The 110,355-nt window shown below is 56.6% G+C and carries 116 protein-coding genes, 4 tRNA genes and 6 pseudogenes (2 of these 126 cut by a window edge); 65 read left to right on the top strand and 61 right to left on the bottom strand.

Annotation, left to right across the window (positions count from 1 at the left end; translation table 11 throughout):
* Positions 1-529, top strand: partial view of an OPT family oligopeptide transporter gene (locus ACWGXE_RS07455; RefSeq protein WP_447602575.1) — the end only. The gene continues 1,460 nt to the left of window position 1, outside the view; 529 of the gene's 1,989 nt are visible here — the last part of the coding sequence; its start codon lies beyond the left edge, outside the window; its stop codon occupies positions 527-529.
* A 15-nt stretch (positions 530-544) separates the two neighbouring features.
* Here ACWGXE_RS07455 and ACWGXE_RS07460 read toward each other — a convergent pair whose 3' ends face one another.
* Positions 545-1,021 (bottom strand): helix-turn-helix domain-containing protein, encoded by a 477-nt coding sequence (locus ACWGXE_RS07460; protein ID WP_447602576.1) that lies wholly within the window; start codon positions 1,019-1,021, stop codon positions 545-547.
* Between the two features lie 184 nt (positions 1,022-1,205).
* On the opposite strand from ACWGXE_RS07460, the gene ACWGXE_RS07465 reads away from it, so the two are divergent.
* From ACWGXE_RS07465 to ACWGXE_RS07475, 3 genes are all read left to right on the top strand, one after another.
* Positions 1,206-1,547, top strand: coding sequence for a hypothetical protein (locus ACWGXE_RS07465; RefSeq protein ID WP_447602578.1), 342 nt, complete (start codon positions 1,206-1,208; stop codon positions 1,545-1,547).
* A gap of 63 nt (positions 1,548-1,610) precedes the next feature.
* Positions 1,611-2,459 (top strand): TrmH family RNA methyltransferase, encoded by an 849-nt coding sequence (locus tag ACWGXE_RS07470; RefSeq protein WP_447602580.1) that lies wholly within the window; start codon positions 1,611-1,613, stop codon positions 2,457-2,459.
* Between the two features lie 974 nt (positions 2,460-3,433).
* Positions 3,434-4,234, top strand: a complete 801-nt coding sequence (locus tag ACWGXE_RS07475) for a hypothetical protein (protein ID WP_447602581.1) — start codon at positions 3,434-3,436, stop codon at positions 4,232-4,234.
* Between the two features lie 115 nt (positions 4,235-4,349).
* On the opposite strand, the gene ACWGXE_RS07480 is transcribed toward ACWGXE_RS07475, so the two are convergent.
* Together ACWGXE_RS07480 and ACWGXE_RS07485 are read right to left on the bottom strand one after the other, a co-directional pair.
* Positions 4,350-7,466 (bottom strand): PAS domain S-box protein, encoded by a 3,117-nt coding sequence (locus tag ACWGXE_RS07480; RefSeq protein ID WP_447602583.1) that lies wholly within the window; start codon positions 7,464-7,466, stop codon positions 4,350-4,352.
* A 591-nt stretch (positions 7,467-8,057) separates the two neighbouring features.
* Positions 8,058-8,744: an MEDS domain-containing protein gene (locus ACWGXE_RS07485; protein ID WP_447602585.1), complete on the bottom strand. Its 687-nt coding sequence runs from the start codon at positions 8,742-8,744 to the stop codon at positions 8,058-8,060.
* 908 nt (positions 8,745-9,652) lie between these two features.
* Here ACWGXE_RS07485 and ACWGXE_RS07490 point away from each other — a divergent pair.
* The 3 genes from ACWGXE_RS07490 (at position 9,653) to ACWGXE_RS07500 (ending at position 16,149) form a co-directional block, all read left to right on the top strand.
* A complete protein-coding gene (locus tag ACWGXE_RS07490) occupies positions 9,653-10,198 on the top strand; it encodes a DUF1264 domain-containing protein (protein ID WP_447602586.1) in 546 nt (181 codons plus the stop codon).
* A gap of 1,238 nt (positions 10,199-11,436) precedes the next feature.
* A complete protein-coding gene (locus ACWGXE_RS07495) occupies positions 11,437-15,444 on the top strand; it encodes a PAS domain S-box protein (RefSeq protein ID WP_447602588.1) in 4,008 nt (1,335 codons plus the stop codon).
* Between the two features lie 552 nt (positions 15,445-15,996).
* Complete coding sequence (locus ACWGXE_RS07500) at positions 15,997-16,149, top strand: hypothetical protein (RefSeq protein WP_447602590.1); 153 nt, start codon at positions 15,997-15,999, stop codon at positions 16,147-16,149.
* Between the two features lie 72 nt (positions 16,150-16,221).
* On the opposite strand, the gene ACWGXE_RS07505 is transcribed toward ACWGXE_RS07500, so the two are convergent.
* Positions 16,222-16,297 (bottom strand) — tRNA-Phe (locus tag ACWGXE_RS07505).
* Positions 16,298-16,392: 95 nt separating this feature from the next.
* On the opposite strand from ACWGXE_RS07505, the gene ACWGXE_RS07510 reads away from it, so the two are divergent.
* Together ACWGXE_RS07510 and ACWGXE_RS07515 are read left to right on the top strand one after the other, a co-directional pair.
* Positions 16,393-16,548, top strand: a complete 156-nt coding sequence (locus ACWGXE_RS07510) for a hypothetical protein (RefSeq protein ID WP_447602591.1) — start codon at positions 16,393-16,395, stop codon at positions 16,546-16,548.
* Between the two features lie 79 nt (positions 16,549-16,627).
* The gene (locus ACWGXE_RS07515; RefSeq protein ID WP_447602593.1) at positions 16,628-16,948 is read left to right on the top strand and encodes a hypothetical protein; all 321 of its coding nucleotides are present in this window, start codon (positions 16,628-16,630) and stop codon (positions 16,946-16,948) included.
* Between the two features lie 86 nt (positions 16,949-17,034).
* Here the strand turns inward: ACWGXE_RS07515 and ACWGXE_RS07520 are convergent, their stop codons facing one another.
* Positions 17,035-17,622 (bottom strand): hypothetical protein, encoded by a 588-nt coding sequence (locus ACWGXE_RS07520; RefSeq protein WP_447602594.1) that lies wholly within the window; start codon positions 17,620-17,622, stop codon positions 17,035-17,037.
* Between the two features lie 523 nt (positions 17,623-18,145).
* A pseudogene (locus ACWGXE_RS07525) lies at positions 18,146-18,398 on the bottom strand (IS3 family transposase); the annotation flags it as partial.
* Positions 18,399-18,842: 444 nt separating this feature from the next.
* On the opposite strand from ACWGXE_RS07525, the pseudogene ACWGXE_RS07530 reads away from it, so the two are divergent.
* The 7 genes and pseudogenes from ACWGXE_RS07530 to ACWGXE_RS07560 all read left to right on the top strand — a co-directional run.
* Positions 18,843-18,947, top strand: a pseudogene (locus ACWGXE_RS07530) (hypothetical protein); the annotation flags it as partial.
* 69 nt (positions 18,948-19,016) lie between these two features.
* Positions 19,017-19,789: pseudogene (locus tag ACWGXE_RS07535) on the top strand (sigma-54 interaction domain-containing protein); the annotation flags it as partial.
* Between the two features lie 105 nt (positions 19,790-19,894).
* Positions 19,895-20,044, top strand: coding sequence for a helix-turn-helix domain-containing protein (locus ACWGXE_RS07540; protein ID WP_447603895.1), 150 nt, complete (start codon positions 19,895-19,897; stop codon positions 20,042-20,044).
* 33 nt (positions 20,045-20,077) lie between these two features.
* Positions 20,078-20,956: a PAS domain-containing protein gene (locus tag ACWGXE_RS07545; protein ID WP_447602596.1), complete on the top strand. Its 879-nt coding sequence runs from the start codon at positions 20,078-20,080 to the stop codon at positions 20,954-20,956.
* Positions 20,926-21,951 carry a two-component system sensor histidine kinase NtrB gene (locus ACWGXE_RS07550; protein ID WP_447602598.1) on the top strand — a complete coding sequence of 342 codons (1,026 nt, stop codon included), beginning with the start codon at positions 20,926-20,928 and terminating at the stop codon, positions 21,949-21,951. The genes ACWGXE_RS07545 and ACWGXE_RS07550 overlap by 31 nt, the downstream gene beginning before the upstream one ends.
* Before the next feature lie 325 nt (positions 21,952-22,276).
* Positions 22,277-22,663, top strand: coding sequence for a response regulator transcription factor (locus ACWGXE_RS07555; protein ID WP_447602599.1), 387 nt, complete (start codon positions 22,277-22,279; stop codon positions 22,661-22,663).
* Between the two features lie 261 nt (positions 22,664-22,924).
* Positions 22,925-23,088: pseudogene (locus ACWGXE_RS07560) on the top strand (sigma 54-interacting transcriptional regulator); the annotation flags it as partial.
* Positions 23,089-23,238: 150 nt separating this feature from the next.
* Here ACWGXE_RS07560 and ACWGXE_RS07565 read toward each other — a convergent pair.
* Positions 23,239-23,649, bottom strand: coding sequence for a c-type cytochrome (locus ACWGXE_RS07565; protein ID WP_447602601.1), 411 nt, complete (start codon positions 23,647-23,649; stop codon positions 23,239-23,241).
* Between the two features lie 379 nt (positions 23,650-24,028).
* On the opposite strand from ACWGXE_RS07565, the gene ACWGXE_RS07570 reads away from it, so the two are divergent.
* On the top strand, positions 24,029-24,688 hold the full coding sequence (locus ACWGXE_RS07570; protein WP_447602603.1) for a L,D-transpeptidase: 660 nt from the start codon (positions 24,029-24,031) through the stop codon (positions 24,686-24,688).
* Here ACWGXE_RS07570 and ACWGXE_RS07575 read toward each other — a convergent pair.
* The gene (locus ACWGXE_RS07575; RefSeq protein WP_447602605.1) at positions 24,649-24,963 is read right to left on the bottom strand and encodes a hypothetical protein; all 315 of its coding nucleotides are present in this window, start codon (positions 24,961-24,963) and stop codon (positions 24,649-24,651) included. The genes ACWGXE_RS07570 and ACWGXE_RS07575 overlap by 40 nt on opposite strands.
* A 284-nt stretch (positions 24,964-25,247) precedes the next feature.
* Here ACWGXE_RS07575 and ACWGXE_RS07580 point away from each other — a divergent pair, with 284 nt between their 5' ends.
* Positions 25,248-25,649, top strand: coding sequence for a c-type cytochrome (locus ACWGXE_RS07580; protein ID WP_447603897.1), 402 nt, complete (start codon positions 25,248-25,250; stop codon positions 25,647-25,649).
* Here ACWGXE_RS07580 and ACWGXE_RS07585 read toward each other — a convergent pair.
* Together ACWGXE_RS07585 and ACWGXE_RS07590 are read right to left on the bottom strand one after the other, a co-directional pair.
* Complete coding sequence (locus ACWGXE_RS07585; RefSeq protein WP_447603898.1) at positions 25,583-25,924, bottom strand: universal stress protein; 342 nt, start codon at positions 25,922-25,924, stop codon at positions 25,583-25,585. The two genes, ACWGXE_RS07580 and ACWGXE_RS07585, sit on opposite strands and share 67 nt — an antisense overlap.
* 205 nt (positions 25,925-26,129) lie before the next feature.
* Positions 26,130-27,080 carry a magnesium transporter gene (locus ACWGXE_RS07590; RefSeq protein WP_447602607.1) on the bottom strand — a complete coding sequence of 317 codons (951 nt, stop codon included), beginning with the start codon at positions 27,078-27,080 and terminating at the stop codon, positions 26,130-26,132.
* Between the two features lie 550 nt (positions 27,081-27,630).
* Here ACWGXE_RS07590 and ACWGXE_RS07595 point away from each other — a divergent pair.
* From ACWGXE_RS07595 to ACWGXE_RS07630, 8 genes and pseudogenes are all read left to right on the top strand, one after another.
* Entirely contained in the window at positions 27,631-28,044 is a 414-nt protein-coding gene (locus tag ACWGXE_RS07595; protein ID WP_447602608.1) for a universal stress protein, read from the top strand.
* Between the two features lie 182 nt (positions 28,045-28,226).
* Positions 28,227-28,526: a hypothetical protein gene (locus ACWGXE_RS07600; RefSeq protein ID WP_447602610.1), complete on the top strand. Its 300-nt coding sequence runs from the start codon at positions 28,227-28,229 to the stop codon at positions 28,524-28,526.
* The gene (locus ACWGXE_RS07605; protein WP_447602612.1) at positions 28,502-28,738 is read left to right on the top strand and encodes a universal stress protein; all 237 of its coding nucleotides are present in this window, start codon (positions 28,502-28,504) and stop codon (positions 28,736-28,738) included. Before ACWGXE_RS07600 ends, ACWGXE_RS07605 begins: the two co-directional genes overlap by 25 nt.
* Complete coding sequence (locus ACWGXE_RS07610) at positions 28,729-29,142, top strand: universal stress protein (protein WP_447602614.1); 414 nt, start codon at positions 28,729-28,731, stop codon at positions 29,140-29,142. The genes ACWGXE_RS07605 and ACWGXE_RS07610 overlap by 10 nt, the downstream gene beginning before the upstream one ends.
* Positions 29,143-29,227: 85 nt before the next feature.
* Positions 29,228-30,238 carry a sodium:calcium antiporter gene (locus ACWGXE_RS07615; RefSeq protein WP_447602615.1) on the top strand — a complete coding sequence of 337 codons (1,011 nt, stop codon included), beginning with the start codon at positions 29,228-29,230 and terminating at the stop codon, positions 30,236-30,238.
* A 24-nt stretch (positions 30,239-30,262) separates the two neighbouring features.
* Positions 30,263-31,047: pseudogene (locus ACWGXE_RS07620) on the top strand (P-type ATPase); the annotation flags it as partial.
* A 30-nt stretch (positions 31,048-31,077) separates the two neighbouring features.
* Entirely contained in the window at positions 31,078-31,329 is a 252-nt protein-coding gene (locus ACWGXE_RS07625; RefSeq protein ID WP_447603900.1) for a hypothetical protein, read from the top strand.
* Between the two features lie 34 nt (positions 31,330-31,363).
* Complete coding sequence (locus ACWGXE_RS07630) at positions 31,364-31,654, top strand: cation transporting ATPase C-terminal domain-containing protein (RefSeq protein WP_447602617.1); 291 nt, start codon at positions 31,364-31,366, stop codon at positions 31,652-31,654.
* 632 nt (positions 31,655-32,286) lie between these two features.
* On the opposite strand, the gene ACWGXE_RS07635 is transcribed toward ACWGXE_RS07630, so the two are convergent.
* Positions 32,287-32,379 (bottom strand) — tRNA-Ser (locus ACWGXE_RS07635).
* A gap of 1,127 nt (positions 32,380-33,506) precedes the next feature.
* Between ACWGXE_RS07635 and ACWGXE_RS07640 the strand changes: the two genes are divergently transcribed.
* A complete protein-coding gene (locus tag ACWGXE_RS07640; protein WP_447602618.1) occupies positions 33,507-34,424 on the top strand; it encodes an NAD(P)/FAD-dependent oxidoreductase in 918 nt (305 codons plus the stop codon).
* Between the two features lie 413 nt (positions 34,425-34,837).
* On the opposite strand, the gene ACWGXE_RS07645 is transcribed toward ACWGXE_RS07640, so the two are convergent.
* A tRNA-Ser gene (locus tag ACWGXE_RS07645) sits at positions 34,838-34,927 on the bottom strand.
* A gap of 132 nt (positions 34,928-35,059) precedes the next feature.
* Positions 35,060-36,346 (bottom strand): serine--tRNA ligase, encoded by a 1,287-nt coding sequence (serS, locus tag ACWGXE_RS07650; RefSeq protein WP_447602620.1) that lies wholly within the window; start codon positions 36,344-36,346, stop codon positions 35,060-35,062.
* Between the two features lie 145 nt (positions 36,347-36,491).
* Between serS and ACWGXE_RS07655 the strand changes: the two genes are divergently transcribed.
* The 3 genes from ACWGXE_RS07655 (at position 36,492) to ACWGXE_RS07665 (ending at position 38,984) form a co-directional block, all read left to right on the top strand.
* On the top strand, positions 36,492-37,505 hold the full coding sequence (locus ACWGXE_RS07655) for a PA0069 family radical SAM protein (RefSeq protein ID WP_447602622.1): 1,014 nt from the start codon (positions 36,492-36,494) through the stop codon (positions 37,503-37,505).
* Between the two features lie 13 nt (positions 37,506-37,518).
* Positions 37,519-37,899 (top strand): rhodanese-like domain-containing protein, encoded by a 381-nt coding sequence (locus tag ACWGXE_RS07660; protein ID WP_447602623.1) that lies wholly within the window; start codon positions 37,519-37,521, stop codon positions 37,897-37,899.
* 212 nt (positions 37,900-38,111) lie between these two features.
* A complete protein-coding gene (locus tag ACWGXE_RS07665) occupies positions 38,112-38,984 on the top strand; it encodes a DUF362 domain-containing protein (protein ID WP_447603902.1) in 873 nt (290 codons plus the stop codon).
* 2 nt (positions 38,985-38,986) lie between these two features.
* On the opposite strand, the gene ACWGXE_RS07670 is transcribed toward ACWGXE_RS07665, so the two are convergent.
* Together ACWGXE_RS07670 and ACWGXE_RS07675 are read right to left on the bottom strand one after the other, a co-directional pair.
* On the bottom strand, positions 38,987-39,544 hold the full coding sequence (locus ACWGXE_RS07670) for an OmpH family outer membrane protein (protein WP_447602625.1): 558 nt from the start codon (positions 39,542-39,544) through the stop codon (positions 38,987-38,989).
* Positions 39,545-39,687: 143 nt separating this feature from the next.
* A complete protein-coding gene (locus ACWGXE_RS07675; RefSeq protein ID WP_447602626.1) occupies positions 39,688-40,941 on the bottom strand; it encodes an ISNCY family transposase in 1,254 nt (417 codons plus the stop codon).
* Positions 40,942-41,158: 217 nt separating this feature from the next.
* Here ACWGXE_RS07675 and ACWGXE_RS07680 point away from each other — a divergent pair, with 217 nt between their 5' ends.
* On the top strand, positions 41,159-41,563 hold the full coding sequence (locus ACWGXE_RS07680; RefSeq protein ID WP_447602627.1) for a hypothetical protein: 405 nt from the start codon (positions 41,159-41,161) through the stop codon (positions 41,561-41,563).
* Positions 41,564-41,603: 40 nt separating this feature from the next.
* Here the strand turns inward: ACWGXE_RS07680 and ACWGXE_RS07685 are convergent, their stop codons facing one another.
* Together ACWGXE_RS07685 and ACWGXE_RS07690 are read right to left on the bottom strand one after the other, a co-directional pair.
* The gene (locus ACWGXE_RS07685) at positions 41,604-43,187 is read right to left on the bottom strand and encodes an HD-GYP domain-containing protein (RefSeq protein WP_447602628.1); all 1,584 of its coding nucleotides are present in this window, start codon (positions 43,185-43,187) and stop codon (positions 41,604-41,606) included.
* A 9-nt stretch (positions 43,188-43,196) separates the two neighbouring features.
* On the bottom strand, positions 43,197-45,044 hold the full coding sequence (locus ACWGXE_RS07690; RefSeq protein WP_447602630.1) for a HEAT repeat domain-containing protein: 1,848 nt from the start codon (positions 45,042-45,044) through the stop codon (positions 43,197-43,199).
* A 140-nt stretch (positions 45,045-45,184) separates the two neighbouring features.
* Between ACWGXE_RS07690 and ACWGXE_RS07695 the strand changes: the two genes are divergently transcribed.
* Positions 45,185-45,823, top strand: coding sequence for a GDSL-type esterase/lipase family protein (locus ACWGXE_RS07695; protein WP_447602631.1), 639 nt, complete (start codon positions 45,185-45,187; stop codon positions 45,821-45,823).
* Between the two features lie 19 nt (positions 45,824-45,842).
* A complete protein-coding gene (locus ACWGXE_RS07700; RefSeq protein ID WP_447602632.1) occupies positions 45,843-46,157 on the top strand; it encodes a thioredoxin family protein in 315 nt (104 codons plus the stop codon).
* Between the two features lie 15 nt (positions 46,158-46,172).
* Here the strand turns inward: ACWGXE_RS07700 and zwf are convergent, their stop codons facing one another.
* The 6 genes from zwf to ACWGXE_RS07730 all read right to left on the bottom strand — a co-directional run bounded on the left by zwf (position 46,173) and on the right by ACWGXE_RS07730 (position 52,268).
* Complete coding sequence (gene zwf / locus ACWGXE_RS07705) at positions 46,173-47,717, bottom strand: glucose-6-phosphate dehydrogenase (protein ID WP_447602634.1); 1,545 nt, start codon at positions 47,715-47,717, stop codon at positions 46,173-46,175.
* 31 nt (positions 47,718-47,748) lie between these two features.
* A complete protein-coding gene (gene gnd, locus ACWGXE_RS07710; protein WP_447602636.1) occupies positions 47,749-48,642 on the bottom strand; it encodes a phosphogluconate dehydrogenase (NAD(+)-dependent, decarboxylating) in 894 nt (297 codons plus the stop codon).
* Between the two features lie 246 nt (positions 48,643-48,888).
* Positions 48,889-49,698, bottom strand: a complete 810-nt coding sequence (locus tag ACWGXE_RS07715) for a hypothetical protein (protein ID WP_447602638.1) — start codon at positions 49,696-49,698, stop codon at positions 48,889-48,891.
* Between the two features lie 12 nt (positions 49,699-49,710).
* Complete coding sequence (locus ACWGXE_RS07720) at positions 49,711-49,941, bottom strand: hypothetical protein (RefSeq protein WP_447602640.1); 231 nt, start codon at positions 49,939-49,941, stop codon at positions 49,711-49,713.
* Positions 49,942-49,986: 45 nt separating this feature from the next.
* On the bottom strand, positions 49,987-50,994 hold the full coding sequence (locus tag ACWGXE_RS07725) for a threonine aldolase family protein (RefSeq protein WP_447602642.1): 1,008 nt from the start codon (positions 50,992-50,994) through the stop codon (positions 49,987-49,989).
* Positions 50,995-51,047: 53 nt separating this feature from the next.
* Positions 51,048-52,268 carry a hypothetical protein gene (locus tag ACWGXE_RS07730; RefSeq protein ID WP_447602643.1) on the bottom strand — a complete coding sequence of 407 codons (1,221 nt, stop codon included), beginning with the start codon at positions 52,266-52,268 and terminating at the stop codon, positions 51,048-51,050.
* A gap of 99 nt (positions 52,269-52,367) precedes the next feature.
* On the opposite strand from ACWGXE_RS07730, the gene ACWGXE_RS07735 reads away from it, so the two are divergent.
* The 3 genes from ACWGXE_RS07735 to ACWGXE_RS07745 all read left to right on the top strand — a co-directional run bounded on the left by ACWGXE_RS07735 (position 52,368) and on the right by ACWGXE_RS07745 (position 56,474).
* Positions 52,368-53,627 (top strand): NTP/NDP exchange transporter, encoded by a 1,260-nt coding sequence (locus ACWGXE_RS07735; protein ID WP_447602644.1) that lies wholly within the window; start codon positions 52,368-52,370, stop codon positions 53,625-53,627.
* A 137-nt stretch (positions 53,628-53,764) separates the two neighbouring features.
* Positions 53,765-55,129 carry a glutamate-5-semialdehyde dehydrogenase gene (locus tag ACWGXE_RS07740; protein ID WP_447602646.1) on the top strand — a complete coding sequence of 455 codons (1,365 nt, stop codon included), beginning with the start codon at positions 53,765-53,767 and terminating at the stop codon, positions 55,127-55,129.
* A 112-nt stretch (positions 55,130-55,241) separates the two neighbouring features.
* Positions 55,242-56,474, top strand: coding sequence for a class I SAM-dependent methyltransferase (locus ACWGXE_RS07745; RefSeq protein WP_447602648.1), 1,233 nt, complete (start codon positions 55,242-55,244; stop codon positions 56,472-56,474).
* A 1-nt stretch (position 56,475) separates the two neighbouring features.
* On the opposite strand, the gene ACWGXE_RS07750 is transcribed toward ACWGXE_RS07745, so the two are convergent.
* The 4 genes from ACWGXE_RS07750 to ACWGXE_RS07765 are packed head-to-tail and all read right to left on the bottom strand — an operon-like array spanning position 56,476 to position 60,528.
* Positions 56,476-57,426 (bottom strand): efflux RND transporter periplasmic adaptor subunit, encoded by a 951-nt coding sequence (locus ACWGXE_RS07750; protein ID WP_447602649.1) that lies wholly within the window; start codon positions 57,424-57,426, stop codon positions 56,476-56,478.
* A gap of 2 nt (positions 57,427-57,428) precedes the next feature.
* Positions 57,429-57,674, bottom strand: a complete 246-nt coding sequence (locus tag ACWGXE_RS07755; RefSeq protein WP_447602651.1) for a hypothetical protein — start codon at positions 57,672-57,674, stop codon at positions 57,429-57,431.
* A 42-nt stretch (positions 57,675-57,716) separates the two neighbouring features.
* Positions 57,717-59,297, bottom strand: coding sequence for an efflux RND transporter permease subunit (locus ACWGXE_RS07760; RefSeq protein ID WP_447602653.1), 1,581 nt, complete (start codon positions 59,295-59,297; stop codon positions 57,717-57,719).
* Positions 59,212-60,528, bottom strand: coding sequence for an efflux RND transporter permease subunit (locus ACWGXE_RS07765; protein ID WP_447602654.1), 1,317 nt, complete (start codon positions 60,526-60,528; stop codon positions 59,212-59,214). Before ACWGXE_RS07765 ends, ACWGXE_RS07760 begins: the two co-directional genes overlap by 86 nt.
* A gap of 669 nt (positions 60,529-61,197) precedes the next feature.
* Between ACWGXE_RS07765 and ACWGXE_RS07770 the strand changes: the two genes are divergently transcribed.
* The 9 genes from ACWGXE_RS07770 to ACWGXE_RS07810 all read left to right on the top strand — a co-directional run bounded on the left by ACWGXE_RS07770 (position 61,198) and on the right by ACWGXE_RS07810 (position 66,853).
* Positions 61,198-61,569: a hypothetical protein gene (locus tag ACWGXE_RS07770; RefSeq protein ID WP_447602656.1), complete on the top strand. Its 372-nt coding sequence runs from the start codon at positions 61,198-61,200 to the stop codon at positions 61,567-61,569.
* Between the two features lie 18 nt (positions 61,570-61,587).
* Entirely contained in the window at positions 61,588-62,481 is an 894-nt protein-coding gene (locus ACWGXE_RS07775) for a prohibitin family protein (RefSeq protein WP_447602657.1), read from the top strand.
* A gap of 242 nt (positions 62,482-62,723) precedes the next feature.
* On the top strand, positions 62,724-62,933 hold the full coding sequence (locus ACWGXE_RS07780; protein ID WP_447602658.1) for a hypothetical protein: 210 nt from the start codon (positions 62,724-62,726) through the stop codon (positions 62,931-62,933).
* Positions 62,934-63,012: 79 nt separating this feature from the next.
* Complete coding sequence (locus ACWGXE_RS07785; RefSeq protein WP_447602659.1) at positions 63,013-63,417, top strand: response regulator; 405 nt, start codon at positions 63,013-63,015, stop codon at positions 63,415-63,417.
* Positions 63,411-64,400 carry a universal stress protein gene (locus ACWGXE_RS07790; RefSeq protein WP_447602661.1) on the top strand — a complete coding sequence of 330 codons (990 nt, stop codon included), beginning with the start codon at positions 63,411-63,413 and terminating at the stop codon, positions 64,398-64,400. Before ACWGXE_RS07785 ends, ACWGXE_RS07790 begins: the two co-directional genes overlap by 7 nt.
* 177 nt (positions 64,401-64,577) lie before the next feature.
* Positions 64,578-64,718 (top strand): hypothetical protein, encoded by a 141-nt coding sequence (locus ACWGXE_RS07795; protein ID WP_447602663.1) that lies wholly within the window; start codon positions 64,578-64,580, stop codon positions 64,716-64,718.
* 767 nt (positions 64,719-65,485) lie between these two features.
* Entirely contained in the window at positions 65,486-65,884 is a 399-nt protein-coding gene (locus ACWGXE_RS07800; protein WP_447602665.1) for a hypothetical protein, read from the top strand.
* Between the two features lie 7 nt (positions 65,885-65,891).
* Positions 65,892-66,398, top strand: coding sequence for a hypothetical protein (locus tag ACWGXE_RS07805; RefSeq protein WP_447602667.1), 507 nt, complete (start codon positions 65,892-65,894; stop codon positions 66,396-66,398).
* Between the two features lie 158 nt (positions 66,399-66,556).
* Positions 66,557-66,853 carry a hypothetical protein gene (locus tag ACWGXE_RS07810; RefSeq protein ID WP_447602669.1) on the top strand — a complete coding sequence of 99 codons (297 nt, stop codon included), beginning with the start codon at positions 66,557-66,559 and terminating at the stop codon, positions 66,851-66,853.
* 17 nt (positions 66,854-66,870) lie between these two features.
* On the opposite strand, the gene ACWGXE_RS07815 is transcribed toward ACWGXE_RS07810, so the two are convergent.
* A complete protein-coding gene (locus ACWGXE_RS07815; protein WP_447602670.1) occupies positions 66,871-67,485 on the bottom strand; it encodes an alpha-ketoglutarate-dependent dioxygenase AlkB in 615 nt (204 codons plus the stop codon).
* Between the two features lie 4 nt (positions 67,486-67,489).
* Entirely contained in the window at positions 67,490-68,290 is an 801-nt protein-coding gene (locus ACWGXE_RS07820; protein WP_447602671.1) for an MBL fold metallo-hydrolase, read from the bottom strand.
* A gap of 254 nt (positions 68,291-68,544) precedes the next feature.
* On the opposite strand from ACWGXE_RS07820, the gene ACWGXE_RS07825 reads away from it, so the two are divergent.
* Entirely contained in the window at positions 68,545-68,790 is a 246-nt protein-coding gene (locus tag ACWGXE_RS07825; RefSeq protein ID WP_447603903.1) for a DUF2630 family protein, read from the top strand.
* Positions 68,791-68,943: 153 nt separating this feature from the next.
* Here the strand turns inward: ACWGXE_RS07825 and pyk are convergent, their stop codons facing one another.
* Positions 68,944-70,371, bottom strand: a complete 1,428-nt coding sequence (gene pyk, locus ACWGXE_RS07830; protein ID WP_447602673.1) for a pyruvate kinase — start codon at positions 70,369-70,371, stop codon at positions 68,944-68,946.
* A 469-nt stretch (positions 70,372-70,840) separates the two neighbouring features.
* Between pyk and ACWGXE_RS07835 the strand changes: the two genes are divergently transcribed.
* Both ACWGXE_RS07835 and ACWGXE_RS07840 read left to right on the top strand, forming a co-directional pair.
* Complete coding sequence (locus tag ACWGXE_RS07835; protein WP_447602674.1) at positions 70,841-72,088, top strand: hypothetical protein; 1,248 nt, start codon at positions 70,841-70,843, stop codon at positions 72,086-72,088.
* Entirely contained in the window at positions 72,078-72,701 is a 624-nt protein-coding gene (locus ACWGXE_RS07840; protein ID WP_447602675.1) for a hypothetical protein, read from the top strand. The genes ACWGXE_RS07835 and ACWGXE_RS07840 overlap by 11 nt, the downstream gene beginning before the upstream one ends.
* 33 nt (positions 72,702-72,734) lie before the next feature.
* On the opposite strand, the gene ACWGXE_RS07845 is transcribed toward ACWGXE_RS07840, so the two are convergent.
* Positions 72,735-73,745, bottom strand: coding sequence for an adenosine deaminase (locus ACWGXE_RS07845; RefSeq protein WP_447602677.1), 1,011 nt, complete (start codon positions 73,743-73,745; stop codon positions 72,735-72,737).
* A gap of 73 nt (positions 73,746-73,818) precedes the next feature.
* Positions 73,819-74,055: an SRPBCC domain-containing protein gene (locus tag ACWGXE_RS07850; protein ID WP_447602678.1), complete on the bottom strand. Its 237-nt coding sequence runs from the start codon at positions 74,053-74,055 to the stop codon at positions 73,819-73,821.
* A 135-nt stretch (positions 74,056-74,190) separates the two neighbouring features.
* Between ACWGXE_RS07850 and ACWGXE_RS07855 the strand changes: the two are divergent.
* Both ACWGXE_RS07855 and ACWGXE_RS07860 read left to right on the top strand, forming a co-directional pair.
* Positions 74,191-74,378: pseudogene (locus tag ACWGXE_RS07855) on the top strand (SRPBCC domain-containing protein); the annotation flags it as partial.
* 128 nt (positions 74,379-74,506) lie between these two features.
* On the top strand, positions 74,507-75,196 hold the full coding sequence (locus tag ACWGXE_RS07860; protein WP_447602680.1) for an alpha/beta hydrolase family protein: 690 nt from the start codon (positions 74,507-74,509) through the stop codon (positions 75,194-75,196).
* A gap of 107 nt (positions 75,197-75,303) precedes the next feature.
* Here the strand turns inward: ACWGXE_RS07860 and ACWGXE_RS07865 are convergent, their stop codons facing one another.
* Positions 75,304-76,314, bottom strand: a complete 1,011-nt coding sequence (locus ACWGXE_RS07865; protein WP_447602682.1) for a cupin domain-containing protein — start codon at positions 76,312-76,314, stop codon at positions 75,304-75,306.
* Between the two features lie 194 nt (positions 76,315-76,508).
* Between ACWGXE_RS07865 and ACWGXE_RS07870 the strand changes: the two genes are divergently transcribed.
* Positions 76,509-77,330: a class I SAM-dependent methyltransferase gene (locus tag ACWGXE_RS07870; protein ID WP_447602684.1), complete on the top strand. Its 822-nt coding sequence runs from the start codon at positions 76,509-76,511 to the stop codon at positions 77,328-77,330.
* 195 nt (positions 77,331-77,525) lie between these two features.
* Here the strand turns inward: ACWGXE_RS07870 and ACWGXE_RS07875 are convergent, their stop codons facing one another.
* The 3 genes from ACWGXE_RS07875 to ACWGXE_RS07885 all read right to left on the bottom strand — a co-directional run bounded on the left by ACWGXE_RS07875 (position 77,526) and on the right by ACWGXE_RS07885 (position 78,813).
* Positions 77,526-77,747 (bottom strand): tautomerase family protein, encoded by a 222-nt coding sequence (locus ACWGXE_RS07875; protein WP_447602685.1) that lies wholly within the window; start codon positions 77,745-77,747, stop codon positions 77,526-77,528.
* Between the two features lie 176 nt (positions 77,748-77,923).
* On the bottom strand, positions 77,924-78,151 hold the full coding sequence (locus ACWGXE_RS07880; protein WP_447602687.1) for an AbrB/MazE/SpoVT family DNA-binding domain-containing protein: 228 nt from the start codon (positions 78,149-78,151) through the stop codon (positions 77,924-77,926).
* A 497-nt stretch (positions 78,152-78,648) separates the two neighbouring features.
* Positions 78,649-78,813, bottom strand: coding sequence for an HNH endonuclease (locus ACWGXE_RS07885; protein WP_447603905.1), 165 nt, complete (start codon positions 78,811-78,813; stop codon positions 78,649-78,651).
* Between ACWGXE_RS07885 and ACWGXE_RS07890 the strand changes: the two genes are divergently transcribed.
* The 5 genes from ACWGXE_RS07890 (at position 78,748) to ACWGXE_RS07910 (ending at position 84,916) form a co-directional block, all read left to right on the top strand.
* Entirely contained in the window at positions 78,748-79,008 is a 261-nt protein-coding gene (locus ACWGXE_RS07890; protein WP_447603953.1) for a hypothetical protein, read from the top strand. The two genes, ACWGXE_RS07885 and ACWGXE_RS07890, sit on opposite strands and share 66 nt — an antisense overlap.
* Before the next feature lie 819 nt (positions 79,009-79,827).
* A complete protein-coding gene (locus ACWGXE_RS07895; protein ID WP_447602689.1) occupies positions 79,828-80,055 on the top strand; it encodes an AbrB/MazE/SpoVT family DNA-binding domain-containing protein in 228 nt (75 codons plus the stop codon).
* 3 nt (positions 80,056-80,058) lie between these two features.
* The gene (locus tag ACWGXE_RS07900) at positions 80,059-80,463 is read left to right on the top strand and encodes a type II toxin-antitoxin system death-on-curing family toxin (RefSeq protein WP_447602690.1); all 405 of its coding nucleotides are present in this window, start codon (positions 80,059-80,061) and stop codon (positions 80,461-80,463) included.
* Positions 80,464-80,979: 516 nt separating this feature from the next.
* Complete coding sequence (locus ACWGXE_RS07905) at positions 80,980-82,878, top strand: B12-binding domain-containing radical SAM protein (RefSeq protein ID WP_447602692.1); 1,899 nt, start codon at positions 80,980-80,982, stop codon at positions 82,876-82,878.
* 85 nt (positions 82,879-82,963) lie between these two features.
* On the top strand, positions 82,964-84,916 hold the full coding sequence (locus tag ACWGXE_RS07910) for a B12-binding domain-containing radical SAM protein (RefSeq protein ID WP_447602694.1): 1,953 nt from the start codon (positions 82,964-82,966) through the stop codon (positions 84,914-84,916).
* 12 nt (positions 84,917-84,928) lie between these two features.
* On the opposite strand, the gene ACWGXE_RS07915 is transcribed toward ACWGXE_RS07910, so the two are convergent.
* The gene (locus ACWGXE_RS07915; RefSeq protein ID WP_447602696.1) at positions 84,929-85,171 is read right to left on the bottom strand and encodes a hypothetical protein; all 243 of its coding nucleotides are present in this window, start codon (positions 85,169-85,171) and stop codon (positions 84,929-84,931) included.
* A gap of 81 nt (positions 85,172-85,252) precedes the next feature.
* Here ACWGXE_RS07915 and ACWGXE_RS07920 point away from each other — a divergent pair, with 81 nt between their 5' ends.
* Positions 85,253-86,494 (top strand): hypothetical protein, encoded by a 1,242-nt coding sequence (locus ACWGXE_RS07920; RefSeq protein WP_447602697.1) that lies wholly within the window; start codon positions 85,253-85,255, stop codon positions 86,492-86,494.
* A 477-nt stretch (positions 86,495-86,971) separates the two neighbouring features.
* Here ACWGXE_RS07920 and ACWGXE_RS07925 read toward each other — a convergent pair whose 3' ends face one another.
* The 3 genes from ACWGXE_RS07925 to ACWGXE_RS07935 all read right to left on the bottom strand — a co-directional run bounded on the left by ACWGXE_RS07925 (position 86,972) and on the right by ACWGXE_RS07935 (position 89,665).
* Positions 86,972-88,039, bottom strand: coding sequence for an energy transducer TonB (locus ACWGXE_RS07925; RefSeq protein ID WP_447602699.1), 1,068 nt, complete (start codon positions 88,037-88,039; stop codon positions 86,972-86,974).
* A complete protein-coding gene (locus ACWGXE_RS07930) occupies positions 88,017-88,502 on the bottom strand; it encodes a hypothetical protein (protein ID WP_447602701.1) in 486 nt (161 codons plus the stop codon). The genes ACWGXE_RS07925 and ACWGXE_RS07930 overlap by 23 nt, the downstream gene beginning before the upstream one ends.
* A gap of 497 nt (positions 88,503-88,999) precedes the next feature.
* Positions 89,000-89,665, bottom strand: a complete 666-nt coding sequence (locus tag ACWGXE_RS07935; protein ID WP_447602702.1) for a 2OG-Fe(II) oxygenase family protein — start codon at positions 89,663-89,665, stop codon at positions 89,000-89,002.
* Between the two features lie 119 nt (positions 89,666-89,784).
* On the opposite strand from ACWGXE_RS07935, the gene ACWGXE_RS07940 reads away from it, so the two are divergent.
* Together ACWGXE_RS07940 and ACWGXE_RS07945 are read left to right on the top strand one after the other, a co-directional pair.
* Positions 89,785-90,717, top strand: coding sequence for a PhzF family phenazine biosynthesis protein (locus tag ACWGXE_RS07940; RefSeq protein ID WP_447602703.1), 933 nt, complete (start codon positions 89,785-89,787; stop codon positions 90,715-90,717).
* Between the two features lie 223 nt (positions 90,718-90,940).
* Entirely contained in the window at positions 90,941-91,342 is a 402-nt protein-coding gene (locus ACWGXE_RS07945) for a CBS domain-containing protein (RefSeq protein ID WP_447602705.1), read from the top strand.
* 11 nt (positions 91,343-91,353) lie between these two features.
* On the opposite strand, the gene ACWGXE_RS07950 is transcribed toward ACWGXE_RS07945, so the two are convergent.
* The 3 genes from ACWGXE_RS07950 to ACWGXE_RS07960 form a co-directional block, all read right to left on the bottom strand.
* Entirely contained in the window at positions 91,354-91,866 is a 513-nt protein-coding gene (locus tag ACWGXE_RS07950) for a MogA/MoaB family molybdenum cofactor biosynthesis protein (protein ID WP_447602707.1), read from the bottom strand.
* Positions 91,867-91,875: 9 nt separating this feature from the next.
* Positions 91,876-92,202: a (2Fe-2S) ferredoxin domain-containing protein gene (locus ACWGXE_RS07955; protein ID WP_447602708.1), complete on the bottom strand. Its 327-nt coding sequence runs from the start codon at positions 92,200-92,202 to the stop codon at positions 91,876-91,878.
* Between the two features lie 113 nt (positions 92,203-92,315).
* Entirely contained in the window at positions 92,316-92,759 is a 444-nt protein-coding gene (locus tag ACWGXE_RS07960; protein ID WP_447602709.1) for a gamma-glutamylcyclotransferase family protein, read from the bottom strand.
* Between the two features lie 209 nt (positions 92,760-92,968).
* Here ACWGXE_RS07960 and ACWGXE_RS07965 point away from each other — a divergent pair, with 209 nt between their 5' ends.
* On the top strand, positions 92,969-93,436 hold the full coding sequence (locus tag ACWGXE_RS07965) for a hypothetical protein (RefSeq protein WP_447602710.1): 468 nt from the start codon (positions 92,969-92,971) through the stop codon (positions 93,434-93,436).
* On the opposite strand, the gene ACWGXE_RS07970 is transcribed toward ACWGXE_RS07965, so the two are convergent.
* Positions 93,433-93,750, bottom strand: a complete 318-nt coding sequence (locus ACWGXE_RS07970; protein WP_447602711.1) for a Rieske (2Fe-2S) protein — start codon at positions 93,748-93,750, stop codon at positions 93,433-93,435. The two genes, ACWGXE_RS07965 and ACWGXE_RS07970, sit on opposite strands and share 4 nt — an antisense overlap.
* 185 nt (positions 93,751-93,935) lie before the next feature.
* Here ACWGXE_RS07970 and ACWGXE_RS07975 point away from each other — a divergent pair, with 185 nt between their 5' ends.
* A complete protein-coding gene (locus ACWGXE_RS07975; RefSeq protein ID WP_447602713.1) occupies positions 93,936-94,481 on the top strand; it encodes an HNH endonuclease in 546 nt (181 codons plus the stop codon).
* A gap of 125 nt (positions 94,482-94,606) precedes the next feature.
* Here the strand turns inward: ACWGXE_RS07975 and ACWGXE_RS07980 are convergent, their stop codons facing one another.
* The gene (locus tag ACWGXE_RS07980) at positions 94,607-95,029 is read right to left on the bottom strand and encodes a c-type cytochrome biogenesis protein CcmI/CycH (RefSeq protein WP_447602714.1); all 423 of its coding nucleotides are present in this window, start codon (positions 95,027-95,029) and stop codon (positions 94,607-94,609) included.
* Between the two features lie 247 nt (positions 95,030-95,276).
* On the opposite strand from ACWGXE_RS07980, the gene ACWGXE_RS07985 reads away from it, so the two are divergent.
* The gene (locus ACWGXE_RS07985) at positions 95,277-95,912 is read left to right on the top strand and encodes a precorrin-2 dehydrogenase/sirohydrochlorin ferrochelatase family protein (protein ID WP_447602716.1); all 636 of its coding nucleotides are present in this window, start codon (positions 95,277-95,279) and stop codon (positions 95,910-95,912) included.
* 60 nt (positions 95,913-95,972) lie between these two features.
* Positions 95,973-96,281, top strand: coding sequence for an MTH1187 family thiamine-binding protein (locus ACWGXE_RS07990; RefSeq protein ID WP_447602718.1), 309 nt, complete (start codon positions 95,973-95,975; stop codon positions 96,279-96,281).
* Position 96,282: 1 nt separating this feature from the next.
* On the opposite strand, the gene ACWGXE_RS07995 is transcribed toward ACWGXE_RS07990, so the two are convergent.
* The 16 genes from ACWGXE_RS07995 to ACWGXE_RS08070 form a co-directional block, all read right to left on the bottom strand.
* A complete protein-coding gene (locus ACWGXE_RS07995; protein WP_447602720.1) occupies positions 96,283-97,662 on the bottom strand; it encodes a DUF4403 family protein in 1,380 nt (459 codons plus the stop codon).
* A gap of 97 nt (positions 97,663-97,759) precedes the next feature.
* Positions 97,760-98,740, bottom strand: coding sequence for an MlaD family protein (locus ACWGXE_RS08000; RefSeq protein WP_447602722.1), 981 nt, complete (start codon positions 98,738-98,740; stop codon positions 97,760-97,762).
* A complete protein-coding gene (locus ACWGXE_RS08005) occupies positions 98,737-99,501 on the bottom strand; it encodes an ABC transporter ATP-binding protein (protein WP_447602724.1) in 765 nt (254 codons plus the stop codon). The genes ACWGXE_RS08000 and ACWGXE_RS08005 overlap by 4 nt, the downstream gene beginning before the upstream one ends.
* 13 nt (positions 99,502-99,514) lie before the next feature.
* On the bottom strand, positions 99,515-100,294 hold the full coding sequence (locus ACWGXE_RS08010) for an MlaE family ABC transporter permease (protein ID WP_447602726.1): 780 nt from the start codon (positions 100,292-100,294) through the stop codon (positions 99,515-99,517).
* A 93-nt stretch (positions 100,295-100,387) separates the two neighbouring features.
* The gene (alr, locus tag ACWGXE_RS08015) at positions 100,388-101,557 is read right to left on the bottom strand and encodes an alanine racemase (RefSeq protein WP_447602727.1); all 1,170 of its coding nucleotides are present in this window, start codon (positions 101,555-101,557) and stop codon (positions 100,388-100,390) included.
* Between the two features lie 6 nt (positions 101,558-101,563).
* Positions 101,564-102,127, bottom strand: a complete 564-nt coding sequence (gene frr, locus ACWGXE_RS08020; protein WP_447602728.1) for a ribosome recycling factor — start codon at positions 102,125-102,127, stop codon at positions 101,564-101,566.
* 11 nt (positions 102,128-102,138) lie between these two features.
* Positions 102,139-102,864: a UMP kinase gene (gene pyrH, locus ACWGXE_RS08025; protein WP_447602729.1), complete on the bottom strand. Its 726-nt coding sequence runs from the start codon at positions 102,862-102,864 to the stop codon at positions 102,139-102,141.
* Entirely contained in the window at positions 102,861-103,457 is a 597-nt protein-coding gene (gene tsf, locus ACWGXE_RS08030) for a translation elongation factor Ts (protein ID WP_447602730.1), read from the bottom strand. The genes pyrH and tsf overlap by 4 nt, the downstream gene beginning before the upstream one ends.
* Positions 103,458-103,507: 50 nt before the next feature.
* A complete protein-coding gene (rpsB, locus tag ACWGXE_RS08035) occupies positions 103,508-104,281 on the bottom strand; it encodes a 30S ribosomal protein S2 (protein WP_447602732.1) in 774 nt (257 codons plus the stop codon).
* A gap of 243 nt (positions 104,282-104,524) precedes the next feature.
* Positions 104,525-105,730 (bottom strand): bifunctional glutamate N-acetyltransferase/amino-acid acetyltransferase ArgJ, encoded by a 1,206-nt coding sequence (argJ, locus tag ACWGXE_RS08040; RefSeq protein ID WP_447602734.1) that lies wholly within the window; start codon positions 105,728-105,730, stop codon positions 104,525-104,527.
* Between the two features lie 51 nt (positions 105,731-105,781).
* Positions 105,782-106,861, bottom strand: coding sequence for an N-acetyl-gamma-glutamyl-phosphate reductase (gene argC, locus ACWGXE_RS08045; RefSeq protein ID WP_447602736.1), 1,080 nt, complete (start codon positions 106,859-106,861; stop codon positions 105,782-105,784).
* A 108-nt stretch (positions 106,862-106,969) separates the two neighbouring features.
* The gene (gene rpsI / locus ACWGXE_RS08050; protein ID WP_447602738.1) at positions 106,970-107,362 is read right to left on the bottom strand and encodes a 30S ribosomal protein S9; all 393 of its coding nucleotides are present in this window, start codon (positions 107,360-107,362) and stop codon (positions 106,970-106,972) included.
* A 40-nt stretch (positions 107,363-107,402) separates the two neighbouring features.
* Entirely contained in the window at positions 107,403-107,834 is a 432-nt protein-coding gene (gene rplM, locus ACWGXE_RS08055; RefSeq protein WP_447602739.1) for a 50S ribosomal protein L13, read from the bottom strand.
* 54 nt (positions 107,835-107,888) lie between these two features.
* A complete protein-coding gene (locus tag ACWGXE_RS08060; protein WP_447602741.1) occupies positions 107,889-108,362 on the bottom strand; it encodes a bifunctional nuclease family protein in 474 nt (157 codons plus the stop codon).
* A gap of 1 nt (position 108,363) precedes the next feature.
* Positions 108,364-108,819, bottom strand: coding sequence for a bifunctional nuclease family protein (locus ACWGXE_RS08065; RefSeq protein ID WP_447602743.1), 456 nt, complete (start codon positions 108,817-108,819; stop codon positions 108,364-108,366).
* A 207-nt stretch (positions 108,820-109,026) separates the two neighbouring features.
* Positions 109,027-109,311, bottom strand: coding sequence for a Fe(2+)-trafficking protein (locus tag ACWGXE_RS08070; protein WP_447602745.1), 285 nt, complete (start codon positions 109,309-109,311; stop codon positions 109,027-109,029).
* A 134-nt stretch (positions 109,312-109,445) separates the two neighbouring features.
* Here ACWGXE_RS08070 and ACWGXE_RS08075 point away from each other — a divergent pair.
* Together ACWGXE_RS08075 and ACWGXE_RS08080 are read left to right on the top strand one after the other, a co-directional pair.
* Positions 109,446-109,532: transfer RNA gene (locus ACWGXE_RS08075), tRNA-Leu, on the top strand.
* A gap of 183 nt (positions 109,533-109,715) precedes the next feature.
* Positions 109,716-110,355 carry the 5' portion of a hypothetical protein gene (locus tag ACWGXE_RS08080; protein WP_447602747.1) on the top strand. 140 nt of this gene lie beyond the right edge of the window, so the window shows 640 of its 780 coding nt (coding positions 1-640); it begins with the start codon at positions 109,716-109,718; its stop codon lies beyond the right edge, outside the window.

The following is a 110,355-nucleotide window of genomic DNA, read 5'->3' on the forward strand; positions in this document are numbered from 1 at the left end:
ACTTCATCCCCACCCGTTGAACGCACCTCAAGCTACACTGATGGCCAACCTGGCACGAGGAGTGTTCGGAGGCAGCCTGCCTTGGCATCTGGTCGGATTGGGTGCGGTCATTGGTATCGTAGTCGTGGCGATTGATCAGCGGCTAGCGGTAAAAAACTCCGTGTTTCGCCTTCCAGCGCTTGCGGTGGCGTTGGGCATGTACTTGCCGTTGAAACTGTCGGCAGTCATCTGTCTGGGTGGACTTTTGGCCGAATTGTCTCATCGTCGATATGGAGGTCGGTCTTCAGGGGCGATGCAAAACGAGGCAGGACTTCTAGTTGCAGCGGGTCTTGTGACGGGAGAGGCGCTGATGGGGATTGTTTTGGCTTTGCCCGTTGCCTTAAGCAGCCAATGGCCTTCCATTGGCTCCGATCCCTTTCAGGTATACGAAGTTCCTCCGTTCGGCGGCTGGCCCGGACTATTGGCCTTGGCCGCGGTCGCCTTATTCCTGTACCGGAGTAATATCGGGACGCCGACTCAACCTATGTAGCGGCTGGAGTGAATGCTAGTCGCTGGGTGGTTCGAAATGTCCCGGGGGACGTGACTGCCAAGGAAGGGCGGTCTGCCGGGCTTGTTTGAGAAGACTCTTCAGATTGACCTCGGCCGCCCGCACGAGTTTGGCGTCTCCACATTCCAGCAATGCCGTGAGCAAAGCGTACAGCGAACGATTGCCGCGGCTGCCTTCCCGAATTCGCGCTATCAACGGATCGGCTTGCCATGGAGCTGAATGCCCTTCCGAATCATGTTCCTGATCGTCATCGTTGAATAATAAGTCGAATTCGGCCGGATCCGTATGCAGCCATGCCGCTGGAATTCCAAGGCCTTGCGCCACCACTTTCATTGTAGAGAGGTTGATGTGACGATCATCCGTCTCAAGCGCATCCAGAAACGGAACCGAAAGACCCGTTTTCGCGGCAAGTTCATCCACTGATTGCTGTTGGGATAGCCGCCAAGCCCGTATGAAAAGACCCTCTCCCGTCATGGAGAGGCATCATAGCGAAAACGGTCAATGAATCGCAACGCCATGGAATTGCTCAATAATCAGAATTCGCCAGCCTGATTACAGGCTTTAGGGCCTTGTCCGCCTATCTAGAACAATTCACCCGATTCAGGTAAAATGAGCAATCAGCCGGCGAGGGGAGGAAGACCGGCAAGGGGAGGAAGATATGTTGGGAACAGATATTCGTGGCATCATGGCAGAAGAGGAAGAAGTACAACGCCGACAGGAGGCGTTGCGTTCGTTAATGTCCATGCGGGCGAGGCTGCTCCGCGAGTCGCTGGAACAACGGATTAGACGGGCGAGGAGCAGCGGCGACTGGATCAACCTCTCTCGCGCCGAGTGCGCCGATATCTATAAGGAAGAACGTGTGCATCTGCGTGCTCAGATCGAACAACTTCGGGTTGAACGAGAACGGACCAGAGGCAAACTGAGCGCGTTGAAACGGGCGAAGGCACGGGCCCAAAGAATTCGTGCGGCGGAAGCTGCGTCGGGTAGAAAGCGGAAGTGACCGCTACCGCAGTTATTCCAGCTTTGCAATGCATGCGCAGTACAGCCGGTATCGATTCTACCATTGGCGGACCACTTTCCCCATCTTCCGCGAGCGAAGGCCGGGCTCATACGCGATCTATACGAGCGAAAGCGCACGAGAGATCACGAGCAAGCCTTCGTCGTTGAAGGGGCTCGTCCGGTTGTTGAACTCCTCCGTAGACAGTCTCCCGCGGTTTCCCTGATCGCAACGTCTTGCGGGTTTCTCCACAAGCAATCCTCCGATGTCGTGGGTTTACTCCTTCGGTCCCATGCTCCGGTGTACGAGCTGAACGATGCTTCTTTTGATCGCCTCTCGGATGTCGAGTCAGCCCAGGGCATCATGGCGGTCGTGAAGAAACCTGTTTGGAGCGAACGAGCCATCTTCCACCAGCCGGAGGTCTTCGGATTGTACGGCGAACATGTTCAAGATCCGGGCAATGTTGGGACTTTGATTCGACTTGGTGTGGCGTTAGGCCTCAGCGCGCTTTGGCTGACCGGAGACTCGGCCGATATCTTCAACCCGAAAGTGGTTCGGGCCACGGCGGGTGCCGTGCTGAGCTTGCCGATCTTTCATTGCCTTGGATCAGACCATTTCGATCAACATCAATGTGCTGTCTTGGCTTCGGAGGCTCCCGCCTCCAAATCGATGCCGATACGCCAAATTCATAGCATCCCTGCCCGCAGCATCGTGGCGGTCGGCAATGAAAGTCGAGGCTTGGCAAAGCGCACGCTCGACAGTGCAGCCGTGCGATTTCACATCCCGCTGCAAGGAAATGTCGATTCACTCAACGTTGCCGTGGCGGCAGGTATGGCGTTGTTTCATTTCAGCGGACTGCCGCGCGAACCTTTGAGGCGCATATCTGATGGAGATGGATCGGACCAACGGACATAAAACTACAAATATTTCCATTTACACAGGGTCAAATACTTTATGCAGGCATAGTTTAACTAGGATATGTTTTTCTTCTGCTTTGAGTAATTCCCTGATTGCGGTCATACTCCCATCGAGATAAAGCAGTTTTCCCTCGAACCGTCCCATGGTTTGCGAATCTGTCGTTAAGCGTCCGGACGAGCCTTTGCAGTATGCAACGTCCGACGCGGAGCATTGGACAGATGATCAGATTACGGTACACCTTGCTCTCCACATGGCCGCCTCTTGCCTGGCTGGCCAGATGTCTCAGAGGAGAATCATTTATTGACGTGTATCACGGTTCCCGGGTCGAAGTGACAGACGAGTTTTTTACGGAGTCGATATGGGCAGGGAACTATGAAGAAGGAGGATTTGATCAGACAGATATCGTAGCCGGTAGCGGCGGGAGATGCCGAGATTCCCGCATTCTGTTCGTCTCTTCAGGGTCCACCGTAGACCGCTTGCATTCCATCGAGACTCGTGAGGCCGCTTGGGTCTCAAACTCCTTCACCTGCCTGCTTACAGCGGTCAATGCCTCACTCCCGTCAAACTACGGAGGATACTTCCGGGACTTTGAATCTATTATTCGTGGCCTTGCCGCATATCGGCGATCTTTCTACACATCGGCGGGACAGATGATTTTGACTTATTTTGACAATGTGGTCTGGGACCGCCAATCGCTGAGTATAGAGGCGAAACCCGTCTTGGCCCGAAACGTCTCCGGGTTTTCCGAATACCGAAGTTTTCTTGATTCCTCATTAGCGCAAGCCACTGCAAACCGCCGAAGTCCTAGTCGCCGGCATCCATTGGGGATTCGTAGCACGGCATCATCCGGTTATGATTCCACTACCGTGACCGCCCTGGTGAGACAGTATGGATGTGAGGAGGTTATCTGCTTTGATCGGGCGAGAGAAGGGGATCCGGACAGCGGTGCCGCCGTGGTTCGAGCATTAGGGATGAAGCCTCTCATATTGCAGCGCGATGCTTGGAGCAATAGTCTGTTTCCTGAAGCATTGTTTCTCAGCTCAGACAGTAAAGGCGAGGATGTCTACTTTAAGAGCGCGGAGCCTCATGTGACGGGAACCGTAGTCTTTACGGACTTTGCAGGGGGAAAGATGTGGAAGAAACGGCCGGTGGATCTGACCGAAAACATCATCCGGGAGGATCAATCGGGGCTGTCGCTTACCGAGTATCGGCTGCACGCCGGGTTTATTCACTGTGCTCTTCCTTTCTGGGGCATCCGCCAAGTGCGGGATGTCAACCGCATGAGTAATCTGCCGGAGATGGAGCCCTGGGATTTTCCTATGACGTATTCAAAACCGTTTTGCCGCAGGGTCTTGGAAGAAGCAGGTATTCCTCGGGATCTATTCGGTCTACACAATCGCGCCGCTTCGGTACTCCTATGGAAAAACGACAGCTTTATGACGCGGGACTCCATGAAGGATTATGTCGCGTGGCTCAAAAGGCAAGGGGGCGATGTGCCCCTCTTAGCAAAATGTCCCCCTGCCGTGGGAGTGTTTCTTGATGCAATGCTCTGCGGTGGACTGTATCGTTTCGAGGCGGCATGCGCTGAACTTCTCAAGAGTGTAAGCCGCGTGCGTGGTGGTTGGAGATTCGAGCGTCTTAGGCTGCTACAAAAGCTTGCCTGTATGCCGGACAATCCGCTTTTTCTGCGACAATATGTGTTTCCATGGGCCGTGAACAGGGTAAAGACTTCATACGAACTCAACCTTGGCCCTTGGAAGCTGTCGAAGTGAAGAAACGGATCCCTGCTCCTTCATTTCAGCATTCCGGTCGCATTGCGGGCTCGATGTCGATTGTCGGGAGGACTCTAACTGGAGCGCTCTTCCATCAGGCCGCGCTACGGTTTATCTACCGGTTCAACATGCGGATGCGTGCCGCCGCCGCCTCTTCAACAGCTTTACAGAGTTCGTCCACGGCACTTTCCTTTGTCACATATGCGGTCGCTCCGGCTTCCTTCATTCTCCGCACCACATCGTCTGAGTGATGCAGTGAGAGGCCTAGGATGGCAATGTCGGGTTGGACGCTTTTTATCCGCTTAGTTGCTTCGAGGCCGTCGAGCTTGGGCATGTTAACGTCCATTACAATCACGTCGGGCTTCAGAACGCGGGCTCGCTCGATAGCCTCGAAGCCATTCGCCGCCTCTCCGATAACTTCTAAGTGGTCGTACCCTGTTAGCGTCGCCTTGAGCCCCTGCCTCATCATGGCGTGGTCGTCCACTATTAGGACGCGTATGGGGTGTGTCCCGTCATGGGGTGAGATCGCGGGAGCCGCCACAACCGGCGTGAGTGCCGGTTCAACGTAAGCGCCATCCGGCGGCTCCTCGTTTCGCTCGGGGACTAGTGGTAGGGAGAGGCGTGCCTGCGTGCCCTTACCTGGTATAGATTCAATGTCAAAGCGGCCCCCGAGTGCCTTCATGCGTTCACGGATACTAAAGAGTCCGAATTGGGAAGAAAGCGGAGTCGAGTCCGCAGTCGATACATTAAAGCCAGCGCCTCGATCGCATACCGCGATGGTGAGCTGACTGTTGGCTTGCGACAGCACAACTGACGCTTCACTAGCTTTCGCATGTTTCACTACATTCATTAGGAGTTCACGGACGGATTGAAACAGCAATACGGCCTGGTTTTCGGCAATGTTGACCTCGTTAGTGTTCGTGTGCACGGACACGGTTAAGCCCTGCTGTTCCATTCGCTCGGCTAACCACCGCAGCCCCACGGGCAGCCCGAATTGGTGGAGCACGGGTGGGCTAAGGTCGGCGACTAACGTGCGCGTGTAGGACAATGCTTCAGCCAGGACCTGCTCTGTTTGGAGCATGAGATCGGCGCATGCCGGGACGGCCTCTGCCAGGCGTTTTACTTGACCTATCTTTATCTTTGCGAGGACCAATAGCTGTGCCAGGTAATCGTGAAGCTCCGTGGCCATGCGCTGCCGTTCACGTTGCTCCGTCAAATTCAGTTCGGTTGCCAATGCGCGAAGGCGTTCTTGAGATTCCGTTAGCTCGCGGGTGCGTTCAATAACATTCCGTTCCAGACCCTCGTTCAATTGGCGCATCGCCCGGAGCGTAGCCACCCGCTCCATCGCGACCGCCACGTAATTCGAGATCAGTTGGAGGAATTCCAATTCGCGTTCGTCAAATGCCGTTCGGGTCCGGCTAGCGAAGGACAGGGTCCCCAACAACCGCTCGCCGCTCATGAGCGGATTGCAGGCATAGGCTTGGATACCGAAACTCCGCACCAGCGCCGCCTTGTCGTAGGCAGAATGTTGAATGTCCGTTGCCACAATGGCTCGGCGAGTTTTGGCCACCGTGCCACAAATCGCCTGACCGAACTCGAGGCGCTGGATCTGGTGCGCGATCTCTTCGGAGACGCCACTGTAGGAGTGGAGATCAAGGGCATCGCCTTGGTCATTGACCATGTAGTTGAAATAGGTATCGACTCCCAAGTGTGCCGCTACCCTAGGAAAGAGCTCACGGACGATTGTCTGGACATCATCCGTGGCGAGCAGATGCACCAACGCATCGGAGAGAATTTGCTGCCGTACGCTGTTCCGATGCAAGGCTGCCTCGGCGTGCTTGCGTTCTGTGATATCAATTGAGACAGCGATGAGCGAGTGCACGTGTCCACTTGCATCGCGGATTGCGGACACGCTGTTGTGAGCCCATATCACCCTGCCGTCTTTACGAACGTACCGTTTCTCGATGTCAAACGGCGGGCCTCCGACAGCTAATTTCTCAAACAGTACGACGTTTCGCGGCAGGTCCTCGGGATGCGTGATCTGTTGCATCCGCATCGACATCAATTCCTGGCGCGTATAGCCGGTGAGTTGGCAGTATCGATTATTCACGGTGATAAAACGTCCGGTCGGGTCCGTTTCTGCAATCCCACCAACTGACTGGTCGACGATGCTGCGATAGCGTACCTCAGACTGAGCTATTTTCACTCGCGCCAGTACCCGCTCGGAGATGTCCCGGAAATAGCAGACTACGCCGTATCGGCCGTCCGGCAGTTCGATGCGATCAATCCTCCACTCGTAATACTCCATAATGCGGCGGTCGACGCGAAACCCGCTCTGCTCCGGCATTTCATACGATTCACCCGTTTCTAAGGTATGGCGAAAGATGCGGACAATTTCATCTGCGTATTCTTTCGTCCACAAGACGTGGATCACTTCGTCGAAATCACGACCGATCAAATCAGGAATATTGCCAAAAACGGGCAGTGCGACGGGATTGACATCCCGAATCCGGAAGTCGCCATCGACGACATACACGCCAAGGGGGGCTTTATTCAGCAAGGTCTCGTACTGAGCGGAGCGGTGACGCAGGGCCTCTTCCGCTTGCTTGCGCTCGGCAACCTCGTTTTGGGCTGCGTTAAATAGCCGTGCGTTGTCAATGGCGACAGCCGCCGCCGCGGCAATGCCCAGGGTCATACGCTCGGCGTGTTCGGTAAAGACACCCGCCTCAGGATGGCCGAAGAAGAGGCCGCCCAGTACCTCACCGCTACGGGAGACTACAGGAACAGCGAGATAGCTGCGCACCGGGAGGTGTCCTTCTGGCTGTCCATGGTGCGGCGCCATCCGACCGTACCGGGGGTCTTGCGTAATATCGTCCGAGCGCACCACACCTGTGCCGCGGAACGTTGGCTCGAACACCGGCGTGTTCCGGGGCAAGCCGAATTTCTCAAACGCTTCACGCGGCGCGCCCGACAACGCGTAAAGCATGTAAGATTCGCCTTGCCGGTTGATAACGTTGTAAAAAAACGCCCCGAATTTTGCTCCGCTGAGCTTTGTGCCCGCATCCGTTGTAGCCTGAATGAGTTGCTGCAAGTCAAGCTCGCCAGCCAGTGTACGCGCCACGTCATTCAACGTTTCGGCTTCCTGTCGCGCGGTGAGCGCATGTTCCATTAAATTGAGTGCGGCGCGGCGCGCATCTTGAATTTCAGTGTTAGCCTTCTGGAGATCCGCCACATGTTGAGCGAGTTGGGCATTCGCTTGGTGGACACGGCTCTCGCTATCCTGCAAGGAGCGGAGCAAGCAGGCATTTCGGATGGCCGTTGAAGCCTGACTTGCAGCGACGTTCAAGATCAGCTGCTGAGCTGCTGTGGGGAAGGCGCCATCAGGAAACCCGGCTGCGATCACGCCCAGCTCGGCATAAGCCCCCAACGGCCTTGTGGCCACGCGCGAAGAGCCGGAAGCAAGGGGATTGGGCAGGGTCAAGAGCTCATCCGGATCGTGCGAACGCGCCCAGTCGGCAATCGTTGGCCCGATGGCCTCCGCAATTGCCGTACTGGCCTGATAACGATCCAACTGTACGATCGCAATGGGCGGCCTGTCCGCACCATCCGTGAGACAAACATACACGAATTCCGCGTTCAGGGTCGTTAACAGAGAAGCGGCCAGACTTTCCGCTATGCGCACCGGAGCAGCGCCCAACCACAGGGCCTGCAAGGTTGAGATGGCCACGATATCGCGTAGGGATTGAACATCAGGGCCGACATCTGCTCTAGGCGATCGGCGCGGCGTCGCTTCGTACTCAGCCATTGTCCGGTTCCCGCAGGACTACTGAATCCGACTGGCTTCCTGTCTATCGGAACGTTGGTGCTCCTTTTGCCTTCGTCGGTCCTTCAGTTCTCGGAGAAATTCATCCGGTGTGACATACAGCGGGTTTTCCTGGAGCACACCGTTGATGATCACCATGGGATGCGTCCGTAAAATATCCATGACAACACTTCCACTGTGTCGATTCAAATCATACACGCACACAATCGGATCGGGATGCTTCGGGAGGACGTAATTAAGCTTGGCTTCGTACTCCACGATATCTGTCACGCCGGGCACTGTTTCCAAGGCCCATTCCATGTTACCCATGAGGCGCGTCAATTTGTGTTTAGGGCGACTGCTTACCAGCACCTCTTCCAGGATCTGGATCATGCGGTCGCCGTCGAAGTAGCCATCCTTAAGATAGAGGTCCTCCCAATGGCGCACCTCCACCTGGTCCGTTCGGTGTGGGGCGTTGACCTCGATGCCGTATGCGCGGCAGGCGGCTACATGATCGTCATGAAGTCGGGAATCAACGATATGAAAACTTTTCTCGCCGCGATCATATCCCTCTTTGAAAAACGGCATGAGAAACTTGTTCTGCTCTTCGCGGGAATTGAAGAAGGCGCAGATGTGCCGTGTTTCTTTGAGTGTACGCCCGGCCAGCCGAACCGTGCCAGCGGCTGTGTTAGACTTGGTTGTGTCCATGAATTTCCCCCAATCGATAGATCGGTTGCTGTTTACACGGGACCCCTTCTCCATGTCATTCTGAATGCGCTTGTTGAGCCATCGCCTCTCTTCACTTCTGTTCGAATTCGACCAGATACCGTGCGGCTTGGCCCAGCTGTCAACAGAGGTCGTTCACTTGATGTTCGGTTAGAGTCGCGTACTTCACACGAAGAGTCCTTCATAAGTTGATGAGGCCAACCGCTTTGAAACGTACCATTCGGCCAAAGGGATAGCGCTCTGTTTTTTGTGAAGAATAAGCAGATCAGAGGCGTCCGAGTATACCGTCAGATGAAATTTTAAACTCCCTCGGAGAACCCCTAGGCGAGCTTGTGTTCTGAGGCATGACGGCTAGGCTTGCAGATGAGACAAGGCCGTCGAGACAGCGTTTCATCTGCGCGAATTAGCGCCGCTTTCCCCTTCATGCATCGTGTACTTCAGCAGCAAATCGGCGACTGGGACAGGCACGATATGGAATTGCTCCCGGCGGTGTGCGCTTGATAGCGAGACGCCGCTTGCCTAGGGCAGTCTGTTGGTGACGTCCCAGAAAAAGAAACCAGCCAAAACTGGAGAAAATCGGCTAAGCTGTAGCCCTCCAAGCCGGGAGGGAAGCCATGAAGAAGATCAAGTTTTCCGAAGCAGAGATTGTGACGGCGTTGCGGTAAGTGGACGCGGGCGCCCCGATTCCCGACGTGAGGGGCGCGTTCGGGATCCAGGGAAGCGGCATACTACGTCTGACGGAAAACGGTATGGCCAGATGGCCATTGCCGAGGTGTGGTGCTTGCGACAGCTGGAGGAAGAGGACAGCCGACTCAAGCAGCTCGTGGCCGATCTGACATTGGATACGGTGATCCTGCAAGAAAGCAACTTGTCTTGGAGAGGAGGGCGCCATGATAAAGACATTGAGTCTTCAAAGCTCTTGTTTCATCCTTGCAATCGCCGTTGCGCTTGCACAAGCCGAAGAGGCACCTCCTGCCTCGCCAGCTGCACCAGAAGCTGCCGCCAAAGCCACTCCCGCGGACGGCCATGTCATCCACGTCACGGCACCGCACTTGATCGATGGAAAGATACGGGGGCCATTCCATCACTATTGCAAGATCGTCTCTGCTGAACCGTTCATTGAGTGCCTTCTCTACGAGACGGAAGACACCAACGCGAAACTTATCGGTGTGGAGTACATTGTCGCGAAAACTGTGACTCGCGACGAGAAGGTCCTTCCCAAGCATGTTTGGAAAAAGGTTTGGCATGACCATTCCGTGGAGGGTGTCATCGGGAACATTAAGATACTGGATATGCCTCCCGATAAGGCCAAGGAGTTCGGGGACACGGTTGCCAAGACCGACGGTATTATCTTCTCACTGTGGCCCGAGGGCGCGAAATTGCCGAACGGGAAAGTGAGCATGGGCATGATGGTTGGGCATGCCGTACACCAATGACATGGAACTCTAATGCACCTTGGCTCGAAGAGACCCCGGCTGACTGGGACCGGCCTTGCAGCTTGCGGAGATTCACGTTGATGAAAAACAGCGTACTGCTTGTGTCGGCCCGTTGCGGCTTAGTCAAAGGAACTGCCATGTCTTTCCGCTGATTATCAGCGTAATGGCTTTAATTACAGCTGCGTGGGATGGCGGGCTCGTATTGGGAATCCCGAACGGGATTTGAACCCGTGTTTTATCCGCAGCTATGGTTTTGCCATAAGTTCCAACGCCTTCGCTCAATCGAGTCATGTTATTTGCTGCCGGAGATTTAACAAGAACACCTAGCGAAGAGCAGACAGGGTTGATGCTTTGGCGATGGGAGGGGTTCCGAGAGATCGGGGACGTTCCTATTTTGTGCGCAGCGCTTGAGACCCGTGAGCGGTGATGCACTCTTCCCTTGGCGTGCGACGGTAAGCAATACCTCTCAATTATTGCGTTTTCCGATACGCCGGCTAAAATAAGCTGACCAGCCAGGGTAGGACGGAAACTATCGAGCACCGGCTTGGGGGATGGAATGTGAAGTTGATTCAACAACCCGGAGGACCATGTCGGAATCTTGACACTATAAGAACCAGTTTTCTGTAAAAAGTGCGGAAACAAGGGCTCACTCGGATGTACTGATGCCACATATCAAGAAATCCCAGCCCCACGAGCGTAGTATGAATCGGAATGTGTCGACTGCAGAAGCTCGTATCGTCTCTCCTCCTTCTCGATGGCGGGCATGTCGAAGCAGAAAATATGATCATGTCGTTTGATGTGCGCGGCCCGCAATTGAGGGAACCATCTGGCCTTGCCCAGTGCACAGCAGGCCCAGCGTGAGCCAGTACCGCGCGGATGCGTCGTTCGGTGGGAGCGAAAGGCATGATTGCCGAAGATGACTGGTAACTCTCCGTAGTAAACGGGTTGCAGGGGCGTTGTGCCGCTTTCAGGTCGGCGAGCAATACGGGCATCCGGCCAAACAGGTTCTCGGCGCCCAGGTATCCCTCAGCTCTTCCCCATGCAAAAAAACGATGGAGAATCTTAACGCTTTATAAGTGCCTGCGGGCGGCCGCCTGATCCATCCTGTTTCCTAGTTCTTTGGAGTGCCAACTCGCGGCGCTGTGCCGGTAACGTCTATCTCGACTAGGGCTTTCCCTAGCTATTTGTCTTTGCAGTCAATTCTAATATATGGCGGCGTTGCGAAAAGGGGGGCCAACATGCTGGAAAGCGCTGATCTGCTGCCCAAACGGACCACGAAGGCCGACGACGCTCCGAGTGAGGATTCTCTTGACGCAATGTTCGCGGCGGCGAACGATGCCATTCTCATCCTCGATGCGCACTATCGAGTACGAAAGGCAAACCGCGTTGCCGAAAAATTGTACGGCTGTTCTACGGACGACCTGCGAAAGAAAAGCCTATACGACCTTCGTACATTGGAGACGCATGCCGCCATTGAGGCGCAGATGCAGCGTTCGCTCCAACAGAATGGATCGAGGTGGGAAACCTGCCATGTCCGAAAAGATGGAACTGTGTTCCCTGTGGAAATTAGCTCCAAACCATTCCGTAGGGGTGAGCAGCTTCACTTCATCCACATCGTCCGCGACATCAGCGAACGAAAAGATCAGGAAGAGGCCCTGCGAGCGAGGGAAGCTGAACTGCGGGACTTCGTGGACAATGCTTCCGAGGGCATGCACTGGGTAGGACCAGATGGCCGCATTCTTTGGGCAAACCAAGCTGAACTTAACATGCTCGGCTACCTGCGAGACGAATATGTTGGGCATCATATTGCAGAGTTCCATACTGACCAATCAGTCATTGAAGACATTTTGACCCGTTTGGCTCGGGGGGAGTTCGTAGAGGGCTATGAAGCGCGTCTGCGCTGCAAAGACGGCTCAGTCCGCCACGTGCTAGTCAATTCAAGCGTGCTCTTTCAGAACGGTCAATTCATCCATACACGTTGTTTTACACGAGATATTACGGATAGGAAGCAGGCGGAAGACGCCTTGCGAGAAAATGAACGACGATTCCGAGAGATGATTGATGCCCTGCCTACGCCGATCTACACGACCGACGCTCAAGGCCGGCTCACACATTTCAATTCGGCCGCTGTAGAGTTCTCAGGGCGGGTCCCTGTATTGGGCTCAGATCAATGGTGTATCAACTGGAAGTTGTACCGTCCGGATGGGACACTTTTACCTCACGATGAATGCCCCATGGCCATTGCGTTAAAAGAGGGTCGCATGTTGCGAGGGGCGGAGGCCATTGCGGAACGGCCGGACGGCAAGCGTATTTGGTTTACCCCTTATCCCACTGTCCTGCGTGATGCTGATGGACGGATTGTTGGTGGCATCAACATGCTAATTGACATCACGGAACGAAGACAGGGGGAGGCCACGAGGGCCCATCTGGCAGCCATTGTCGACTCGTCTGACGACGCCATTTTCAGCACAGATTTGGACGATCGGATTCAATCTTGGAATCGTGGTGCAGAAGACCTTTTCGGCTATACGGCTGAAGAAGCAATAGGAAGGCCTGGGATGTTTCTTATCCCACCGGACCGGCAAGCCGAGGAGCCACGCATTCTCCAGCGAATAGTTTCTGGTGAACGAATCAACCATTATGAGACTGTCCGGCGGCACAAGGATGGCAGTCCCATCGACGTCTCATTGACCATCTCGCCCATGTATGATGTGCAGGGACGCATTATTGGCGCATCAAAAATCGCTCGAAATATTACCAAGCAGAAGTTGACCCAACATCGCGAGCAACAGCTATTCAGACTGGCGACGGCCGTCAACCGAGCGCACGCATTGCCGGACCTATACGAGCAGGCTCTTGATGCGATTATGAAGTCTCTCAAGACCGACCGCGCCTCGATCCTCCTTTTCGATTCTGATGGCATCATGCGGTTTAAGGCGTGGCATGGATTATCCGATGCCTATCGCCAGGCGGTTGAGGGCCATTCACCTTGGAAATCAGATGCAGAAATGCCGGAACCAATCGGCATCAGCGACGTTGAGCACGCTGACCTCTCTTCGGAACTTATGGGTATCATCCAGAAAGAAGGGATCCGTGCGCTAGCGTTTATTCCGCTTACGTACGGACGGCGCCTCATCGGGAAATTCATGGTGTATTTCACTGATCCTCGTCTTCTCGATAACGAGGAGCTCCAGCTGGCGCAAGCCATTGCCGATACGTTGGCATTGGCTATTGAACGCCGACGCACGGAAGAGATTGTCAGACAAAACGAAAACCAGCTGCGGCAAGCACTTGAAGCCGGCCGAATGGGTTCATGGGAATGGGACGTTGCGACCAACAAAATCTATTGGTCCCCAAGTTTGGAAGCCATCCATGGGCTGGGCCACGGCACCTTTAACGGTTCATTCGAGGCGTACCAAAAGGACATTCATCCGGAAGACCGTGAGCGAGTGCTGACCTCCATTGCCAAGACGCTGGAGAGCGGCACCGAACACCACATTGAATATCGCATAGTGGTCCCCAACGGAATTGAACGATGGGTCGAAGGCAAAGGGACGCTCTACCGGACGCCGGAGGGCATCGCCACAAAGATGGTTGGGGTCTGTAGCGATATCACCGAGCGCAAGCAGGCGGAAGAGAAGCTGCGTGCTAGTGAACGTCTCATGCGGGCCGTTTTCAACCAGCAGTTTGCGTTCAGTGCGTTGCTTTCGCCCGAGGGACAAGTGCTGCGATTCAGCGAATCCGTGTATCGAAACAACGAAGGGACAGACATCAACCCCAAAGACCTCATTGGCCGAAGTTTCCTTGACGCTCCTTGGTGGCGGGATTTGCCTGATACGGTCGCCGACTGGCGGCGGCAATTCTCGGAAGCGCTAAGCCGGCCAGGTCCTGCGCGTGGGGAAGGTCTGTATCGGCTTGGCAACGGGGAGCTGCGCTATGCCGTCAACACTGTCACGGCGCTTCGCGACGACGCCGGCAACATTGAACATCTGCTTTGCGAGGGGATGGACATTACCGAGCTGAAGCAATCGCAGATGCGTCTAAAACACGCCGCAGAAGAGCTTGAACGGCAGGTGACCGTACGCACCGCTGAACTTCTCGAGACACAAGATCGCCTGCGGGCACTGGCGACCGAATTGAATCTCGCCGAACAACGAGAGCGCAAACGGTTAGCCGCCGAGCTGCATGATCACCTTCAACAGACACTGGTCTTGGGAAAGTTCAAGGTCGGGCACGCGAAACGCCTTCTGGAGGGACTCCCTGAATGTCTCGAGTTGGTCAAGCAGTTCGACGAGGTGTTGACGGAGGCGTTGTCCTATACACGGACCCTGGTGGCGGAACTAAGCCCTCCCATCCTACGCGATCATGGGTTACCGGCGGGTCTCCGATGGTTAGGCGAATACATGAGGAAGCACGGAATGACCATCTTCGTCAATGTGCCGGCGCATGTTCGCCTCGCCCTGCCTGAAGATCAGGCGGTGTTGCTCTTCCAATCGGTCCGTGAACTGCTGATTAATGCCGCTAAACATGCGCAGACGGATCACGCGTCGGTTACATTACAACAGCATCTTGATCAGTTATCGATCCAGGTGCGTGATGAGGGGCGAGGGTTTGATCCAATGAGCACCACCGGCCCGAGTGATCATTCCTCAAAATTCGGCTTGTTCAGCATTAAGGAGCGGATGAAAGCGCTCGGAGGGTCATTTACAATCGAGTCAGCGCCTGGACAAGGAACAACGGCCCTCATCACCTTGCCACTTGTCTACCGACGTGACATTCAAACCTCTTCGGAAGATAGCGGAATACCGTCTCAATCAGAAACTATGAAGCCGCGCCAGGCGATGGACGGTCACTCAGCCGTGATTCGACTATTATTGGTTGATGATCATGCCATGATGCGACAAGGCTTGCGGACGACGTTAGAACATTATACGGAGATTCTGCTTGTCGGAGAAGCCAAGGACGGACAAGAGGCGGTTGAGCTGGTAGAGAAACTGCGTCCTCAGGTCGTCGTCATGGATATTAACATGCCGCGGCTCAATGGCATTGAGGCAACGGCCTACATCAAGGCCCGTTATCCGAACATCTGCATTATTGGAATCTCGGTGAATGCCGAAGAAGACAACCAGGAGTCAATGAAGCGAGCCGGCGCGACACTTTTAATCCCGAAAGAAGCCGCAGTGGACGAGCTGTATCACGCGATACGGACTGGATTAGGTCTCCCCTCGTTATCACAAAAAGCGTAAGACATCACGGATACTGGCACGCCTGCGACAGCAGGCGGATGAAACAATGCGTTCACTCCGATCCAGCTCTCACTATCGGAACGGCCAAAGAGCTTATCGAAACCTGCTTCAAGACCATACTTGCCCAACGCGGCAAAACGCTTCCGGGTAATTAGGACATTCCCGAACTTACAAAGGCATCTTTCAAGACCCCCGAGCTGCGCGAAAGCGCCTGCAGAATCCCGAAATGGTTTCGGAACCGGATTCGCACGGCCGTCCCGCACGAGCATGACCCGGTAGCGAGGGACCGCATACGGATTCCTCCGTTTTCGATTGCCGTGACCTGCTTAACTTCGAGATTCGCAACATAGCGAGGGCCAAAAATCTCTTGCCGCGATATCTGTAATCAACAAATGAGCGGACTCCATCGCCGGTGCGCTCATGCCTAATAGTCATCGAGCCATCCGCTCTTCGGTATGACCTCCTTGAATGAACTCATGATCGAGCAGGGTCCATGACCTGACCTTCCACGATCTAAGACACACGGCGGCCTCTTGATTGCTAGAGGCCGGGGTGGACTATGCGGTCATCGAGAAGTTGCTTCGCCATCAATTAAACGGCATGGGCAAGGGGTACATTCACAACTGGGAACACCCGTTGCGCGATGCCGTCATGCGTTTGGAAACGACGATTATCGAACATTCAAGCAGCGGAACAGCGAAGTGAGTCAGTGATGGGCAGTTATGGTCAGTTGGTGGGCAGTTCGAAAAATGCTGAAACGTATAAGCGATTGATTAGTGGTGCCGAGGGACAGAATCGAACTGTCGACACCAGCCTTTTCAGGGCTGTGCTCTGCCAACTGAGCTACCTCGGCACGCGTAGATTTCAAGGAGTTACGATTGGACACACCCTCAATAAACACGAAGTGCCAACAAAAGAGCCAACAAGGTGTATTCCGTTAGCCCCGACATGAGCGCTGCACCTTACCTCACGGGATTCGATTGGGTCAAGATCAGAGACGAGTTTTCGCTCGGTTTGCATCATAAGAGTGTGATCTTTGTCTTGCGGGTCTTGCGGATCGAAACCGTATCGGGTTCTACCCCGATTTTACGGACACATGACTGAAGGCCCATAATGGGCCAGGAGGGATGTCACGGGAGCACGACGGAAGTTTTCAGCAGAGTACAAGCGTGAAGCGGTCGCGATGCTCGACACACCGGGGATGACGGTGGGTCAAATTGCTGCCGCATTGGGGGATCGGAGCCAATATGTTGGCGCGATGGCGGCGGGAGCGACGCCGTCAGCCACCGCAGGCGTTTGTGGGCAACGGGCGATCCCGGATGAAGAGCTCAGTCAGTTGCGTCGGGAGTTGGCCCGCGTCACGAAGGAGCGGGATTTTTGCGAGAAGCGGCAGCGTTCTTCGCGAGAGCGTCGACGTGAAGTTTCGGATGATCCAACGATGCCGCGACGCGGTTCCCATCCGATTGATGTGTCGATGCCTGCGGGTGTCGGCCAGTGGGTATGACGCCTGGGCGGCGCGCCCGCCGAGTGCCCGTGCCCAGGAGAATGCCCGAATTCCTTTGTTTCGCCTTACATCGTCTGACGGGCGCCTCAGAAAAATGGATGGGGTGGACGGGCTGTTCGTGTGTCCGTAGGGCTCAACACTTCCCACGCGTGACCTTGAATACGCCAGGCACCGTCTACGTAGAGAAGGTAGTGAACTTCGTTATACCAGCTGTCGATGTTGACTCGTCGAGTAGTGTCATTGGAAATCGCCCAAAGACTTCCCGTGCAGGTGACCTGGGCGGTGAGAGGCACTCCTTGAGCATCTACCACAACCTCAATACGGGTCAGCACATGGGTTGCTGAAAAGTCTCTATATTCCTGAAAAAGATGGTTCCATTCGGCTCGCAAGCTGTCTTTCGTGAATCCTCCATGTTTGTAGTTGTCAGCGTAGAAGTCCATCAATGAATCAAGGTTTTTGCGCTTAAGGGCATCCTCGGCCCGTCTAAAGCTTTTCAGAATATCAGCCGCAGTCTTTTTGTCCGTGTGAATGGTCGCCGACCGAGGGACATACGTCCCGTCGAGATCAGGAACGTACAGATAGCAGCTTTGTAGGAGAAGCATGATGCCCAAAGATGAGATTAGGCCGACACGTCGAGGAGCAACCATATTGGATGCCGAACCTATGCCTCTCATGCAACTCCTCAATGATCGGTGATGATTGATTTAGAGGCGGGGTTTGCCCGGCGCAGTGCGAATTCCTGCTAGCTACCGAGATGCCTTACCGCTTACCAGCTCGTACGCGCCCCATCCGAGCAGAAACAACCGTGCGGCAGTATATAACCACTGGCCTTTGACAATTTGAGCAGTATCCTGCCCCAACCCTTCGCCTTACGAACCGACGGGCGAGTCCACTTCAGAACGCTCAAAAGGGCAAACGGAGTCATCCTAGGAGTCTGGTTCCCTCTTCGTTACGGAATGCCGCTCGACGATGGCGCCACAAAATGAATCATCGTTGGACCCTCTGCGAAACGTTGTTCGTCATCGTTTGGCGCAACGTACAGAGGCGACTGTCTTAGACTGCCATCGCTGCTCCGCCATAAAAAGGGAGGTAATCCTAGCACAATAGAGTGCGTAGTAAAACTTCAATAATGGAGGGCCCCTTTTCGGAGGCCGGGGGTATGCGCAATAGAGACTGAGTCACTCTCGCCGATGGGTTCTACCCCGTTTCCACGGACAGTTCAGTTAAGAGTTTCTCCGCCTGCTGTTGAACCGCCAGTCTCCGCCGCTGTCGACGGTTCTGCCAGCGCTCGATGTAGTCAAAGATATCCGCTCGCGCCTCGGCTCGCGTCCGATACTGCCGGCGGTTCACCCGCTCGCGTTTGAGCAGGCCAAAGAAACTCTCGGCGGCGGCATCATCGGCACAAACTGCCCACCGCACTCATGCTGCACGTGATGTGGTGTGCTGCTAAATCCGTAAAATCGGGGCAGAACCCCTCCACCACTTGGCGAATCACATGGACTCGTCGAAACTCTCTCCCACTCATGACGATCCTGACCTCTCTGACCATCCTGCCCTCCTGATGAGAGCCAGCAGTCTATCGAGGACATTTCTACTGTGGGAGAAGCGGACATTATCATTGTGGGATTACACTGTGAAGCATCCATCTTGACGGACGAAGACGTCGCCCGCTAGCCTTAAAGCCCTGGCCAAGTACCCGAAGGAGTTTCGAGGTGGAGTATTACGGATCGGTTCTGATCGTGGATGACGATAAGGAAATGCGCAGCCTCGTGTGTGATGTTCTCACAGACCGTGGCCACGACTGTAGTGCTGTCGCCACAGGACAACAGGCACTCCAAGAACTGAGTACGAAGGACTACACCGCGGTGCTAACCGTTTGAAAATGCACGGTATGATGGGCACTGAATTGCTCGAAGAAGTGAAGCGCACCCATCCTGAAATTGGGGTGATCTTAATGACAGCGTTTGGCTCAGTCGAAACCGCGGTTGAGGCCATGAAACATGGCGCCAGCGACTATCTCACCAAGCCGGTAAAGAGCGAGGACTTAGCCCGGGTAGTGGAGCGGGTGATGCGTGAAACCGCGCTCCGGCAGGAAGTGAATCGACTCAGGAAAGAGGTGCACAAGGAATATAGCTTTCACCAGATTCTCGGCAAGAGTAAGCCGATGCAGGCCGTGTTCGACTTGATTCAACGCGTCTCATACAGCCCGAGCAATGTGCTCATCACGGGGGAAAGCGGGACCGGCAAGGATTGGTGGCCAAGGCGATTCATTACAATAGTGATCGGAAGGAGGCGCCGTTCGTGCCGGTCAATTGTGCGGCGATTCCGGAACAGCTCCTCGAAAGCGAACTCTTTGGTCATATGCGCGGAGCCTTTACCGACGCGAAAATAGACAAGCGGGGACTGTTGGAGGAGGCTCAAAGAGGCACGCTGTTCCTGGATGAGATCAGCGAGCTGCCGCTGATCCTGCAGGCGAAGCTCTTGCGGGCGATTCAAGAAAGGGAAATCCGACGAGTCGGCGCTACGAAAACGATTCCGGTAGATGTGCGAATCATCGCCGCCACGAATCTCCATCTGGCCGAAGAGCTGAAACAGAAGCGGTTCCGCGAAGATCTTTACTACCGCCTCAACGTCATTGAGTTAAAACTACCGCCCCTTCGCGAGCGACGCGAAGATATTCCCCTTTTGGTCGAGGCCTTCCTGAGAAAGTGTGGTGAGTCGCGAGGCAAGCCGGTCAAGGCGGTTGGGGAGCCGGCGCTTGCCATGCTGGTGGATTATGGCTGGCCCGGGAATGTCCGGGAGCTCGAAAACGTCATCGAACGAGCGGTCACACTGACATGCGGTGAAACCATCGTTCCGGACGATCTGCCTCCCGCCATTCAAGGGGTGCGGCGTGACCGGCGAAGCCTTGACGAGGCGGGCGAGCGGACACTCCTGCTTCACGAAGTGGAACAGGAATATATCCGAAGGGTCCTCGAGAAGACTGGCGGCAACAAGTACCAGGCGGCGCAGTTACTCGGGATCGACCGCAAAACCTTGTATCGTAAGTTGGCCGAGATTGAAGGCGAGCCCCAGGCCGACCACGAAGAGCCGTAACCCGGGTCCCATGCGGCGGTGAAGCCGTCTCGCATGACATTTGGAAAAAATCAGAGCCTGTTGCTACAGTGCGGCGCCCTGGCGGTTCTCACCGCCGGGATATTCCTCCTCGACCTTCTGACCCCCCTCGGCATCGTCTTATGGCCTCTCTATTTTCTCCCCCTGGTCCTGACGTTTCGTTTACCTCGAAAATGGTCCCCATACTCCTTCTGCCTCCTGGTCTCCGCCTTATCCCTCGCTGCGTTTCTCTTTTCGCCTCCCGGACTGTGGCCGTTGTATGACGCAGTCAATCGCATGATCGGCCTGTCCGCTATGTGGGGGTTCACCATCCTTACGATTCGCTACAGGCGCAGCCGAACTGCGCTGATATTGACCGAAGCGAGACGGGAGCGAGCTCTGGAGGATTTGTCGGTTGAAATTAGCAAGCGGCGAGCGGCGGAGTCCGGTCAGGCTGCAGTGACCGCGGAATTGCAAGAGCTGTCCCAGGAAAAGACCAAGGCCCTAGATGCCAGAAGGCGGGCAGAAGAAGCGGCGCTGGCCGCTCGAATACGGCTCGAGGGGACTGTGCAGTCCGCAATGGATGCCATCATTACAGTCGATGAAGAACAGCGCGTGGTGCTCTTCAATCAAACGGCGGAGCAAATGTTCGGCTGCTCGGTCGAGGAGGTCATCGAACAGCTACTGGACCGCTTCATTCCCGAGCGGTTTCGGCGGGCGCATCGGGACCGTGTGAATGCGTTCGGTCAATCCGGTGTGACCAGCCGCCGGATGGGAGCCTTGGGCATAATCTTGGGGCTTCGTGGGAACGGTGAAGAATTGAGCGCAAGCGATCCGAAGAACGGGTTCCGACCGTCATCGAAGCTTTGCCGACCGGCATGCTCATGGTGGACGAAGGTGGAACCATCCTGCTGATCAATCACCAGATTGAGAGCCGGTTTGGGTACCAAAGGCATGAACTGCTCGGCCAGCCGGTCGAGATGCTGATCCCGGAACGATACCGAATACAGCACTCCGACCACAGAGCCGGGTTTTTTGCCAATCCCGAGCCACGGCAAATGGGCAGAGGTCGCGATCTCTACGGCATGCGCAAGGACGGCACGGAATTCCCGGTGGAGATTGGCTTGAATCCGATTCGAACCGTCGACGGTCTGCGAGTCATCGCTTCGGTGGTGGACATTACCGAACGAAAAGAGATCGAGGAACAGCTGCGCCGCACCGAACGAGTAGCCGAGCTCGGCACGTTGGCTTCCGGTATGGCGCATGAAATCGGCACTCCGATGAATGTCATTCTCGGTCGGGCCGAATATCTCATGAATCGCACCAAGGATGAACCCATCAAGAAGGGCCTCGAAACGATCGTGAATCAAGTGGAGCGGATCACCAGGGTGATGAACCAGTTGTTGTCGTTTGCTCGACGGCGGACGCCGGAACGACGGGCGGTGGATTTGAAACAGACCGTCGAGGTCAATCTGGAGATATTCCAGGAACGTTTGGCGCGCTATCGAATTGACGTAGAGGTGGCCTTCGAGGGGACATGCCCGCCGATCTATGCGGATGCCGATCAGATGAGCCAAGTCTTCATCAATCTGTTGATGAACGCCGTCCATGCGATGCCGGATGGAGGACGAGTCCACATTGCCGCCCGGTGCGTCGAGCCGGATATGGTCGAGTGGACGATTGCCGACACCGGCTCAGGCATTCCTCCGGATGTGGTGGCGAAGATCTTCGATCCCTTTTTCACGACCAAGGAGTTTGGAGTCGGCACCGGTTTGGGACTGACCGTCGTCAAGGGAATTATGGAGGAGCACGGCGGGTCCATTTCGGTGCAAAGCGAGCTGGGCAAAGGCTCGACGTTCAGGTTGCTGCTGCCGCGAGCGAACAAGGGAGCCGATGGCGATAGCGAATAGCAGGCCATCAGCAATCTGCTATGAGATCCTTTCCCATCCCACCATAAGCTGCCACCAGTTCTGCCCCTCGCATCCGCTATCTGCCGTCCGCTCTTCTCGCATTTCTGCCATCAACTATCAGCCATCTGCTCTTTACCTTCCGCTGTGGCATCACGCAACACAAGCCATTCTCCTAGTGGGGTTTTTGTCGCCATCGCTTTTCTGCCCTGTGATTTTTCATGCCGGTTTCGTGTGACTTCGTTAATAAGTTACGCCCCATCACTATCGGTCGTCATGGCATATCGCTTGCCTGAATACCCCAGTACGCCTATCACTGGGAGGCGACGTGACACCGGGAGAGATAAGACCAGCCGTGCTGCTCGTTGTCGAAGACGACCCTGATATGCGCAGCCTCCTTTGTGACGAACTCTGGGATGAGGGATTCCGCCTTCGGGAAGCCGCCAATGGGGATGAAGCCTTGATTGCGGTCATGGAAGCGACTCCGGATCTCATCATCACCGATCTCAAGATGCCCGCCGGTGGAGTGGACTACGTCAACCGCCTGCGGACGTTCGCCCCTAATTGTCCGATCATTCTTATGACGGCCTTCGGGGACAGCAAGACCAAAGAGCAAGTGTTGAAGTCGGGCGCGACGGCTTATTTCGACAAGCCCGTTCACCTGGCGGAGTTGAAAGCCCGCATCCGGGAGTTGCTGAACCACAGCGACGCGTGACCCGTCCATCAAGTGGGGGTTCGTGATTGCTGATTTCGTGAACTGTACGATCTCACTAGATCGCCAAATCAGTCAGGTGGAGCTTGGGACGCGAGATACGAGCGAAGGACGAACGAGGAGTTGGATGACGGAGATGGCCGGGCCACGAGGAGCCGGTCGAGCCCCTGCATTCGGCAGGTCAGGCGGTGCCGGAGCCGGACCGGTTGGGCCGGCTCATCGGGCAATCGCCGCCGATCCAGGAACTGTTTTCACATGATTCGGGTAGTCGCCGATAGTTCGGCGACTGTGTTGATCCAGGGGGGAAGCGGAACCGGGAAGGAATTGTTGGCCAAAACCATCCACCAGTTGAGTTAGCGGAGGACAAGCCCTTCGTCGTGATTGATTGTGGTTCACTGCCGGAAAGGTTGCTCGAAAGCGAGTCCTTCCTCTTTACCTCCCGACCCTGCGTGACCGGAAGACCGACATTCAGCTGCTGGCGACCCACTTATAATGGGAGATTCGGAATGCCGGTTTCGTGTCGGCGCTGTACTAAATGCGTGCTTGGGTAGCCGACAATCATGCTGCAAGCCTACGACTCATTCACCTCGTAGTTTGGACAGGTAGGCCAAAAGGTCAAAAATGTCCTCATGCGTAAGTGCCTTGTCGGGCAGCATGGCCGTACCTGAATGACCTTCCCGCATGGCTTTGAACCGCTCGCGGTCCGTCGTCAACTTGAGAGCGCGCGAATTACGGAGATCAGACGGTTTGGGATTCAGGCGGCTAATAATGTCAGTAGTCTCCCGGGATAAGGGCGGTACCTGGTTGATGTCCCCGTCTTTTCCATGACAAAAGAAGCAGATCCCTTTCCCATTGAACAAGGCTCTTCCACGCTCGACGTCACCCTGCCTGATCGCTTCCTGTCGGGAAGGCGAGCCTTCCGAGATATGGCGAACGGTTGTTGCATAGATGGAGCCGAGCGGCGTTCCTCCCACAAGGAGTATTGCCATGGCCGGCGCGAGGCTACGGGAAAGCAATCCAGCAAACGAGCTTTTGATCCAGCACCTCATGTGGTTCACCCCGCGTTTCCTTTGGAGGAGTGGCCGGTTCTATACCCGCGACGGCCCGCACGCCTTCGCGTTCGACATCATTGCCGCGGCTCCGTGCAGGGCAGTATGTCTGTGAAGGTACCCATTGAGTCAGTCTCATCTTCTTCCCCGATTCATGGGCGAAAGAAAGAACTCCAAAAGACGACGCAGGATCCGCTCGGCGCTAATGCTCATCGTGCTTACAGGTTTGATCGGGATTGCGCAACCCAGCCAGGAACACCCGGGGTCCTGTACCGTCGTCTTCCCAAGTGATACGACAATCCCATGGGACTGTCGGTACATGCCGCCAGGTGAGTTTCTGGAGAAGATATTTCGTGATCGATGGATGGACATAGCTCGATTCAATCGTATCGACCGGCGTCATGCGAGAGCCGGTGCGTTTATCAAGGTCCCGAAGCGGCTGGACGATCTGGCGGACTTCCAGCCGGTGCCCGCTGTTTATCCAGCAGCCGAACAGGAAGAGCAAGTCATTCTCATCGATTTGTCGGAGCAGTTCCTCGGCGCCTATGAGCGCGGCGCTCTGAAGTTTGACATGCCGATCACCTCGGGGAACCCGGCACATGAAACTCCGGTCGGCGAATTTCGTGTGACTGCTGCCCATCGCGTTCACCAGTCATGTCTCTACACCGTTGAGGGGACCGCTCGACCTTATCCGATGACGTATGCACTGCAGTTTTATGTAGACCGGAATGGCATTTCATATTGGATACACGGACGGGATCTTCCCGGGTATCCGGCCTCACATGGCTGCATCGGGCTCTATGATGAATCGATGCAGCAGAGGGAATATGGCGTGCCGCGCGATCCCATGCTGAGCGATGCGAAAAGGCTATTCATCTGGGCAGTAAGGAATGCACCCACAGAGGATCGAATGATTACGCTTCCACAGGGACCAAAGGTCTACATCGTCGGGCGAGCGCCCGTGTGGGGCTCCAGGTAATCGTTAAGCTTGGGAGAGTCGCCGCCGCTTTTCTTTTTCAATGAAAGATCGCGGTCAGCAAAACCCCGCGCGGCCTTCGGAAGCGAAACGATGTACCGGCCGGGCTCCTTGCGGTGTAACATCACTGCACCTTCCCGACTCAGGCGGTCGATGGCCAAGAACACCTGATTCCACGTCAGGCCGGGGCATGCGAACGCCACTTCTTCAAGCTCGCACTGCGATGACCGTACAATAATTTCCATTATTTGTTTGATGGCAGTCGGCTGCTCGCTCATCGAATCCTCCTATTTGAATGCACTGCGCATGCAGTTCCGCCTGCATGTAGAGTGCCCATCATTGCCGCGGCGCGAAAAAGCGAAAGTGCAAAAAGGTTTTCACTGACTTAGCAACCCGGACAGATGATCGAAAATGTCGGCATAGACTGGTTTGTGGCGATAGGGGGCAACCGGATGGGAAGCGGCTGTCCCCTATTTCCTCATTCGTGGGGCGTTCTTTCCGAATCGGGTAAGGCAGAAGGAATATGATTCCTTTCGGCCTTCCCTGCCGCTACACTGTCTTCATGGGCCCAAGTAATCCTTGCCTCTCATACGCCGGCGCGTGGTACTCGCACCCTGCCTTGGCAGTGTACCTCGTGCTGATCGTCACGTTCGGGGCGGCGTGTCGGACCCAAACGGCCGAGCCTGCAGTCTCTGAAGGGCGGCGTATATACAAGGAACAATGCGTGGCGTGCCATGGCCCGCATGGACGAGGGGATGGCTATGTCCTGTTTACGCCTCCGGTCGCGGATCTCACGTCTGCGGAGGTTCAGCGGAAGTCGGATGCAGAGCTGTTCAGAAGTATCCATCAAGGCCGGCCCAATACGATGATGGGATCGTGGCGCCTTGCACTTTCCGATCAGGAACTCTGGGCGGTCATCCAGTATATGAGGCACCTTGGTGACAACCATGGAACGGCGCCATAGATCATCGCCAGGCTACATGCGGCATGCCCGCGTCTCATTGAAAGACCAGGACGGGGTAGAGAGCTTGGTGCAGCACGGCATGAGAGAACACTGCCGAGCACGAAGCGCGTCACACCGCTACGCCCCCGTGAGCCCATCAAAATAACATCGGCCTCCAGCTTGTCCGCTTGCTCCAGAATCGTGGCCGCCGGACTGCCGAGCACCGCCGTACCTTTCGCCAGATGATATCCGAGGGCCTGTGCCCGGCTGATGACATCATCGATAAAATCCTGCACCGATTGAAGGCGCAAAATGCTTCAGTGCCCGCACCGCTTCATACGAATTGTCCGACGCATCGACGGCCAGCAAGATTTTCATGGAGGCGACTCCTTCGGCTCACGCCGGTCTTGGACATTGTTCGGAGAACGCTGCAAGAACCACTTCCAGGCTAGGGGCCGCCGCAGCCGGTAACGATCGGGAGATGCCGATCCATGCGGGCTCCTACCAGCGCAAGAAGATCGTCGCAATCGACAAGTAGATGGCCACACTCAGAAGATCCTGAAGGACAGTTGCCACCGGACCGCTCGCCAGGGCCGGATCGACCCCCAGCCGCGCCAGGCCGAGCGGAAGGATACTGGCGACGAGGGTCGCGACCACGGCGGTCACCGCCAGCGTGACGGCGACGACGATCGCGATCCTCATCCGTCCATCGAAGAGAAGAAATGCAAGGCCCGCAATCACCCCGATCGCCCCACCGAGCAGCAAGCCGACGGCACCCTCTCGTAAAAGTTGCGAGATGAGCGAGACCTTTCCATAGGCCAATGTTCGGACCAATATTGTTTCCGTTTGTGTCCCCACCGCGTCCGCCATATAGACGACCAACGGAAGGAAGAACGCGAGCGCGATCTCTTGCTTGAGCGCCATCTCGAACATCGCCGCCACGCCGCCGGCGAGAAAACCTCCCGTCAGCCCGATCACCAGCCAAGGAATCCTGGCACGAAATGCGGCAATCGTGTCGGGCCCCGCCGTCGGCTCCGGATGAATGGCGCCGATTCCGCCCATCCGTAGAAAATTGTCCACGTGCTCCTCATGCAAGAGCGCAAGCAGCGGCCCCATCGGAATAGCACCCAATAACCGCCGCTGACCATCCACGACCGCGACATCCGCCTCGTGGCGCTCGACCGCGAGCAAGGCGACGCGTTCGGCATTGTCGCCGGGTCGGACTTCAATCGGAGGATCGCCCTGGAGATCGACGAGTTTCCGGGCAGGATCGGTGCGCAGCAGGCGCTCCGTCGGGACCTGGCCCATGAGCTGTGATTTCTCATCGACCAAATATACGTGCCCAATTTCGGCCCAGGCGGACGAGCGCAGCGACTGAATCGCATTGCCCACCGTCTGATGGGCGGCAACACGTGGCACGGCCATGACCATGAGATCGCCCGCAGTCTTCATGCGGCTTGTCCGACAAGGTGGATGATTCCCATAGCAGTCAATGACAATTGGACGGACAGAGGATAATGTAGAGGGCAATGGCGATACCCAGGACGACGGCACCCAATAGAAGCCATTGACCTTTCGACATAGTCCACCGCTTCCTCTTAGTAGCTCGAGCATTCACTCAGCAAAACAGATGCCGTGAGATACATGGGCTCAGGCGGAGCCTTGATTCCCCGCGGCTCTGCGCTTCTCTGCTGCCATTCGCTTCAACCTTACGCCGTCAGACCTCATCCCGGAATATGTGGTGTTCCGCTACAAGGACATGACTGACACTGTAGCAGGACACCCCGGCAGAGAGCCTAAGAGCGGATAGCTGATGGCGAATGGCACGAGGACAGAGCGAGATGTGGACGGTGAATGGCACAGAACCTGAGAGTCTTCCTGTTATTAGCCATCTGCCCATCAGCCATCGGCTCCGCTTTCGTAGCCATCAGCTCTTCGCGTTCCTGTCTGGTCCATGGCATCAGCCTTGCGTGGGGATAAGGCAAGCATTGACGGATAGCGAATGCGAGGTTCAGGCACACATTCATGCCATTCGGTATCACATACCATTCGCTACAGGATAGGCTCCTTAGGGATATGGCAGACGCGCTGTTTAAGAAGATTCTGGTGTGCCCGCCGATTGCTGACATCGGATGATGCCAAGGGGGTCACGATCAAGCGGATTCTCGCGGAAGGAGTCCCTTCTGTGGAGATCGCTCGATTGGCTCGCCTGGAGAAGGTCGACCTCGTCGTGATGGGAAGTTACGGCGGGGAGGTTGGCAGTGTCGATAAGATTGCACGCACCGTCTTTCGCAGAATCGGCAGACCGTTCATAGTCGGATGCCTTGTGATCGGCTTCTGTACCCAGGGCGCTGCCCAATCGGAGCAAAACAACCGGTCGTCTGGGCGAATGAAGGGATTATTCAGAAAGAGCTGAAGCGACTCGACGCGCGAGCCAAGAAGACGATGGTGGAAGCCAAGGTTTCTGGCGGTCAAGAAGCTCAAGGGCAGGGTTGTGAGGATATAGGGTCCGATCGGGGCAACCATTCTCGACAAGGGTCCCAGACGAGACGGGCTGGTAGTCATCGGAAGCCCTGGCCTGAACGCGTTGGACGTTTCATGCTGGGCAGTGTCTCCACGCAAGTGACCTTGCACGCGCCTTGTTTCGTCCTTGTCGTCAAAGAACAATCGCGTCCGTTGAATCGCATCGTGTTTTGTGACGGATGTTCAAAGGCCGCCGATCAAGCCCTTCAGTTTCTGCTGACCAAGCTGACGCCCGATCCACCCAATCAACCGGGGAAGAGTCCCATTGAAATCGTCTTGATCCATGTCGTGCCCTTTCTCAATTATCCCGAGCTGAAGGAAACGGGAAGCGGGCATTCGTCCAAGCGGAGATGCGACGCCTCGCACGGGAGGTAGAACGGATCGCGAAGGAGACTGCCTCACTGCTGGCTTCATTCCCTGCTCTAGCGAAGGTGCGGACGGGGCGCGGTTCGCCAGCTGTGAAACTGCTGCAGCACTGCCGGCCTGGTGACTTGCTTATCGTCGGAAATCGCGGCCTCGGCGCCTTTGAGCGGTATCTGCTGGGCAGCGTATCTTTGAAGGCCCTCCCCGCAGCTCTGTGCTCGTAGCGGAAAAGTCCGCGCGGCGCATAGGCAGAGTCCTCCTCGCGATTGACGGTTCCGACGGCTCGGATAAGGCGCTGCGGTTCCTGCAGCGCAAGCTAGCGCCGGACGGTGTGGAGCTACTGGTGACCCATGTGATGCCGTTTACGCGGTATGGAGAGCTTAAAGAAGCCGGTGCAGCGATGCTTAGCCGGTACAAAGAAAGACTCGTCCAAGCGGGCTATCGCGCCAAGGAACTGATCACACTGGGACATCCGGCTGAAGAGTTCCTGAAAACGATCGAGTTGGAAGACATAGATCTAATCATCACCGGTCCGCAGGGGCTCGGGGCCCTGGGCCGATTCTTTGCGGGCCGTGTGTCGTCCCGCTTGGTGGAGTACAGCTCTTGTTCCGTGCTCGTTGTCCACTGATGGCTTCCCACCTCTGCCGGCCCTCGGGTTCGGGCCCTGTCGCTTACGTGTTGTACGATGTCTGTACGATAAAGTGGTCCCGATAATGGTCTGGCTCGCGTTCGTGATAAGCGCCGGCGTCATCGTCTATGCAGGATCGAGACTCTCGAAGTATGGAGACCGCCTTGCCGACGACAGCGGTCTCGGTGGGTTGTGGATCGGCGTGGTCCTGATGGCTGGTGCGACCTCGTTGCCTGAGGTTCTGACGACGGTCAGCGCCGCTTTATTGGATGCACCGGATATCGCCGTAGGAGACCTGCTGGGAGCGGGACTCACCAACATGCTGACGTTGGGGATCATCGATCTCCTGCATCGGCACAAGGGTGTTTGGAGGCAGGCGGCGCTGGAGCAGACGCTCATCGCCGGCCTCGCGGTCGCACTGACCAGTTTGATTGCGTTGAGCCTGCTCATTCGGCCGGGATGGATGGTTTGGGGAGTCGGGCTCGACACGCTCTTCGTGGCCATCATGTACGTGTTAGGGATGCGAGTGGTATTCCGGCAGGAAGACATGCGGCGGCGAGAGGGTCAACGGGAACGGACCCTCGCTCCGAGAAGCGCAGACGAGCGGCGTGACACACGTCGAGATCGAATCCGGCATAGTGCAACCCGGTTCGCGCTTGCTGCGCTGACCCTCTTGACCGCTGCGCCCATCTTGGCTTGGTCGGCCAGAGAAATTGCCTTCATCACCGGCATCAGCAGCACGTTTGTCGGCACGTCGTTGGTGGCAATCACTACGTCGTTGCCCGAACTCGTGAGCGCGGTCAGCGCCGTGCGTCTGGGAGCGTTCGATTTGGCTGTCGGCAATTTGTTTGGCAGCAATGCATTCAACATGTCGGCGACATGCCTGGCAGATGCTGCATACCGATCTGGCCCGCTGCTGAGCGTAGCGAGCAGCACCCATGCCGTAACCGCCGTGGCGGGGGTCCTGCTCATGACCATCGGCTTGATGGGCATCGTGTATCGGGCGGAGAAACGGTTCTGGCTGATCGAGCCGGACAGTGTGCTGATGATCCTCGGCTACATCATTGTTCTTGGCTTATTGTATCGGCTTGGTTGATTCGGCGCTAACCTTGAGTCCGGCTTGACGAGCGGGGAGGCCGAGCGCCGTCTCGCCGCGCATGGACGGAACGAGCTTCCTGAAGCGGCGCCTCCGTCTTCACTTTCGTTATTTCTCTCGCAATTCACCAGCCTGATCATCTGGGTGCTGATCGGCGCCGAACTTGATGTGTCGGTAGCCCGCGTCTTCGGGGATGGTATGCTTCAGTCGATTCCAGCTCGCGATCTCGTTCCCGGTGACCTCATTCAGATTGAGGCCGGCGATGTTCCGGCGGACGCGCGTCTGATTGTCGCGGCCGCGTTCCAGACACAGGAAGCCGCCTTGAACGGGAATCCACGCCAACTGAGAAATTCGCCGATGCCATCCCCGCTGAAGTACCGTTTGCCGACCGACGGAATATCGCCTTCATGGGAACGGTGGCCGTGTCCGGGCGAGCGCGCGCCATTGCCGTGGCGACCGGCTTGCACACGAAATTGGGCCGCATTGCCTCCTTGCTCCATAAGGCGGTGCAGGCTAGAGAGCAGACGCCTCTTCAACGCCGTCTAAGCCAGTTTGGCCATCTGCTCCTCTGGCTGTCGCTTGGTGTCGTGACGGCCGTGTTCATCCTGGGATCGCAGCGCGGCATTCCGCCGGTGACGATGCTTCTCACTGCGGTGAGTCTGGCTGTGGCGGCGGTGCCTGAGGGACTGCTGGCCGTCGTCATCACGATTGCATTGGCCCTTGGTGTCACCCGGATGGCCAGACGTCATGCACTGTTCCGTAAACTGCCGGTCGTCGAGACACTAGGCGCCACGACCGTGATCTGCTCGGATAAGACCGGCACGCTTACGAAAAACGAAATGACCGTAACCGCCCTGTATCAAGGCGGGCAGTTGTTCACCGTGACCGGGGACGGGTATTCGCCAGTTGGAAGCATCCGGCTGGAGCAGGCAATCGTGCCGGTCGACGGGCATCCCGGACTCAGGACTTTGCTCCGAGCGGGTGTCCTCTGCAACGCGTCGGCGCTGCGTCCGGGTAAGAGCCGCTATGAGATTTTCGGCGACCCGACCGAGGCAGCCCTGTTGGTGCTCGCGGCCAAAGCTGGCTTGTGATGGAAGATGTGGAACAGCGAGGACGGTGACGTTTATGGTTCTAGCGTTTTTCCAGCTCGTACACGCCTTCAGTTGCCGAAGCGACCAGGCGTCCGTCTTTAGTCTCGGCCTGTGGACGAATAGGCAGCTGGGTCTGGGCCGTCGCCCTTTCCCCCTGCGCGCAGGTAGGGTGTGTGTGCTTCCGTGGACTCGAGACGTCTTTCATCTGGCGCCGCTTTATCCATTTCACTGGATGGTGATAGCGAGCCGCAGCGCTGTCCCGTTGGCGGCAATGGAAGTATGGAAAACAGTTCATCGCTACGAGCAACGCCGAAGCAGAACGTAGATACAGCCTACCTCATAATGACTCTTGATCGTTCTTTAACCATCTGAGCACAATCGACATGATTGCTTGTATCGCTGCGCGACCCTTCGCATCTGTCTCCGGAAATCAACGAGCCTCCGGTTGGATTTATAAACTGGAGCATCGAAAAAATTCTGCGTTGCAGATTGGACACGCGGTGGCCCATTGGGGAATTATGAGAAAACGCTCTCACGGAAAGACTCTGATAATCTGCCAACACAAAAAGGCAGTCCGGAGCAAGAGAAATGATCTTGGCCGGCCATGGAACCCAGTGATCGTGAACGTCCCATCATTGAAAGTGCCAACCAGCTCCCACTTACCACAGAAAAAGCCCCACACAGACGGAAATTGAGAATAATTTGAAAGGGATCGAGAAGGAGAGAACTAAACTCACAAAGGGGCTAAGGACTTTTCAGGGCTGCGCTCTGCCAACTGAGCTAGTTCGGCACGTTGCGATTAACTGGGCAGGACACAGCGAACTCATGTAACAGGAACGGGCATCAAAATCAAGGAGATCAGCGGCCTGGGATGAATTCGAGCTTCTGCGTTGATTCGTCCTCATGATTTCGCCTAGCGTGTAATTGTGTCGCCGGGGTTAGAACTGGCGAGGTGTGTGGCGGAGAGGGCGGGATTTGAACCCGCGACAGAGCTTTTGGCCCTGTGACGGTTTAGCAAACCGTTGCCTTCGGCCGCTCGGCCACCTCTCCGCAAGACAGAACATCGCCGCTCGGGATACGAGATGGCGTGTTAATTTTAGTAGAAAGGATAATACCTCAGACACCGGAGACCGCTCAAGTGAATTGGTGGCGCTCCGGGCAGGATGGAAACGCTTTTCTTTGGCGCCGGTAAACTCAGCCGATTGTCGTATGAAGGCGGAGGGAAGAGATCATCAACAAGCGATGAGTCCGCAATACCCACGCGCTATATCTACATCCAAAGGATTCGCCCCAGATCGTCATCTAATTCTTTTGGACGTTGGCATTGAATGCAGCGGGCCAAAATTCGATTGTCGTCGGAAGGCGAGGACGCGCGAAGGATAAGTTGATACTTATAACCGCCGCAGAACGGGCATGCTTTTCCTTTGAGCTCCCTGCGGATTGAACCGATTTTTCCCAATTGTCGATGCATGGTACCCTCCCGTCCAAAGAGACGTGCAGACTGGGGGAAGATACTGCTTGGATTGTATTGCTGACATACCGTGAAGGTGGGGATGCCCTATTTTTTAAGGAAGATCAATTCATTGTAATAAAGTCCTTTAATTATAATCAGTTATAATAAATAAGTGATGTAGTTGATTGCAGTTTATCGAGGCTGGAAATTATACAGAAACACAATGGGCTTTATGGGTGAAGGCAGATCTCACCAGGAGGATGCCGAGATCTCTTGCTGCCCTGGGGTGGGCACGGCCAAAGCAGACACCTTCACCCTGTTTCAATCAAACACGAAATCCGGCTACTGGCAAGTCAGTAATAAACCCGAGTCGGAGCGGAATCGAAATGTGTGCCCTTTCCAATACGAGGCGAACAGATCGACGCCGGGTGGCCCGCGACTTTCCGTTGTCCCCTCGTCACCGACAAACATCAATTCCGACTTCAGATCGATGGCCCATAATGTCGTGATGAATGCGATGCCATCTGGACCCGGTGATGGGGCTATCAGCTCGCCTCGTCTGATCTTTTGAAAATGGAGTTAAATCGGACACGCGATAGAACAAAATTCGACGCAGTCCCAAGTTTTGAACCTCCGATACTTTTTTGTCGAGTTGTAAATGACTATAGTAATAGACTCTGGCGTGCCTACCACACCTCGCGCCGCTTCAGAAGGGGTCGAACCAATGTACGACGTCATCATCATCGGCGGAAGCTATGCGGGCCTCGCAGCGGCGCTCCAGTTGGTGCGAGCGCGTAGACGCGTGCTCATCCTCGATGCAGGTCAGCGGCGGAATCGCTTCGCGCACCACTCACACGGGTTTCTTGGCCAGGATGGACAACCGCCGGAGGCCATTGCGGCCAAGGGACGATCCGAGGTCCTTGCATACCCCACCGTGACTTGGCGCGAGGCGCTCGCGACCGAGGCTCGCCCCATTTCAGACGGGTTTGTCGTGCGTGCGGGCTCCGACGAGCATGAAGGAAAACGTCTCATTCTCGCAACCGGCGTCGTCGACGAGCTTCCTCCCATTCCCGGGCTGGCTGAGCGGTGGGGCAAGCAAATCTTCTACTGTCCATACTGCGACGGTTACGAATTTGAGATGGGGCGCCTCGGCGTGTTGGCGACGAGCGACGCATCGACGCGCTTCGCCCTCCTGGTTTCCGAGTGGGGAGGAGTCGGGAAGACCACATTCTTCCTCAATGGCACCGTTGAGCCGGAGGCGGAGCAACTCGTCGCGCTGGCATCGCGTAACATTGCGGTCGAGCGCGAGAACGTCGTGGCGGTTGCTGGGAAGGAGCGTGCTATGGAGGTGCGTCTCGGCGATGGGCGTTCGAGCGAGCTAGACGGGCTCTTTCTTCTCCCTTGCACACGAATCAACAGTCCCTTCGCAGAGCAGCTTGGATGCGAGCTGGAGATGGGGAAGCATGGCCCCCTTTACAGGACCGACGAGACGAAGGAGACAACTGTTGCGGGCGTGTTCGCGTGCGGCGATGCCGCGCTTACAATGCCGTCGGTGGCGTTCGCTGTTGCGGACGGCGTGAGAGCGGGCAAATTTGCGCACCAGTCGCTCGTCTTTGGAGCAGCGAAAAAGGAGAAGACGTGAGCTCTACGCTTTTCCCTCGCGATGGAAGTATTTCGGGCTTCAACTTTCGACCCGGTGGAGGATTCAGCCTAGACTGTCATCGGTCGTCTGGCAGGAACTCGGGATGATGCTGCTGCGGGCCGATCGGTCCACCGAGGCGGAAGAGGTATCTCGGGATCTGAGCCCTTTCCGGACAACGGCTGTTGTGTGGCCTGGAACTGGACGCTGGCTAGCACGGAAGGATGAGGCTGACGGTGTAAAGACGAAGTTCAACACCGTCTGGTTAAGCGCGGACATCGACGTGCCAATACAAATGCGGAGTCATGGTAGAATTTTCGCTCTACCTCGCAAGTAAAGCCGCCGGTCCTATTCACGCCACCGAGAGTCTCACCGACCCCGTTCCAGATGAAGAAAACTTTTTGCTGCGGAAAATATGGCGGAGGGGGCGAGATTTGAACTCGCGGTCCAGTTACCCGGACTCCGGTTTTCAAGACCGGCACGTTCGGCCGCTCCGTCACCCCTCCACAACGAAATTGCATGGAATCACTTTTCCGCCGGCGCCTTCTTCCCGGAACACGGCTGACTGATCCCAAACATCGTCAACTCTTTCGCATCCCGATTCGTTCATGGAAATGAGAGGGATGACACCTTATACATCAGGATTGTGTAAGGCGTTCTATTCCTCCCATATACGGTTTCAGCGCTTCGGGAACCAGAACGGATCCATCCGGCTGTTGATACTGTTCGAGTAGCGCCACCATGGTTCGACCGACGGCCAGTCCCGATCCATTCAAGGTATGAACAAAATCCGGTTTGGCGTCCTTCGTGGAGCGGCCTGGTCTAAACCGGATGCCGGCGCGCCGAGCTTGGAATGCCTCGAAATTGCTGCAGGAGGAAATTTCTCGAAACGTATTCTGCGACGGCACCCATACTTCAATATCATAGGTCTTGGCCGCCGCAAAACCCATATCCCCCGTGCAAAGCGCCATCACGCGATAATGCAGTCCCAGTTGTCGCAAGACAGATTCCGCATTGGATGTTAACCGCTCCAGCTCTTCATACGAGTCTTCGGGCCTGGTCAAGCTGACGAGTTCGACTTTATTGAATTGGTGGAGGCGGATGAGTCCCTTGGTGTCTTTCCCATAAGACCCTGCTTCACGCCGAAAACACGGCGTGTACGCAGTGTAGCGAAGCGGCAGCTTCTCCTCAGTCAAAAGTTCATCTTGATGTATGTTCGTCACCGGCACTTCAGCCGTCGGGATCAAAAAGAGTTCCCCCGCATCGACTCGGAAGAGATCCTCTTCGAACTTGGGAAGTTGTCCGGTCCCGGTCATCGACGCCTTGTTCACGAGGAACGGCGGAAGCACTTCCCGATAGCCGTGCCGGCCGGTGTGGAGATCGAGCATGAAGTTGATGAGCGCGCGCTCGAGTCTGGCGCCGGCCCCTTGCAGGAGAGCGAAGCGGGCACCGGCGATTTTTGCCGCGCGATCGAAATCCAGAATGTCCAGCGCTTCCCCCAGATCGACATGATTTCGGACAGGACCGGTAAGCTGGGGCGGCGTTCCCCAGCGTCGAACCTCGATGTTCTCATCGGATGTTTTGCCTAACGGAACCGATTCGTGCGGCACATTCGGAATGCGCAGCGCCAAATCAGCCAGCCGTGTTTCTACCTCCCGCAGCTGCTCTTCCAAGCCTTTGATGCGGGTGCCCAATTCTTTCATGACCGCCATGAGTTCGTCGGCCGGCTGTCGCTCTCTCTTCAGCCGTGCCACCTCGTCCGATCCTTTCTTGAGCTGATGGCGATGCTGTTCCACCTGGGTGGTGAGTGTTCGCCGTTCTGCAATGACCTTGTCGAGGTCGGACCAAGCCACGTCGGATGCGCGGTCTCCAAGCCGGTGTCGAAGTGCATCAAGATGGTCGCGAAGATAGCGGAGATCGTACATGCCCTATATCTCACAATAGGCGGAGCGGATCGGAATCTAGCATCCGGTCCCGGCTTAGTCAAATGAACGGGCGGGCTCAGATTCAAGAACGATCCGTCCCGCAGAAGAGTTGACAAGGTCATGACAAGGAGCCCACGATATCGTCATGAAAAGCATTTCCAATCCGCAAAACCCATTTGAACCGCTCACGCGGGAGCGCCTCGAGCCATCCGGTCGAGTTGAGCTGCAGGTGTTCGCCGACCATACGCGCGAAATACTCAGCCGCAATGAGAGCCCCGATCTGCCGTTTCGTTGGAGCCTGAATCCGTATCGCGGATGCTTTCATGCTTGCGCCTATTGTTATGCTCGACCTTCCCACGAGTATTTAGGTTTCGGCGCCGGTACGGACTTCGAATCCAAACTCGTCGTCAAACCCGACGCGCCGCTCTTGCTTCGCAGGACGTTCGACAAGCCGGCCTGGACGGGCGAGTATATCGTATTTTCGGGAAACACCGACTGCTATCAGCCGCTGGAGGCGAAATATGGGATCACACGCGCGTGCCTCGCCGTCTGCGCGGAATACCGAAATCCAGTCGCCATTATCACCAAGAGCGCGCTCGTGACCCGCGATCTTGATGTACTCTGCTCCTTGCAGCAGGAAGCCTCGATTCAGGTCTATTTCAGCATCCCGTTTACGGATGATGACATCGCCCGCAAAGTCGAGCCCCAGGCGCCGTCGATCTCCAAACGTCTTGAGGCCATGAAGGTCCTGTCCGAAGCCGGAATTCGCACCGGCGTCTCGATTGCGCCGATCATTCCAGGGCTCAATGAAAACGACATCCCAGAGGTGCTGAATCGGGCGAAAGCCGCGGGAGCGACTGCCGCCGCCTGCATCCCGCTGCGGTTATCTGGAAACGTGGAGCGAGTGTTTTTTGAGCGGATGGAACAAGCCTTTCCCGAACGGATCAACAAGATCATCAACCGCATCCGAGATATCCGCGGCGGTAAATTGACGGAAAGCGCCTTTCACCAACGCCATCAGGGAATCGGCACGTACTGGCAGATGATCGAACAGTTGTATGAAGTCAGTCGGCGGCGGGTCGGATTTTCGGATGAGAAGTGGGACATCCCAAATACGTTTCGTCGTCCCGGTGCCGAACAGACCAATCTATTCACTTGAAGGGGAGGAGATCGTGAAACACAATCCAGGATTCATGCAACTCGTACAGCAGGCCAAACAAAAGGTACGGGAATGTTCGGTTGCCGACGTGAAGGCAAAATTGGATCGGGGCGAGCCGTTTCACTTCCTCGATGTCCGGGAAGACCATGAATTTCACGTCGACCATGCCAAAGGAGCCGTCCATTTGGGAAAGGGCATCATCGAGCGAGACATCGAGACTCAGATCGCAGATAAGGACGCTCCCATAATCCTTTACTGCGGCGGAGGATTTCGATCTGCTTTGGCCGCGGACAGCCTCCAGCAGATGGGATATCGCAACGTCGTTTCCATGGATGGAGGCATGAGGGCGTGGCGGGAGGCCGGCTATCCTATCGAGAAGACGTCAGAACGTTGATGTGGGATTCTTCTCGTCGCGAATTCTTTGCTCGCCTGGCATGCGGTTTTTCGCTTCTTCCGCCGCTCCTCAACTCCCCGCAATCACTCTGGCGGCAGCTTCTCTTTGACCCCGATGGCCCACTCGTACCGGTCAAGCCGGTTCCTTCTAATGTCTTCACTAGAAACGGCAAATCACTCGTCGCTATCGTGCATGGAAAGAATCTCCGTGTGATGCTCCAGACAGGCCTAAGCCTCTTGGGAGGGATTGAAAAGTTGAAACCCCAAGATAGGAGCATTCTCATCAAACCGAACGTGTTAAACGACCGGCCTCCACCCTCCACGACAAGCGCATCCGTTGTGGAAGCCGTCGTCGAAGTCTTCCACCCATCCGGCGCCAAGCAGGTCACGGTGGGAGATGGTTCCGGCATCATTAGATTACCGACGGCCGATAATTTGATCGCGACGGGAATCCGGGCGGCGGCCGAGCGTGGCGGCGCGGCGGTCCTTGCGTTGGAAGAACAGCCCTGGGTCTGTGTCGAACCGCCGCACGCTGAGGCCATCCGGCGATATTTTATCTCACGGCCTGTCTATGAGGCGGATCTTCTCATCAATGTGCCGGTCATTAAGACCCACCGGTTTGCCGAATACTCCTGCAGCTTGAAGAATATTGTCGGAGCGATCCACCCTCGATACAGGCCTTCCGTCACGTTTCTTTCGGGCAATTGGCATGAACGGATCGCCGAGCTGAATCTGGCTGTCCATCCGCAGTTGACGATTGCAGACGGAACGACCGTGATGATTGCGGGCGGCCCCACCAGCGGGACGTCGGTCGTGGCGGATCTTCTGCTCTTGAGCGGCGATCGTGTGGCATTGGATGTAATCGCCATGGGACTCTTGCGGGCGTACGGAGCGTGGCCGAAAGTGCAGGGAATGCGGATCGAATCGCAGCGGCAGATCAAGCGGGCGGCCGAACTCGGTCTTGGTGTTCATGAGGCGGAGCGCATTGAGCTGGTGAGTCAGTCGGTCGAACACAGCGCGCCCGATTTCGAGCGGCTGGTAGGCCGGATTCGCGAAGACGTATTTCGGGACAGGAAGAGCGGCTGAAGCTATTTATTGACTCGGTCGAATTCTTTGATTACCTGATCGGTGAGGTCGATCGTATCTTTATTGTAGATGACGATCTTCACCGTCTGTTCGCTTCCCTTGTCCAGGACGAGCTGAAAGCCGCCTTTATCGGCCACGGTCTGCGTGGCGGCGGCGATTTTTTTCATATATTCGTCGACGAGTTCCTTCTGTTTTGTCTGCAATTCCTGGTTAAACTCCTGTGCGCGCTTCTGATAGTCCTGAATTTTGCTGCGGAATGAGGTTTCTTTATCCTTCTTCTCAGTTTCGCTCAACTTCGGGGCCTGCTCCTTAATCTGCTTCTCAATGTTCCGTAGTTCCTCTTCATCACGCGAAAGCAATTTCTGACGGGTGGAGACGTATTCTCGAAGTCCATCGAGCGCGCGCTTGCCGGCTTTTGTTTTTTCCAAAATCACCTGAGGATCAATGACACCCATTTTAAATTCTGCTGCAAGAATTTCGGGCGCAGCTCCAAAAAGACCTAGCGCCAACAACGTCGAGGCTGCGATGGTTCGGCTCGCCCGGTTCAATCTCACCACCATAAGACACTGCTCCTTTCTGCGACAGAAACATCCAGTAAACTTGTGGAGAATAGCTGTCGCATGCCAAGGTGTCAAGCGGGCTGGGGAAGGATGTCAACCCCAAGTAGAAATGTCCTCTTCTTCCCCAAGTAGAAATGTCCGGTTTATGTTCGGGCCTCCGCCGCGTGGCGTTCTTGTTCAGGCAGAAGCCGTTTGCGCCACGGATGATCCGCTGCCGGCTTGACTGGGCGCTGAGGGCGGTGGACTGTTGGGGCATCAGCGGCACGCACCGGACGCGTGGCGATAGCCGCATGGTCGAGCCTCCGGCCCTGATGTGTGATGCAGAGCGTCCCATCCACGCGTTCTTCCACCAGCACGTGGGTCGCCCGGACATTGGTCTGAACCTGATAGAGCTGCCCGTGGTGGACCACAGTCCAATCGCGGCGCAGGACCCGCGGGGTCTTCAGACACAGCATGCGATCGAGATCTCGGCCGGCCGGAACCGGTCGATGCAGATCGGCGGGCTGCGCGGGCAGCACGGCAAAGCGTTGGTTGTACCGCGGCAGATACTCCTCCAAGAAGCGGTTCGCGGCCTCCAGCGTCGTGATCCCGGCGAGGCGCAGTTCCTTGACCAGCCGATCCTGGAAGGTGGCAAACAGCCGCTCCACTCGACCTTTGGCCTGCGGCGAATGGGCAGGAATCACCGTGACGCCCATCTCCACGAGGCTCCGCTCAAACTGACTCTGGGGCGTGCGGCCTTCAAGCTGGTCGTCCACCGTCGGCTCGGCCGGCGACTTGTAGGTCGTATGCTTGTCCGTGTAGACGGCCAGCGGAAGGCCATGTTGCTTCACATAGCGCCCAAAGCTGTCCAACGCCGGGATGGTCCCTTCGTACTCATAGAATCGGGCATAGACGCGACTGCTTGCATCGTCGATGTAGGCCATGAGCACACCGCGGGGGCCGCGCCCTTCCAACCAGTCCTGGTGCGAGCCATCCATCTGGAGCAACTCGCCCACGTGCGCGTGGCGCGCCCGCCACGCCCGATGCGGACGCTTGCGCCGCTGAAAATGCTGCACCCCTTGCTCGAGGAGCCAGCCCCGCAACGTCTCCGGGCTCACCGCGATCCCATGCCGCTCGGCCAACTTCTCCGCTGCCAACGTCGGGCCAAAATCCCCGTACCGCTTCTCATACAGCCGGAGCACCCGCGCCTTGACCGGCTCCGCGATCCGGCGATTTGACGGCTGGCCCCGTCCCCGATGCGCCAGCCCCTGGTCCCCCGCCTGCTCCACCCGCTTGATCAGTCGCCGGATCTGGCGGGCTGTCAGCCCCAACAGATCACCGGCTTTCTCTTGCGTGATGCGCTTTTCCCTGACCTGGCGAATCACATGCACCCGCCTCGACTCCTTTCCACTCATCATGACCCTGTCCTCTCCGACCATCCGGCCCTCCTTGTGAGGGCCGGCAGTCTAGCAGTGAAGAGGACATTTCTATCTTGGTCAAAGCGGACATTATCATTTTGCGATTACAGCGGGCTGGGGAAGGAGGGCCCCGGTTTGACAGGTTGCTGGTCAGTCGATAAGCTCGGCCTGTGCTGCCGCAAGAATTGAGATCGAAGTTGAACGAAGGAGGCCATGCGTGATATCAGCCGATGAAAAGGTGACTCACCAGCAATTTATTCGAGCCTTGCAACATGAGCCTGTCGCCTGCGGCCGTCCCGGCTGCGCGGGTCCTGTTGAGACCACGGACATTTCCCAGACGCGCGATCGACTCAAAACTTTTGATCTGCGATGCCGGCAATGCGGCTGGCATGTGCAATTGAACGGGAAGCAACAGCTTGCGCCGCAATGGGATGATGCCTCTTTGCTGATGATGGCGGATGAACATTTGATGCACCAACAGCCGCTGTGTTCATTCGATGAGACGCCGGTGGTGTTTACCTCGTTGCCCAATCCCAGGCGACGAGCCCGGTATCGCATTTCTTGTTTTTATTGTGGCCGGCAGGCGGAAATGGACTGGCCTCCGCCCGAAGCCAAGCGTTGAAGAGGAGTCAGCCCGATTAACTGGATCTGACGAGGCAGGTTCAGACAAAGTAACGGCTGGTGTCGAAACGATATTCGGTATTGTCCACGAGCCGGACGATGCTGTATGGATGCGCGCCGAAATCGTCCTGGCGGGCGAGATCGAGTTCAGGTCCGTCCTCGATTGCATTGCCTTCCGTGTCGGTAATCACACGAACCAGCGGGCGTTCGGCGTTCACCTTGTCCGCGGCGGGCTTCATCACCACGGCCAATTGATTTGAATCGAGCAACACGAGGGTGCCGATGGGGAGAATACCGACGCAGTTGACGAAGAGCTTGAGGAGAACTGGATCGAACGCCGTTCCGCTCTTGGAAAACATCATGCTGAGCACCTTGGCCGGCGGGATCGGCTCGCGACGGTAGACGCGGGAGGACGTCATGGCGTCGTAACAGTCGGCGATCATGAGAATCCGGCCGGTCAGTGAAATTTTCCACGGAACCGACAATTTGGGGTAACCGGTGAAATCGCAGTTCATATGGTGTTCGAAGGAGGCCGCGGCCATTCTGGCCGGCAAGCTGGTAATCCCGCGTAATTTAGTGAGATCGAGCACGCCCTGCGTGGGATGGCTTCGCATGGCGGTCCACTCGGCTTCCGTGAACTCACCCGGTTTGTTCAACACGTCGATCGGGATGCTGCTTTTCCCCATGTCATGGAACAGGGCAGCCAGGCCGAGATCGGCGAGTTCGACCTTCGGATAGCCGGCCCGGTTTCCCAAGGCGACGGATAAAAGCGAGACATTGACAGAGTGATTGTGCGTGTATTGGTCGTGGCAGCGGAGGCTCGTCAGGCCGAGCATAGCCGCTTCGTCATGCAGCATCAGTTCGACGATATTCTGGATCGCCCGCTTGGCCTGTTTGAAACTAATGGTCCCCCCGCGCCGAACCGTATGAATCAAGTCTCCGACCGCTGCGGCCGCATTGGCATATCCGCTTTTGGCTCGTCCCTTGGTCTGTTGATCGCCGTCTGTTCGCAGTTCTTGATGTCCGCCTGATCCGGACGGCGAGCCTGCGTCGCTGGGATGCCGGATCTGCAACACTCGGGGCTCTTCCAACTCAATGCCCTTCACCGCTGCCTTAGTCATCGCCTCCGTCAATTGGTCCAGGGTATGGGTATCGGGATCCAGGCTGATGAAGAGATAGGCCCATTCGCGAAGGTCTTTTGATTCAACCGCCGATGAGAACGACACGCCGCCGACCTTCCATTTATTCAGGAACTCGATGATGCTCGTAAACACCGCCATTTGCTGCGAACTCATCTTAAGGTGGCTGTCTCCGAGGAAGAGAAAGTCATTCTGCAGGCGCAGGACGATCGGATGATCGGTCGCCAATGTTTTGATCAGCACGAGCATGGCTTCGACCGGTTTATCGAGCGCGGCATTCTTGGGGCCGTGAATCTTGGCCGTTTTGATCAGCACATTGAGCTGCGTCACTAATTGGATACCAAGCATCGCCAATTGCTGGTCGAGAATATCGCCCGCCTCCGATCCTTTGGCGATTTTGTTAGCCAAAGACCCTTCATGCGTGAGGATCGGATGCGCATGCGCGTCTTCTGCGGCGGACGGGACGGCGGGACGGATTTCGGTCACGGGCGCTCCTTACAAGCTGGCGATCGAGGGAGATTTAAGCCGTTGTTGGCGGCTTGCTGCGGCCAGCGCGGTCGCGCAAGCCTGCCGGACCACCGCCGCGCCTTTTTTCTGCCCAAGTTCGAGTGCGGCGAGAGCGGAGGGAGAGGCAAGTTTGCCCAACGTTTCTATCGCCAGCAAGGCCAGTTCTTCCTTTTTCTTCCGGCCTGTCCATGACCACTCGGTGAGCAGATTCTGCCAAAAGGGAATCGCCTCGTCTCCGGCGGTCTGACGCATCGCTTGAAATACCGCTCGTTTTTCAGACGGAGACCGATCGTAAAACTCTTCCGCCGTGACGAACGGCGACCAGCACGAGAACGGGGCGGTATACTGGCCGCTGCTCAGCAATTTCATCGCCGTCAGGCGAACGGTTTCGTCCGGGTCGTTGAGCAGCGCGACCAGCTTGGCGCCGTTTCCCGTAGGTCGGAGATGCGCCAGCAACTTCAGCACATCCTTTCGCACGTGAGCGTCGGGATGCCGGAGCGCTTTCTCCACCGGATCGGCCAGTCGAGGATCGTTCCATTTACCGATCAGGGCCAAAAGATTTCGAACATAGGCCGGACGTTTATCGGCCAACCCACGCACGACGGGATCGGCATTGTCTTTCGCGACGGTGGTCAGCGCTTCAACGACGATGGATTGATGGGCAGGAGACTCGAGATTGGCCAGGAGCGAGCAGAGGGCGGGGACAATATCCCGTTTCATCGACAACAGGAGCGTGAGGAGTCCTTCCGTCCGAGGCTGCTGGGCCTTATTCAGATGGTGTTCGATCAGCTTGATGCGTTCGGGTTTTCCCAGCGCATCGAAGAGAGCCGCCACTTGCTGTTTATGGTCGGCAGACAAATCAGGGCGGACCGCCTCGGTGTCCTGGAGCATGGCCAGCACGTTCTCCAACACCGTCCATTGGCCGTCGCGAATCAGCTCTTCGACGACTCCTCCCCAGACGTCGAAGAGCTTCGTCAGAAGGACAGGCGACTTTTCTGAAGCCAGGATCGCCGTCAGGATATCGATGATGTACATGGTGCCGTCCCGACCGCACTCTTCGTTGATCTCGACCATGAGCGCGTTGCTTTCCTCCTGGGATACCTCGTACCCGACGACATTTGGTTGCAGAAGCCGCCTGGCGCCCTCTGTAGTCCCGTGAGACGAGGTGGATCCGCCGCCGGATGCTGAAGTACCGCCCAAGCTGGCGGCCGCGCCTTCCGAAGACCGTGTCCGTTCTCTATCAAGGATGTCCCTCAAGGTCGAAACGGATGCGTCCATGAGACCGGCATGCTGCAGTTCCAACGCATCCGTGCCATACCCGGATGAACGGACGATCTCTTCGGCGGTCACCACCGTGATGGTGTTCAGGTTTCGAGCCCAGAGCCTCGTGACAATGTCATCGTCATCGGCTTGCGCCGGATCGTTTGGATCCGTGCTTCCCCACAGCGCTTCCAGGAAGAAAGCCAGATCTTCGCGGCTCAGCCCTTCGCAAAAGGTGAGCTCCCGTATTCCGTCGGCGTACATCTTGAAAGCGATGCTGTCTCCGGTTGCCTCGCGGTCTTGCTGATAGACCACCTGTTCCTTGAAATGGAGCTCGGTTCGTTGGACTAGAAAAGCCAGCTTGGTATAGCCCTCCAGATGTTTGGAGAGGTCGTCGTAAAACTGGTCAAAAAACCGCTTGGCGACCGGGTTGCTGGCTCCATAAGTGCGGGCTGATTTGGCAGCCTTATCAAGGAGCCTCAGAAGCGATTTGACCGATACGACTTCCGGGTCGCTTCGTTCCGTTATCGATAGAGTGTGCGGGGCGGAAGGGTCGTCGGGCGTTCGATGATCCATACGTGCTAGTCCTATCCCCTGAACCGCCCTTCGTCAAGAAAATAGCCGCTCCTGACACGTCGCGGCACTCGTGGTTCGGCTGTCCCGATTGATCTGGATGTCATTGCAGCGGCGGCGGGCGATCGATACAATCCCTGGAGATGGATAGAACGAACGAAGTTCCGCTCATTCTGTGTTTCGGTGATAGCTTGACGGCCGGATACCAAACCCCGTCGCGCGACAATCCGAGCGGTCGGCAGACGCCCTATGGCCGGTTTTTGGAGGAACGGCTCGGAGGGCGCGCCCGGATAGAAGTGAGCGGTATCTGCGGCGAGGTCACGGGCGAAATGGTCCTGAGGTTCCGGTCCGATGTTCTACAGCGCCGGCCCGGCTATGTCATCATCCTCGGCGGGACGAATGATTTGGGATGGAATGCGTCGCCGCACGAGATCATCCGGAACCTCGTCAAAATGTACGAACTGGCACGCGCGGCCGGTATCGTGCCGGTTCCCGTGACGGTCCCCTCGCTGCGCGTTCCGGACGGCGCCGGTCATGAAGAGGTCGCCTCATGGCTGGCAGATCATCTTGCGAGACGGCAGGCGCTGAACGGACTCATCCAAGACTATGCCCGGTCGAAGCATCTGCGATCTGTTGATCTCTTTTCCACAACCTCGGATCCCGAGTCACTACAACTCTGTCCCGAATATTCCAATGACGGCCTTCATTTGAGCACTGAAGGTTATCGGCAATTCGCGATGCTGCTGTATGAGCAGATCTTTTCCGCCCTTCCCATCGTGTAAACGAGAAAGAGCGCCTTGAATGTTGCCCCAGGTCACCGACCGCAATTTTGACCGTCTGGTTGAAACGGCCACCGTTCCAGTGCTGGTTGAATTTTGGCAGCCCGGTTGCGGTCATTGCCGGGTTCTCATGGGGGAGCTGGAAGCCTTGCAGCGGGAATTAGAGGAAACAGTACTGATAGTGGCGATGAACGTGCAGGAGAATTTTCAAATTCCGGCCGAACTGGAAATTTCGAGCTTGCCGGCTCTGGCCCTTTACGAGAAAGGGGTGTTTCAGCGGTTTATCGGCGGGATCGGAAAGAAGGACGCGGTCCGAGCGCAACTTTCACTGTCGTAATCCCGCATATTCGAATCAGAGCACACGCCATGAGCGGCCGTCGTTTTGAATCATCCGATCCGCCTCGACCGGCCCCCATGTGCCGGCCGGATATTCGGGCAAGCGGCTCACCTGCTGCGCCTCCCATCCTTCCAAAATATTACAAATCCACGCCCAGGACGCTTCGACTGCATCCCGCCGCATGAAGCGGGAGGCATCCCCGATCATCACATCGAGCAGGAGACGTTCATACGCCTCGGGCGACGGGCGTCCAAAGACCTGGCTATACTGAAAATCCATTTCGACGGGATGGGTTTGAACCCGGGTCCCCGGAACACGAGAGACGATCCGGAATGATAGGCCTTCGTTGGGTTGGATGCGGAGCGCCAATACATTGGGCGGCAATGAATGACCGGGATCCGCGTTGAAAAGAACTTGAGGAGTGTCCTTGAACTGAACGGCGACCTCGCTGGCTCGTTTGGGAAGGGTCTTTCCGGTCCGCAGATAAAACGGGACGCCCGACCAGCGCCAGTTCTCGACAAAACATTTCACTGCGACATATGTTTCCGTGGTGGAACCGGGTTTCACGCCCTTTTCTTTCCGATAACCGGGTGCCGGTGCGCCCTGAACAGTTCCGTCCGCATACTGCGCGCGGATGGTGAAGCGCTCGACATCTGGTCCGACAATGGGCCGGAGGCAATGGAGCACCTCGATTTTGGCATCGCGGACGACGTCCGGATCCAATGAATGTGGCGGTTCCATCGCCACCAGGCACAGCAGCTGAAGAAGATGGTTCTGTACCATATCACGGAGCGCGCCGGCTTCCTCGTAATAGGCCGCGCGGGTGCCGAGTCCCTCCGCTTCACTGACCGTGATCTGCACGTGATCGATATACTTCCGGTTCCAGATAGGCTCGAAAATGCTGTTGGCGAATCGAACCACCATCAGATTCTGCACGGTCTCCTTTCCCAAATAGTGGTCGATCCGGAAGATCTGTGATTCATCGAAGACCCGGCCGGTCACCGCATTGATCTCTCGCGCCGATGCGAGGTCCCGTCCCACGGGCTTCTCAACGATGATGCGCGCATAGGGGGCGCCGGAATTGGAACGGGAAGCCAGCCCGGATTTGGCAAGCCCTTCACAAACCGAGGCGAAGGAGCTGGGCGGGATGCTGAGGTAAAAAATACGATTGCCGGAAAGCTGAAACTCGCGCTCGATCTTCTCCGCTCGTGCTTTCAACGCGGCATAGGTCTGTGCATCATCGTTGTCCCCGGACAAGTAGAATAAATGCTGCTCGAATTCATGCCATCTCGCTTGATCAAGAGGCCGGCGGGAATGCGACCGCACTCCCTCGCGCGTGACTTCCCGAAATTTATCATCCGTCATCTCTTTGCGGCCGAGGCCGATGACGGCATAGTTGGCCGGCAGAAGCCCGTCCAGCAGCAGGTTATAGAGGGCGGGAATCAATCGGCGTCGCGCCAAATCTCCCGATCCGCCGAAGATGACAAGTGTGCAGGACTGAACAGGAGTCGGAGCTTCAGGTTCGGGCAAAATCTCAATCGGGCGGGCCGGTGCACTCATGTCTAATCCTCATTGATGCGGTGACACATCATTAACGGCGGACGCTGTGCCCGCCGAACGCGTTACGCAACGCCGCCAGCATCTTCTCCGCAAACGACTGTTCCTGGCGCGAGCGGAAGCGGGTAAAAAGGGCGCTTGTCAACGTGGGAACTGGCACGTCCTTATCGATCGCATCCGCGATCATCCACCGTCCTTCGCCGGAGTCCTGCACATAGCCCTTGAGTTGGTCAAGGCGAGGATCCTCCTTCAGCGTGGCCGCCGTCAATTCCAAGAGCCAGGACCGAACGACGCTGCCGTGCATCCAGAGATCGGCGATCCGTGCAAGGTCCAACTTATACTCGCTCTTCGACATCAACTCAAATCCTTCCGCGTAGCCCTGCATCATGCTGTATTCAATTCCGTTATGCACCATCTTGACGTAATGGCCGGCCCCCGGTCCTCCCATATGAGCCCATCCTTGGGGCGGCGCCAGGGTCTGAAAAATCGAGGTCAGCCGTTTGACCGGTTCGGCTTCGCCGCCGACCATCAGACAATATCCCACGGACAATCCCCAGATTCCGCCGCTCGTGCCGACGTCGACATAGTGCAAGCCTTTCTTCCGGAGTTCGGCCGCCCGCCTGGTATCGTCATGAAAGCGCGTGTTGCCGCCGTCGATGACGATGTCTCCCGGTTGAAGGTGAGCGGCGATTGCCTGGACCGTCTCTTCGGTCGGTGCGCCGGAAGGCACCATGATCCACACGGCTCGGGGAGTGGAGAGTTTCGCGGCGACATCACCGAGCGAGGAAGCCCCAATGCAACCTTCTTTCTCGGCTTGCTTGGTCAACTCAGGCGCACGGTCATACACCACGACGCGATGTTGATCGCGGCGAAGCCGTGTCACCATATTCATGCCCATCTTGCCCAGCCCGATGAATCCGATTTCCATAGCCGATCCTTTCTTCAACACTCATGGTCAGCATTCATTCGTTCGATCTTCCCATCAAACTTGCTCGCATTTGAATTCGTGCGATACTCGGTCGCCTCGGATGCAATGAATGTATCGTCAGACAGCATACATACAGCTCATACGTTCGGTGACGGAGGAGTCGCGCATGCCATATGCCGGAAATTGGCGGACGCTCTGTGAAGTGATACGCTCCCCGGGTGTTTTATGCAAGGAAAGAGTGGGGGATCAGTCGATGCGAGCGGGCTGAGGAATGTCCTTGAAGAGCGCGCCTGCGAATTGGCGGCCGGCATCGAAGCGTTCTTCGAGCGTGCCGGCGGAAAGGAATCGGGCTGCCTTTTCTCCGAGGGCGGGATCACGCGAGGCCATGAAACGCAGCACATCGACCGGCGCGGTCAGCCAAAAACCGCGAAGCCGGAAAAATGCGGTCACGGATTCGTCAAAGAAAATCTGAAGCAGATACTGGGCCGTGGCCGGCTTATCGACCATGTCCTCCGCTTTTCCAAGCCAGTGGAGGCACTCCGCTTTCCATCGGATCTGTTCATTGATGGTCGGCGCCGGCGGACCCAGCCTGAAACGTTGCGCGGCCTTTTCAATCAGCTTGGCCGCGATTCCGTCATGGTCGTAAAGAATGCGGCCCTTTCGGAGGAGCGGCGGAAGACGCGGAGAATGGTCGATATCCTCACTGACGGCCGTATGTTCCCCGTATCTGATATCGATCACTCGCTCGCCGACGCGCACAATTTCATGGCCTTCCGCGGAGCCCTTGACCAATACAATAAGGTCGATGTCACTGTGTGCGGTGATTGCCCGCCGCGCTCCGGATCCGACGAGAATGACGGCAGCCAAATCACCGCCGCGTTTGCCTCGCACATGTCTCAATGCCTGCGCCAGCGCGCCGTCATATCCCGGCGGCATGACCGGCGCCGGCTGATCCGGCGGGGCCGGTACTGCTACGAGTTCCGCCTGGAGTTCCGCGGCAGAGGGAACGGCTCCCGGCGATTCTGGAGAGGAGGCGAGCATATCAGGATCCATCATTCGCGGTATCCATTAGGGGAGCGTGGTATCCTGTACGCGCCCGATTGTTTCACTCAAGGCGGCCAGCCATTCATCAAACGGCTGATCGGCTGCGACGACAATTTCCAATTTTCCGTTGGACAGCCTCCGGACCGTTCCCGAACCTTCGGGCGACAAAGGAATCTCGACCCATTCGCGGTTGAGCCCCAGCGAGTCGGTGAGTTCAAGAATTTGACTGATTTGCTTGAATGAGACGACTTGCACGGCCTGCTTCGCTCTTGTTGCCTGACAGGAACGCCTCGCGGCATTCTAAAGAGCGTCTCGAGGGCCTGTCAACGAAGCCGGTCCCGAGAGCACGCGGCTCAGAATCGTTCCCGCATGCCGGATGTCCGCTGATCCGACATCGAGATGAGTCACGGCGCGAAAGCGCGATCCCCCCACCGGGCTGACGAGAAGCCCCTCCTGTCTCAAGGCACCGGCGATGTCCGCGGAGGGGCGGCCGGCCTCCTTTACCTCGAAGAAGAGAATATTGGTTTCCACATCATCCGGATCGACCGACACGGAAGGAATGGCGTGAAGGATGCGCGCCAACTCCTTGGCATGGTCGTGATCGTCTTTCAACCGCTCTATGTGATGCGCCAACGCGTAGAGGCCGGCTGCGGCGAGGATGCCGGATTGCCGCATCGCCCCTCCGTACATGCGACGGAAGCGCCTGAGCCGCTCCAGCAAATCCGTATCGTCCGTGGCGATCAGCGAACCGGCCGGGGCGCCCAGTCCCTTGGACAGACAAAACGTCACGGTCTCAAAATGTCGGGCATATTCGTATGCCGGCACGCCGGTCGCCGCGACGGCATTAAAAAGCCGTGCACCGTCCAAGTGCATGGGGATGCCATGCCGATCCGCCACCGCCCGAATCTGTTCAATTGTGGAGAGCGGGTAAATCGAACCGCCGCCGCTGTTATGCGTGTTCTCCAGGCAAATCAATCCCGTGGGGATCATATAAGGATCTCGCGGTCTGATCGCCACCTCTACTTGTTCCGCCGTCATCAACCCCCGTCGGCCTGACACCCAATGAAGTTGGACGCCAGCCAGCGCCCCGGCGGCGCCCTGCTCGTACCGCACGATATGAGCGGAACCTTCGACAATGACTTCCTGACCCGGTTGAGTCAGAGCCCGGATCGCGAGTTGATTGCCCATGGTCCCGGATGGAACGAACAGGGCGCGGGCTTTTCCAAGCAGCGACGCCGCCTGTTCTTGAAGTCGATTGACGGTCGGGTCTTCGCCGTAGACGTCGTCCCCGACCTCGGCCCTGGCCATCGCCTCCCTCATCGGAGGAGTAGGCTTGGTAACGGTATCGCTGCGCAAATCGATCACGCCGGTTTTATCTCCACGCGAAATGATTGCCGAGACAGAACGGGATAGAGCGAAAAGATCGGGGTGTTGAACGGAATGACTGCCGATTCCCGACCGGGTAGCAGGCCGAGATGTAGATTGACGAAGTTATAACTGAGTCCTTCCTGCCAGGGCTCTCTGGTGGACGCCGCGTAAGCCTCCACACGATCGGATGCGTAGGATCGCGTCATAAGCCCGCAGGCCCCTTGCAGCCCGTAATCGTTCAGGTCGGGCGCGCCCTGAATGAGCAGGGAAATACGCGACGCATCGAACCAGACTTTGAACTTGCAGCTGACTTGGACGAAGGGGCCCAGCGTTCCCACCATGTTCAAGACCGAAAGGGGGTAGGCAAATTCCGGCGGCACGTCTTCCGGCTGGTCAGGAACCGTATATCGGAAGTCCGGCTCCTTCAAGCCGGACGCCGACACGAACAGCAGGTTAATGTCGTCCAGCGGAATGTCCAGCATCTGTCCATCATGGTAGCCGCATAGCTTTCCCATCTCATACCGCAATGGATAGGAATAGCCCATCTTGGCATAAAAGATCCGCACCCCCGCTTCCAATGGATCGTCTGGAGTGCGGCTGATCTTCAAATCGAATGGAAACAGGAGATGGAATGCATTGGTCCGGGCAGCCATGAATGGAGCGCACGCGCCCGGGAATTCTTTTTGGATGGCCGGATTGTCCGGGTCGAATGCTTTGGGCGTCCCGCCGAAATGCTGGGCCGTCTTGGACTGAGACGGCATGCGATATTTGTCTTGGTAGTAAGCCGCGGCACGTCTCTGAGCCAGGTCCAGAAAATACTCCGGCGCATCGGTCTCGACAATCAAATGCTGCACGGCCTTGTCGTGGTCCCGCGGGACCCGCATCGCTTGGTTGTAAATCTCCAATTCCGCCTGCGTCTTCTGAATATCCTGGTGCAGCTGGCGCGCAAGCCCCGGGTCCCAGAATCTGGTTCGCGGAAGCAGCGCTTCGGCTTTCTGCAGACATTCGAGTTTGTGCGTATATCGCTTTGGTTCGGGGGCAAAGACGTCGGCCAGCGCGGTATACAGCGTAAACTGCTCCTCGGCCGTCAGCCCTGCGTCCTGAAACCCCGGGTCCCGCACAAAGGCCAGCGCCAGAGGGCCGAAGGCTTCTTCCCGCCTGATGGCTAAGGTCAGCAAGTAATTGTATTGGGTTCTGGCGTCATCGATCGTCATGAGCGCGTGTCTCCGTGGAAGCGGCATTCTATCAAACAAATTTTTCTCGTGCAGGTGAAAGTTGCCTGCTACACTCCGCCGCCGGGAGAAGATTGATCGATGAAGGCGCGACTGACCGCATGGCTGAAAATCCAAGAGGATGAAGTGGTGCCGTTGGTCTGGTCGTTTTTCTATTTTTTCTGTCTGTTATGCGGGTATTACATACTTCGTCCGGTCCGGGATGAAATGGCGATCGAGGGCGGAGTCCGGCATCTGCCATGGATGATGACCGCGACCTTTCTCGTGCTGCTGGCCGCTACGCCGGTCTTCGGCTGGCTGTCGTCTCGATTCTCGCGCCGTCAGTTCTTGCCGGCCGTGTACCTATTCTTTGCTTCGAATCTGTTGGTCTTCTACGTCCTGATGAGAAGCCATGTCTACCCGGACTGGGTCGCCCGTGCATTTTTCGTGTGGCTGTCCGTCTTCAATCTGTTCGTCGTGTCCGTGTTCTGGAGTTTCATGGTCGATCTATTTTCCGAGGATCAGGGCAAGCGCCTGTTCGGCATGATTGCGGCCGGCGGCAGCGCGGGCGCTCTGCTTGGGCCTTCGGTGACCGCGGTCTCGACATACTTGTTCCCAATCGCCAATCTCATGGCGGTCTCCGCGCTCTTGCTGCTCGTCTGCGTGCTTTGCATTCGGCGACTCGATGCGTGGTCCAAAGCGCGTGGCTCGTCGGCCCGCCGAGCCGTGGACGAACCCATCGGCGGCGGACTTCTCAACGGCATCAGGCTGGTGTTTTCTTCGGCTTATCTTGGAGGCATCGCCGGCTATATTCTCTTGCTCACGATGACCGCCACGTTTCTCTACCTGGAGCAAGCTCAGGTGGTGGGTCAACTGATTACGTCGCCGTTGGAACGTACCCGACTCTACGCCGGCGTAGATCTGGCGGTGAGTTCCCTGACATTCCTGACGCAGATCTTTGTCACAGCCCGCGTCCCGCTGACGGCGGCGCTTGCCTTACTGCCCGCTGCGAGTCTGGCGGGATTTTTTCTATTGGGTCTGTATCAAACCATCCCGCTCTTTGTGGCGTTCATCGTCATCCGCCGGGTATCCGAATATGCACTGGCAAAACCGGCCCGGGAAGTCCTGTTCACCGTCGTGAGCCGGGAGGAAAAGTATAAAGCCAAAAATTTTATCGATACGGCCATTTCGAGAGGCGGCGATGCGACGACCGGATGGTTGGTGACCGGCGTGAAAGCGCTCGGGGCCACGATCACGGTCATGGCCTGGGCGATGATTCCTCTCATGCTTGGGTGGTGCTGGCTGAGTTATGTCCTGACGCAACAAGAAAAGAGAAGGCGAGCCCGGTTATTTACTCGTTGAAAAACCGCGTGCTATAGTCCAACTCGTAAGGAGTATTTCATTGCATGAGTGACGATTGCACACCGTTGAAGCACTCCTTTGAATTGATGCACTGATGCAATGGTTCAATGTGTAAATGAACAATGAGGCTGGCGCCCATGCCTGAAGTTCCGGTTAAGATTTATATCGATAAGCTATTGAAAAAATCGAGAGAATGTACCAAGGCTCTCTCATTGCTACCCGGGCCGATAAAGGCCAAGGCCCTTCATATGATGGCCGACCGCATGGCTCAAGATGAAGAGGCAATATTGGCAGCGAATGAGGACGATGTCGAAGCCGTGGGGAAGTCGTTGGCCGGGGAAACGAATCGGGAGCGGGTTCGCGAAGCAGTGGGGCGAGTCAGGATGAACGCCGACGACGTCAAAGTCATGGTGGACCGCCTCCGGCTGATCGCAGACTTGCCGGATCCACTGGAAGAAGTGAGGGATCGCCGGGATGAACCGAACGGCCTTCAAGTCAATGTCGTCCGGGTGCCGCTGGGAGTGATCGGTGTGATCTCGGAAATGAAGCCGCTCACAACGGCGGAATCCATCGCGCTCTGCCTCAAATCAGGGAATGTCTGTGTGTTCCGCGGCGCACCGGAATGGAGCAAAACTCACCATGTGCTTGCCGCCGGTTTCTCTGAGTCCGCTGAACAGGCCGGCATCCCGCCGGGCGCGTTCACCATTCTCGAACGCCCGGAGAAGGAAGCGGCGCTCGAGTTGATCCGGTCGGGGAAGGCACTGGACGGAATCATTCCTCGCGGTGGGCCCGGCCTCCGGCGCGCGGTGCTGGATCAGGCAAAGATGCCGATTCTGTGTCATGACACGGGCATCACGCATATCTACATCGATGAGGACGCGGATATTCCAATGGCGCAGAACATCGTCATCAATTCCAAAGCCCAGCTGCCGGGAGCCCCCAATTCCGTCGATACGCTGCTGGTGCAGCAGGCGATTGCGCGTCCGCTCTTGTCCGCCCTCATTCTCCGATTGCTCGATGAATTCAAGGTTGAAGTTTTGGGCTGTCCCAAGACCGTCGCCCTGATGGGGCAAATGTCGATGAGTGGACACAAATCCGTGCGGCCTGCGACGGATGAGGACTGGTCGAAGCAATTCCAGGCGGCGACGCTGGTGGTAAAGATGGTGGCAAACATGGATGACGCGCTGGCTCATATCGCCGTCTATGGACCGAGCCATACCTGCGCGATCGTGACAAAGTCTTACGATTCGGCCTTGCGCTTCACCAAAGAAGTGGATGCGGGCGGTGTGTTGGTGAACGCGTCGACTCGGCTCAATGCCGGCGATTCGCTGGGCTTGGGTGGGGACATCGGGATGAGCACATCCCGTGTATATGCGCGCGGGCCGATCGGACCGCAACATCTGACGTGTGAAAAATATGTCGTCTTTGGAACCGGCCAGCTTCGCCAGCCTCATCCGGTTCCTTTGACGTACGAAGATGCCATCATGCTGAAACGCTACTGACCCTTGGGAGAGCGCACGTTCCCGGGCAGCCGGCTGCGAAGCAGCCGGGGGATGCGGCGGGTGAAAAAGGTGCGTGGGGCGGGCGGGTGACAACGAGTTGTGATAAGACTTCTTGAGATCACCACCAAATCACCAATTCTTCCTTTTGACAACGACGACCAATCCCAACCAAACCGAGCAGCCCGGTCTAGCAGCCCACCTCGCAGAATGGGGACTGCGACACTTCACCTCGGATACGGCCTACTTTGCCTGGCAGCGACAGACGGTGTCGCCGGCGGATCTCAATCGCCTCCATGCCTGCATCACAAGAAAGCAGGCCCCTGATGCGGGGCCGGATGAAGAAACCGCGTTTTACGATGCGGCGGCTGAACCGTCTCTGATTCCAGCCCTCTATAGCCAACGGTACGAATATTACCTCGCCGTCGCTCCTCGTGTGGCGGCCCATATCGCTCCGGCGCGTGCGGTTCTTGATTTCGGCTGCGGCATCGGCATTCTGACCACCTATTTCGCACGACAGTATCCCGATGTTCGATTTGTGGGGGTGGATCGGTCCTCCGCTTCGATCCACTATGCCCGTCGCCGGGCAGGCGAGTTTCATTTGAGCAATGTCGAATTTCACACGATCGATTTTGATCGTGAGGCCGTTGCCGGATTCTATGACCTAGTGGTCGCGACTCACGCATTGCTGCAGGCGGAACGGGATCCAGGGATTCCGAGCGATCGGTGGGATACGTTTACGCGAGGGCGCGATGGCGCCCGACAAACCACGTTCGAAACGCGGACCGGATTGGCGCCCAGGCTGGACCGCGTCGTATCGGTGTTGGGGCGCGAAGGCCGTATGATTGTTTTCGAGAAAGCCAGACTCCATGCGAGGCGGGTCCCGTTTCAACGAGCGTTGGCGGCCAGAGGGCTTTGTCTCTTAGAAGCGCCTCAGCCTATTCGCTATGCCTTGGTCGAAGAGGTAACGGAAGACGGGCCGTTCTATGTCTTGGGACGAGGAGCGCAGACGGCCGGTCGTGAATGGAGTGAACTACCGGAAGAAGAGGGCGCCGTGGTCGATTTTAACTCGTTGAGGCGGCGGACCGGCATTGGAGACGAACCGCTGTATGAGAACCATGCGGCCTCCGCGCAGTCTGTATGGCAATCATTGGCGGCCCGTCAGGTGGTGAAAGAGTTTACGAGAGAAGGGCCGGACGGGCGGCAACTCCATGCGGAGCTTGGAAAGGCTGAGGGACTGCTCTATCTTTACGCGGCCAATACGTTCGATCAGCGACAGATTCTCTTTATCGAGCAGGCGCGAGCGAGGCTGTTGGAAACTTACTATGCGGACATTGAGAAGGGATGAATCATAATTTTTGCCGGGCCGGCTTTCCGGCCGGCAGGTTGTAGGGACTCGCCTTCACAAGCTCACCTTCGTTGAGCCCGCCTTTGCCGACGACGACGACATCTTCATTGCCGGTCAGACCGTTGAGGATTTCCACCCATACGCCGTCGTCTATGCCGGTCTTGATCGGTACGGATTTGATTCGATCATGAGCGACGATGAAGACCGACTTCGCCTGTGTGCCCTGCTCGGGAACAATGGCTGCCGGGGCAATCACCAGCGCATTCGGATGATGTTGAAGCCGGAGCGTGACATCCGCAAACATTCCGGGTTGGAGCACGCGTTCCTTGTTGGGAAGATCGATCTCGACGAGCAAGGTTCTGGTTGACGGATCCAACGCCTCCGTCGTTCGGGAAATGACCCCTTCAAAGCGGTGGTCGGGCAGTTCCCGCACGGTCAGTGTCGCCGGGATATCGGGTTTCGCGAGAAAGGCGGCTTCCTGCGGTACGTTGACATAGACCCGGACTGTCTCCATGTCCATGATCGTAAACAGCGGCGCCGCTTGTGTCACGGAACCGGTGGCAGCCTGGATCAAGGCGCCCGGATCGGCGAAGCGAGCGGTGATGGTTCCGTTGAATGGGGCGTAGACCTTGGTGTAGTCCAATAAAGTCTTCCGGCTGTCGCGAAGATGTTTCGCCGACAGGGCCGCGGCTTTGGCGACATCTACGTCTTGTTTGGCGATGATGTCATGGTTTTCCTCCCACACGCTGAGATAGCGCTCATAGGTCACACGCTTGATGTCGTAATCAGCTTGCGCCTGATGAAATTGATCCGCGATCTCCGGGGCGTCAATCACGGCCAGCAATTCTCCCTTCTTGACGATGTCCCCTTTGTCGAATCCGATCCATTTCAGATATCCGGACACCTTGCCGTAGAGCGTCGCCTGATACCAGGGTGAAATATTGGCGGGCAAGGTCAGGTGTGTGTGATGTCGCGGCGTTGCGGTTTCATGACTTGGACGGATCGCACGGCCGATTGCTCGCCGAGCTTGTCTTCACTGAGCGGCGGCGAAGAGGACGTCGGTTCGCGACCGAGGAAGAACACGAGGTCCAGAATGACCAGGAACAAGACACCCGCCCCCAACAACATAAGCGTCAGCCTCCCGCTTCGCCGGTGAGAAGCCGACACCAGGGGATCGTTCGTCGCCGGCGAAGCAGGCATAGTTCTCCTACGTTGAATGGCATAGAGGGCAACCCCATCATATCAAGTTCCTTTTGCTTCCGGCGCCCAAATATGGGGCGATCGGCCACGGCGAAGCGTTGCATGCAGCACGGGAATAAACAGCAAGGTCATGACGGTGGAAACCCCTAATCCGCCGATCACAGCGCGAGCGAGCGGCATATTGGCCTCGCTTCCTTCCCCGAGCCCCAGCGCCATCGGAGCGAGGCCGATGATGGTCGCCAGGGACGTCATGAGAATCGGCCGAATGCGCAGTCGGCCCGCTTCGACGACGGCCTCTTCCAGCGGCATGCCCTCTTGCAGCCGATTATTGGCGAAATCCACGAGCAGGACGCTGTTGGAGACGACGATTCCGATCATCATCAGCGTGCCGATGAGCGATTCGACGTTGACGGAGGTGCCGGTCGCCAGGAGCATCCAGATAACCCCGATGAAACCGAGCGGCACCGCAAACATGATGACGAATGGGTCCATCCAGGACCGGAATAATCCCACCATCACCAGATAGATCAAGACCATGGCGAGCGGCAGCGTCCCGGCGAACCCTTTCATGGCCGCGCGCATGCTGTCCACTTCGCCTTTCAAGGTGACTTTGACGTCCTCGGGGATGGCCAGACCTCCCACGGCTCCTTCCACCGCTCCGGCGACATGTCCCAGATCGTTTCCCGGGACGCTGACGAGAACATCCATAGTCCGCTGGAGATTGTGATGGTCCACGACTTCCGGCCCCGTACGGCGCGTGACATCGACGAGATCGCGCAACACGATCGGCGTCCCCCCGTTCCTCGTGACGCCCGGCAGACGGGGCCGCTCAGGGAACGGTGTCTGCGAAAGAACTAGAGAGCTTCCCCTCAAGAGATTCCCACCGATACTCGCGGTCGCCGGATGTTCCACCTGAGTTCCGATCAGCGGCAGATTCAGGAAGTCGTCAAATTCCACCAGCAATTGCTCCGGAAACTGTGTGACGACAAAATAAGCATTGTTCGTGCGGGGATCGATCCAATAACCCGGATTCAGTGTGACGTTGGAGGCGAGTCCAGTGATCAAATCCGTGACGACCTGCCGGACGTTCAGCCCGACATAGGCGGCCTTGGCGCGGTTGATATCGAGATGAATCTCCGGGTAATCCATGCCTTGCCGGACCTGCACATCCGCCGTTCCTGGGATCACGGCCACCGCTTCCCGGATGCGATCCGCCGTCTCCGCCAACTCGGCCAATGTCGGCCCGCTCACTTTGATATCGATCGGCGCGGGCAATCCTGCATTGATGACATCGCTCACAATACCGCCCGTCTGGAAACTGAACTTCAGGCCGGGCAATTCCTGATAAAGGGATCCTCGTAATCGCGCGATGATGTCATCCGTTCTGCTCCGATGCTCTCGCGTCAAGCTCACGAGCACAAAAGCTTGGTGAGGATCGTTGACCGGCGAGTACAGGACCATCCATCGCTGCGGGAGTCCGATATTGGAGACAATCTGATCGAGTTCATGCTCCGGGATCTGCCGGCGGATCAGATCTTCAATCTTTGCGACAATGGCCTCCGTCTTTTCGATTCTGGTTCCTTCCGGCGCCGACACATTCAAGATGAAGGAACCAGCGTCCACTTTGGGGAAAAATTCGGTTGCTAGGAGCGGGGCCATGAGCAATGACCCGGCAAACACGGCGCAACGCCAAGCCGCCCAATGTCATGATGTTGACTGAATGGCCGGTAAAGTAGAGGCCGATGAAGGCGGCGGTCACCGACAGCGGAATAGCCATGGCGATCACGATCGTCGAGCGGAGGCTCCCCAGGAACAGCAGGACCATGAGACACGCGAGGCCGCCTCCAAGGAGTCCTTCGTGCTCGAGGGTTTGAATGGCCTGGCGAATGTAGAGTGATTGATCGAACAGCAGTTTGACCGTGAGATCGCGGGGGATCCCGACCAAATTGGGAAGCGCGTTCTTGACGCCGTCGATGACCTGAATGGTATTGGCCGCGGCCTGCTTGAGAATCGGCAGGTAGACGGCGCGATGGCCGTTGATGCGAACGACATTGACCTGCACCATGGTGGAATCCACGGCTTTGCCAACGTCTCGGAGAAAAACCGGAACCCCGTTGACCAGCTTGATCGGGATGTCGTTCATTTGTTCGACGACTTTGATCATGCTGTTGGTATAGATGTTGTAATCAAAATCACCGATCTTGACGCCCCCGGCGGGAAGCAAGAGGCTCTGCGCGTTGACCGAATTGACGATGTCGTGCGTGGAAATGCCTCGCGCCAACATGAGGGCCGGATCCAAGAACACCGTGATTTGACGGACGGTCCCGCCAAATGTGGTCGGAAAGGCGATTCCCGGCACTCCTCCCAATTGAGGCCGCACATTGAAATAGGCCAGATCACGGACTTCCTTTTCCGACATGGCGGCGCTGCTCGTGGTTTGAACGGCAATCGGCAGGCTTGCCGCCCCGAACTTGATGATGATCGGCGGAAACACACCCTGGGGGAGATAGCGGAGATTCGAATAGGTGAGGCTCGTGATCTCGGCCACCGCGGCATTTACATCATAAGACGAATGAAAATAAATCCTGATGAGGCTGGCGCCGGGAAGGGATCGCGATTCGATGTGTTCGATGTAAGAGGCCTGTAAAAAGGCCTGTTCCAGACGAAGCGTGATGGCCCCTTCGATTTCCGATGGCCCCATGCCCTTGTAGAAGGTGGCCACCGCTACGACCGGCATGTTGATCTCCGGGAAGATGTCCACCACCATCTTCTGGTAGGACACGATTCCGAGGATGACGATGATGAGGCTGATGGCGACGACGGCGAAGGGGTTTTTCAGGGCCGCCCGGACCATGAGGCCGCCTTTCTGCTGTGGAATAGTCGGAGCGGTCGCCTGACGGTTGAAGAGTCGGTCCTGAGAGATTCGAAAGGAGACTCAATTGCGGGTGGAAACCATGAACGAGCGGCAAACCAGTGTGTCATCGTGATGAGCGCCTCATCAACCATCAAAGCCCGAGTGTAAACAATCGATTCACTGATTGAAAGAGTTCCGTCGATCTCACCACGCCCTCACACTGCGCGGTTGCGCACTGGCCGCACTGTGCGAACTCGACCCGGCGTGATGGCCGATCGTCTCTTGTGTCCATGGTTGAAACAACGTCATTCGGAACAAGGCGAGATCATGATGCATTGGGTTGCGGGTCCATCGGAGAGGAATTCAACATGCTCGGACCGACAATTGCTCTTCACAGCCTAGCAGGCTGTTGAAAAACGAATCTTGCACCATGGCAAATTGCTCACTCGGATGTTTCAAGGTAAATAAGAGTACCACCAGGATGTTCTAAAAGGCCTTCCAGCGAGGCGCAGCCAGCGAAGAGGTGAGGCGCACTCTTTTCTGTACATTGAACTTCTGCGCGCCGAGAACAAAGCTGGAGGGCTTCTTCAACATCCTGCTAATCCCCGTACCCGGTTGAGACACAGGCCCGGAAAGGCCGGGACCGGTGTGGTGTGTGGAGATCCATTCATGTTCCAGGCTCCGCTACGGCTGATCGTTGCGCTCATGACTTCTATGCTTCACATTCAGGGGTGCAGCGCCTCTCCCAAACTTCTGGACTTTCACTCGACTGAAACGACCGCCGACCGGCGCGCCCTCAGCGAATTCTATAGAAAAGAAGCCATCATGTTTCGACAGAAGGCGGATGAAATGGCGGAGCGCGCCACGGCGTATCGTCCATTGTTCGGTGACGAATCGGACTGGGTCGCCGGCGCTCGTCTGCTCGGCGAATACTATCGGCAGGAAGCAGAGGACCGGCAACGCCTCGCCGACGAGTATAGTGCGCCTTCCGGGAGCGTCCTCTCCGCGCCGGCTCGGACCGAAAGCACATTTCCGAAATAGTCTTACAGGGAGGCTGCCATGCGTCAACGACCGACAGCGATCGTTCCCTTCCTCTTGTTCGTTCTGCCGCTTTTGACTGCGGCTTGCGCGGGCACCAGTGTGCAGCCGGGACAGCGCGGATTGTTCTGGCATCCGTTCACCGAAGGCTTGTCTTCGGAGCCTCTGCAGGCCGGATTTTATTGGAGAGCCCCGTGGAACGATGTCTATGTATACGATGTCCGATGGCAAAGCTATACCGAGACCGTCGATGCGTTGAGCTCGGACGATCTTTTGGTGAAGCTGCGGACCGCCGTCATCATGCGACCGATCCCGGGAGAAGTCTATTTCCTGGCGCAAGAGATCGGAGCGGATTTTTACCCGCGCGTGGTCAAGCCTGAACTCTTGGCCGCCGTCCGCAGTGTTGTCTCCGGCTATGCGATGGTCACGGTGCCGGAAAAAAGCACCGAGATCGCCAGCAAGGTCCAGGCGGTCGTGGTGGAAAAACTGAAGGGCCGGCATCTCGAGATCGCGAGCGTCGCGCTGGCTGAAATTGAGCTGGCGAAGATTGTTTTGGAAGCGGTCGAGCGGAAACAGGCGAAAGAGCAAGAAAAGGAACAAAAAGAATTTGAGTTGACCATCGCGGAGAAAGATGCCGAAATCGCGCGTCGCCGCGCGCGGGGTGAAGGCGACGCGATTCGCATCCGGTCGGAAGGTGAAGCCGAAGGGATGCGCATCAGAGCAGCCGGTCAAGCGAAGGCTCAAGAAACGATCGCCAAGACCATCACCCCGGCCTATCTTCAATTCAAACTGTATGACAGCCAGAACTCCAAGTTTGTGCTGCTTCCAGACAAACTAAGCATGCCCTTACTTCTGAATCCCGGCAGTATGGATCCACCGCGAAGGTTGCCTTCCGAGGAACTGGAACCACGATAAGCGCCCGGTATATCGTCACCGTTGTGAGCCGTCTGCTCAAACGGTCTGCACAGTGCGTGTTGTGCGGATGCGCTCCCCTACTCGCGTCGCGCCGCGGTGAACACTCTCCATTCCTATGCATAAGGCGCGTGCAATGCGATGGCACGGGCATTGCTGACATGAGCATTGCCGATACGAAGAGCCGTCCTGTGATTGTGCAAGGCTCTCGGCAGTCCTGATGGCAGTCGGAAAGGAGGACGCTCATGCGATGCGCGCGTTGTGGCGGCTTGGTTGTGATTGATCTGTCTTACGACGACCTACAAGGGAAGACGACGGGTCATCCGAAGCGATGCGTAAACTGCGGTAATCGTGAGGATGCGGTGATCCATGCCAATCGACGCCACTACCCGGCGCTGCGGCATTGCGCAAGAGCCGTGGATTCGCCGAGCGGCGGTGTGATGACGGTGTGGTGACATGCACGGTGTGGTGACACGCAATGAAGGATGACCACCGGCCGCGTTTCCATCGATGTGGTGGAAGAAAGGACCTGCCATGGACGGATATGGGAAACGCATCCTCGTAGTGGACGACGATGAACAAATTCGGTTGTTGCTGTGTCTCGTGTTGGCCCAGGATGGCTACAGTGTGCATACGGCGGCAGGGGGAGACGAAGCGCTCGGTGAAATGATGAAAAGACGGTTTGATGCTATTTTGACGGATGTGGAGATGCCTCGACCGACCGGATTCGACATTTTGGCGTACTGCCGCACAGCGAGCCCGGGAATGCCCGTCGTCCTGATGTCTGCTGTGACGGGCGATCTTCGCGATCCGGTATTGGAGCAGGGCGCATCCGCCTATCTCGAAAAGCCGTTCGGCGCCGACGAGGTGCTGCGCGCTTTACGTATAGCTTGCCGGAAGACGGCAGGGGAGAGAGTCGGGGTTGAGAGACAATGGTAAACAAGGATGAAGCAATCCACCGCCGCCGGCCGTTTCGAGTCGTCGCGGGTGTGGATTGGTCCGGTGATTCACTGGCCGGCGTCCGTCGCATCGCGGCACTATACGCGCCGGATGAATTGGTCCTGGTTCATGCGCTCCAGAACACTTCGCACGACCCCCGGGTACAGAATAGCCACGCCGGATCTCGACCTTGTATATCTGCAAACCGTCACCAGGAAATGTCCGTTGCCTCAGCCAGTCGCAGTCTGAAATGGGTGTCATCGCTCATTCAGAAGAATAATATCTCCACCCGGGAAATCTGCAATGCCGGGGCTCCGGCCAGCGTCGTAGCCGAAGCCGCCCACACCGTCGGCGCGGCACTGATTGTGGTAGGACAGCGAGGTGCACGCGAACATGTTGGCCGGACCATAGGCAGTGTCTCGCATCGGATCTGCTTGAATGCCGGTTGTTCGACTTTGGTCGTGAGAAAACCGTGGTGCAGTCCCATGCGGGTGCTGGCACTTGTCCAAGAGGCCGAAGATATGGTCGCATTGGAGCGATGGCTACGCGCCTTTCCCTTCAAAGAATCGGCTGAGTTGACGGTTCTTTGCCTGCTGCCCCAATCGCAGCGAGGTGAACCGATCGGACCCCTTTCGGTACGGTTTTGGAAAAATACGGCGGCCGGCAATGCCCGGTTTTTCGTGAACCGGATGGTGCGTTCCTTGAACGGGCCGCTTCTTCGGGTGAGGGGACGGACATTACGAGAGAATCCCTCGACAGTCCTACTCAGAGAAGGCTTGAACTTCGACTTATTGATGCTGCACGGATCCGACCGAAAACACAGATATGCCGGGCGATCTGGATTGCCGTGGCGGACATTGCTGCGTCTGGCATCCTGCTCCACGTTGATTGTCCGGACGCCGAACGAGGTGCTCGGACGATCTGCTTCCCGATTGTCTTGCCGATTCAAGATCCAAGGATGCGTCCCGCATCCCTATGGATAGATCCGGCGCGATTGCCGGATCATTCCTCTATTGTTCATTTCGCACAGTGCGAATTGTGCAGGATCGCTCGTTTTTTGCCCTCATTTGATAAAAATCATCTTGAATCCCTATCAATTCTCCGGTGGCATGCCCGTTGCTTTTCACGGTTGGCTATTGAACCCACACCTAGGTTGCGGGATGAAAAATAAACTTTGGGCAAATCATAGATGGGGAGATCGGGAGTTGATGTGGGGGCTGTTGGTATTGACCGCTCTCTTGGTATGGGCGGCGAATGTCTTTGCCGCTGACCCGATTGCCGTGATTGCAAGTCTTCCATAGTCTTCCACCGCATCTATCCAATCATTCACCCCTTGGTTGATCTGTGCGGCCCGTGCCCAATCGCTGCGTTTGGGTAAAGTGTTTGCTCCAATAACCAAGGGCTTGGCAGGAGAAGGGAACCGACAACCTCAAGGCACGTTTGGAACAGGCGCGATTTCGAGCGGATACGCACCCGGGTGCAGGTGCGAATATTTGTGCATTGTGCAAGCCTCATTAAGCGACATCTCTGATTCGCAGAGTTTGATGGAGGTTGTGGCCCGGCCAGTGACCCTCTCCGTGGGACTAGTTATTGCAGCATTCATGCATGGTACGGAGGCGCTCTTGTCTAGAAAGAAGCGAGCGTTGGAAACGAATCAACTATCCGAACATTTCCGCGAAGGATACTCGAATGCGCTGTGAACGATGTAATGGGTTGATGAGCGCGGAGACCGTGATCAACTGTGCCGAAGGCACGAGTCAAGAGTGGCTCGAGATAAAGCGGTGCATCAATTGTGGATGTGTAGAGGATGCCACCATCTTGGAAAACCGTTTTCAACCGAAAGTCCAAGTCACCGGTACTCGCGCATGCAGACAGCCGCGGGCGGTGAGTGTGTTTCTGAACGGAAGCGAGGATGCGGCGCGTTGACGCCCATCTCCGCTCCTTTAACTCGACTTGTGGCTGAATGCTAATTTGACCACATGCTTGCCGCGCGTGCAGTAGAGCCACTCACCATAAAGGATTGAACCGCGAAGTCCTTGGCCTCTTGAATAAGAAGCACGAGGTTGTTATGGCTTTTCATGAGAAACAGATTTTGGTGGTGGACTGTGACGAAATCGCCAGACTCTTGGTTTCTTATATTCTGGAAGAAGACGGGTACGGTGTCCGGGCAGTCCATGACCTTCGAGAGGCCCGGTACGAGATCAACACACGCCGGTATGATGCGGTTCTTATGAATTCTTCTGCGCAGGGATCGGCGGCGGTTATTCTACGACGCTATCCAGACGGCATGACGTGCGAGCCGGCGCCGGCCTCGTCAAACGAATGGAATGATGGAACTGATTGTGCGAATATCTGGCAGCCGGTCGCATGGCTGCAGAAGCCTTATGAAGCCTCCCTCTTTCTGTGCGCCGTACGTGCGGTCCTCCACGAGCCGGTACTGACGCCGCGGCTCTTTGCCGGCCGGTAGGTAGGTGATGCAGACACTGTGGCGGCTTAGTCTGGTGCTGTTTATTGTTGGGACGATCGGATGCCAATCCGGGACATCGTCGAAGCCCGCTCCTCACGAGGCTTCTTTCTCAGACCTTTGGAAAACGTACCGGCATTGCCAGAAAAGCGAGGACCCTCAGGAAATGAAGGCGGATGCGTTGCATCTTGACCAAACGGTACAGGCTCTTGCCGGCGAGAAAGACGCGACGTTAGTTCCGGACCAACTTGAGCGGCTGATTCTCGACCAGCCGACCCGCCTGGCGGTCGATCCCAAGGCGATGGCCGCATCTTGCGCGCTGCTTGCCGGATACCAAGCCCGTGTCGTGGGACAGCCGCGTTTGGCGGCGGAAATGTTCGGCCATATACTCTCCAACTATTCCGCCAGCCGATATCGGTACTATGTCGTGCAGGCCTACCACGCTCTCAAAAGTATTACCGGCGGCGAGCAGTTTCTTCCGCAACATCTCCTTCCTTCTATCGATACCGGTTCGTAAGGTTGGCGGCCGGTTCGACTTTCTTCCAACGACGATTTCTCTACCTGCACGCGTTCCCTTACGTCCCTGACCGTCTCTCCGATTAAAGACACTCGTCTTCCATTAATCCCGAAAAAGATCAAGCCATCCTTATCTTTCAGCCTGCGCGCGAGCTGCTGATGAACGGGGTTAAAGGCGCGAAAACAGATTCTGGAGAGCTATACGAATATACGAATCGTGGGGAAGCCGTGGATGGACTCGAAACAGTGAAGCTGGCAGAAGAATTTAGGCCGTGTCCCGCAATGACCGTGATTGGATTATCCGTGCAAAAGTCCGCCCAAGTCGAATCCATCATGAAAGCAGCCGGCGCCTCGGAATATCTGACCAAGGATATGGCCGACGAGCAATTGTATCGAGCTGTGATCCTTGCATTGGAACGGCACCCTTCCCGGGTTGGAACGGGCGACGCCGGCTGAACTGAATGGTGTACGACCTATCGGCCGGACCTCCCAGTCGGGATCGAGATTCCCTCCGTCATCAAACTGTTACCTGCCGTTCTCAGAGTTCGAAAGGTAATCGAGTATCGTTGTTGTTTTCCGGCGGGTATTGAATGCTGCCAGGACGAGCGTGCCTCGCCGGTCAAGACATAAGCCGAGCGCGGCTCGAGGAGTGATTCGGCGATTTGTCGTTCCTGAGCCATTCGCCGCTGAAACCGGAATCGCGCCGGACTCAGTAATGAGACGCCGACCACGGCTGGTCCGAACATGGGTGCATCGCGGTGCCAGCCGATGCCTGCTCCCGGTGGATAATCCGTAATCAAGATCTCTTCGAACAATTCGGCCGCCACACCGACGAGACCGGCCGCGCGTTCGCGCAGCGGAAGAAGCGCGTCAGGAATCGGTGGTCCCGGCATAATGTCCCATGTCTCATAGCCGTACACCCGACCGAAGTGGGCGGTGCGCCGTTTCGCCGCCACGCCGTGCATGCGGACCTCATTGAACGTCAGCGTTCGGACAAACCGGATCAATTCGCGCTCGTCCGAGTCGGAAAGAAAGTCCGGAATATAGCGGAAGCCTGAAGGAAGGTCTGCGGATCTCGCACCGGCCATGTGGCTATGGAAGCGGGTTTCGCTCTAATGCGCGATCGGCACGAACCACATCGTGAGTGTTCTTTGCATCCACCATGCGGCCTGCTCTCATGTTGGCGGGTAAGGCGATATCCATTTTCGCAGGCCGGGGCATTTTTCTCTTCTTCATCATCTCAACGAATGTATCTTTGTCGATCGAAAGGTTCAGGCGTTCATTGAATCGCTTCTCCTCGCCGATGGTCGACGAGACCCTGCCGTGATAGTCGTGACCGGGATAGACGACCGTATCATCCGGCAGCGCAAATAATTTGTTGCGGACGGAATCGAAAAGCTTCTCCGGGGAGCCGCCTTGAAAATCCGTCCGGCCGTTGCCGCGGATGAACAGGGTGTCACCCGTAAAGACTGCCCCGGGAAGGACATAGCAGGTGCACCCGTCCGTGTGGCCGGGGGTGGCGAGTGCCTTGAGCGCGGTGTCGGCGAAGCGCAGCTCTTGTCCCTCGTGGAGGAACAGATCCGCTCCTGTCACGGCGCCGGCTGCGCCGCTGCCATAGACTATTTGGGCGCCGGTGCGATCCTTGATGACCGAGGCGCCGGTAATGTGGTCGGCGTGGATGTGCGTTTCGACGGCAAAAACGAGCGTCAGGCCCAACTCATTGACTGTTTGGAGATCGCGTTCGACGTTTTCGATGACGGGGTCAATGATCACCGCCTGTCGGGAATGGCGGTCGGCGACGATATAGCTGCGGCTTTCGGCCCTGTCGTCGACGTCTTGGAGATCGTTGACATCCAGCAGGACAGTGACGGTATAGGCTTCTGTGATTCCCATTGGCTTGCGCTCCAAAGTTAGTGAGCTCTGGCGAGCGGCGCATGTAATAAACGCGCCATTCTACTTTTTTAGTGTCTTTCCGGTCCATTTATTCGTCGCGCAGGATGGGTGCCCGAACCGGAAACGGCGTATGTCGATATGGACTGTTTACGGAGGAAAGATCGGCGAGCTGGCCGGCCCCCATCGGTTGACCGAGGACCGGCGTGGGCGTAACATCACACCATTCCATCCCGGTCGGATGGAAGGAGGCTCGTGTGGAGAATCATCCCGAGGATCAGCCTGTCCTCAACTACATTCAGCAACTGGTTGCGGAGGAACACCGGCTGTACGAGAAAGCGGCGCTTTCGAAGTCCGATCGGAAGCGGCTCGCCCAGCTCCAGGTCGAACTGGATCAGTGCTGGGACCTTCTGCGACAGCGGCGCGCTCTTCGCGACGTCGGGCTCGACCCGGACGACGCGGAAGTCCGCCCCCCGCAGGTCGTCGAGAATTACGAGCAATAGCGCATCCTTCCGGCCTTCAGCGGATCAAGCAGCCGACCCTGCGAGTACCGGTCCGCCAAACTCCCTCTCCCGGACCGGTTCTTGAGAGAAGCGGGGCGACCGGCGGCATCCACTCACCGATGTTGAGTGGGCCGGCATGACGCTCCGGTAAGCTCAGCATGCTTCGGACTGGACGTCGTCCGACGGGACATCGCGAATCTGAATTGAATCGACCCGTTGCTCGGCCAAGACGTCCGAGATGATCACCACCTTATCCCCGATCTGAAACTGTTCCCGGTCCTTCAGGATCCGGAACGCCGTTTGCAGAGTTTTTTCGGGGTCCGAGCTGAAATCGATCTTGAACGGAAAGACACCGCGGTTGAGCATCATCGTTCGTCGCGGTTGACTCATGTTGGTAAAGGCATAGATATTCGTCGAGAACGGCCGGCAGTTGGCGACGAGATCGGCCATGAGGCCCCGTCTGGTGATCACGACGATGCCCTTGGCCTTGACCCCCTCGGCGAGCTGAACGGCCGCCGCCGCTAATTGCTGCTTGTTGCCCGCGTTCCGCAAGTGTTTCGCAAACTGCAAACCGGGTATCGTTTCGGATTTCAATGCAATTTTGCGGAGATATTCGACGCACCGCACCGGATATTTCCCGACCGTGGTCTCACCGGACAACATGACGGCATCGGTCTCTTCATAGATTGCATTGGCCACGTCGGTGACCTCGGCGCGGGTCGGGTGCGGATGGTGGATCATGGATTCGAGGAGATGGGTTGCCACGATCACGCGTTTGCCGTACTCGGCGCACTTGCGCACAATCGTGCGTTGGACGTTCGGGAGATCTTCCAGGTTGATCTCCACCCCCAGATCTCCACGCGCGACCATAATGCCGTCTGATTCTTTGATGATCTCTTCCAGGTTCCGGACCCCTTCCTGATCCTCGATCTTCGCGATGATCTTCACCTTCCCAACCTTGTCACCCATGAGCGCCTTGAGCTGCCGGATATCTTCCGCCTCGCGTACGAAAGACAAGGCGATGAAGTCCACGTCCCGTTCCAGACCGAACAGAATATCCTTGGTGTCCTTATGCGTGATCGCCGGCAGGTTGACCCGGATGCCCGGAAGATTCACGTGGCGCTTGCTCTTCAAGAGCCCGCCGTCCAACACACGGCACCGCATGTGGCGTTCGGTCTTCTCCAGCACCTCGAAATTGATCAGCCCGTTGTCCACGGTGATTTTGTCCCCGACGTTGACTTGCTCCAGCAAGTCGGCATAGTCGATGTGAATGGAGCTCTCTTCAACATCCATTGGCCCGCGCGTGGTGACGGTCACGATGGCGCCCTGCCGCAGATCCAACTCGTTGGAGAGGTCGCCCGTGCGAATGGCCGGACCTTGCGTGTCCAGGAGAATGGGAATGGGAAACTTGATTTTCTTGTTGAGCGTCTTGATGTGCTGGATGACCTTGGCATGGGAGTCGTGATCGCCGTGGGACATATTCAGGCGGACAATGCTCATGCCCGCCTCGTACAATTTCTGCAACATGTCATAGGACTCCGTGGCAGGGCCGATCGTGCAGATGATGCGGGTTTTTTGCATGTATACCCCCCTGGGACGGTGACGTATTTCCGCTCGCGAGGCGAGGCCGATAAAATTATGGCGGCATTGTACTTTTTCTTGGCGCCCTCGTCTATTAAAAGACCGACTTTAGGACCGCCGAGGCACCAATCGTCACAATTATCTGATGCCCGCGTACGATCACGTCGCACCGTATCGACGATTTCTTTGCCGGCGCTGGCCGCCAAGCATTGGACCGGCAGCAATCATGTCAGCCGGCACCTCGGTTGACCGAGGTCTGATGTGAGCGTAACATCGGAGACTGGCGTTCCACTGTCGCAACTATCGTTGAGTGCTGATCCGCCACGCGTCGCAACCGTTTTGACGTGTGATCATTCCGACCATTGGGATGAATCCCCGCTGTTGTGTAGAAGATAAGGGGAGATCAGAATACCTTTCAGACTATATAGGCTAAATTCGGAAACTTCAGCATGACATTGAGGAGGAAGTTATGCCTCGACCTCCAACTATGCCTTTCGACAGGCCCATGCCCGATTCCGATGATCTTGAAGAGAGGGGGTTATCCGGCGAGGATTCTGCGCCGCAGGGCCACAAGAAACTTGGAACAGCTTGGTTGTGCGCGACACTGGCGGGTATTCTCGCGCTCGTATACTCCACGCTGTCGCAATTTTCTCGAACCTATACCATGGTGGGGCTGGTGGCCCTCCTCGTGGCCTATGCAGCCTACGGATCTTCTCTCAGAAAGAAGAACATCCTCCAATTTGCAGACTCTCTCTACTATATGGGTTTTCTCTGGGCACTCTTCGCCCTTATCACGACCTTCGTCGTCTGGCCCGCTCCAAAACTGACTGCCGACGCGGTTCTCACCACCTTCGGGTATGCACTGGTTACGACGTTTTGTGGAATGCTTCTTCGGCTGTTGGTCATCCAATTTCAACCCACGCTCCCTGATCGGCTGATCCATGCCCAAGAAACTATTGATCGCCGCGTCGCGGCTCTCATCCAACAGATAAACGAAGCCACGATGGAAATCACATCTTTCAAAGATCGCGCAGCCAGTGGTCTCAGTGGCACGCTCCATGATCTTGAGCGGTCACTCACAGATGTCCGCGAGAGGATCACCGAGCAACAGCGGACGATGGCCACCATGATGAGTGAGGGCTTCGCGTCTTCGTTGAAGGAAATTCTTGGCCGGCTCGCGGCAATACAGATTCCCCAGGAAATTCTCACGACAGAAGTGGGCAAACTCATTGCCGCATTGGGGAAGCGGGGAGAGGACGTTGAAGAGGCGGTGCAGCGGCTGGAAAAGAGTTTGATGCAGGCGGCCGAAACCGTGGCTCGGTTCGGGGACTCATCGTATGGATCAGAAGCTGCCAAGGAAGTTGGCGTGGCGATGACCGATTTGTCCCGCATGGTAAGGGAGAGAACCGACGAATTTGCCAACATGAGCACTGCGTTGGAAGGAAGTCGTGCAGAGCTGGAGAGTCAACTCAACAGCATGCAGTCGTTACGCTCGGCATTTGCCATGGTCTCCACGCAATTGTCGACATTGGACGCAGAGCTGAGAGACTTGTCATTGACCTCGATATCGGCCGATGTCAGAAATGGGCTAATGAACGTGCAGAACGCCATACACTCAAGCCTTGACGCCACCAAAGCGATCGAATCGACGATGCGGGGCGTCATGTTCTTCTTGAGGGAGCGAGTGACCGAGGAGCGTTCCAGCAATGGAAACTGACTCCCATTCAGGTTGGACATTGGGCTTGTCACTTGTTGAAGTAATGCTCCTGCTTGTATTTGCGGCGCTGATTCTCCATGTGACGGACAATGTGGAGGGTGGGGGACAAGAGCCGCACCAAGGCGCCGGCGAACGAAAAAGTCCAGACCCAGGTCTTCAAGCCAGACTCCAGGCGGCCACGGAGCAAAGCGGAGACTTGGAAAAGCGGCTGAATGATATGACGGTCTTCTTGAATGAATTGAAGGTCATGGTGGGCGCGAAGGCTTCAACGAAAGAAAGCTTTCAGGAAGCTGTTGAGACCTTAAAACGCGGGTATGCCTTGTGTCAGAAGAACAATAATACGTTGATCGAAGCGAGCGTTCAAAATGGCGAGGAAACACTACAAGTCATTGGGGATATTCCGCCCGATTTGATCGTGAATCTTGCGAAGGGAGATCAGACCTCGGATCTGGAGCAAATCGTGTCGTTCGTTCAAGACGTGTATCAATACGAGAAGGACCATAGTTGTCGATTCAATTATCGACTCAAATATGCGACGGACAACGATTACAGGAAGGGCAGGGAAGGATTCGAGAAGTATTTTTATCCCGAGAGAATGATCAGAACCGGATGATGTGGAAGGATTTCAGGACAAGCACCCAGGCGGCTACGCGAACACTCGATTGAGTTCATTCAGGTGCTTGGTTTTCTCTTCTTCACTGATCCAGGCGCCTTCGAAGGAATTGCGTGCCAGCCGGTAGAGGTCTTCGCGGGCGACCGGCAACTGTTCAATGAGTGCACGGTAATTGTCGTTTACATACCCGCCGAAATAGGCAGGATCATCTGAGTTGACCGTTGCTTTGAGACCCCGTTTGAGCATGGTCAGTATCGGGTGCTGATCCATGTCCTTCACCACGCAGAGCTTGAGATTGGACAGAGGGCAAACGGTGAGGGTTGTGCCTTCATCAGTTAGGCGTTGCACGAGCGCAGCATCATCCAGCGAGTGATTGCCGTGATCGATGCGATCCACGTGCAACAGATCCAGCGCCTGATAGACATACTGCGGGGGGCCTTCCTCACCCGCATGGGCGGTGATTTTAAAACCCAGTTCCCTGCACCTGGCGAAGACTCGTGCAAATTTTTCCGGCGGATGGCCGATTTCTGAGGAGTCCAGGCCGAAGCCATCCAGCTGATCCAGGAGCGGCTGAACCAGCGTCAGGGTTTCAAATGCGTGCTCTTCAGATAGGTGACGCAGGAAAGACAGGATTAGCTTGGAGCTGATGCCCAGTTGCTCCTTTCCATTCTGCAGCGCACGGCGAATGCCGCTGATCTGAACGTCCAGCGGAATGCCGCGCTCTAAGTGCGCCTGAGGATCAAAGAACATCTCCACATGCACCACGTGGTCCTGATGCACCCGCTTCAGGTATGCCCACGTGAGGTCGTAAAAATCTTCCTCCTTTAGCAATACCGACATGCCGGTGTAGTAGATATCTAGAAATTCCTGGAGATTCCTGAAGGCGTAGGCGGCACGCAGCGAATCGACGTCGGGATGGTTCAACCGGACGCCATTGCGCTTGGCGAGATGGAACGCCATCTCCGGTTCCAAAGTGCCTTCGATATGCAGATGCAGCTCGGCTTTGGGCATCCGTTGTGCCAGCCGCAGCAATTCTTCGTTCATGCATGTCCCTCGATGGGAAACAGGGAGCGACCGTGAGAAGTCTATCATGGGTCATGATAAGTTGCCGAATGAATCAGCAATATTTTGCCAGGTGCCGCAAATGAACCTTGGTCATGCTTTGAAGAGTCATGTCTACTATGTCCGTGTACCGATTGCATTCGTGCGGCACCAGGTCCAGATATTTCCCGCCGAACGAATGGGTCTTGCCGGTGGTGAAATTCGTAAACGACATTTGGTAGGCGCCGCCTACTTTGGCGTCCCATCTAATGCACTTTCCCGGTAAACCCGTTCGGGGCAGCCATTTCGCCATCGCCTCCGCATCGAGGAACGCCCGGTCTATGCGGTCGGCGCCGCACGACGCACGCGGTGTAATCGGACAGTATTGGTCGGCATGTTCCTGGCTCCTTTCACGTGAGAATGGATCCCGGTTTAGGCGAGAAGCTCATTCGACGATCCGAATCTTCCCGGGGAAATACAGGTGACGATCACTCTGAAGAACGTCTCGTGTGGGGCCGAATTACGAATCTTGCAGGATAGGTTGCCGGACGTCATCCCTCTCGAGGCCTGTATCTCGGCTGGCGAGAATCGCGGACGCTGCTGGCCAAACTCATCGAAGCGGAGATTCCCGACTAGATGGAGAGGCCGGGATCCATGCATCTCAAAGTAAGCGAAGCGGGTACCAAGCGTATGACCATGCCGCTCGCCACGAGTTGGCAAATAAATCTTGATAGGAGCATGTGTTGTCCGGAACAATGAGACACATGACGACGGCACTGACAGTACACGTATCAGACTCAGTGGGTGAGGTCGCGGCGGTGCTGCTCCGTCCGAACAATGCCAAGTGGCTCTTGGTCCTGGCTCACGGCGCAGGGGCGGGGATGCATCACCCGTTCATGGATACTCTCGCCCGTGAACTGGCGGCCTGCGGTGTGGCGAGTTTCCGTTATCAGTTCCCCTATATGCAACAGCGGCGGAAGAGACCGGATGCCCCCGCGATGCTGACAGCCACGGTGAGGGCTGCCGTCACAGCGGCGTCGGCAGCGGCACCGGACTTGCTGCTCTTGGCGGGAGGTAAATCGCTCGGAGGGCGCATGACGTCGTTGGCGTTCTCGCAGGAGCCCTCCGGCAGGCAAGAGGAGGCAACGCGCGTGCGCGGTCTCGTGTTCTTTGGCTTTCCTCTGCATGCACCCGGCCGTCCGGGGACTGAACGAGCAGACCACCTGGCGCGGGTGAAGGTGCCGATGTTATTTCTCCAAGGCACGCGCGATACGTTTGCGGATCTGACCCTGCTTCGTCCGGTCTGCGCGAAGCTGGCTCCTCGCGCCACATTGCATGTGGTCGAGGATGCGGACCATTCGTTTCATGTGCTGAAGCGATCAGGCAAGACGGACGCCGAGGTCCTCCATGATCTCGCTCGCACCGTGGCTACGTGGGCCGAGTCCCTCTGGTGAGCCACGGGGTCTAGCGGACAGTGAGAGGCCTATCCATCATGACAAGGCGGTAAAGGAACAGAATGTGACGGGAGCGAGAACCATGCGGGGCCGTGTTCGCAGGTCGGCTAGCAGGACGAAATTCTCACCGGAATCTCTCGATCCGGACGGGTGGAGGTTGATTTCGTTTGGCTGCGGAATCGTGCCGGCGGCAGGCCGAATTCTCGCTTGAAGGCGCGGTTAAACGCCGACTCCGACTCATAACCCACCTCGCCGGCGATCTCAACCACGCTGCTGTTCGTGGTGCTTAGCTTTTGTGCGCCTAGCCTCAGCCGCCAACGGGTCAGGTAGGCTATAGGCGTCTCTGAAAGATAGCGCTGGAAACGCTCGGCCAGCACCGAGCGCGACATGCCGACCTCGATCGCCAATTCGGCAATCGTCCAAGGATGGGCCGGCCGGCGATGGAGGAGGGCCAGGGCTTTCCCGACCTCAGGATCGCGGACGCCGGCCAGCCAGCCGGTTTGTTCAGGGGGGAGCCGCGCGATGTAGCGCCGCAACATTTCGATGAACAACACTTCAGACAGCTTGGCCAGGACGGCCCTTCCGCCGGGTCGGGAAATGTCCGCATCATCCACCGAGTAGCGGATGGAATGTTCCAGCCATTGGCCGGCCGCATCGTTGCGAATGTTTACTTTCAGAACAGGCGGTAACCCGCCAAGAAAGATCCGGCTGAGTTGCGGCTCGCATGCCATGTAGCCGCAGATGACTCTGGTGATTTCTCCTCCGCCGCCGAGGCGGGAAACCTTCAGCCCTTGAGAGACTACCCGTTGCAACTCCTGCAAGCTGTCTACGGGCGGGACAGGCGGGCCGTTGCCCATGATATGTGGATCGCCGTGCGCGAGTACCACGATATCGCCCGCGCTGATCGGCATCAACCGGCCATCGCCTTCGACATGGATGTAGCCGCGCCCTTCGGTCAATAGGTGATAGATGATGACATGCCGGGTTTCGAGCGAAAGATACGGAGCGGCGGTGCGCGAGGCGGGCGAGCGGAAACACCAGGGGGCGGACAGCTCGGCGTTGTAAAATAGCGCCCCATCGAGCTGGACGGTCTTCAAGACCTCGGACAGGACATCCATCGCGGGTCTCCGGCTCACGGCGGATTCCCCGCACAATGGACCGGACGATTGAACAAGTCAAGTTTCCGCTTGGCGCGCCACGGTCAAGAGTTTCGGACGGACGGACAAGACAACCCCCCGCTATTCTCCTATAGTGCAAGTGCCGTGACAGGGTAAATCCGAGTTGTTCGATCATTCACAGAGAGGAGAGAGACATGTCGACCAACGTTGTAGCGCCAGAAGCGGACGGTTTAAACACCCGCCTCAAGGCGATCTGGACAGCCGGCGACTACGATCGATTCTCCCGTTACATGGAAGGGGGCGCACGGGAGTTTTATGAGCGGCTCACGGTGCCGCCGGGGTGCCGATTGCTGGACGTCGCCTGCGGGTCGGGCCAACTGGCCCTGATTGCCGCGAAGCAGGGCGTGGACGTAACCGGCGTGGATATTGCCGGCAATCTGGTGGAGCGGGCTAGGGCGCGGTCGCTGGCGGAAAATCTACCGGCTCGCTTCGAGGAAGCCGATGCGGAGGCCTTGCCATTCGAGGCCGCGACCTTCGATGTGGTGACGAGCCTCATCGGAGCCATGTTCGCGCCGCGCCCGGAACTGGTGGCGAAAGAACTGCTCCGGGTCTGCAAACCCGGTGGCATGATTGCCATGGCTAATTGGACGGCGGAGGGATTCGTGGGGCAAATGTTCAAGACCGTCGCGCAATTCATCGCCCCATCAGGAATGCCGTCGCCCGTGTTGTGGGGCGACGACACCACGGTCCGCGGACGGCTCGGCGGGGGCCTGTCGGACCTTCGCCTGAATAGGCGGCACTATGTGTTCAGTTATCCGTTTCCACCCTCTGAAGTGGTGGAGTTCTTCCGTCTTTACTACGGTCCCATGAACCGCGCATTCGCATCGCTCGACGAAGCCGGAGTCGGACGTCTCCGTCAACAACTCGAGATGCTCTGGACGTCGCACAATCGAGCGGGAGCGGATAGCACGACGGTTTACGCTGAATATCTGGAGGTCATCGGCATACGAGCTTAAGCCAGCATAAAAAGCCTTCGGGATGTCCAGTTCGGGCCACATGCTGCGAAAGGGGCGGGAGGAGCGTTTCGTAAAAGGACCGCGCCTCCACCCGACTGCGCACTCTGCGGCCCACGTGTCGAATCGTCGCCTCATAGACGAGCCCGGTCCTTGAGTCATTCAAGGACATCTACGTCGGAGCATGATAATTCGGTTCTATCCCTTTTTCGTCGCCTTGCGGGACTGCCGCTTCTTCCAGTCGTCTGTGAGTAGTCCTGAGAATCCCCAATCCGCTTCTGCAATCTCTTGAATCACGACGTGCGTGTGCTCTGGCTTCTTTCCGAGTATGCGGACAAGCGAATCTGTCACTTCCCGCACGAGTTGCGCCTTCTGCGCTCTCGTCGCCCCCTTTGTGATCTGAATGTTGACATATGGCATAGTGGCTCCTGTGAGGGTAGAAAAACGGACAATCTACTTCCGAACCGAGGGGATAATGTAAATGCCGATTGGAGGATGGCATGGTCACGAACCCCGAGCGATCCACCGTACCGCTCAATCTGATCGCGATGTATTTCCGGCACCTCGTCCACCGTGAGGAAAAGCGGCTCCATTCTCTACTCAGCGAGTTTCCTCAATGCGGGACCATACTGCCGAATCACTTTCGCCAAGGCGGTGCGGAATCTCTTTCGGCGGGCAGCATCTGGTGCGGGAGTGATGATTAGGCACTTTCCGTTGGTCTTGATCGTGAGCGGTGTGTCTGCGCCGATGTCCAAGAGGTCAAGGATCCCGCGATCGATCACGAGCGCCAGACTGTTGCCATGCTTGGTTAGCTTCTTGATCATCGGAACCTCACAAGTGGTACTACAACGTGTATCCATCTTAGCACCGACCATCACATAATAAAGCCGGCTCACAAGAGGAAGGAAAGGGGGTTTCAACTATGAGGAAGATACCGGCACGCGGCGTGAGCTGCGGACAGGCGAGGGGGGTGGATCTCTCACGATCCATGAGAAAGCGGTGTGGGAGGAGAAGAGAAAAGTGAAAGGAGCTAACCTGCCACGCGCCGGGAAATCGAATCCTGACACCTTTTAATTCTCCTGCCACTGCTTGGAAAAGAGTCCGACTGGTATTGCTCTGCTTTGTCGACATGAGAGTTCTTAGGAACCGCGTTGACCACGCCGTTGACAATACGCGTGTGGATCGCATGGGCGACGTCGAGGGGAAGCAATCGGATGCCCCTCTTGATCAGTTTGAATGTATACGCATGGTCTCCTTCCAAAGTTGGAGCTTGCCTCTGTCAGTCGGCTGGGTCAGCCAGGGTGTCGTCATAAACATGATTTCATTCAATGAAATTGCGTTTTTGAAGATTGTGCCGGGCACAGAGAAGCTGAATATTCTCGGCAGCGAGCGATGTCCCGCCTTTTGAGAATGGAACAATGTGATCGAAGTGCAACTCGTCGGTCGCTTCGCACAGACGGCATTTTCCACCATCCCTCTTCCACACTTCGAGTTTGACCGAGGTCGGGATGATTCGGCGGCGCTCCGCATCAACGCGGGCGGGTTGACCGAAATCCTCGTCGTCATTTACCGCTATGAGCTTGAACTTGAACACCTCTCTATGGTGATCACGCTGCTGCCAAGCATCTACGAGATGGAATACGCCGTTGTAAGACCAAATGCCCGAATGAACTTCTCATAAACGCGAACTCGTTGCGGAGTACGCTTCCCATTTTTGAACTCTTGCGCGGCTTCGAAAAATTTGCTTTCACCATTCCCCGAGCTGTCTAGGCGCGACGGCTCACAAAAGTGGCGTGCCGTTCCTACGCCTTTTGCGTTAGGAATTCAATCCATGTCTCCTTGAGACTTGCGGTCTAACGTGTCTGTCACGATGGGCGCGCACATTGACCGCGTGAATGATTCTTATCACTTCTTTCCGTCGTGCAATGAGTAGGGGAGACGCCTGGTTGCCTGCGCGGCCATCGGGCCTTGTGTTTCCGCCGAACCGCCGAAGCCGGCACGGCTTGCTCCGGCAAGTGGCGAGCACTGTTCGACGTTCCATTCGAGCGAGCTTGGAATGGAACGAGTTGCGCAGCCAAGGGCTGGAGAGGTGAGCGGCGGCCAACAAGGTCCTGGCCTAGCGCAGGCAGCCTGGCGTTGCATTTGATAATGAGCGCTATCGATTCACCGCAACAGCAAGGTGAAATCCCAAGGCGAGGAGGAGGGCGTCAATGCCGGGCTTCCGGCTGAGTCACCTTTCTTGCCGAAACCTGTACATAACCAGCGAAGTCGATTCAACGTTTCCTTAATGGAATAGTAGTCCGCAATTGAGGGCGAAGAAGACCGGACCTTGCAACGGCGAAGGCTGTAGTGCGTAGCCGCGGCGGCAAGTTTACAAGTTTATAGGCTTTGAGCTGTTCCTGGAACAAAGCTAGGTCTAGGGCGCAGTGCTCTTGGGTTTCTGCTGCTCCGCTGGATTCCGCTCTCGGAACGTTGTAACATTGTACGAACGGAGGAATCCATGATCAAGAAGCTTCAAAAGCACGGAAACAGCATGGCGCTGCTCATTGAAAAGCCCATGATGGAGGCGCTCGGAATCGGGGAAGACACGCCACTTCAAGTGAACATCAGCGGCCAGAGTCTCGTAGTGACCCCTGCCGATGTCGGCATAGGAAAGGATCGTGTGATGAAATCCGTCTCCAAAATGCGCCGGCGGTACGGCTCGACGTTGAAGCGGCTTGCCGGTTAAGCCGTGAAGCCAGTAGTCTTCCTGAGTGTCGAGGATGTCCTGCTGCTCCATAGCGATACCATGTCACAGGAAGGCGGGCTGTCGGGAATCCGTGATCACGGATTGCTCAATGCGGCCATTGCAATGCCGCGCCAGCAATTTAGCGGAGAGTATTTGCATCCGGATGTTCCGGCCAAGGCAGCGGCCTATCTGTACCATCTCGCGCAGAATCATCCCTTCCATGACGGAAATAAGCGGGTAGCGGTGATGGCAGCGTATGTCTTTCTCGACGCCAATGGTTGGGCTCTGGATGTCTCTCCGAGTGAATTAGAGAGCGTCACCAGGCAGGTAGCGTCCGGCGAAACGAAGAAGGATGACCTTATTGAATGGATGAGGCAACATGCGCATCCTCGGACAAGACGTTCATAGGATCTCTTGGGCTTGTGCGCTTGTGTTTCCGCCTCTTTTGCAACGGCGGAGCCTGTACTGTGTGAGCGGCAGCGGCGAGTTTACAGGCTCCGAGCGAACGAGGCCGTAGTTTGGTGCTTCAGGAGGCGTCCGCTGCGGCAATAACCTTTGCCCATGCCCTGCCATTTCTAACCGGCTCCATCATTTCCAGCTTCAACTGAGCACCTGACTGCTGAGCGGACATTGGGCCTTGTGTTCCCGCTGAACCGCCGAAGCCGGCACGGCTTGCTCCGGCAAGTGGCGAGCACTGTTCGACGTTCCATTCAGCTCCGCTTGGAATGGAACGAGTTGCGCAGCCAAGGCCCGGCAAGGCGAGAGCGGCCAACAAGGCCCTGCTTGAGCGAATGCAGTCAGGCGCTCAGCTTTCTTCCTCCTCTTGACCCACCCAAAACCGGGCGCTTAGAATGTCACTTCGCCTGCGCTAACTCCTGAACTTTCTATAGCAATCGGCCTTTTTACGGAGACCACAGTCGAAAGATGAAAGTCGAATATTTCAAGGGCGAGCGGGCGTCGCGTGAGCTGATCATGCTGCAACGCCGGTCGTCCGAGGAGGCAGCCGGCCGGAAGATGAAGGTCATGCTCATTTTCCCGCCCGATTGGTTTCCCTCCGAACCCTATCTGAGTCTTCCGTCCCTCACCGCCGTCCTCCGGCAGGCGGGCCATCACGTCATCCAAAAAGACATCAACCTCGAGATGTGGGACTGGTACTTCAGCGAAGATTTCTTGAAGAGGGTCCTGCGCAAGGTGCCGCAGCAGCTCGACCGGCTCCGGAAGTTGGCGAAGAAGCGTGAACTGGAAGAATGGGAGCAGGACTTACAACTCGCGCTCTGTGACCTGACCAGGCAGCGGATTGATGAGCTGATCAAAAAGGCGGAGCGCGCGAAGTCCATCGTCCGCGGCGAAGTCTTCTACGACATCGACCAGTTGGAATGGGCGATTCATGTGTTCCGCGAGGTCACGTCGGTGATTTCGATGGTCTACGCCCCGGCGCGGATTTGCATGCCGCCGATGGAGACGGACCTGTCATACAAGGTGTTTGTGTCGACTGAAGTGATAGATGCGGTGAACGATCAGCAAGTGAACATCTATCGCGACGTGTTCGACCACTTGGTCAAGCCGGCTATCGAGGCTGAACAGCCGGACATCGTCGGGATCTCGATCGTCCTGCAGCAGCAGATCTTCTCGTCGATGACCTTCTGCGCGCTGATCAAGCAGCACTTCCCGGACATCCACGTGACGATCGGCGGCAATACGGTGACGCGCCTGCGCGATGTCCTCCCGCAGTCGCCGCTATTCCAGTATTTCGACAGCGCCGTGGTCTATGAAGGAGAGACCGCCTTTGTGCAATTGGTGTCGGCGGTGGGGGCGAAACAAAGTCTAGCCGATGTACCGAACACCATCTATAAGGATGCGACCGGTATCCACACGTCGCCGAGCAGCTATGCGGAGGATATGGCGACCTTGCCGCCGCCGGACTTCGACGGGCTGCCGCTTGAGAAGTATTTCGTGCCGACGAAGATCCTGCCCTATTTGGCGACGCGTGGCTGCTATTGGGGCCGCTGCGAATTCTGCGATCACGGCGAAGGGTACACGGCGGGCTACCGGTCGAAGAAGATTCAGGACGTTCTCTCGGAGATCCGGCACCTCCGCGACAAATACGGAACGCGGCACTTCCACTTTACCGACGAATCGTACCCGCCGGCCCTGTTCAGGAAGCTTTCGCGCGGTTTGATCGAGCAGCAGATGGGCATCACCTGGACGACCCACATGCGGTTCGAGAAGAGCCTGCTCGAAGAAGGGGTCTGGCAGGACGCCAAGGACAGCGGCTGTCGCTACCTCCATTTCGGCTACGAGTCGGGGAACGAACGGGTGCTGAAGCTCATGGATAAGGCGACGACGACCGAGGTCATCACGAGGCATCTTCAACTATCGGCGAGCGCGGGCATCTGGAACCATTGCATGGGCTTTTTCGGCTTTCCCGGCGAGACGCGCGAGGAAGCCTGGTCGTCGGTGGAGTTCCTTGAGCAGAACAAGGACTATGTGCACTCACTGGGGTTCGGCACGTTCGACCTGGGGCGGCACAATCCCGTCGCGAAGAATCCGGAAAAGTTCGGCGTGACGGCCTACAAGAATCCCGAGTGGGATCTGGCGCTGGACTACTACTTCACGGTCAAGCAGGGGCTGAGCATCGAGGAAGCCGAGCGGGTGTTCGAAGAATTCGAACGGAACCATAACCCCGGCTGGGACCTGCGGCTCTTTATCCGCGAATATATCTTTCTCTACATCGCGCGTTTCGGATTGCAGAAATTGCCCGATCTACAATATCAAGCCGCCCGTATTGCCGGGGCGCCGCCGTCGCTGGCAGGGAAGATGTGAGGCACATTTGGGGCGTACCAAGTGATCCATTGCACCATTGAGCCGATGAATCAGTGATCCGATGAGTAGATGAGTAAATGATTCCATGACTGAACTCGTTCAGATCAAAACCAACGGCCAGCAGACGAATACCCGGACGCGCAAGCGCAAGATCATGCTGCTGTTTCCGCCTGAGTGGGTACCGACGGCGCCCTATCTCGCGCTGCCTTCGCTCACCGCCGTATTGCGCGAAGCGGGGCACCAAGTCGTACAAAAAGACATCAACATCGAGATGTACGACCACTTCTTCAGCGATTCCTTCCTGATTTGGGCCAAGGCGCGGCAGGGGATGCAGCTCAAGGAGTTGGAGTCGGCGGAGAAGAGCCGGGAGTTGACCGATCAGGAGTCCGATCGGAAAGCGTGTCTGGAACACTTCTCAGCCGTCGAGGTCTTCGACCTCTCCGAACGGGCCGACCGCGCAAAGCGCATCGTCCGCGGAGAAGCCTTCTACGACGCGGACCAATTGGAGTGGGCGCTGAATACGTTCCGCGAGGTGATGCAATATATCTCCGCCGCTTATTATCCCGCCTCACTCGTGTTTTATCCGATGGAGAGCAATCTCGGCTATCGGCCCGGCGTGTCGAAGGAAGTCTTTGCGTGCCTGGACGACGAGCAGGTGAACGTGTATCGGGATATCTGCAATCAACTTGTGCTGCCGGCGGTGGCCAAGGAAAAGCCGGACGTGGTGGGCCTGTCGATCGGCACACAGATGCAGCTCATGGCCGGCCTGACCTTCTGCAAGATGATCAAGGAAAGCTTTCCGAACATCCACGTCGTGGTCGGCGGCAACGTGATCACGCGGCTGCAAGAAGAGTTGCCCAAGCACGAGCGGTTCTTTGCCGAGATCTTCGACTCGGCGATTCTCTACGAGGGGGAGCACGCGCTCTTATGGCTCATCGAGGCCCTGAACGGCGACCGGACGATGAACCAGGTGCCGAACCTGATGCATCGCGACGAGACCGGCGTGCACTTGAATCCGGAAGTCTACACGGAGAAGACGCAGGCGCTGCCGCTGCCGGATTTCGACGGCCTGCCGCTCGATCATTATTTTGTCCCCGAACCGATTCTGCCGTATCTCGCGACGCGAGGCTGCTACTGGGGGCGCTGCACCTTCTGCGACCATGGACAGGGCTACTTCGATCAGTATCGCGGTATGCCGGCTCATTTGGTCATCGACCAGGTGAAGGCATTACGCGACAAATACCAATGCCGGCATTTCCTCTTCTCCGATGAATCGTACCCGCCCGCGCTGCTCAAGAAAGTCGCCCAGATGCTCGTGGACCAGCAGGTCGGGATCAAATGGACGACCTTGATCCGCTTCGAGGAAACACTTCAAGACCAGGAGATCTGGAACTTGGCGGCGAAATCAGGCTGCTGCACGCTGTATTACGGGATGGAATCGGCCAATGAGCGCGTGCTGAATCTCATGGACAAGCATGCGAAGAAAAGCGTGATCCAGACCAACCTCCGTCTCGCCGCCAATGCCGGAATCTGGAACCATGTGATGGCCTTCTACGGCTTTCCCGGCGAGACCCGCGATGAGGCGTTGGATACCAGGCAGTTCATCCTCGACAACCAGCCGACCATTCATTCGGTGGAGCTTTTCTATTTTGTGGCGTACCGCCATACGCCGATGGTGCGCAATCCGGAGAAGTTCGGGATCACGATCCACAAGCAGGAAGAGTACGACCTGCCGCTGGACTACTACTACACGCTGGATGAGCCGGGCGGGCTGACCTGTCTCGATGCCATGCAGCTCTGCGAAGAGTTTTACCGGAACGATTTCCATCCCTGGGCGGTTCGCGTAAACGCGCGCGAACATGTCTTTCTCTACATCTCAAAATACGGCACGAACCGGCTGCCGCAGATCTACGCGGCGACCAAGGCCGGCACGAGCGCCGAGGGCGTCTCCGGTCTCGTGACCTGGCCGGTGGCGATGGAAGAAGGGGAGGACGGGAAAGAAGGCATGAGCCGGGTGGTGTCGCATGGAGTCACCTGACGAAGGCTGAGGCTACGTCGATTGATACTTGAGCCAGTTGACGAGCGTCGAATAGGCGGCTTCCACTTTCTTGGTCATTGCTTCGCCTTTCTTCACCATCTGCATATATTTCTTCGGGTTGTTGGTGAGGTTCGCGAACCGGTGCGGATTCCAGGTGTGCAGCAGCTGGTCTCGTCTCCGCTCGAGTTGTTCCTGCGTGACTGGCGGCGTCAGTTCGAACAGTTTCAGTGCGTTGACGATGGCTTCGTCCGGCATGGCGGGAAGTGTGGCCGCTCGACCTCGGCGCTGTCAATGCAGTACGCTTGTCCCACGTTCAGCTCCACCCAATAGGACACAATGGCCACCGTCATCCCGCTTTTGCAGCCGCCGCCGATCTTTAAGGACCGCACCGATTATCGGCAGGTCCTTATCCGCGAGATGGAAGGTGGCAAGATTCCACTCAGCTTGGGGAAGAGCTGTCCCGTCAAATGCGAGTTCTGTTACGAAATCGACCATTCCTACCGCGAGACTTTGGATCCTCCGAAGACGACCGACGAAGACTGGGCCTTCATTCTCGACTACATCAACAGGAGGCCGACGGACCCGATGCAGTTCTGGTGCCTCGGCGGGAACGAATACATGGAGTGGACCGACCTCTTTCTCCATCCGAAAGCGATGGAGTGGGTTGAGGATTTCCTAAAGTATACGGACAAGAACATCACCTTCTTCACGGTCGGCTATGTGCATGTCCCCAAGATTCATCAACTGGCCGCTCAGTATCCAGGCCGTATCAACTTCGAATTGTCCGCGATTACGCTCAGTGCGTGCCGGGAACGACTGATGCCGCACGCGCCATCGGTCAAGCACCTGATGAAGGTTCTTGATGGTCCCGCGGTCTCATCCGCCAATTTTTACTCGTTCGAGCCAGGCTCCTTGTCGGACGATGCGACGACGATTTCGCGTATCAACCAGCGTTGCGTGCTCTGGATGGGTTGTTTGACGCCGTTGCGGGGGATCAAGGAGGACACCGCCAAACTGATGCGCGGGGGACGGGCCTATCTGGCGGAGGAAGCCCAGCGGATTTACGATGCCGGGTTGCCGAATATCCAGACGATTCAAACCGAAGCGCCGATTACGGCGTTTCTAAATCGCCGCCGCATCGTCAGCGCCTTTGATGCGCTCGAATTGGAGAAGCGCGATCCGGTGGTCATGGCGAAGAGCGTGTATAAAGTCTTGATGATGTACCGGAGAAACCGCGCGCGCTATCGCATGGTACCGAATGCGACGTTGGGCGGGGACTCGGACTGCACCGTGCTCCTGACGTTCGACGATATCGCCAAGTCGTTGAACGGCGACAAGTATGTTTATATTCCGAAATGCATGATGCAATCAGGACGGGGCCACTATACCGACATCGCCGGCGTGACGGTCGAGCATTTCATGCGGAAGACCGGTGTCAAAGCCCGAATCCTCCATAAGATCGACACACGATTTGCGAATAAGCTTCTCTGGCGGAATGGGCTCCTGAAAAACTATGTCGAAGACTACGTCCGCAATCCGCTGACGCAGTCGTACGAAGCGCTTCCGATTTCTGCTTAACGAGGACGACTATAGCGTTGCGGTGGACACCTGGCCGCCAATTAGGAACTTAAAGATCCGATTTTGCCCTAAACCGAAATTATTCGTCCGGCGGAACCCGCGGCTCCCCACCTCCGGAGCGGCCCTTCCGGGGCTTGCCCGGGCGGAATCCTTCCGGAATTCCCGTGCCTGTGGTCATGGACCACAGTGGCGTGGTCAGTTCCGGCTTTCCTGCCCCAGCAAACCCGCGGTGGGCACCCCGCTCCTCTCGGCAATGGTCGCGCTTGGTCCGCCGGACCTCTTCCAATATTTTTGGTTTAGGGTTAGGAGGGTAGTAATCTCTTGCTACCTGTCGCTATTCGTTCTGAACCATTTTCGGGAAGCCGTCCATAAACGAATATCCTAAGAAAGAGAGTACTGGTTTCCGATCAGAAGGAGTTTGAACCTCAACGGCTTTCCATTCTTCAGTCAGATCTGCCTTCATCTTCTTTTGAAGAACTACGACAAAACGCCGTTTCTTTGTTGCGACGAAAATTCCGACGGTGGGGGTGTTTCATCAATTACGCGGAACTCGACGGTTCCTCCACCATTAACGGCTGTGCAAAATGCCCGGCCCAGCGTGTTGGTCACTTGGAGTGAGGAGTCAACCGGCTCGTCTCGTAGGTGTGGAGGAAACCCGGCCTTGCGTATTATGCGCTCGCAGGCGGTATCGAACTGTTGCAGTTTCGCAGTAGCGGCAAGGTTTTCTGTAATCTCTTTTTCTCGATTTATAGCGCTCCGGCGCACCTCTTGAGCGAGGTAACGGATGTCGTCCGTATCAGATGACCGGATAGAAGAGTCTTCAGCCAAGGAAAGTTCGTCCGCCAGGCGTCGCAGCGTTTCCACTGCCTCCTGGGTTTCTCGGACTTGTAGAACTGCGTCCGATAGATTCTTAAGATGTTCCCGGCATCTGTCGATCTGATGTCGTCGCGAGAGTCTCTCTTTTTCGACAATGAGTCGATCCTCATCAGTAACGATCTTTTGGGGAGAGACTACATCGCCTACGGCAAATGTAAACGAGATTTCAAAATAGGACTGGTCTATATCTGGTGGAAAAGGTGGTAAACGGTCTACGCTCAATACGGCCCGTCTTGCGGAAAGATCATACCAGTCATTCCCTGAAGATCTCTCAATCGTGACATTGCTGATTATCCCATTCCGTTGTAAACGGAACCGTATTACCGTCGTCAACACTTGCCCTGAAATATCGACCGGGGGCGCCGTCCATTTCTCATTTATTGCCCTTTGCACAAGGGCCAGGTATGGGTTCCCCGATTCCTTGGTCTTTCCATTCGATTGGGATGGTCTTTTCTCTAGGCTATTAGAATCTGTCGACCGCAACAGATCACAGGACTGTCCGATCTGTTTATCAAACAGTTCACTGGGGGTTGAACTGTCTTCACCAAACGCCAAATGCGGAAGGACCATTGTCTGTCCATCGAATAGGAATGCTGCAGCAAGGAAGAAAAGTATGGCAATAAACAGTCGCTTCGCGATTAGAGAATTAGTGGAGTGTATCTCTCCCATCTTCACATCCCTCTGCTTTTTCTTGTTCAGAACACGCCTTCATTTTGTGAGCCAACGGTTCCAACTTGCCAGCCAAGAGATCGGCGATCTTCATTTTCTGGTACTTCGAGAAGTCAGACTTATAGTCCGTCACTTTATAATCCTCGTAGTTGTAGTACACGACAAATGTAAACGATTCGTACGCCCTCTGCTCGACTTTCGCATGCAGGAGCGCACGGCATTTAAACTCGGGATTGTGTTTGCTAACATCCTCGGGATATGTGACCCGAGTATGAATCAAGGGCGTTGTTTCTTCCGGCCACCCATTTTTGACTAATTCTTTAATGGTGACTTTCTCCAGATCAGCTCGTGCCGCTACATTTCCACAACTATACCCGTCAAATGCCGGACCGAGCATGGAACATCCCATAGCTTGAGACGCCAGGAGTGCGCTCAGGATGGATGGCAGAATACCAGTCTTCATTCTGTGCCTTCAATTGAACTGTCGGCGAAGTTTAAACGTCTTTCCAACAACGTACGCAATATGCTTGTCGTCGGTCCACAAACCTTCCGTGCTCACCATCGCAAAAGCCTTTCTTGCAGTCTGCGCAAAACCTCCAAGTCAGCCTGATGCGAGCAATTTCACAAATCCTGCAGGGGACAAGGTATCCGTCTGCAATCTTTTCGTCGTCTTTTTTGTCTTCGTCGAACGATTTCATTTCTACGTCGAGTTTTGTGCTACTCATACCTTGCTCCCCATGATCAGGCTGGTAGGAATTCACTTCGAGTTGAGCCAGCGTAGGGTATCACACAGCATATGATTAATTACATAAGACTCTGAGGCACAAGGACAGAGCAGAAGCAGTCCTCGGGTAAGTGTTCGGTTCTGCCGCTCAACAAACTGTTGATATGTTTGGGAGGAGATACTATTCCAGGTTTGTTGCTGGCAGGATTAAAACACTAGTTATTGCTAACGGAGATTTAGCCCGCCAGAATCGGGTCCAAATTGAAGGCGACGCTGATGCGGGGGGTCGACCCGTTGTAGGCGTTGACGGCGTGAAACAGCCAGCCGGGAAACAGCACGCACTGGCCTGTCGAGGGTACGAATGAGATATTCCTGCCGGCGTCGTGCAGTTCCGGCATGCCGTACCGCAGGTAGGGCGCGAGCATGCGCGGCAGGCAGCCGCGCGGGTCATAGAGTTGCAATTCACCGCCCTGTCCCGGTTGCCCGCCCACGTCGCCCACATCCACGTAGTACACTCCCGACCAGAAGCTTCCGGGATGTGGGTGGGCCGCATTGCTGCCGCCCTTTCGCTGGACGTTCGCCCAAACCTCTACAACCTGCCAGTCCGGTCGGCCGCTACGCCGGTCGGTTGCCCGCTCGGAATACTCAGTCATCTGTTTCGCCACCTCGATCACCGGGCCGAACAATTCCCGGAGCGGTTTCTCCGCCCATGTCAGCATGGAAAGATCGTGAGGCGATGACCAGCCGATCACTTCATAATCCGAAAAGCTCGGGTCGGCTTTTTCCCGTTGAAGGATCAACGACGTCAGCTCCCCGTTGATCTGCTCATGCCGGGCAACGGTGAAGACGACAAGAGGCGTTGAAAAGATAGGACGGACGTTGATTTCGATCTCGGTTGCCATGCGCTTCTGCGGATGATGGATGCCGACGTAGAAGGCCGTACGGTATGCCTGCGTGGGTCCTATGTCAAGGTGTGACCGCCGTTTGACAACAAATAGAGCTTGTCCTAGAGTGAGCGTCCATGACGTCCGAACGGCGTGCTGTCCAATTCTATCAAGCCGATGTGTTTACCGATGTGCCCTTCGGCGGCAATCCGGTAGCGGTGATCCCTGACGCCGCCGGCCTGACGGATCTCGAACTGCAACAGATTGCGCGTGAGATGAATCTCTCCGAGACGGTTTTCGTGTTTCCCCCCTCCGATCCGGCGGCCGTGGTCAAGATTCGCATTTTCACTCCGACGCAGGAGATTCCGTTCGCCGGCCACCCGGTCATCGGGACATTTTTCGTGCTGGGGACCCTCAAGCGTCTCGGCTTACGCGAACCGGTGACACGCGTGCTGCAGGAATGTAATCTCGGTCTGTTTCCGGTGGATATTTATGCCAAGGATGGTAACGTGACCAGGGTTGTCATGTCGCAACCGGAGCCCCAGTTCCTCGACATTGTGGAAAGCCGTGAGGATCTCTTTTCTCTCGCGCGCGCGCTCGGCATGACGCGCCAACAGATTACCGAAACCAGATGGCCGGTCCAGGTCGTTTCGACCGGTCTTCCGGTCATGATCGTCCCGGTTCGGACATTGACGGCTGTGCGATCCATCGTGCCGGATATTTCGGCGATCGCCGAACTCTGCCGGCAATATGGCGCCAACGGCATCATGGCCTTCAGCACGATGACGGTCGAACAACAGGCGACTGTCCATACGAGGATGTTCGCGCCGTTGATCGGGATTGTGGAGGACCCGGCGACGGGAAGCGCGAGCGGCGCCCTTGGCGCATATTTACTTCAACACGGCGTGGTGGAGGTCGCGCCGATGACGGAGATCATTGCCGAACAAGGCTATGAGATCGAGCGGCCATCGCGCATTCTGATTCAAGTGGAATCGGAAGATGATACCATCCAGGCCGTCAAGGTCGGAGGCGAAGCGGTCATGGTGTTGGAAGGAACGCTGACCTTTTGAGTGAATGTTGAATTCTGGTCCTGGCAATCCATAGTCATTCATAATTCAAATTCAGAATTCGTCATTCTACGATTATGATATGGCGCTGATTCAGTCACGGCTCATACAGTGCAACGGAAGATTATCTCCCGGGCCCGTCGATTCTTTGGTAAAATCCTGCTACAAGTAGTATGAAAAGATTGTCGTTTCATCAGGTGGGCGATCATTGTCACGAGGAGGTTTCATGGGAACTGTTGCGCGCATCATGATCAAGGATCTGAAGACCGTCGGCCCGGACACTACGGTACGGAGCGCGGCAAAACATATGGACGAAGCCCGGCTGGGTTCGTTGTTCGTCAAGAAAGGGCAGGCCATCGTCGGCATTGTGACCGATACCGATCTGGTCCGCCGGGCCCTTGCGACGAGCAAAGACCTCAATACCTTGACGGTCGGGGACATCATGACCAGCCCCGTCGCCACGATTGAGGGCACGCGAACGGTGAGTGATGCGCACGACATGATGGGGGATCTTGGCATCAGACATCTGGGTGTCACGAATGCCGGAGAGATTATCGGAGTGATTTCGGTGCGGGACCTATTGAAATATTATCAGCGGGTTTCCGAGCCGAAGATTGCGCAGGACTAGCGAAGGGCGCCTTACTTGGTCAGTTCCCGCACGAGATGTCCCAATTCGGGAATGATCAATTTTTCCATGGCGAGCCGCACGGCATTTTCCGAACCGGGCGTAGAAAAGAGGACGCGGCCTTTGACGATTCCGGCGACGGCGCGACTCATGATGGCCGGTGATCCGATTTCCTGATAGGTCAAGTAACGAAAGATCTCGCCGAACCCGTCCAATCTCTTTTCCAGAAGGGCGTCCACCGCCTCGAAGGTCGAATCGCGCCGGGAAATCCCGGTCCCACCATTGACGATAACGGCCTGAACCCCTTCGTGTTCTAGATTTGCAGCGATGGTCTCCGTGATGCGGGCCGGCTCATCTTTGACGATGTGGTAGCCCGCCACCTCATGGCCTTGTTCCTTCAACAGCTTAATAATCAGTCGCCCGCTGGTATCGGTCTCCTCCGTGCGGGTGTCGCTGCAGGTAATGATGAGACACCGGACCTTCGTGGGCGCGTGGGCTTTGTGTTCGTGATGAGTCGCGTGGCTCATGAGAAGCGATCAAGTCCAAACGGAGTCAGGCTTCAGCGATTGAACCGGCGTGCCTTTGCCGATGTGCTGGTCGAGGATGGCTGCGACATCGGCTTCCGTCACCTTGGAATACCACGTTCCGTCGGGATAGACCACAACGGTCGGACCCTGCTCACAGGGTCCCAGGCATGACGAACCGGTAACCAATACTTGGCCCGGCTGAATTCCTCGCTGCATGAGCCCCATGTTGAAGGCCATCAGCAGTTGGGCCGATCCTTGGCCGCCGCAGGAAGGCTTGGGATGTCCGGGTGGACGGGCGTTCGTGCAGACAACGATATGGTATGTTGGTTTCGGCATCGTATCTCCTTAAGTTTGGCTTGTAGCGCATAGCTTCTGGCAGGACTTAAATACGCTGGTTTTGGCCACGTGCCATGGGCTATCAGCCATATGCCTTTTGCTCTTCTTTGAGGTTATCGCGGCTTGTATGCCTGCCATTGCTCTACGGATTCTTCCGGCAGCTTCCAGTGCTTGATGCCCTTCATGATCCAATCCAGATAGTGTTCCTTGGGCTTAAATTTTCCGATCGGATTGGCCGCATGAGTCGTGACGAGGACTTTCTCCCCTTCCTCCGTGACGACGGTGACAGGCACGTGTCGATACGCTCCTTGGGGCACATCGCCTTCAAATTCATCCATGATCTTGAGGTCTTCGTCGGTGATCTCGAACACGGCTCCCCATACCTTTTCTCCCGGAGAAGGTATGACGCTGGCCAATCCGCAGCGCCACTGCGAGGACCACCGGCAGAATTGAATGGTATGGTCCGGCAGATACGCTTTGAAGAGGAACTTATGCTCCGGCGCGCGACGTTTCAATTGTGTGGGATTCAAATTGTCTGCGTAAAAGAAAAATTTCATGGATGTAGAAAGCCTTCCCAAATAAGGCGTGACAGCCGAGCGGGTACTTGTAGCATATCCGGTTCCAGGATTGTCAAGCCGCGAAGAGTTGACTTGACGACAGTACCATGACTATTCTCCGGCATCCGTATGGACTTCGGCTGCCGGTCCGGTGCAGCCCATGAGGCAAGTCCGCCACTGTCGTTCCCATTCACGTTCAGGCGCACTCGTTGTCTCTGTCGAAAGCTCTTCATTACGGCATCTTCCTTCTCGCGGCCATCGGCGCGCTGGCGTATTGGCTGTCGAGACCGCCGTCGCTTAATCCCCTGACCGATCCCCAAGCGGCCCAGGCGCTGGCGCTGGTGCAGACGCATCGAGCGGCCGGGTATCCGACGATTCTGCAGGCTTTCAATGAACGTGTCCGCTTGCAAAAGGAGCGTAATTTAGGCGTCAGGCTTGGAGAGTGGCGGGTTCAAAAAATGGACGGCGACCGCCAGAATCCCAGTGGGGAGCGGTACGAGGTGAGGATGAATCTGCGGGAGCAGGGGACGAACCAATGGTTCGAACGAGAGTTCATCTGGCACGTCGATTTGGCGACGAAGCGAGTCAATGCCGCTTCCTTACCGGCTGACGGGCTGATGCCGGAAGGGCCGGACTCGTCCGGATCTGGCTCTCCCCGCGGCGAATCTCTTCGCTAGAAATTCGCGGGGATTGCGACTCGGATCTCCTCTCCTTCGATACGCACCTGGCATCGCGTCACCTTAAAATCGGGATTTTCCGGTCGCTCGCCCGTACACACATTGAACCGCCATCCGTGCCAGGGACACACGATGCACTCGCCGCGTAATGTCCCCTCCCCAAGCGGTCCCCCGGCATGGGGACAAGTATTATCGAGAGCATAGATTGTCCCCTGTACGTTGCATAAGGCAATCAAGACTCCTTGGACTTCCACCGTCTTACATACGCCGGGCGGGACTTCTTCCACCTTCGCCACTGTGATGAAATCGGTCACCGCGCCGGCTCCCGCATGTTTGATCGGCTCGCGATCATGTTATGGTCTGGTAACATTTCAGGAATAGACTCCTAACAGCTTGATTCTATTACGAGGTTATGGCATAGAGTGAGAGTCTGAACGGTGACTTCATCAGGTTTTGCTATGTTTAAATAGTACAACTATAGGAGGACACCCCAGCCGCCATGGAAATGACGCTCCTGCTGAACTCGACGTACGAGCCTCTTCGTGTGCTGCATTGGCAAAAGGCCATTACCTTATTATGGCAGGGGAAAGTCGAAGTCCTAGAGGTGTACGACCGGGAGATCCATGGGATCTCAATTTCGATCAAACTCCCTTCGGTGATGCGGCTTCTCAAGCTCGTCAAGCTCAAAGACAGCCACCGAGCGGTAAAATTCTCACGGATCAATATCTTCACCCGAGATGGGTATGCCTGCCAATACTGTAACCGCCGGTTCAAAACCGAGGAGCTGACGTTCGACCATGTCGTGCCGATTGCCAAGGGCGGCCGGAAGACGTGGGAAAACATCGTGACGGCCTGCTGGCGGTGTAACAACCGCAAAAGCGGGCGGACTCCCGACGAGGCCGGGATGAGGTTGATCAAGCGTCCGGTGAAACCGAGATGGAGCCCTGTCGTGACCATTACGATTGGGATTCGAAACACGCCGGAAAGCTGGCGTGATTATCTCTATTGGAATATGGAACTGGACGCAGACCCGGCGGGACCGTAGTCCGTAATGCTGAATGATGAATGCTGAATGATGAGTTGTACTTGGTGGTACGCATCTTCATTGCACAGTTCTGATTTGGATCCGAACATTCAACATTCATAATTCAACACTCAGCATTTCTCTCGTCAGTACACTTTATCAATCGTGATCATGATGTTTTGACCTCCCGGAAGGGTCGGGTTTTTCTCATAGCGCCCTTCCATGTCTCCCGGCTGCGGCTGTCCCGCCTGTCCGTCTCGATCCAGTCTCGCAATCACGTCGACCATTCCACGAAGTTCCGTGCCCTGCATCATGACGTCCGCGCTCGTGATTTCAAATTTCACCGGGAATGACGGATTGTCGATCCGCTTTGCTGCAAGGGGCCGGGGCGGGCCGGTCGGCCGGCGCACGATGACGAACAGCACATCGGTCGGTTTCACCTGTTCCGCCAGATTCGGCGCGATCAAGACTTGGCCGGCGATGGTTCCGGAACCGCCTTGCGGTTCACAACTATGAGCTAAACCGAAATACGCAGCCAGGGCAGCCAATCCGATGATGCCGCCAGTCATGCTCAACGTTCGGGTCGTATATCCCGCCAAGAGACACTCCTTTCTTCAATGGGTTCCTCCATGGAAAATTCAACGCTCGCTCGCTATGCCGTCCCGGATCGTCCCACTACCATTATGGCTGCGCCGATTTCAGGTCCTCGAAAGTTCGGCATTATACAGAGGCCGGACCAAAATAGGGAGCCGATCGGGTTTACGATTGAAAAGACGCTGTTGTATGATACGGCCGCGATCATGATGGAGGAACATAATGGCTGCCAATCCGGGATTTCCGATTTCGTTGGATGTCAAAGGATGGCCGGTTCTCGTTATCGGCGGGGATGACGAAGCGGCCGAGAAGACAATGCGATTGCTGGATGCCGGGGCAAAGGTCACGGCGGTGAGTCCGGCTCTCAATGAAACCATGCGCAAGCTTGCGGCCTCGGCCAAAATTATTCACCGAGGGCGACATTTCCGCGCCACCGATGTAGAAAGCGCCATTCTTGTGCTGAATCTGGTTCGAGGCGATCGTGAATTGTCGCAAAGCTTGATGGCCCTGGCTCGCGAGCAGAAGTTCTTGCTGTGGTCTGTTGATCAACCGAATTCGTCGAATGTCATCATGCCGGCAGTGGTGAACTGCGGGCATCTGCGTGTGGCTGTCAGTACGAGCGGCCAGGCACCCGCCCTCTCCGGCTTCATTAAAGAGGATCTGGAGAAAATTTTCGGGCAGGACTTTGCCGCGTTTCTCGACTGGCTTGGGGAACTGCGGGAACGCGCCAAGGCCGATGAGCCGGATGCGGAAAAGCGGCGACAGCTGCTCCGAGAGGCGCTGGACGGATTCCATCTTCACGGTAAGATTCAGTACCCGCAGGTCTGGCTGGACGAGCGGGCGAAACAACAGGCCTGACCCGCCGCTGGGAGCGCCGGCGACGGTAATCGGGACGGCCGCAACGAAAGGATTCGATGTATGGTGTTGCTGGAGTTCAGCATGTCCCCGCTGGGAAAAGGCGAAAGTGTCGGAGCGTACGTGTCCCGATCACTGGATATCATCGATAAGAGCGGGATTGACTATCGTCTCAATCCGATGGGGACCGTGCTGGAAGGGGAGTGGGAGGAAGTCTTCGACGTGGTCAGGCAATGTTATCAGCGTATGAAACGGGACTGTAACCGCATTTCGTGCACCATCAAAGTGGACTACCGGAAGGGTCACAAGGGACGATTAGGCGGCAAGGTCGCGAGCGTCGAGAAACGGCTCAAACGGAAGCTGAAGGTGTAAGTCAGTGGAGGTCATAGCGTAATTCACCATCCGTGCGGAATTGGGCCGATAAGGCATGCGGCCCCGCGGCCAGGTCGAGCAGTCGTATCCGGTCTACCTTTCCTCGTAACGTACCTCCCTCTATGTTTCGGTTCAGGGCGGCTTCGAGTTCTCGGCGCATCTCTTCCAGATTATCCCGAATGGGAATTTTCAGACGGGCCGCCAATTGAGCCTGAATCGCCTCGTGGAGCAGTTGATCGGCGAGATCGGTCCAGAGGTTCTGTTCCGCCACGTCATACTCGACATGGTCGAACCCGATGGTCTCCGTTGTCTCGTCATATATGGGAGTTCCGCGCAGCTTCACGCGCAGCGAAATCACGCCTTCCACATCGAGATCAACCCCGGCTTGTTTGCCGAGCGGATAGAGATGGACGCGCCGGATTGCCAACCGGCCGGGGCCGATTCCAAATTCCTGCCCGACAAGAGCCTTTCGGAGCTGTTCATTGGCCGCTTCGTAGGGGACATCGAGATCGAACGGAACATGGAATCCCTGCTCGCGATACCGGCCCTTGACCCGAGGCAGGGGGCGAAGCGGGGCGGCCGGCTTTTTCCCCATGACGACGCGCGGAGCGGCGATGATGCCGATTTCAGCGGAGAGCGTGCCGTCGTTCCCGGCCGGTTCGATTGATTGAGTCTGTGTCGGCGCCACCATCAGCCACATGGTTCCTTGATCGTCCAGTTGAATCGGGGCCTGAAGCCTGGCCCAGGCTTCCGATATTTTCGCCTTGAACGGCACCGCATCTCGAATGGCGCGATCTAAAAGCGGCAGCGTTGATTCTAGACGGGTGCGGTAGACCTGCGCCATCAACGGAGCGCCATTGACGCGATCCGGTCCCAGCAAGCAAGCCTGCAACGCGTCTACCGACGTGATGCGGCTTGACGGGTCGAAGCTATAGTCCCGCTGATAGGAGAACAGGCTGCTGATGTGAACGCCCAACAGCCCGGTCTGGCCGCCGGTGGATTCGCTTCCGCAGTCGGCCACCTTGGTGAGGGACCCGTTGATCTGTTTGGCATATTCCATTGAAAATTGAATTCTGGCCCCGGACACCATCTGATTGCCGTTCAGCGTAAGCTCGCTGCCCTCGCGCCTTGCGCGGTATTTCATGAAGCCGGTTCCGCCTCCCAAGGGAATCCATTCCAGTGGACCGAGCCGGTCAGTGCCCTGTCCGTCATAGGTCCGCTCCAAGAGGGGATGAAAAGTTGTCACCGGGACTTCCAGGCGAAGCAGCAACGTGGAAGGTTCAATGGAGCTGCCGGTGTCACCGGATGCAGTGACGCGAGGCGCAGGCCAGAGCACGATGCCGGCGATCACGGCCATGAGAAGCATGCGCCACCGGCTCATAGAGACCAGATACTTCATGACATAGGTGTAGGATGAAAGAGCGACTGGTTGCAAGAGCCGAATGGCGTGAAGGCGCGGCGGCGGGTGCTGCAACCGATCAGAACACCGAGAACCGAAAATATTTGGCGGGGTTCTTTTTGACATCGGCAAGGAACCGTTCGACTTCCGTCAACAGTTTGTCCGCGCGGGTATAGAGTTCGTCGCTTGTCACCAATTTGCCTACCGTGCCCTGGCCTCGCTCCACTTTATTCAAGAGATTGTCCCCGCGACTCGTCAGATCGTTCAACTTTGCATACAGTTCCGGGTCGGTCAGTTTGTGCAGGGTTCCCTTCTCGTTGTTCAATCTCTTGACGAGGTCATTGAGTTCCTTGACCGCCTGACTGGACCTGGCATAGAGTTCCTGATCGGCGATGAGCTTCCCGGCCGTTCCTTGGCCTTGTTCGATTCTTTCCACCAATGCCAGGCCTTTCTCCGAGGCACGATCGAGTTTTTCCAAGATCTGCTTGGATCGATCAAAGAGTTCCGGATCATTGATCAGTTTGCCCGTGGTGCCATGTCCTTGGGTCACGGCGGCCAGCGCCTGTTGGATCTGCTCCAAGGCCGCGTTGATGCGGTCGAACGTGTTCGAGGCGTCGGCAGCCAGGTCGGTGATTTCCGGTCCGGACCGGCCGGTGATGACGCTGCCGGGAGAAAGCGGGGGCTTGTTCGGGCTGCCTGGTACGATTTCCAGAAATTTATCGCCCAGGAGTCCTAAGGCCTTGATGTGGATGGAGGCGTCCTCCCGAATGTGCCGCGCCACGTCTGTTTTGATCGCGAACCGAATATCCACCAGAGCCGAATCCGCGGCAATGGCAATATCGTGAATGTTGCCGATGTCGACCCCGTTCATGCGCACAGGACCTCCGATCTTCAGCCCTTGCGTATGATCGACCAGCGCGTGAAAGCTGGTTTTCCGCGCCACCAACCCCATGCCTTCTTCGAGACGCAGGATCATGAGCGTGAGGATAAGCAGGGCAAGCACGACCACCATCCCGATTTTGACCTGCGCCCAACCGACCTGGGATCGTCTGGTCATCATGTGACGGCTCCCTTTTCCTGCTTCCAACGATGGGCCGGCAAAGTGGCCGGATCCAGGAATCCGCGAATGGCTGGATCGGCGCGGCTCGATAGTTCACCCGGCGCGCCTTGAAAAATCACACGGCCGTCGTCGATCATGACGATCCGATCGGCCACGTGGAACGCCAGGTCCAGGTCATGCGTCACGACGACTTGCGTCACGCCCTTCGTCTTGAGCTGAGTTAGCAAATGACAGATCGCATAACCATTGATAGGATCCAACCCCGCCGTCGGTTCGTCATAAAGAATAATCTTGGCTCCACTCGCGAGGGCGCGGGCGATGCCGACGCGCTTCCGCATGCCTCCGCTGAGATCCGCCGGCATATCATCGATGCTGTCTTCCAACCCGACAAACTGAAGGCTTTGCCGCACGGTCAATTCGATCGCATCCTCGGACAGGCGCCCTTGTTCTTCCAGCCGATAGCCGACATTTTCTCTCACGGTGAGCGAGTCGAACAATGCCGCGCCCTGGAACACCATCGCCATTTTCTGCCGAATGCGAGGGAGTTGGCGTTCCGGTAAGGCGGAAATGTCTTCCCCGTCGATCGTCACCGAGCCGTGATCGGGGCGGAAGAGCCCCAGGATCACGCGGAGGATCGTCGTTTTTCCTGAACCGCTGCCGCCCAGAATGACTTTGGTTTCACCGGCCTGGACATCAAAGGACACGTCGGTCAATACGTGCCGGTCCGCCAACGTCAGGTCGACCCGGTGCAAAGTGATCATTCCACGTCCCGCATTAGGAAATCGCCATGAAGAATTTGGTCAGGAAAAAGTCCGTCGCCAGGATCAGAATCGAAGACGAGACCATCGATTGAGTCGTGGAGACCCCCACTCCGACCGTGCCGCCTTTCGTCGAAAATCCGGCGTAGCATCCGACGATCGCGATCAGAAAGCCAAAGACCGTCGGCTTCATCAAACCAAGAAGCAAATCGCGTCCCCTCAGCGCCTCAAACGCCCAGGTCCAATAGAAATAGGAATCGATGTCGAGATAGAAGCGCGCCACGAGCCATCCCCCGAACATGGCGACGGCGTCGGTAATGATGGTCAAGAGCGGAATCATGAGGAGGCAGGCGATGAGGCGGGTCGTCGCCAGTTTGTGAATCGGGTCGGTTCCCTCCGCACGGAGGGCGTCAATTTGCTCGGTGACCGTCATCGACGCCAGTTCAGAGGCGATGCCCGTGCCCACGCGTCCCGCGATCATGAGTGCGGCCAAGACCGGTCCCAGTTCCCGAACGACTGATGTACTGATGAGTCTCGATACATAAATGGTGGCGCCATAGGGTTCGAGTTGGACGGCTCCTTGGAGCGCCAGCACCATGCCGGTAAACATCCCGGTCAAGACCACGATGAACAATGATCCGACGCCGATGCGGTCCATTTGAAGGATGATTTCACGTCCGTGAAACGGAGGTCGAAAGATATTGGTGACCGTACGCCAGGACAATAATGTGAATTCCTGCACGACAAGCAGGTAGCCGATGATCGTGTGTTTGAGATTGAAGACCGCGCTTGTCATATCGAGATTGCGTCGGGTGCAGGATCGCGCAGGCGCACGGGCCGTCCGCCCCATTATAGGAAAGAACAAGATTCTGAACAATGCAGGCCGGCGCTATTGAGGAACAGCTGCGGCACTATCGCCGTAGAGCCGTGGAACCCGTGGTCCGATTGAACAGAGGATTTCATAAGGGATTGTATCCAGCGCTGCAGCGAGGTCGGATGCCGTGATAGCAAGAGATCCTTGCCTTCCGATTAAGATCGCCTCCTCTCCCGGTTCAGCATCAGGCGCATCTGTCACATCGACCATCGTCATGTCCATGCAGACGCGCCCGACGACCGGCAAGCGGCGACCACGGATGAGAATATGTCCTCTATTGGATAATCGACGGCTATACCCATCGCCATAACCCACCGGCAGAATCGCGATGCGGGATGCCCGCTGCGCAGTAAACGTCCGGTTGTAGCTGACGCATCCACCGCGGGGGATTGCACGAATCAGTGCAATCGTGCTGCGCCAACTGAGGACCGGCCGGAGATCAATGGGCGGGGAGCCGTGCGGCAGCGTATGGTAGCCGTATAGCATGATGCCGGGCCGCACCATCGAAAAATGCGTGGCGGGATGCATGATGATGCCGGCGCTGTTTGCCATATGGATAAGCGGCAATGTCCTGCCTGATGCCGCCACTTTATCCAGCGCGACATGGAAACGTTTGAGTTGGTCATTGGTATAAGCGGGATCTGCGCTGTCCGCGTCGGCAAGGTGGGTCATCAGCCCGTCGAGTTTCAAGACTCGATCCAGATCGGCCGTGTCGAACCGTCCGGGAAATTGATCCGCTTCGAAACCCAGGCGGCCCATGCCCGTATCGATCTTCACGTGAATCGGGTAGGGAGCGGCGGCGCCTCGAACATGGGCCGCAAGTTCGCGGGCCATAGACAGTTCATAGATCACCGGGATGAGGCCATAGGCCACCAACGGCGGAATCTCCGATGGCAAAATGGGCCCGAGGACGGCAATCGGATGAGTGATGCCCGCTTCCCGGAGTTGGACTCCCTCTTCGATGGTTGCCACGCCGAACCGGCGTACGCCTGCCTGCATGAGGGTCCTGGTGATCGGCACTGCTCCATGCCCATAGGCATTCGCCTTGACAATGGCCAGGATCTGGCATCCTTCACCGACGCATCGTCTTGTCTGCGAGAGATTATGGAGCAGATTGCCGAGGTCGATTCGAGCGGAGGTGGGTGGAGAGGGCGATGAGCGTGACACGCCGTAGTTGAGAGACAAGACCGGCTAAACTTCGAGAATCTCGCTTTCCTTCTTCTTTAGCACGTCATCGATCTTCTGTATATATTGATCCGTTAATTTTTGTATCTCCGCTTCGGACTTGCGCAGCTCGTCTTCGGTCAGCTTCGTGTCCTTTTGCAGCTTCTTTAGCTCGTCATTGCCGTCGCGTCGAAAGCCCCGGATCTGGACTTTCACTTCCTCTCCGTGTTTCTTGCAGACCTTGATGAGTTCCTTGCGCCGTTCTTCAGTGAGCGGAGGAAGCGGGACACGAATCAACTTACCGTCATTCGAAGGAGTCAAGCCGAGATCCGAAGTCTGAATGGCCTTCTCGATTTCTCGGATCATCTTCTGTTCCCATGCCTGGATGGTAATCAAGCGGCTTTCCGGAATGGCGATATTGGCAACCTGCTTCAAGGGAGTCAGTGTCCCATAGTAATCAACCTTGATGCTGTCCAAAAGCGCGACGGACGCGCGGCCCGTCCGCATGCCGGCCAAGTCACGTTTCAGATGCTCCAGGGCATGCTCCATCTTTTCCGTGACTTTCTGTTTGACTGCTTGTGCCGTTGACATGGCGGTTCTCCTCAGCGGTTTCCGACCGTGACCAGGGTCCCGATCGATTCGCCGCGAACGACCCGTTCGAAGTTGCCCTTTTCCTTGAGATTGAACACGATCAACGGGAGCTGGTTGTCCATGCAGAGGCTGACGGCGGTCGAATCCATGACTTTCAAATTCTGGCTCAGAATAGCCATGAACGGGATGTCCGTATACTTCTTGGCACCGGCATTCTTCATCGGGTCACTATCGTAAATACCGTCCACCTTCGTGCCCTTCATGATGACTTCCGCGCCGATTTCCATGGCGCGCAACGCCGCCGCCGTGTCGGTCGAGAAATAAGGGTTGCCTGTCCCACCGGCGAAGATCACGACCCGGTTCTTTTCCAAATGCCGTATCGCCCGCCTGCGAATGTAGCCCTCCGCGAGTTGGCGCATTTCAATGGCGGACTGGACGCGCGTGCTGGTGCCTTTGCGCTCGAGGGCGTTTTGCAGGGCCAGCGCGTTCAAGACCGTCGCCAGCATGCCCATGTAATCGGCCGACGCCCGCTCCATGCCCGAGGCGCTTGCTGCGATGCCGCGGAAAATATTGCCACCCCCGATCACCACCGCCACTTGAACTCCCATGGTGACGACGGCGGCGATTTCATCGGCCAGCCCTTCAAGGACCGATGGCTGGATGCCGTATCCCTGCTCACCGGCCAACATTTCTCCGCTGACTTTCAGCAGGATGCGCCGGTATTTGGCAAGGTTCATGCTTGGCCCAATTGGTAGCGCGTAAAGCGGCGGACGACCATGTTTTCACCGATCTTGGCGATCTTTTGCGCCAGGAGGTCCTTGACCGTCACGGAAGGATCCTTGATGAATGCCTGATCCAGCAGGCAGTTTTCCTGGTAGTACTTGTCGAGCTTCCCTTCGACGATTTTCGGCCAGGCGGCGGGAGGCTTGCCCATTTCCTTCGCCTGGGCCTCATAAATGCTTTTTTCCTTGGCGATCGTATCGGCAGGGACATCCTCGCGTGTGACATAGGAAGGACTCGATGCGGCGACTTGAAGCGCGAGGTCATTGACGAAGGCTTTGAATTCCTCATTTCTCGCGACAAAATCCGTCTCGCAATTCACCTCGATCAACACGCCGATTTTGCCACCGGCATGGATATACGCATGGATCAACCCTTGATTGGTTTCCCGTCCGGCCTTCTTTTGCGCTGCGGCCAAGCCCTTTTGCCTGAGGTAGTCAACCGCTTTCTCTATGTTGTTGTCTGATTCGGTCAAGGCTTTCTGACAATCCAGAATCCCGGCCCCGGTTTTTTCGCGCAACTCTTTCACAAAGTCACTCAGACTTGGCATACGTTCTCCACTCTATCTGTATTAAGCGATTCTTATAATTGAGCCAGCGGTTACGGCGTCGGCACGCTCTCCAAATTCATGCTCGGCTGTTTCTGGCCCGCCGGCGCGCTCGCGGCAAACTCATTTTCTTCTCGTTGAGTCCTGAGGTGGGCGCCTTCGAGACAGGCATCCGCGATGTGAGAAATGATGAGCTTGATGGAACGAATGGCGTCATCATTGCCGGGAATCGGATACTGGATATTGTCCGGGTCGCAATTGCTGTCGACGATGGCGATCACCGGGATTTCCAGCCGGTTGGCCTCCAGCACCGCGATATGCTCGATACGGGTATCCAACACAAAGACCGCGCCGGGCAAGGCACGCATGTTGCGAATGCCGGATAGGTTTTTCTGAAGCTTGACGACTTCTTTTTGCATCTGGCCGAGCTCTTTTTTCGTGAGCCCCTGGTGGGAAGGATCGGCCAGCGTGGCTTCCATTTTTTTCATTTTATCAATGCTGCGCCGGATCGTCTGAAAATTGGTCAGCATCCCGCCCAGCCAGCGTTGGTTGACGAAAAACATATTGGCCCGCTTCGCTTCCTCTTCGAGGATCTCGGCCGCCTGGCGCTTGGTTCCCACGAAGAGAACGGAATCTCCGGCCGCCACGGTGTCGCGGGCGAAGGCATAGGCCAACTCGAGACGCTCGACGGTTTGTTGGAGATCGATAATGTAGACGCCATTGCGCTCTCCGAATAGGAATCGCTTCATTTTCGGATTCCAACGATTGGTTTGATGGCCAAAATGGACGCCCGCTTCCAATAATTCCTTGATTGCGACTACTCCCATACCTTCACCTCCCTCCGAAGCCTGCAGAGCGCGCGACAAAAAGACCGGCGAGGGGAACGTCCCCTTAATCTCAGGCTGCGCAGCGTGCGCATCACGCTGGTGTGGATTTAAATAAAAAACCCCTGAATCCAGGGGTCAAGAAAACCGCCGCGGGGCTGATACTGCACCACGTCGGTGAAACGATGGAACGCTAGCACAATTGAAATGAACTTGCAAGCCGGATCCCCGGCCCCAGGGCGCGAGTCAGGATCGATAACTGGCGTTGATTTTCACATAATCCAAGGAGAGATCCGTCGTCCATATTTCCGAGGCCTCCTCGCCTAAACCAAGATCTATTCGAATGGTGAATTCCTTACGCCGAAAGACATCCGCCAGATGCCGCTCGGTCGGCACACCAAGTCCTTGACCGTTCTTCACCATGAGGACTTCATCGAAGCGAAGGCTAATTCGAGAGGGATCGATCCGCACCCCGGCCCGACCGATTGCGGCCATGATTCGGCCCCAGTTGGCGTCCTCTCCAAATAGCGCGGTCTTGACGAGACTGGAGGTGGCAATTGCGTCGGCCACCTGCCGGGCAGCCGGTGCGCTTGCCGCGCCGGCGACGGAGATTTTCACGACCTTGGTCACCCCTTCTCCGTCCCAACAAATCTTCAGAGCCAATGCATGACAGAGCTCGCTCAACATGTCCTGAAACCGGCCGTGGGCGATGGATCCCGATTCAATCAGGCTGTTCCCGGCCATACCGTTCGCGAGGCATAGAATCGTGTCATTCGTGCTGGTATCTCCGTCGACGGTGATGGAATTGAACGAGCGCGCGGCCGCCGCTTTCAGCGACTGTTGCAGCGCCTGGCGGGTGATCGAGGCGTCCGTACTGAGATAGGCCAACATTGTTGCCATATTCGGATGGATCATTCCCGATCCCTTTACCATGCCGCCGATTGTCACGATTTTGCCTCCAATGCGGGCCCGAATCGCCGCCTGCTTGGGGCGAAGATCCGTGGTCATGATGGCGCGAGCGGCTTCGAGTCCGCCGGTGCGGCGCACCCGCTGGAGGAGTTTCGGCACCGCGCTCTGGATTCGTTCGATGGGGAGTCGTTGTCCGATGACTCCCGTCGACCCAACAAAGACTTTGTGCGGCAGCGTGTCGAGGTGCCGGGCGACGGTCAAAGCCATGGTCTCCGCCGCCAGCAACCCTTCGGAGCCGGTGCAGGCATTGGCATTGCCGCTGTTGACGATGACGGCGCGGGCCAAGCCTCTTCGCAGGTAAGCCCGGTCTAATAGGACGGGCGCCGCTGCCACCCGATTGGTCGTGAACAGACCCGCTACCGGGCCTTCCCGCTCGGAGAGAATCAGCGCCAGGTCGAGCTGATGATTCTTTTTAATTCCGCAATGGATGCCTGCCGCTCGGAATCCCTGGGGCGTGGTGATACCTCCTGCGATCGTGGTCATCGGAGATCCTTATATGAAAGAGTGGAAGCGCAATCGAGGAGAGGCCCGGCGTCAGGGATAGGCCGCCGGGGCAGTCAGACCCATGGTTTCGGGATAGCCAAGCATGAGGTTCATCGCCTGAATCGCCTGGCCGGCAGCGCCCTTGACCAGATTATCCAGCGCGGCGACTGTGATGACCCACCCGGCCCTCGCATCCCGATGGACCGCCAGATCGCAATAATTCGAGCCCCTGACATGACGAGGATTCGGCGTGGTGTCCTCGAAGACGCGGACGAACGGAGCATCTTTATAGAAATCCTGGTAGAGCGCCCGCAACTCGCGCAAGTCATTCATCGGCCTCTTTAAACGGCAATAGGCCGTGCTCAGGATGCCGCGATTCATCGGCACGAGATGAGGTGTAAACGCCACCGTGATCGGAACCGGGGCGGCTGATCCATGATTGGCTGCATATTGTCCGTTCAGGTTACTCAGTTCTTGCTCGATTTCCGGGATATGGCGATGAAGACCGATCTTATAGGGTTCAAGAGATTCATGCGCTTCAGGAAAATGATAGGGCAGCGCCGGACTTCTGCCGGCTCCGGAAATCCCGGACTTGGCGTCGATGACAATCGTATCTGGGACGATCAGTCCCTGTGCGGCAAGCGGCGCCAACTGCAAGATGGCCGCGGTCGGGTAACAGCCGGGCGAGGCGATTAATTGGGCCTGCGCAATTTCCGCTCGATGCAACTCGGGAAGCCCATACACGGCCTGCTTCAGGAGATCGGGATGCGTATGCGCCGTCTGGTACCACGCTTCGAAGAGACGCGAATCTTTCAGGCGGTAATCAGCGCTGAGATCGATCACCTTGGTTCCGGCCGGCAGACAAGAGGCGACCGGCGCCATTGACTTGGTATGCGGCAATGCGAGGAATACCACGTCCGCTTGTTTGGACAAGGCGTCCGGCGCCAAAGCTTCAAATGTCAGCGGGACGGCGTTGCGAAGATGAGGGAACACAGTTGACACAGCGGACCCGGAGGATTTTTCGGACGTGACGGCGGTCAATTTGATGCGAGGATGCTGAGCGAGCAAGCGAACCAGTTCAATGCCCGTATATCCGCTTGCCCCGGCGACTGCGACCCGGGCGAATGTCATCAATTCCCTCCTGAAGCCAATACTTATCTGCTGTTTCGGCAACGTGGACAGACAAAAAAGGGAAGGCTGGACGCCTTCCCTTTCGTCATGCCGCCGACTTCGAGGGCGTCATCGTTTTGAGTATTGGAACCGCTTGCGCGCTCCCTTTTGACCATACTTTTTTCGTTCTTTGACGCGGGAATCACGCGTGAGCAGGCCTTCCTTTTTCAGCGGGCCGCGGAAGGCAGGGCTCAGAACGACCAGAGCCTTGGCGATCGCGTGCCTGAGCGCGCCGGCCTGTCCGGTAGGACCTCCGCCGTATACGGTAGCTCGAATGGAATACTTGCCTGCGGCGCCGGCCTGTTCCAACGGGAATTGAATGATCGTCCGTAGAGTCGGACGAGGGAACGCCTTTTCAATCGGCTTCTCGTTGATGACAATATCACCTGCGCCTGCCGAAACCCAGGCCCGCGCAATCGCGCTTTTCCTTTTTCCGGTTGCATACTGAATCATCGCTGCCATACGCGGCGGCCTCCTTCACTGATCGCTAAAAGATGGACGTTCACAGAGATAGTGTTTGGGGTTGCTGAGCCTGATGAGGATGAGCGGTTCCTGCATAGACACGCAGCTTTTTTGCCATATGCTTACCGAGTGGCGTCTTCGGAAGCATGCCTTGAATCGCCCGGGTCAACAAGTGAGTCGGGCGCCTGTCGTGGATATGTTGCGCGGTTAAAGTCTTGAGGCCACCAGGATATCCGCTGTGACGCGAATACGTCTTGGTCTCCATTTTATTGCCGGTCAGGCGGATTTTTTCCGCATTGATGATGACGACATGATCGCCGGTGTCGACGTGCGGGGTAAATGTGGGTTTGTGTTTGCCTCTGAGCAGCGTCGCGACGCGGGCGGCCAGGCGTCCGAGTGTTTTCCCTTCGGCATCAATGAGATACCATTTCCGTTGCACATCAGCGGGTTTTTCCAGATAGGTCTTGGTCATGACGTATGCGACTCCTGGTCTTGAGGGGATAGCGGGTCTTTCTACTTACGGTTGTTAGGTTTCGATATTCTTCGTTTCGAGTTTCGTGACCCAGGCGTCGAGATTCGCCGCGGTCCGCCGGTTCAACACGTCGCGAGTCACATAAATGGGGCAGTGTGAGCGCAGCGCCAGGGCGATGGCATCACTGGGTCTGGCATCGATGGTGCGGTCGACTCCTTTGGAGGCGACATGGACCGCCGCATAATACGTGCTGCTTTTTACATCGGTCACGACGACCCGTTGGATTTTGACGTCGAGGTGCTCGGCAAAACTGCGGATGAGGTCATGGCTCATCGGTCTGGGCGTGACGACATGTTCCATGGCCAGGCGGATGGCGTTGCCCTCCGCAGCGCCGACCCAAATCGGCAAGGTTTCGCTGCCGTCGTCGTTCTTCAACACCACAATTCTGGTGTCTGTATTACTGTCTTCGAGGACCTGTTTGACCTTGAGCTCAATCAGTTCAGCGGCAGGCGCTTGGCTCGTCGTCATATCAGCTGTCCAGTTTCCCGAAATCCTCGGGCTTCAGGTTTTCCAGCCATTGTTCTAATTCCTCGGAAGACTGCTTCTTGATCACCGACTCGCTGGCAAAGATAGGTGCGCTGGAACGCAGGGCCAGGGCGATCGCATCGCTCGGTCTGGAATCGACCGTATACTCGGAATCTTCGTACATCAGATGGATCTTCGCATAATAAGTGTTGTCGTTCAGGTCCGTAATGACCACACTGATGATCTTGGCATCGAAGACATCCAGGAACGATTTCATCAAATCATGCGTCATGGGACGGGGAGCCGTGACGCTTTCCAGGGCAAGGCCGATGGCGCTGGCCTCCGACTTCCCGACCCAAATCGGCAACATATCGGAATTGTCTTCATCGCGCAGCACGACGATGTAGGCGTTGTTGTAGGGGTCGAAAATAAGCCCCTTTACCCGCATTTGCGTAATCATGGCGGGACGATACTCGTAGATGGCATTAAGTCAGCACAAGAATGGGGCAATCTAGCACTTCCGAAATCGATGTGTCAATGAATCGGGTCTCTGCCGCGCTCGTTACATGGGCGACAGGATCTTCCGTCTCCGCTGAACATCTGAACATCGGCTTACGGGCGAAGGGATTTGAAGGTGATCGGATGGTTTCCACGCCTCTTTGCCTACCTAGCCGGTCGGCGGTCGATAGTTTTGATCGAGCTTTGCCGTATCCGTCGTCTCTTCTCCGAGCTTCAGAAACGCCTTCATTTGCTTTCTGACTAGATCGCGTCCGCTCTCATCCCCCAAATTGATCTGGTATTCATTAATAACCATAACGCGCATGCCTTCCCACTTCTTCCAGCAGGGTTTGCAGACTTTCGCCTTCACCTCGGATTCCAATTTTCCGAGGAACAGCATATCGGTGATCGCTTCGCCCTTTTGTCCGCACGTGACACATTCTACGTCTGTCATCTGGCGCCTCCACTATGATACGGATGAATCGACATTGTAACACTTGCCTCGGCGCCATGAAAAGGGGAGGAGGCACATTGACGGCCTAGTTGCGCCGTGTTAGAAGAGATCCCCTTCTAAACGTCTCAAGACATGCCCGGATGGCGGAACTGGCAGACGCGCCGGACTCAAAATCCGGTTCTCGCAAGAGAGTGGGAGTTCGACCCTCCCTCCGGGCACCATTCCATACTTTCCTTATCGCTGTCGTTGGCGTGCCGGTCCGCCGGGCTTTTCTCTTGACACTATAGAGTCATTAGCCTATAGTTCCGCCGTCTTGGGATATGAATTACTTTTTATGCAGGTAACGGTCCATTTCTCGTTCATCATCAAAACTCATCAATTACAACTCACTAAGGAGGCAGCACATGCGTAACGTGTTGGCACTTGGAGCTGCAGTACTTTTCATCGGCTCCGTGGGTGTGGCTGGCGCCCAAGAGCGTCTGCCGCAGTCGTCATCCGGATCCGGATTTGGCGTGGGGGCCGGCGTGGGAGATGTGTCGGGAAGTGCGGGGCGTACTCAAGCCTTTGATCGCAATGCATTCATTGATAGATTGGGTCAAGCAGAAACCGTGTTCGGTCGCGTTCTCGCCATCGATGTGCCGGGCCAGAAACTGCATCTTGAGACGGGCGGCAGCTCGCATGATGAAGGTCGCGCTGGTACCGGCGCCATGTCTTCGTTGACGCTTTATTTCGACAACCAGACGAATATGGATCAAATTAAGGTGTTGAACGCGGGAGACGATATTTCCGTGCAGGTGGTTGAGGCGCCGAATGCAAATGCGCAACAAGGTGTTTACGGGACAGGCCGGAAGTTGGTTCGTGAAGTGTACCTGTTCCGTGGAAACGAGAAGCTTGCTGGTTTCGGCGGCCTCGGGCAGCGGCCGAATCCTGAAACTGAACGCGGGATCATAACGAACAATGGAAGCGCCACGGGAGCCATCGCCGGATCTGTATTGCCGGGTACCATCAATTCCGGTGTCGTGACCACGACGGTGGGCGAATTTA

Source organism: Nitrospira sp. Nam80 (genome assembly GCF_965152575.1).

Bases quoted from the DNA above. Each gene is read 5' to 3' on its own strand.
- ACWGXE_RS07460 (WP_447602576.1), bottom strand. From the start codon at position 1,021: ATGACGGGAGAGGGTCTTTTCATACGGGCTTGGCGGCTATCCCAACAG.
- ACWGXE_RS07465 (WP_447602578.1), top strand. From the start codon at position 1,206: ATGTTGGGAACAGATATTCGTGGCATCATGGCAGAAGAGGAAGAAGTA.
- ACWGXE_RS07475 (WP_447602581.1), top strand. From the start codon at position 3,434: ATGAAGCCTCTCATATTGCAGCGCGATGCTTGGAGCAATAGTCTGTTT.
- ACWGXE_RS07485 (WP_447602585.1), bottom strand. From the start codon at position 8,744: ATGGACACAACCAAGTCTAACACAGCCGCTGGCACGGTTCGGCTGGCC.
- ACWGXE_RS07490 (WP_447602586.1), top strand. From the start codon at position 9,653: ATGATAAAGACATTGAGTCTTCAAAGCTCTTGTTTCATCCTTGCAATC.
- ACWGXE_RS07495 (WP_447602588.1), top strand. From the start codon at position 11,437: ATGCTGGAAAGCGCTGATCTGCTGCCCAAACGGACCACGAAGGCCGAC.
- ACWGXE_RS07510 (WP_447602591.1), top strand. From the start codon at position 16,393: ATGAGCGCTGCACCTTACCTCACGGGATTCGATTGGGTCAAGATCAGA.
- ACWGXE_RS07515 (WP_447602593.1), top strand. From the start codon at position 16,628: ATGCTCGACACACCGGGGATGACGGTGGGTCAAATTGCTGCCGCATTG.
- ACWGXE_RS07520 (WP_447602594.1), bottom strand. From the start codon at position 17,622: ATGAGAGGCATAGGTTCGGCATCCAATATGGTTGCTCCTCGACGTGTC.
- ACWGXE_RS07545 (WP_447602596.1), top strand. From the start codon at position 20,078: ATGACATTTGGAAAAAATCAGAGCCTGTTGCTACAGTGCGGCGCCCTG.
- ACWGXE_RS07550 (WP_447602598.1), top strand. From the start codon at position 20,926: ATGGTGGACGAAGGTGGAACCATCCTGCTGATCAATCACCAGATTGAG.
- ACWGXE_RS07565 (WP_447602601.1), bottom strand. From the start codon at position 23,649: ATGGCAATACTCCTTGTGGGAGGAACGCCGCTCGGCTCCATCTATGCA.
- ACWGXE_RS07570 (WP_447602603.1), top strand. From the start codon at position 24,029: ATGCCGCCAGGTGAGTTTCTGGAGAAGATATTTCGTGATCGATGGATG.
- ACWGXE_RS07575 (WP_447602605.1), bottom strand. From the start codon at position 24,963: ATGAGCGAGCAGCCGACTGCCATCAAACAAATAATGGAAATTATTGTA.
- ACWGXE_RS07580 (WP_447603897.1), top strand. From the start codon at position 25,248: ATGGGCCCAAGTAATCCTTGCCTCTCATACGCCGGCGCGTGGTACTCG.
- ACWGXE_RS07590 (WP_447602607.1), bottom strand. From the start codon at position 27,080: ATGAAGACTGCGGGCGATCTCATGGTCATGGCCGTGCCACGTGTTGCC.
- ACWGXE_RS07595 (WP_447602608.1), top strand. From the start codon at position 27,631: ATGCGAGGTTCAGGCACACATTCATGCCATTCGGTATCACATACCATT.
- ACWGXE_RS07600 (WP_447602610.1), top strand. From the start codon at position 28,227: ATGCTGGGCAGTGTCTCCACGCAAGTGACCTTGCACGCGCCTTGTTTC.
- ACWGXE_RS07605 (WP_447602612.1), top strand. From the start codon at position 28,502: ATGCGACGCCTCGCACGGGAGGTAGAACGGATCGCGAAGGAGACTGCC.
- ACWGXE_RS07615 (WP_447602615.1), top strand. From the start codon at position 29,228: ATGGTCTGGCTCGCGTTCGTGATAAGCGCCGGCGTCATCGTCTATGCA.
- ACWGXE_RS07625 (WP_447603900.1), top strand. From the start codon at position 31,078: ATGACCGTAACCGCCCTGTATCAAGGCGGGCAGTTGTTCACCGTGACC.
- ACWGXE_RS07630 (WP_447602617.1), top strand. From the start codon at position 31,364: ATGGTTCTAGCGTTTTTCCAGCTCGTACACGCCTTCAGTTGCCGAAGC.
- ACWGXE_RS07640 (WP_447602618.1), top strand. From the start codon at position 33,507: ATGTACGACGTCATCATCATCGGCGGAAGCTATGCGGGCCTCGCAGCG.
- serS (WP_447602620.1), bottom strand. From the start codon at position 36,346: ATGTACGATCTCCGCTATCTTCGCGACCATCTTGATGCACTTCGACAC.
- ACWGXE_RS07655 (WP_447602622.1), top strand. From the start codon at position 36,492: ATGAAAAGCATTTCCAATCCGCAAAACCCATTTGAACCGCTCACGCGG.
- ACWGXE_RS07665 (WP_447603902.1), top strand. From the start codon at position 38,112: ATGCTCCAGACAGGCCTAAGCCTCTTGGGAGGGATTGAAAAGTTGAAA.
- ACWGXE_RS07670 (WP_447602625.1), bottom strand. From the start codon at position 39,544: ATGGTGGTGAGATTGAACCGGGCGAGCCGAACCATCGCAGCCTCGACG.
- ACWGXE_RS07675 (WP_447602626.1), bottom strand. From the start codon at position 40,941: ATGATGAGTGGAAAGGAGTCGAGGCGGGTGCATGTGATTCGCCAGGTC.
- ACWGXE_RS07690 (WP_447602630.1), bottom strand. From the start codon at position 45,044: ATGGATCATCGAACGCCCGACGACCCTTCCGCCCCGCACACTCTATCG.
- ACWGXE_RS07695 (WP_447602631.1), top strand. From the start codon at position 45,185: ATGGATAGAACGAACGAAGTTCCGCTCATTCTGTGTTTCGGTGATAGC.
- ACWGXE_RS07700 (WP_447602632.1), top strand. From the start codon at position 45,843: ATGTTGCCCCAGGTCACCGACCGCAATTTTGACCGTCTGGTTGAAACG.
- zwf (WP_447602634.1), bottom strand. From the start codon at position 47,717: ATGAGTGCACCGGCCCGCCCGATTGAGATTTTGCCCGAACCTGAAGCT.
- gnd (WP_447602636.1), bottom strand. From the start codon at position 48,642: ATGGAAATCGGATTCATCGGGCTGGGCAAGATGGGCATGAATATGGTG.
- ACWGXE_RS07715 (WP_447602638.1), bottom strand. From the start codon at position 49,698: ATGATGGATCCTGATATGCTCGCCTCCTCTCCAGAATCGCCGGGAGCC.
- ACWGXE_RS07725 (WP_447602642.1), bottom strand. From the start codon at position 50,994: ATGGCCAGGGCCGAGGTCGGGGACGACGTCTACGGCGAAGACCCGACC.
- ACWGXE_RS07730 (WP_447602643.1), bottom strand. From the start codon at position 52,268: ATGACGATCGATGACGCCAGAACCCAATACAATTACTTGCTGACCTTA.
- ACWGXE_RS07735 (WP_447602644.1), top strand. From the start codon at position 52,368: ATGAAGGCGCGACTGACCGCATGGCTGAAAATCCAAGAGGATGAAGTG.
- ACWGXE_RS07740 (WP_447602646.1), top strand. From the start codon at position 53,765: ATGCCTGAAGTTCCGGTTAAGATTTATATCGATAAGCTATTGAAAAAA.
- ACWGXE_RS07755 (WP_447602651.1), bottom strand. From the start codon at position 57,674: ATGCCTGCTTCGCCGGCGACGAACGATCCCCTGGTGTCGGCTTCTCAC.
- ACWGXE_RS07765 (WP_447602654.1), bottom strand. From the start codon at position 60,528: ATGGTCCGGGCGGCCCTGAAAAACCCCTTCGCCGTCGTCGCCATCAGC.
- ACWGXE_RS07770 (WP_447602656.1), top strand. From the start codon at position 61,198: ATGTTCCAGGCTCCGCTACGGCTGATCGTTGCGCTCATGACTTCTATG.
- ACWGXE_RS07775 (WP_447602657.1), top strand. From the start codon at position 61,588: ATGCGTCAACGACCGACAGCGATCGTTCCCTTCCTCTTGTTCGTTCTG.
- ACWGXE_RS07780 (WP_447602658.1), top strand. From the start codon at position 62,724: ATGCGATGCGCGCGTTGTGGCGGCTTGGTTGTGATTGATCTGTCTTAC.
- ACWGXE_RS07785 (WP_447602659.1), top strand. From the start codon at position 63,013: ATGGACGGATATGGGAAACGCATCCTCGTAGTGGACGACGATGAACAA.
- ACWGXE_RS07790 (WP_447602661.1), top strand. From the start codon at position 63,411: ATGGTAAACAAGGATGAAGCAATCCACCGCCGCCGGCCGTTTCGAGTC.
- ACWGXE_RS07795 (WP_447602663.1), top strand. From the start codon at position 64,578: ATGAAAAATAAACTTTGGGCAAATCATAGATGGGGAGATCGGGAGTTG.
- ACWGXE_RS07800 (WP_447602665.1), top strand. From the start codon at position 65,486: ATGGCTTTTCATGAGAAACAGATTTTGGTGGTGGACTGTGACGAAATC.
- ACWGXE_RS07805 (WP_447602667.1), top strand. From the start codon at position 65,892: ATGCAGACACTGTGGCGGCTTAGTCTGGTGCTGTTTATTGTTGGGACG.
- ACWGXE_RS07810 (WP_447602669.1), top strand. From the start codon at position 66,557: ATGAACGGGGTTAAAGGCGCGAAAACAGATTCTGGAGAGCTATACGAA.
- ACWGXE_RS07815 (WP_447602670.1), bottom strand. From the start codon at position 67,485: ATGGCCGGTGCGAGATCCGCAGACCTTCCTTCAGGCTTCCGCTATATT.
- ACWGXE_RS07820 (WP_447602671.1), bottom strand. From the start codon at position 68,290: ATGGGAATCACAGAAGCCTATACCGTCACTGTCCTGCTGGATGTCAAC.
- pyk (WP_447602673.1), bottom strand. From the start codon at position 70,371: ATGCAAAAAACCCGCATCATCTGCACGATCGGCCCTGCCACGGAGTCC.
- ACWGXE_RS07835 (WP_447602674.1), top strand. From the start codon at position 70,841: ATGCCTCGACCTCCAACTATGCCTTTCGACAGGCCCATGCCCGATTCC.
- ACWGXE_RS07840 (WP_447602675.1), top strand. From the start codon at position 72,078: ATGGAAACTGACTCCCATTCAGGTTGGACATTGGGCTTGTCACTTGTT.
- ACWGXE_RS07845 (WP_447602677.1), bottom strand. From the start codon at position 73,745: ATGAACGAAGAATTGCTGCGGCTGGCACAACGGATGCCCAAAGCCGAG.
- ACWGXE_RS07850 (WP_447602678.1), bottom strand. From the start codon at position 74,055: ATGGCGAAATGGCTGCCCCGAACGGGTTTACCGGGAAAGTGCATTAGA.
- ACWGXE_RS07860 (WP_447602680.1), top strand. From the start codon at position 74,507: ATGACGACGGCACTGACAGTACACGTATCAGACTCAGTGGGTGAGGTC.
- ACWGXE_RS07865 (WP_447602682.1), bottom strand. From the start codon at position 76,314: ATGGATGTCCTGTCCGAGGTCTTGAAGACCGTCCAGCTCGATGGGGCG.
- ACWGXE_RS07870 (WP_447602684.1), top strand. From the start codon at position 76,509: ATGTCGACCAACGTTGTAGCGCCAGAAGCGGACGGTTTAAACACCCGC.
- ACWGXE_RS07875 (WP_447602685.1), bottom strand. From the start codon at position 77,747: ATGCCATATGTCAACATTCAGATCACAAAGGGGGCGACGAGAGCGCAG.
- ACWGXE_RS07880 (WP_447602687.1), bottom strand. From the start codon at position 78,151: ATGATCAAGAAGCTAACCAAGCATGGCAACAGTCTGGCGCTCGTGATC.
- ACWGXE_RS07895 (WP_447602689.1), top strand. From the start codon at position 79,828: ATGATCAAGAAGCTTCAAAAGCACGGAAACAGCATGGCGCTGCTCATT.
- ACWGXE_RS07905 (WP_447602692.1), top strand. From the start codon at position 80,980: ATGAAAGTCGAATATTTCAAGGGCGAGCGGGCGTCGCGTGAGCTGATC.
- ACWGXE_RS07910 (WP_447602694.1), top strand. From the start codon at position 82,964: ATGACTGAACTCGTTCAGATCAAAACCAACGGCCAGCAGACGAATACC.
- ACWGXE_RS07915 (WP_447602696.1), bottom strand. From the start codon at position 85,171: ATGCCGGACGAAGCCATCGTCAACGCACTGAAACTGTTCGAACTGACG.
- ACWGXE_RS07920 (WP_447602697.1), top strand. From the start codon at position 85,253: ATGGCCACCGTCATCCCGCTTTTGCAGCCGCCGCCGATCTTTAAGGAC.
- ACWGXE_RS07925 (WP_447602699.1), bottom strand. From the start codon at position 88,039: ATGGGAGAGATACACTCCACTAATTCTCTAATCGCGAAGCGACTGTTT.
- ACWGXE_RS07930 (WP_447602701.1), bottom strand. From the start codon at position 88,502: ATGAAGACTGGTATTCTGCCATCCATCCTGAGCGCACTCCTGGCGTCT.
- ACWGXE_RS07935 (WP_447602702.1), bottom strand. From the start codon at position 89,665: ATGGCAACCGAGATCGAAATCAACGTCCGTCCTATCTTTTCAACGCCT.
- ACWGXE_RS07940 (WP_447602703.1), top strand. From the start codon at position 89,785: ATGACGTCCGAACGGCGTGCTGTCCAATTCTATCAAGCCGATGTGTTT.
- ACWGXE_RS07945 (WP_447602705.1), top strand. From the start codon at position 90,941: ATGGGAACTGTTGCGCGCATCATGATCAAGGATCTGAAGACCGTCGGC.
- ACWGXE_RS07950 (WP_447602707.1), bottom strand. From the start codon at position 91,866: ATGAGCCACGCGACTCATCACGAACACAAAGCCCACGCGCCCACGAAG.
- ACWGXE_RS07955 (WP_447602708.1), bottom strand. From the start codon at position 92,202: ATGCCGAAACCAACATACCATATCGTTGTCTGCACGAACGCCCGTCCA.
- ACWGXE_RS07960 (WP_447602709.1), bottom strand. From the start codon at position 92,759: ATGAAATTTTTCTTTTACGCAGACAATTTGAATCCCACACAATTGAAA.
- ACWGXE_RS07975 (WP_447602713.1), top strand. From the start codon at position 93,936: ATGGAAATGACGCTCCTGCTGAACTCGACGTACGAGCCTCTTCGTGTG.
- ACWGXE_RS07980 (WP_447602714.1), bottom strand. From the start codon at position 95,029: ATGACTGGCGGCATCATCGGATTGGCTGCCCTGGCTGCGTATTTCGGT.
- ACWGXE_RS07985 (WP_447602716.1), top strand. From the start codon at position 95,277: ATGGCTGCCAATCCGGGATTTCCGATTTCGTTGGATGTCAAAGGATGG.
- ACWGXE_RS07990 (WP_447602718.1), top strand. From the start codon at position 95,973: ATGGTGTTGCTGGAGTTCAGCATGTCCCCGCTGGGAAAAGGCGAAAGT.
- ACWGXE_RS07995 (WP_447602720.1), bottom strand. From the start codon at position 97,662: ATGAGCCGGTGGCGCATGCTTCTCATGGCCGTGATCGCCGGCATCGTG.
- ACWGXE_RS08000 (WP_447602722.1), bottom strand. From the start codon at position 98,740: ATGATGACCAGACGATCCCAGGTCGGTTGGGCGCAGGTCAAAATCGGG.
- ACWGXE_RS08005 (WP_447602724.1), bottom strand. From the start codon at position 99,501: ATGATCACTTTGCACCGGGTCGACCTGACGTTGGCGGACCGGCACGTA.
- ACWGXE_RS08010 (WP_447602726.1), bottom strand. From the start codon at position 100,294: ATGACAAGCGCGGTCTTCAATCTCAAACACACGATCATCGGCTACCTG.
- frr (WP_447602728.1), bottom strand. From the start codon at position 102,127: ATGTCAACGGCACAAGCAGTCAAACAGAAAGTCACGGAAAAGATGGAG.
- pyrH (WP_447602729.1), bottom strand. From the start codon at position 102,864: ATGAACCTTGCCAAATACCGGCGCATCCTGCTGAAAGTCAGCGGAGAA.
- tsf (WP_447602730.1), bottom strand. From the start codon at position 103,457: ATGCCAAGTCTGAGTGACTTTGTGAAAGAGTTGCGCGAAAAAACCGGG.
- rpsB (WP_447602732.1), bottom strand. From the start codon at position 104,281: ATGGGAGTAGTCGCAATCAAGGAATTATTGGAAGCGGGCGTCCATTTT.
- argJ (WP_447602734.1), bottom strand. From the start codon at position 105,730: ATGACCACGATCGCAGGAGGTATCACCACGCCCCAGGGATTCCGAGCG.
- argC (WP_447602736.1), bottom strand. From the start codon at position 106,861: ATGACATTCGCCCGGGTCGCAGTCGCCGGGGCAAGCGGATATACGGGC.
- rpsI (WP_447602738.1), bottom strand. From the start codon at position 107,362: ATGGCAGCGATGATTCAGTATGCAACCGGAAAAAGGAAAAGCGCGATT.
- rplM (WP_447602739.1), bottom strand. From the start codon at position 107,834: ATGACCAAGACCTATCTGGAAAAACCCGCTGATGTGCAACGGAAATGG.
- ACWGXE_RS08060 (WP_447602741.1), bottom strand. From the start codon at position 108,362: ATGACGACGAGCCAAGCGCCTGCCGCTGAACTGATTGAGCTCAAGGTC.
- ACWGXE_RS08065 (WP_447602743.1), bottom strand. From the start codon at position 108,819: ATGATTACGCAAATGCGGGTAAAGGGGCTTATTTTCGACCCCTACAAC.
- ACWGXE_RS08070 (WP_447602745.1), bottom strand. From the start codon at position 109,311: ATGACAGACGTAGAATGTGTCACGTGCGGACAAAAGGGCGAAGCGATC.